We start from the raw sequence: 115343 nt of genomic DNA on the forward strand, positions 1-115343 counted from the left end.
ATATCATGCAGTACATACAGGGTCAATACTTTTTACAAAAAAATTTCACATCCCGTTAAAACTTTAAAAATGCTTTTCAAAAATCCGTATAGTCTCCCTTCATTCTTTATCTTAATCAACATTTCATATCTTATCACTTTATCATGTTTCTGAGTGAATGAAAATTCTAAATTTTATGTTATTATGATGTTATAGGAGTGTGGTGAGAATGAGCATTAAGTATTCAAACAAAATTAATAAAATCCGGACCTTTGCATTAAGTTTAGTATTTATCGGCCTCTTCATTGCATACTTAGGAGTCTTTTTCCGTGAAAACATTATTATTATGACAACATTTATGATGGTTGGCTTCTTAGCTGTAATCGCTAGTACTGTCGTTTACTTTTGGATCGGTATGTTATCTACTAAAACTGTACAAATTATTTGTCCAAGCTGCGATAAACCCACAAAAATGCTCGGTCGTGTCGACGCATGTATGCATTGCAACCAACCTTTAACAATGGATCGAAGCCTAGAAGGAAAAGAGTTTGATGAGAAATACAATAAAAAGAGCTATAAATCATAGGCACATATGATTACAGTAAGGAAAATGTAATCTTACAAAACTAAACATGAAAAGGTGATTTCTTAACCAAGAAATCACCCTTTGTATTTACTCTTAATTAAATCCTCCTAAACCTAACGAAATTTCCATATATAATAAAGAAAGAGGGAGACGTAAACGTCTCCCTCTTTCTTTATTATATATTACGCCTTATGACACTCTGGACAAACGCCATAAATTTCTAAGCGATGACTATTAATAACGAAGCCTGTCGTTTTCGCAGCTTCCTCTTCAAGCTGTTCCAAACCCCCATAAGGAAAATCAACAATCTTACCACATTTTTCGCAAATCACATGATAATGTTGACTTGTAACATAATCAAATCTACTTGAAGCGTCTCCATAAGTTAATTCCTTTACAAGGCCAACCTCTTTAAATACACGTAAGTTATTATAAACAGTTGCAACACTCATATTTGGAAACTTACCTTCTAATGCTTTATAAATGTCATCCGCTGTTGGGTGCGTCATAGATTCCACAAGGTACTCTAAAATAGCATGACGCTGTGGAGTAATGCGTACACCCGTATTTTTCAGCATTTCTAGCGCTTCTTTTAATTCTTCTTTGACCACCGTCATGCACCCCGATTCTATACGGATTATTATTTTATAATTCTTATAAAGAGTGTACTCCTTTTCTTATAAATCGTCAATATTTCTACTATAAGTATGTGGTTTATTTTTGTATATAGCCTTATTCTTATGTATCTTTCCCTATTTTTTATACATTTACAATAGAAAAAAAGTGCGACATAATCGCACTTGGAATACTATCATCTGAGGAGGTATGCCCTACACTTCACTTTATGTAAGCCAATAAAATATGTATAGACACTCGCCTTACTTCTATATATTTTATCTCCCCAATGGATTTATTTTATATAAGAAAGAACATCTTCAATATGTCCCTTCACTTTCACTTTGCGCCATTCTTTTACAAGCTCACCGTCTTTATTAATAAGGAATGTAGAACGCTCGATTCCCATGTACTCTTTTCCAAAGTTCTTTTTCAACTTCCAAACATCGTACAATTCCGCCACCTTATGATCTTCATCTACTAAAAGTACAAATGGAAGTTCATGCTTCTCAATAAATTTCAAATGTCTGTTCGCTGAATCAGGACTTACACCAAGAATAACTGTATCTTTCTCTTGAAACAATCCATATGCATCTCGAAAATCACATGCTTCAGTTGTACACCCTGGAGTCATATCTTTCGGATAAAAATATAGAACTACGTTTTTACCACGAAAATCAGCTAAGCGAACTTGTTCCCCGTTACTTCCCTCTAATGTAAATTCTGGAGCCATTTCTCCTACTGTGACCATTGTTATCACTCCTATTCTTTTCTTTTACTATATCAAATGCTATCTTATTTTTCATTGTCTATTACAGACCTCATTACAAAAGCAAACGGTAATGTATATCCAATTAGCGCTTCTGCAATCGCAATCCATCTCCCTATTCCAATCGGAGCTATATCACCGTACCCAACGGACAACAAAGTAACTGCGCTAAAATATAAGCAAATTTCTACAAGTTGAAAAGATTGGGCATGCAAGCTTTCTCCATCTTCTTTCAAAACTGCAAAGCCCATTTCTTCTAATACAACATAACTTAACCCAAACGCAATTAATACCGTTGTATAAATTAGAAACAAGGAGGCTAAATTATACAGCGAAAAGAAACGTCTAGAATCTGAATATGAACTCCATAACAATTGGACACTTCTCAAAATAGCGATTGCTGCAATTAATAGAATAAATCCCCATAACATGTCCTCCACCTCATTTTATATGTATGAGACGGCCATTGGATTTATCCCTTAGAAACAAACAAGCCCCTATAATTAATTACCAGCACCACGGTACCTTTTTACCCCTTGATTCCAAAGAGTGATTGCAATCGTAAAACAGATAACACCAACAAATGGTGTTGCAAATGCATAGCTATTCCACTCTGTCTTTCTTAAGAAGTATGCTGCTGGATACACTCCAACAAACGCAAATGGTAGGACAAACGTTAAAATGAAGCGAATTACCCGGTTATAAATATTAACAGGATAGCGACCATAGTTACCTATGTTATACATTAGCGGCATAATTGAACTTTTCGCATCCGACCAAAAACCAAGGCTCGCAAGCGTAACAAATATCCCTCCATATACAAGTGCACCCCCTCCTACCATTAGTAAGAATAAGAAGAAATCGTACCAGTAAAAAGATAATTGTAACTCTACTGCTGCGTAGCCCATTACAATCATCCCTGTAATCGCTCCAATTAAAGATTCAAGCTCCATTCTTTCTAATATAATTTGAAATAAACTATGAATCGGTCTCGTTAATATACGATCCATTTCTCCTTTAATAATGTAACGATCATTAAAATCCCATATGTTAAAGAAGGCTGAAAAAATGGCAAATGGCACTAAAAAGAAACCATAAATAAAGATTACTTCTTCTCTACTCCATCCTTTTAATGCTTGTGTATGTCCAAACACAACGAGAATAAAGATTAAATTAACAGCCTGTAGTGATAAATCAGAAAGTAATCCAACGATAAAATCGCCCCGATACTCCAATTTTGTTTTTATATATTGGCTTGCATATTGCAAAAATAGTTTTATATATATCATCTCATCATCCCCCTTGTACAATTAGACGTTTTCTCGCCGTTCTCCACATGAGTACAATTGGAATAATAAGTACAATTGCCCAAATTACTTGGAATAATAATGCCTCATACAATTTATTTCCTTGTATACCTTCTGAAAAAATCATACTCGGAATATAACTAATGGCCTGAAACGGTAAAAACACCATTGCCTTTTGGGCCCATAACGGATAAAAACTAATTGGTAATAATAGACCTGAAAATAAATCAATAACAACACGTTTCGCATACATAATTCCACTATTATTAAATAAGAAGAATGTAAGCATTCCCGTCATTAAATTAATTTGTGTATTAATAATAAAACTAAATATTAAAGACAAGAAGAAATATAACCACGTTTGAAAATTCGTTGTAATTTGCAATGAAAATAATAAGGTAACGATAACCATACCCGGAATTGAAAAGAAGGCAAAGCGAAATATTCCTTCACCAAGACCTTGCATCACTTTCATTCCTAAATAGTTATATGGACGAATAAGTTCTACCGCTACACGTCCTTCTTGAATCTCCATCGCAATTTCCCTGTCTATATTATTAAAATAAAAGGCACGTGCCATCCACGCAATTGCGATATACGTAGTCATTTGCGAAATAGATAAACTTTCAATATTCTCTTTTCCGCTATAAATTGCTTGCCATAAAAAATAATACGCGCCGATATTAATTATATAAATTAAAATCCCGCTATAATAGTTTGTACGATACGCAAGCATCATTAAAAAGCGAATTCGAATCATTTCAATGTACTTACCCATGTTTAATACCTTCTTCATAAATGTTACGAATAATTTCCTCTGTAGACACTTCGTTGATTTTTAAATCTTTAATTTGAAAGGCTTGTACTACTTTAGAAATAAGCATTGAAATAATAACTTCTTCATTCGGGATTTTGGCAATCCACGCGTTTTCCTCTTTCGCTTTCGACCAAACGACATGACTATCCGGCATAACCATTGATAAATCCTGATAGGAAACTGGTGCAACAAACTGAAAATGTATTTCTTTCTCTGCTCCCCACTGCGTTCGAAGATTATTTAAAGAACCGTCATACATAATATTTCCTTCATCCAGCATGATAACGCGCTCACATAAAGCTTCAATATCAGTAATATCATGAGTTGTTAATAAAATTGTTGTTTTATAACGTTCATTCATTTCTTTTAAAAATTCACGTATTTTCAATTTCACAAGTACATCTAACCCAATTGTTGGTTCATCTAAAAATAATAACGGCGGATTATGAATTAATGCTGCCGCTAATTCACAACGCATTCTTTGACCAAGAGATAACTTTCGAACTGGCTTATCCAATAAAGGACCAATATCTAACGTTTCAATCACGTGCTCCATATGTTCTTTATACTGAGCATCTGATACACCGTACACTTTTTTTAATAAACGAAACGATTCTTGTACAGCAATGTCCCACCAAAGTTGTGAGCGTTGACCGAAAACAACACCAATAGTTCTTACAAATTCTTCTCTCTGCTTATGCGGGTTCATCCCATTTACTAAAATGTCTCCTGATGTCGGAGTTAAAATCCCTGTAAGCATTTTAATTGTCGTTGATTTACCGGCACCGTTCTCACCGATATATCCAACCATTTCACCTTGTTTCACAGTAAAAGATACATCATTTACTGCTGGTACTATTTTATAATTACGATTTAATAAATCACGAAATGCACCCTTTAAACCTGGACGACTTGAATAGGCTGTAAATTCTTTACGTAACCCTTGTACCTCAATTACCGATTTCATAACCGGACCCCCTTCCTAAATGTCACAACGAATAGTTTACCCAACTGCCTTCTCTATCACAAACAATACGTCTTTTCGAAAAACATGTTAGAATAATACATAGATTTTTGTAAGGAGATGAATGGTAGTGAAATTCACAAAATCAGAAGCATTACATAAAGAAGCTTTAGAACATATCGTTGGTGGCGTTAATAGTCCTTCTCGTTCTTTTAAAGCAGTTGGCGGCGGCGCTCCTGTTGCTATGGAACGTGGAAAAGGCGCTTATTTCTGGGATGTAGACGGAAATAAATATATCGATTATTTAGCAGCATACGGTCCTATTATTACTGGACATGCTCACCCACACATTACAAAGGCAATTACAAAAGCTGCTGAAAATGGTGTACTTTACGGAACACCAACAGCACTAGAAGTAAAATTTGCAAAAATGTTAAAAGAAGCAATGCCCGCATTAGATAAAGTCCGTTTCGTAAACTCTGGTACTGAAGCAGTAATGACAACAATTCGTGTCGCTCGTGCCTACACAGGCCGCACAAAAATTATGAAATTCGCTGGTTGTTACCACGGTCATTCTGATTTAGTACTTGTAGCAGCTGGATCTGGTCCTTCTACACTAGGAACTCCTGACTCAGCCGGTGTACCACAAAGTATCGCTCAAGAAGTTATTACCGTTCCATTTAATAATGTAGAAACGTTAAAAGAAGCATTAGATAAATGGGGACATGAAGTAGCAGCTATTCTTGTAGAACCGATTGTTGGAAACTTCGGTATTGTAGAACCGAAACCTGGCTTCCTTGAGAAAGTGAATGAACTTGTTCACGAAGCTGGTGCACTAGTAATTTATGATGAAGTTATTACTGCTTTCCGCTTTATGTACGGTGGTGCTCAAGACTTACTTGGCGTAACACCAGACTTAACAGCTCTTGGTAAAGTTATTGGTGGCGGACTTCCGATCGGTGCTTACGGTGGTAAGAAAGAAATTATGGAACAAGTTGCCCCACTCGGACCTGCATATCAAGCCGGTACAATGGCAGGAAACCCTGCTTCTATGGCATCTGGTATTGCTTGTCTAGAAGTTCTTCAACAAGAAGGGATTTATGAGAAATTAGATGAACTTGGTGCAATGCTTGAAAAAGGAATTTTAGAGCAAGCTGCCAAACATAATATCGATATTACATTAAACCGTCTAAAAGGTGCTTTAACTGTATACTTCACAACAAATACAATTGAAGATTACGATGCAGCACAAGATACAGACGGTGAAATGTTCGGTAAATTCTTCAAGCTTATGCTTCAAGAAGGAGTTAACTTAGCGCCTTCTAAATACGAGGCATGGTTCTTAACGACAGAACATACAAAAGAAGATATTGAATATACAATTGAAGCTGTAGGCAGAGCATTTGCCGCTTTAGCAGACAATAAATAATCTCATCATTAAAAGGAAAAAAGAAAGCACACCTTTCTTTTTTCCTTTTTTCTATTTCATAAATTCCTTATTAATAGTATAATTATTCATAATTATCTGTTTAATTTTCTTTTATATCCTTACTATCTTTGTATGCAAGGCTGCTCACGCCTTAAATAGTAAGATTATTCAAACTTCAATAAGAGGGGGGATTGACGGATGCTCAATAAAACAAATACATGGACACCGTCTTTATTTCGAGATTATAAAAATGCAGAACATGATGCGTGTGGAATCGTTTCCGTTATGGAGAAACGAAAAATTCCTACAAAAGAAAACATTGATCTTTGCATACAATCGCTCGTTAAAATGAATCATAGAGCAGGTTTCATTAATGGTGAAGGCGATGGAATCGGTATTCACATTGATGTACCAAAAGCACTTTGGAGTGAAAAACTAAAAAGTAGCGGATATAATCCAACGATCGTGGATCATCCCCACTTTATCGTTGGACATTTTTTTCTAAACAAAAACGCAAATGTAGTTAATTTAAAAAATCATATTCGTACACAACTAAGCAACGAAAACTTTGCAATTCTTTTTGAAAGTGACGATGTAATAAACTCCGATGCACTCGGTCCACTTGGTAAACAAGAAGAACCTTTATTTTGGCAAGTTGCCCTTATCGCTGAAAATGAAGTTAAAAATATTGAGCAAACATTATTTTCAGTAACGATAAAAATAGAGGAAAACGAAGCGATTCATGTTGCTTCCTTAAGTCGTGATCATGTTGTATATAAAGTTCTCGGTGCTGGTGATACGCTTGTGGCCTATTACAATGATTTACAACACCCGCTGATCGCTTCAACTATGACACTAGGACATAATCGCTATTCTACAAATACATTATCTAATTTTTTTCGTGTACAACCATTTAGCATTCTCGGACATAATGGTGAAATTAACACGATTGCAAAATTACGCGATCAAGCTGACATGATTCATGTTCCACTTACTGCTGGGGGCAGCGACTCCCAAGATTTAAACCGCACCTTAGAAACTCTACTAGTTCAATACGACTACAGTTTATTTGAAGCAATGGATATACTATTCCCACCAATTATTAATGAAATTAAACTTTATGAGCCACATTTACAAAATTTATATACGTATATACGTGAAGCATGGGGCCATTTTGCACAAGGTCCAGCTGGTATTATTTCACGCTATAAAGATGAAGCTGTTTTCAGCGTCGATTCCCTTGGACTACGACCAGTTTGGAAAGTAGAGACAGAGAGTTCTTATATTTTCTCTTCTGAACCTGGAGTTGTATCTCCAACTGAATATGTAGCTGAACCGAAACCACTCGCTCCTGGAGAAAAAGTCGGTCTAAAGTGGAATGAACAAGATGAGCTTGTTCTTTATGAATATGACAAATACCAAGCTCAAGTATACGACCGTTTTAAAAAGCGAGTTAATACTAAAGATTATCATTTAAACTTATCTACCCCTGAAACGAAAGAAATCCAAGGATTATGTGATTCTATGCAAGTTGAAACGAAGCAATACGTTGCTTTCGGATGGGATCGTGAACATATTCAGCTTCTTGAACAGATGGCAACAAAAGGCGTTGAGCCAATTCGCTCACTTGGTCATGACTCACCACTCGCTGCACTCGATACTGATAGACGAAATATCGCTGACTTCATTAAAGAGAGTGTAGCTGTTGTTACAAATCCAGCAATCGATCGTGATCGAGAAGTTGAACACTTCTCCACACGAACGATACTTGGCGAACGTCCAAGTTTATTGGCTGGTGCTAAACAGCCATTTGTAGTTGAGATGCTTTCCCCAATTATTTTAGAAGGAAGCGTAGCACAATCTATTGCAGAAGAATTACACACAATTACGTACGAGCAACTTATACAGCTATTCAATGCTCATAGCTCTATCGCTACAATCTCTGCTACATTCAGTCAGGCAGAAACTTTACAATGTGCCTTAAATCGAATTAGTTCTGAAGCAATAACAGCCGTGAACGATGGAGCTTCCCTATTATTAATAGACGATGCTGATGCTCACCTAAATGGACGATTATGGATTGATCCGCATTTAATTACCGCTAAAGTACATCAAATATTAAGCGAAAATAAATTACGCCGAAACTGCTCTCTCGTTATACGTTCTGGTGCCCTTCGCTCCTTACACGATATCGTCACACTGTATGGATTAGGAGCAGATAGTATTAATCCATATTTATTATTTGCAACCGTAAATGATGGGACGAAAACACCCATTACGAATTTATATCATGCACTTAATAAAGGGCTAGAGAAAGTCATTTCAACAATCGGAATTCATGAATTACGCGGATACGGTCGCCTCTATTCTTCTATCGGATTACATGAAGAAATCGCAAACATATTAGAAATTACGAATTTCTTCGGTTCAAATAATTTAGCTTTCTCGCTTGAGTCACTTGCTGAAGATGCACAAATGCGAGCAGATGATTATAACAATCCTAAAGTTAGAATGCGAAAATCTTTTCATATATTCCCGCGAATTTGGAAAGCAATCGGTGATGTCGCAAAAGGAAACTCTTATGATGATTACCGTGAAAAATTAAGTGAATTAGAAGAAAACAATCCAATCGCGATTAGACATCTTATTCAAACGAAAGAAACAAAACATGTCGTTCCGGCTGAAGAAGTGTCCATAAGTATTCAAAATCATGATTTACCATTTATTATTAGCTCCATGTCATTCGGTTCTCAAAATGAAATTGCCTTTCGTGCATATGCAGAAGCGGCCGATCAGCTAAATATGATTAGCTTGAACGGTGAAGGCGGCGAAATTAAAGACATGATTGGAAAATATCCACATACACGTGGACAACAAGTTGCATCTGGGCGATTTGGTGTAAACGCCGAACTACTAAATTCATCAAACCTAATTGAAATAAAAATTGGGCAAGGTGCAAAGCCTGGTGAAGGTGGGCATTTACCAGGTTCAAAAGTAACAGCCAAAATCGCTGAAGCACGTAACGCTACAATTGGCTCAGATTTAATTTCACCTTCTAACAACCATGATATTTATTCCATTGAAGATTTAGCTCAAATGATTACAGAAATTAAAACGGCCAATCAACTTGCGAAAGTAGCTGTAAAAGTTCCTGTCGTCCCTAACATTGGAACAATTGCTGTCGGTATCGCAAAAGCTGGTGCTGATTTTATTAACATTAGCGGATTTGATGGTGGTACAGGTGCCGCACGTATTCACGCATTGCAACATGTAGGGCTTCCTGTAGAAATTGGTGTGAAAGCCGCTCACAATGCTTTATTAGAAGCAAATATGAGACATAAAGTAGAAATTTGGGCTGACGGTGGTATTCGAAGTGTGAATGATGCCTTAAAAATCATGCTTCTTGGGGCAAACCGCATTGGATTTGGTACATTATCCATGATTGCAATTGGTTGTACAACTTGCCGCGGATGTCATCTAGATACTTGTCACGTTGGAATTGCAACACAAATTGAATCTGAAGCTCAGGCGAAAGAACACGGATTACGCCGGTTCGTCCCACGTGAATTAGAAAGCGCCGTCGCTGGATTATTACATTTATTCACTACTTTTGGCGTAGAACTAAAACGATTAACAGGAAATCTTGGTTATACAAATTTACAAGAAATTGTTGGGCGTTCCGATTTATTAGAACAAGTTCGAGGCGAAAATTTATTAGACTTATGTAATTTACTACAAACGATAGAACATCCATCTGTCACAAAAACAGAAGACGTACCAGAAAAACAATTTGAAACAGTTCATTCCCCTCATTCGAAAGAATTAGTAGGAGTTGGCGTAGAACAACGCGTTATGGGCGGTCTAGAATCTTGCTATCGCGTTCGTAGTAAATTATATGAAGACATGAAGCTTGAACCACTTACATTAAAGTATACGAATGGCTCTATTCCTGGGAATGGATTAGGTGCTTACAATAGTGAGAACTTATTTATACACGTAAATGGCGGTGCACAAGATGGCATTGGTAAAACCTCCTTTGGTGGTGGTATTTATATAACGAAAGCAAAAGGAAAAGACGGCATATATTATAACGGTTCTGTCGGAAAAGGTTTTGGATACGGTGCACAAAAAGGAGCGCTATACGTTCAAGGTAACGCCGATGCTCGCGCTGGCATTCGCCTCTCTGGAGCAGACATGATAATTGGAGGGCGCATGACGAAGCCACTCCGTGAAAAAGAGCAAGGAAATATAGGAGCATACTCTAATATTAAAGGTTTCGCTTTTGAATATATGACAAATGGGCGAGCGCTTGTTTTAGGAGATCCTGGTCCATGGATTTGCGCTGGTATGACTGGCGGTGTTGTTTATTTACGTCATGATTCAAGCTTAGGTTTAACAGAACAGGCCTTAAAAAGAAGAATCGCAAAAGGGGCAAATGTTACATTACAGCCAATTAGTAAAAATGGTGTGCAAGATGTGACTGCATTATTGCTAGATTATATTCGTGTATTAAATGGGCATGAGCAATACGAGGAAGTCGCTTTATTAACACCGTTACTCGATGATATGCAGCAACAGTTTTTTGAAATCATCCCGAAAAAAGAGCAGGCTGATCCATCTATTTCAACAGAGTGATATGCCTAATTTTCATCTCCAAGAAAAAAATTGACGAAGTACACTTCTCATAGTAATCTATAGTAACAATTTGAAACCTGCTGAAATTCAGCAGGTTTTTTTACTAAAAATTGATGTTTAAAAAGAATTAGGAAAAAGTATAAAATGAATCTTAATTTCTTATTAACGTCACTAAAATATCACTTGCTAACATATTGTAATGAATGTATAGTATCATGTTGTACATTCATTATGACAAGAGAAAGGATCTTATTAAGGGTATGAAACTTGGTGCTCGCATTTTAAAAACGGGTGTTGCCATCACATTAGCTTTATTTGCTTGTATTTTACTTAACTTACCGAGTCCGGTATTTGCGGGAATCTCAGCTATATTCGCTGTACAACCGTCTGTATACCGTTCGTATTTAACTGCACTTGAACAAATTCAAGCAAACGTCATTGGTGCGGTATTCGCTATCGCATTCGCTACTGCTTTTGGACATAATCCTTTTATTATTGGATTAACATGTATATTAGTAATTGCACTTACACTGCAATTACGATTAGAAAACACAATATCAATTGCTTTAGTAACAGTTATCGCTATTATGGAGTATCAAGGTGAAGATTTCTTTAGTTTTGCCTTACTTCGATTTGCAACGATTATGGTTGGTATTATTGCCGCTTCACTTGTAAATTTAGTGTTTATGCCACCAAAATACGAAACAAAACTCTATCATCGCATCGTTGATAATACAGAAGAAATTGTAAAATGGATTCGAATGAATAGCAGGCAAGCTTCTGATTTTACAACGCTAAAAACTGATATTGATCGTATGAAAGAAAAAATGATCAAATTAAACCATTACTATTTGCTGTATAAAGAAGAAAGAAGCTATACGAAAAAAGTACAGTTCGCAAAAATTCGTAAGCTCGTTTTATTCAGACAAATGTTAGCGACGACAAGCCGTGCTTTAAGTACGTTAAAATCATTGCATCGTACTGAAAACGAACTGCGCTATATGCCAGAAGAATTTCAGGAATCTATCCAGAATGAACTTGATTCATTAACACATTATCATGAACAAGTTTTATTAAAATTTATTGGTAAAGCAAAAAAACAACAGTCCGTTGAAATGCTGGATGAAGTTGAAACAGGTAAACAAGAATTAATTGATATCTTTATGGAATATCAAAATAAGGACGATGAAGAAGCATATAAAACATGGCTACATCTCTTCCCTCTTATTTCTGCCATTATTAACTATAGTGAAGAAGTAGAGCATTTAGATTTACTTGTAGATAGCTTCTACACATACCATAAACCAGAAGCAGAACTCAAAATCGACGATAAAAAAGAAGACGAATAAAAAACAGCTCCTTTTATGCTAAAGGAGCTGTTTCTGTTATATGCTGAAGTTGATATAAATTGTAATAAAACCCTCTTTTTTTCATTAATTCTTCATGAGAACCTGTTTCTTTAATTTCACCATCTTCAATATAAATAATCGTATCCACATGTGTAATTGTCGCTAATCGATGTGCGATTATAATCGTCGTCCGATCAGCAGCTAACGTCTGAAGTGCCTCTTGAATATATCGTTCATTTTCTAAATCTAAAGCGGAAGTCGCCTCATCTAATATAAGTAACGAGGGACTCTTTAGAAACACTCGTGCAATCGCTACACGTTGCCTTTGTCCACCAGATAACTTTACACCGCGTTCCCCAACGACAGTATCATAGCCATCAGGTAACTCTATAATAAAATCATGAATTTGCGCAGCTTTGGCAGCTGCAATTACTTCTTCCTCTGTAGCCTTCGGATTTCCGTATAAAATATTTGCCCCGATTGTATCGCTGAATAACAAATTATCTTGCAGTACAATTCCAATATGACTACGTAAATTTCTCATATCATACTTTCTGACATCTATCCCATCTACATAAACTGCACCTGAAGAAACATCATAGAAACGAGGGATTAAACTAGCAAGAGATGACTTCCCTCCTCCACTCGCTCCTACAAGCGCAACCTTCTCTCCAGGCGACATAGTTAATGAAAGGTTATGTAATATCTCTTTTTCATCCGAATTGTAACGAAAAGATACATTATCAAATATCACTTCACCATTTAATTTCTCCGTTTGTACCGCACTTGGGACATTCACAATATCATATTTTTCATCTAACAGTTCAAACACTCGATCCATCGATGCGAAAGACTGCGTTAATGTTGTAGAGGAATTAACAAGGCGGCGAAGTGGATTATATAAACTATCCATATATCCAACAAAAGCAACCATAGTCCCTAATGTTAATTGCCCCTGAATCACTTCATATGCTGCAAAACCGATTACAAGTAATGGTCCTAAATCTGTTAACGTATTTACCGCCGAAAATGTTCTCGCGGTCCAACTCGTATGCGTTAACGCTTTCGTCAAAAATTCATTATTTCTTTTTTCAAACTGCTTCCCCTCATACTCTTCTAATGCAAAGCTACGTGTCACTTGCATCCCTTGAATACGCTCATGTAAATACCCTTGCATCGTTGCTAACGCTTGTGAACGCTCTTTCGTCAATTTTCGAAGACGCCCGAAAAAATATTTCACTGCTACTACATAAATAGGTAAAATTAATAGCGCAACAAATGTCAATTTTACATTCATAGAAAACATAACAATAATAGCAATAGCAATCGTTGCTGTATCTAACCAAACATTCATCAAACCAGTAATTACAAAGTCCTTCGTTTGTTCTACATCATGTATGACACGTGAAATAATCTCGCCTGTTTTTGTATTCGAATAATAACGTAAACTCAACTTTTGCAAATGACCAAAAATATGTTTTCGCAAATCATATAGTATTGTATTTGCGATACGCTGCGCGAAATATTGACGATAATATTCAATTGGTGGTCTTAATACTGCAAAAATAAAAAAAGCAATCCCAATTGCAGTTACTAGTTGGGACGTTTTATCTTGAAGTGAACCCCCGCCCTGAATTACATCATCAATAATATACTTTAATAACCACGGCATAATAAGCGGGATGCCGAATTTAACTAGACCAATCATAATCGTAATAGCAATAAGCCATCGATATGGTTTAACAAATTGCAAATATCTTTTTATACCTTGCACCTAATCCCCCCTCTAATAGGACAAACCTGCCGGGAAATCCCCTGCAGGTTTGTTTTAATTTCTGTACATTAAATATCTCTCATACCACATATCTACAAAGTCCGGCGCGAATGGCCCTTTTCTTTGATGAATCCATTGTGTTAATTGTGCTACATTTCGTTTTAAAATCGTATCAATCACAGGTGGATATTGCATAATTTGACTATGTTTTTCATACTCATCTTCATCTAAAAGCGTATATGTCATATCTGGATACACTTTAATATCTAAATCATAATCAATATACTTTAACGCTTCAGAATCATATGCAAAAGGTGAGCTTAAATTACAATAATAATATACTCCCTCTTCCCTTAACATTCCAATCACATTAAACCAATAGTTTGCATGAAAATAACAAATTGCTGGTTCACGCGTAATCCATGTGCGACCATCTGATTCTGTCACTACTGTACGATCATTCGCTCCGATTACAAGGCTTTGTGTCCCTTTTAAGATTGTTGTCTCTTCCCACATTCTATGAATGGAGCCATTATGTTTATAACTATGTATTTGTACTTTTTCTCCTTCTTTGGGAAACCCCATATATGCTCCCTTCTTTCAACTGCAAATGCCCTTTGAACTGCATTCACTTTTTTTCTATTATAACTTTTTTGTCGAAATTTTAAAACTAAAGCGACAAGACTCCATTTCTCACACTGAATACGATATCTTTAATCTTCTTAGGAGACGAGGGTTTTATTTACAAACAAGGAAATGAGAATAAAAAAAGCCCTTCCTTATTTCCATGTAAAGAAGGACCTTTCACTTGAAGACAACGGCATGCCTTATCCTAAATTTGAAATCATTTTTTCAGTTTCAAAAGATTGAATTACACTATTTGTTTGCTCTTCAAACTTCTCATGCAATAACTTGAGTGCTACTTCTGTTCTATATATTTCTTGGCGTATAAAATGTAATTCCTTCTTATCGCACGTATCCTTTTCGCTCATTTCAATTTGCTGATACTTCTCTAGATGAGCTTGTAACTTCAACAACTCATCCATCGTTTCTAATTGCTCTCCCACCAACTTATCAAAGTCGTTCATTACTTACCCCCTTTTAGATTTATTGATCAGTTATTATTCCTCATTACATATTTCTAATCTTTAACTTCCTTCTCCTTTGACTACATTTGTTGACTTATTAGAAGTTATGTCGTTCGCTTTATTTTCATTACCATCACCAAAGCACAAAGAAAACACTTCTCCCGAATTAGAGAAGTGTTTTTCTTTCATTACTGATTTGAACTAGAAGATTGTGATTGTTTTGCAGCTGATTGTGCATTTTGTTTTTTCACAGCATGCACATCTGTTTCAGTTGCAAATTCAGTACCATAACTAGCGTTTGCACTTTGTGCACCAGAAGCTTGTGCTTTCTTTGCTTCTGATTGTGCATTTGCTTGTTTTACTGCTTGCACATCTGTTTCAGTTGAAAACTCTGTACCATAACTAGCATTTGTACTTTGAATGCTAGCACCAGAAGTTGCCTTGTTATAACCTTGTTGTTTTTTACTCATCTTTCTCACCTCCACAACCAATAATGTAACCAATTCATTTAAAAGCTATCCGTGATTTTCTTTTTTTAATCTCCGTATATATCTCTTATCACTCATTCAAACTATAGGAAATGGAGGTGGGCATATGTATATAGGACGCGATATGACTGAACTAACGATGGTTTCAAAAAATGAGTGGAAAGAAGATGAATTGGCTTATTTTCATCATTCATTACAACAGATTCTTCCGTATTTAAATGCAGAAGGTCAAAGTATCTATAAAGAAATTGTAAAAGAAATTGAAACAAGAGGCGGCTTACAAGAAGGTGAGGCTAGTTGGACTCATGGGACAAAAATTTCTTACGATTAAAAAAGTGTTCCCAATCTAGGGAACACTTTTTATTTATTGCATTGTAATCTTCTCGACACAACTTTCATAAATCGTACGATGTGATTTCGAGAAAGGCAACTGTTCAAAAGCTTCTTTCGATACAAATTTCAATGTATCTGTTTCAACAATATCACCAGTTACTTTTCCGTAAAATACAAATATATCCCAAGTACGATGGGTAAACGTATGTTGTACATTCATTGCGTATTCTTCAATAGAAATTGAAAGCTCAAATTTTTCTTTTATATAATCTATAAGCTGTTCCTTCTGATTACGAATCCCTTCGCCAAGTTCAACATTCGGAAACTCCCACATATTAGCTAATAAACCGGTACTTGGACGTTTATTAATGACGTAACGACCATCTTCCGTTTGAAGCACTCCTGCAACAATCGGTACCATCGTAGGGGCCTTTGCTTTACTTTTGACTGGTAATTCCTTTTGAACACCTTCAGCATATCCCCTGCAATGCTCACGTACAGGACAAAGTAAGCATGCTGGATTTTTTGGAATACAAATTAGTGCGCCTAACTCCATCAAACCTTGATTAAAATAAGATGGGTTTTTAGCCGAAATAATTTCACGCACAATCTCTTCAAACACTTTTCTAGTTTTCGGTTTTGCAATGTCATCCCATACTGATAAAATACGGGATAATACACGCATAACATTTCCGTCAACTGCCGGCTCTGGTATACCATATGCGATACTTAAAATAGCACCTTTTGTATATGGTCCGACTCCCTTTAACTTTTCAATTTTCTTTACATCATTCGGTACAATTCCGCCGTATACTTCTTTTACTTCCTTTACAGCCGCATGTAAGTTTCGTGCTCTAGAATAATAACCTAAACCTTCCCATGCTTTTAACACTTCTTCATCATCAGCATTTGCCAAAGCTTCTAGAGTAGGAAACTTCCCCATAAAATTCGCGTAATATGGTTTTACAGCTTCCACTCTAGTTTGCTGCAACATAATTTCTGAAACCCAAACACGGTATGGATCTTTATTTTTACGCCACGGTAAGTCGCGTTGCTCTTTTTCAAACCAACCAATTAAATCATTTTGAAACTGCTCTATGTTAAAATTATTTAATATTTCAAGTGTCAAACTTGATCCCCCTCATTTTTTTGCATATAAGTACTATTATAAAGATTTTAGGAAAAAATTTAAGTAAGATGACATAGGAAATAGAAGGCAAAGGACTTGAGGTATCGAATAAAAAGAGTTACATTAATAAAAAACGGAGGTGGATTTCTATGGACACAGCCACTCACCTTGTTATGGGCGTTACTCTAGGCAGTTTGGCCACGTTAGATCCAGCCATAGCACAAAGTGATATTGGGCCACAAGCAGTTATGCTCGCTACAATTGCTGGTTCCAATATTCCTGATATCGATACAGTTTTAAAATTGCGTAATAACGCTAAATATATTAGAAATCATCGCGGGATTACTCATTCCATTCCTGCAGTGATTCTTTGGTCATTCCTTATAAGTGGCATCTCTTTCGCCTTCTTTTCAGACGCTCCATATTTGCATCTACTACTTTGGTCATTTATTGCCGTCTTTCTTCATGTCTTTGTAGATATTTTCAATGCCTACGGTACACAGGCATTACGGCCCTTCACAAAAAAATGGGTAGCACTCGGTATCATTAATACATTCGATACCGTCATTTTCTTCATCCATATACTCGCAATTGCTTGTATGCTCGTAGGTTCCCATAAAGGATATACTGCCTTAGCAGCGTATATATTGATGGTTGTTTACTATATCGGACGGATTATGATGCATAGAAATATAAGAAGCGTTGTACAAAAACGTTTCAAAAATGTTGAGAAGATAATTATTTCTCCTTCTTATCGATTTTATCATTATCATTTAGCAATCGTTACAACCAATTATTACTACGTTGCTAGATGGCATCGCGGTAACATCATGGTATATGATAAATTCGACCGGGTACCGTTCCCAGACAATACTATTATGCGCGCTGCTAAACAAGATGAAAACATCTCAGCATTTTTATCTTTCTCCCCTGTGTATCGCTGGGACATTTTCGATTATGATCATTATTACGAGGTTCGATTCATTGATTTGCGCTATCGTAGTAAAGATTATTATCCATTCGTTGCGATCGTTCAACTCGATCATAATTTAAATATTATTAGTTCCTATACAGGATGGATTTTTAGTGAAGAAAAACTTCGAAAAAAACTGGAGTTACTTCCACATTAAAAAAAGCGACTTAAGTCGCTTTTTTTAATGTTTTAAATGATCTTCTTGATTGATTAAATGACTATATTTCGGATTATTTGTACGCATTTCATGAAGGCGTACTCCATGATTATTAATCCATGATCGCACCACTTGTTCAGTCATTTGCTCTCCTTGGTAACGACCTGACTTTGCATAAGTCGTTTGAAAATCTTCCCACAATAATTCAACCCACGCACGAGCTTGTGCATAAGAAAGTTTATCATTTTTTTCCAACAGTTCTTTCGTTAACGCTTCATAAATATCATTCATATTCTAATCTCCTTTACCTAATTATCCCTTCATTTCTAAAGGATAGTTTCTTCTATTTTGCACATTCTATAATTGATACTTCTTCAAGAGGTATCAACTGATGATGAGGAGGGCGTTCGCAATGGGTAAACAAGCCGAATTTTGGTCTGAGTCAAAAAACAACAGCAAAATCGACGGTCAACCGAAAGCGAAATCACGCTTCGCTTCGAAACGACCTAACGGCACAATTAACACGCACCCACAAGAACGTATGCGTGCTGCAAATCAGCAGGAAGAATAGTACAAAGTAAATCAACTTCCTACACGAGGTGATAAAGATGAGCTACCGTGATCGCTTAGATAGTCGTTCTGAATTATTTAACCATACGTGGACTCGTCCGAAACATGCGAAAGCGCAAGTTAATGGACAGACGCAACAAACCCAGTCTCTCATTATATTGGCGAATGAATGTAAAAAACGCCAATTTTAGAATCTCCTATCTCCTGTAACGCCTACCAAAGATGAAAACCAGAGAGATAATCGCTCTCTGGTTTTTGTTTTTATTTTTCTTGTAATAAAGAAATCGGTATTCCAATCTCTTCATTATCATTTTGCTTATGTCCCCAAGCAAATACCCCATTGAAATACGTGATTTCAAATAATATACCAGGTTCTTCTACTAATTCATACGTCTCACCGATATGGAATTTGTTTATGTCAGTCATATAAGCGCGGGCCATTGCTATCTTTCGCATTAATACATCGAACTCATTTACAATTCCAAGTTGCTCAGCTTTTATCGCTTGCTCTTTCAAAAGCCCAATTTCTTCCCTTAGCTCATATGGTGTCATTTCACTGTAGCGCTTTGGCATATTCATCTTATTCTCCTCATTCCTCTTCGCGTTTCATTTGCAAAAATACCTCTATTTCATCGATAGAGAATCCTTTTCGATATAACGCTTGTTTCATCTTATTTTCGAATGTCCATCCATCGTGCTTCTTATATTTCTCATAATATTTATTCCCATGATAGTGTAACGCTTCTTGTTGCTTTTCGTCATCTTTTTCGTCTTTCAATTCTTCCAAACAAATTTGAATCACATCTCTAGAATATCCTTTACGAACAAGCATTTCGTCTAACTTTAGCTTCATTTGTAAAAAGGAATGCTTTTGATAAGATTTTTTCTTCTTTTCTATAAGAATTAAAGCATTCTCAATTTGCTTTTCCTTTGGATATTCTTGTAAACTATGCGTAATAATTAGATCCTGAACACCTTTATTTAACAACTCTCTTTTAATAACAGTGGGACCTTTTCGATTCACATTGCTTTGCGTTCTCGTATATAAAATAGCATACTCTTTATCATTAATATATCGGTCATGTAATAACTTCGAAACGACTTCAGAGATGATGGCCTGTCCCACTTCTTTTTTTCGTAAAAAATCTTCTATTTCTTGTTTCGTTCTCATTTGATAGGATAAATAGGAGATTGCTTGTAAATATGCTTTTTGTACCTCTTCATTGTACAAAATATTTCCTAATGCTATTTCATCAATTTCTAAGCCCTTTTGTAATCCGTGTTTTATTAAGATTACTTCATTCACACTAAACCCGTACTCTTCACCTTGACCTTTATCAATATAAATATTAAACCGTTCTTTCGATCGTTTTTGTACTTCTATTTTTGTAATGACAGCCATACTCTCACCTCTCTATTATTTTAACATAGTCAAGGAACGTTTTTGCTTTTCAAGAATATATATAATGAGGAGGAAATACTTGTGAAAATCGCAATTTCTGGTGGTACCGGCTTTATCGGTAAATACCTTTCTACTTTTTTCATTCAAAAAGGACATACGGTTTACATTCTCACTCGAAACAAAACTACTGAAACTTCCGACCCTAATCTTCAGTATGTTCAATGGACACCAAATTTACAAACCTTCCCCCTCTCTTCTATCGATGTAGTTATTAATCTAGCTGGAGAATCTATTAATAGTAGATGGACAAAGAAACAAAAGAAAGCCATTTTAAACAGTAGAATTCAAACGACAAAAGGACTCATTAAACAATTGCAGACACTCAACATAAAACCGCACACATTTATTAACGCAAGCGCTATTGGATACTATGGAACGTCTGAAACCGAGTCTTTTACAGAACAGCATGAGACTCCTGGAGATGACTTTTTAGCAAATACAGTATGTTCATGGGAACAAGAAGCATCTAAAGCTCATTCTCTCGGAATGCGAACAGTATATGCAAGATTTGGAGTCGTATTAAGTGCAGATGGAGGAGCTCTTCCAAAAATGCTACTCCCCTATCAATTCTATATCGGAGGTACAATTGGATCTGGAAACCAATGGTTATCATGGGTTCATATAGATGATGTCGTTCACCTGATTGATTTCATCATACAAAAAGAAGAAATTGATGGACCTCTTAATCTCACAGCTCCCTTACCTATAAGAATGAAGGAATTTGGAGAAACCATTGCAGCTATAATGAAAAAACCTCATTGGTTACCTGTCCCTTCCTTTATGCTTCACGCTTTACTTGGTGAGATGAGCATACTTGTACTAGAAGGACAACATGTATTACCTAGTAAAGCAATTGAGCATGGGTATCAATACACATTTCCGACAATAGACCATGCATTACAAAATATACTTTCGCATACAATGTAGTACTTCTAAAACACAGTTTTACAGGGGCCCTTTCAAAACTTTTATTTTCTAGAATCCGGAGCATTATTACACAAATAATCTTTCAGTTACTTTCCCCTAAATTCCATTAACATTATAAAGTAACAGAAATGAGGTACCTATGAAAATATTGCTCAAACAAGCCATTGTCTATCCTATTACATCCCAAAAATTCCAAGGGGATGTACTCGTTATAGGAGAACGAATTGCCGAGGTCAAGCCTACTATTCAACCTACTCAAGATATGACAGTTATAGACGCGCGTGCTCTTCATCTTTTACCCGGATTTATTGATGTCCATACTCATCTTGGTCTCTATGATGAAGGCACTGGTTGGGCTGGCAATGATGCAAATGAAACATCTGAAGTTTCAACACCACATATCCGTTCTTTGGACGGAATCCACCCTTTTGATATTGCATTTCAAGATGCTGTACAAAATGGCATCACAACTGTTCACGTTATGCCAGGAAGTCAAAACATTATCGGTGGTACGACTTGTGTAATAAAAACAGCTGGAACTTGTATTGATCATATGATTATTCAAGAACCTGCAGGCTTAAAGATTGCCTTTGGAGAAAATCCTAAAAAGGTCCATAGTAATGGAACAAAAGAATCCATAACACGTATGGGAATTATGGGATTACTTCGGGAATCATTCTATGAAGCACAGCACTACGGGCATGAAGCTGATTTTCGAATGCTTCCTATCTTAAAAGCATTACGTCGCGAAATACCCGTACGTATCCACGCTCACCGAGCAGATGATATTAGTTCTGCTCTACGCTTTGCAACAGAATTTAATCTCGATTTACGTATTGAACATTGTACAGAAGGACACTTTATTGTTGAAGAACTTTCGAAACACAATTTGAAGGTTTCAGTTGGCCCCACGCTTACACGCCGTTCTAAAATAGAACTCAAAAACAAAACATGGGATACTTACCATATATTATCCAAAAATGGAGTGGAAGTTTCCATCACAACAGATCACCCTTATACACCCATTCAATATTTAAATGTTTGTGCTGCTGTTGCAGTAAGGGAAGGATTAGACGAAAAAACTGCACTAGAAGGAATCACTATTTTTCCAGCACGAAATTTACGTTTAGAGGATAGAATTGGAAGCATCGAGGTTGGAAAAGACGCTGATCTCGTGTTATGGACCCATCATCCTTTCCATTATTTAGCCAAGCCTGTACTAACCATGATTGATGGAAAAATAATTTACAAAAAAAATAAAAAAAACTAGTTTATTTTTTTGACTAGATAAAGTATTATACGATTATAAACTGAATGAAACCATAATCAATTTGTGTCGTGATTATCATTTTCAAATTGATGAATGGGGAAGGCAAATGGTGCGCCACCAGCGTTAGAAACTGGTTCTAGTGGGTTCGATTCCCACCCCGAAATTTTTTAAAGATTGATATAAAAATTTCGAGGGTGGGGTGTTTTTTCGTCATGCTACCCTCGTGTGAGGAGGAGTTAGTATGTTAAAAAAACGCGACTTACACGACAGCCACGTTCTATACGAGTTAATGGTGGATCCAGCTGTCTTCCCTTTTGTGCGTCAAAAGGCTTATTCTTATGAGGAATATTTATTTTTAACGAAACAAACGATTGAAGCTGAAGAGCGTGGGGAATTAATTTCACGCACAATTTTAGATGAATGGGGTAACCCTATCGGAACAATTACTTTATTTGATGTGCAAGAAAAAGCCGGATTCCTTGGAACATGGCTTGGCAAACCATATCATGGAAAAGGCTATAATAAATTGGCAAAAGATTCATTTTTTAGTGAACTTTTCTATGAATTAGATATTGAAACGATCTTTATGCGTATTCGCAAAATAAATATTCGTTCTATTAAAGCTGCAGAAAAATTACAATACGTAAATCTAGCAAACGAAACAAGAAAAGCCGTTTATGATGAAATTAACGCGAATGAAGAAGTATATAACTTATATGAAATTCCAAAAGATCAATATACACTTGCTACAATGCGAGATACAACGTTCCAAGATGCTCATCACTTAAAAGAAGCATAATCTAAATTTTTAGAAAAGATAATTAACCATTAACATTTTGACCTATACGTATATCACCCGATGTCTTTGGAAACGATAGATAGTGACTTTAGGACACGAGGTGATTTGTAATGGATAAAAAGAAACGTGACAAAGTAAAAAATGCATTATCTAGTACACAAGAAGTTCTCTACCAACGAGAGTTTCGTAAAGCAGATCGCGCAGCGGGTTATCGCTCGAAAAGTATTTAAAGTGAGAATGAATAATTAGAAGTTCTCCCCCTAATTATTCATTCTCATTACATATTTTTTCTACGTGATAGAGTAGAAAAAAGGTTCCTTATAAATAAGGAACCTTTTTTCTGTGGATAACGTTATCCACATAATTGATAGAATTGTGAATAAATTATACAAACCCTTCACAAGTTTGTATGTTGTAACGCATAGAAAATGTTAGAATTGTGGATATTTTTCTAAAAATTGTGGACAATGTGGATATAGTTGTTAATATTCCGACTTTACTGTTTAATGAAAGCGCAATCTCCATGTGGATAAGTCTTTCTCTCAGAACACAATAAAAAACCCTCTTTAAATATTCCAAAGAGGGTTTCATATTAAGTAAATGATTGTGCAAGAGCAGGTGATTTAATAGGTATATGATTCGGCTTTACATGGTTTTCTGCCAAAATTGTATCCACAATATGGCCAGCTGGCTCCGGGCGATAAATGCTTTTCATCGCTTCTTTCATTTGAAGAAGCTTCATATCATCTTGTAATAGCGCCTCAGTCTTTGCAAAAACCTCACTATCATCACGAATGACAACTGCCGCTCCTTTTCTTTCAAAGTACATCGCATTTTCATTTTCTTGTCCTGGAACAGGTTTATATAAAATGACAGGTACTTGCAATGCTGCCGCTTCACTTAGCGTGATACCGCCTGGCTTCGTAATCATACAAGAAGTAACACGGAATAATTCATCAATATTTTCAACATAACCGAATACTTTTAATGCTTCAGGATTGTTTTCCTGTAATCCTAATAAATCCTGTTTTAATGCTTCATTTTTCCCACAAACAACAACTACTTGTAAATCAGGTACTGACATAAATGATTGGCATAGTTCTTTTACACTCCCTAATACCCCATGAGCACCTGCTACAATTAGTAAAATCTTTTTATTCTTACATAACTGATATTTATTATATATAATGTCTGGATTGATCTTTAACTCAAAACTATTACGAATCGGAATTCCAGTTTCAACAATTTGCTCCGCAGGCACACCAATATCAATCATAACTTTTTTCACGTGATCAGTTGCTACAAAATAACGATCTACTTCCCGATGAATCCATATTTTGTGCACACAAAAATCTGTTAATACGTTATACACAGGAATTGAAATACCTGTTTGCTTTTTCAATTCTGGTACAGCTATAATCGGAAAGGTATTAATAACAATATCCGGTTTCTCTGCTTGTAAAAGTAATTTCAAACGTTTTCTTCCAAAATTCGCATACCAAGATGCTATTTTTTTATCATAAATTTTTTCTACACCATAATAAAACAAGCGGTATAATTCTTTTCCTATTGTATAACTTTTTAAATATAAATATTTTGTAATATCAGTTATAACTGGATGTGATTCTCCGAACAAATCGCATACAATTACATCTTTAATTCCTTTTTGGCGAAATGTTTGTTCTAATGTTTTCGCTACTTGCACATGACCGTTACCGTAATGTGCAGTTAATATTAAAACCTTGGGGTTTTTTATCAAACAAATCCACTCCTAGCTTATTGTTTCTCCATATTGCATATACGACAATAGGAAAAACATTTTCCTTAAAAATTACATAAACAGACTCTAATATTTCTCTTTCAGCTATGTACCTGTCGTGGATATGCAAAGCATATAAGATTGACCCCTTAATCCTATCTGTGCTCATATCTTTACATTATACTTTCCTATAAGAGCTTTCGCAATAACTTACAAATGTTCTCTATTTCATCATACTCACTCTTTTACTTCTTAATTCTTTTTACTATTTTGATTTCCCTTTACAATTATGTAAATTTCTCCACTTATTCCTTACAAAAATATGGATATTCTATTTTCAGTATACTCTTTTCTTTATATATACTCTAGGTTTTATTGTACAGAAAGCAAAAAGCCTAATCCAATATTTGGATTAGACTGCTTGTAAAATATGTCTTGCTTCTTCTACATTTTTTTCAGTAGGTGGTTCTACATTCGCGAGTGGATACTTATGCCCAAGTGCTTCCCATTTATATACACCAAGCTTATGGTATGGTAACACTTCAACTTTCTGAACATTAGACAGGCTTTGAATAAAACTAGATAGTTTTTTTAGATCCTCTTCATTATCAGTAATACCAGGAACTAATACGTGTCGTACCCAAATCGGTTTATTTTTATCCGATAAATAACGAGCAAATTGTAAAATATGTTCATTTGGTTTTCCTGTTAACTTACGATGTTTCTTTGAATCAATATGTTTCAAATCTAATAAAACTAAATCTGTGTATTCCATTAAAATATCTAGTTTATTTTGGAATTCCGGTTCTTCAGAATAACAACCACCTGAAGAATCAATTGTTGTATGAATTCCAACTTCCTTACATTTCTTAAATAATTCAATTAAGAAATCTAGCTGTAATAATGGTTCCCCACCACTAACTGTTATACCGCCTCCGGAAGCTTCAATAAAAGGAAGGTAACATGTCACATCCTGCATTACTTCTTCGACTGTTATTTCTTTTCCTTTACCAATCTCCCACGTATCAGCATTATGACAATATTGACAACGTAATAAACACCCTTGTGTAAATATGACATAACGAATTCCTGGGCCATCAACAGTACCACAAGACTCTACAGAATGAATTCTTCCTTTTACCATGTTACTTCCTCCTTTATTGAAACAGCCTCCCCCTGCTATTTATAAAATACAGAGGGACACTTTTTTCACTTACATGCTTTCATGCATTGTACGGTTAATTACATCGATTTGTTGTTCACGAGTTAATTTAATAAAGTTTACAGCGTAACCAGATACACGAATTGTTAATTGTGGATATTTTTCAGGATGTTCCATTGCATCCATTAATGTTTCACGGTTAAATACGTTAATATTTAAGTGATGTCCTTCTTTTACTGCATAACCATCAAGCATTGATACTAAGTTACGTACTTGTACATCATCTTCTTTACCAAGTGCTTTTGGAATAATAGAGAATGTATTAGAAATACCATCTTGCGCATCTTCATATGGTAATTTAGCTACAGATAATAATGAAGCTAATGCACCTTTTGTATCACGTCCATGCATTGGGTTCGCACCTGGTGCAAATGGTTCTCCAGTACGGCGACCATCTGGAGTGTTACCAGTTTTCTTACCGTATACAACGTTAGATGTGATTGTTAAGATTGACATTGTATGAACAGAATTTCTATATGTTTTATGTTTACGAAGTTTATTCATAAATGTTTTTACAAGATTTACAGCGATTTCATCTACACGATCATCATTGTTACCGTATTTAGGGAAATCTCCTTCGATTTCAAAGTCAACTGCGATTCCGTTTTCATCGCGAATTGGTTTTACTTTTGCGTGTTTAATTGCACTTAAAGAGTCTGCTACTACAGATAGACCCGCGATACCTGTTGCCATTGTACGAAGAACATTTGTATCATGAAGTGCCATTTCAATACGTTCGTAGCTATATTTATCATGCATGTAATGAATAACATTTAATGTGTTTAAATACAGGCCTGCTAACCATTCCATTGTCATATCAAACTTATGCATAACTTCTTCATAATCTAATACTTCAGAAGTAATCGGTGCGTACTCAGGACCAACTTGTGCTTTAGATTTTTCATCTTTACCACCGTTAATCGCATATAGTAATGCTTTCGCTAAGTTTGCACGTGCGCCGAAGAATTGCATTTGTTTACCAATTCTCATTGCAGATACACAGCAAGCAATTCCGTAGTCATCGCCGTAGTCAGCACGCATAATGTCATCATTTTCATATTGAATTGCTGATGTTTTAATAGACATTTTCGCACAGTAGTTTTTAAAGTTTTGTGGTAATTGTTTAGACCAAAGAACTGTTAAGTTTGGTTCTGGAGCTGGTCCTAAATTATCTAATGTATGCAAGAAACGGAATGAGTTCTTTGTTACTAATGGACGACCATCTAATGCCATACCACCGATAGACTCAGTTACCCAAGTTGGGTCACCAGAGAATAATTCATTATAATCAGGTGTTCTTGCAAATTTCACAAGACGTAATTTCATAATGAAGTGATCCACAATTTCTTGTACTTCTTCTTCTGTTAAAGTACCATTTGCTAAATCTCTTTCAATATAAATATCTAAGAATGTAGAAGTACGTCCAAGACTCATTGCAGCTCCGTTTTGCTCTTTAATTGCTGCAAGATATGCAAAGTATAACCATTGGAATGCTTCTTGCGTGTTTGTTGCTGGCTTAGAAATATCAAAACCATGAGAAGCAGCCATTTGTTTTAACTCTTGAAGCGCACGCATTTGCTCAGATAACTCTTCGCGTAAACGCATTGTCTCTTCGCTCATTACACCGCCAGTTAAATTTAAATCAGCTTTTTTCGCTTCAATTAAATGATCTACCCCATATAACGCTACACGACGGTAGTCACCGATAATACGTCCACGTCCGTATGCATCTGGAAGGCCAGTAATAACACCTGATTTACGAGCAGCTCTCATTTCTGGTGTATAAGCATCGAACACACCTTGGTTATGAGTTTTTCTCCAATCTCTAAAAATACGACTAAGTTCTTTATCCATTTCGTATCCGTAAGATTCACAAGCTTGTTCCGCCATACGAATACCACCATATGGTTGTAAAGAACGTTTAAATGGTTTATCAGTTTGGAAACCGACTACTTTTTCAATATCTTTATTTAAATATCCTGGTTCATGTGATGTAATAGAAGAAACGATTTTTGTATCCATATCAAGAACGCCACCGTTTTCACGTTCTTTTGTTGTTAAATCCATTACTTGATCCCAAAGTTGTTTTGTTGCTTCAGTTGCTCCCGCTAAGAAAGATTCATCCCCTTCGTAAACGTTTACATTATTTAAAATGAAATCGCGAACATCAATCTCTGCTTTCCATTTTTCACCTTTAAAGTTTTCCCATGCGTTTTTAACATTTTCTAATACTTGAGTCATCCTAATCTCCTCCATTTTTGATTAGTACAGGACTAAGATTTTTTATATAACAGCTTACACACTTAGAATACTACTTTTTTACGAAAGTGAACGAAACAGTTGTGACATGTTTGTGAAATGTTGAGCAAACCACTATATGTATAGTGTTAACTTCACTTAAAAGTCTTTATAATTAACCCTTTCCTTAATTGTATTTTTTTGGTATCCTTATATACGAGTCCTATTTTGTAATATAAGAACAATACCCATTGTAGAGCTGTAATACTCTTATCTCCTAATCTGTTATAGTTTTTATAACAGAACAAAAAAGTGTACATATGTTGTACACTTTTTTGTTACTACTCTAAAACATCTCTTTTTCTATTCCCATCATAGAATCCGCCACGATTACCTTCTAATACAATTAATTGCTCTAATCCTTCTATATGATCACCTATAATTCGCAAAACAGCTGGGGGATGACCTATTTTTGCAAAATGTTCACTGGGACGAATACGGTTCATCTGATCGACCTCTACACGACTTACACATGCAATTTCGAAGCCTAACAGAATCGCTTTCACTTGAGCTACACAAGGTGATAGTAAAGATCTATAACCGATTTCTTTCAAGCATTTACGGCTAAACGCATTCGGTACAGCAATAAGAGAACCTACCCCTAGATCTTTTCTATCACAAGCTAAATTTAACGCATATTTAAACGCAGTTACAAGATGAAGCGGTACTCTTAAATCTAAATAATGATTTAGATCATTTAATGCGACATCCATTCCATCTGCAATAGCTTTTGCGAAAGGATATAGTTCCCTAGCCGGGATAACAAAATCACCGTCTATAAACAACACAATTTCCCCTTTTGCAAAGTAAGTTCCAAGCGAACGCCCTACATCGTTTCCAAGTGCTTCTTTATATATAATTGTTGTTGCTCCCTTTTCTTTTGCAATCGTTGCGGTTTGATCAGACGAGCCATTTACTACAACAATAATTTCAACAGGTTCAATTTTCCGAAGTTCATCTATAACATTTCCAATTGTTTTCTCTTCATCTTGTACAGGAATAATGACTGATAATTGCTTTCCTTTATACAATTTAGATGTAACGCCCCATCCTTGATAAATATCTTCGAAATCTAAAGTATGATAGACACTATCTCTTTTCCTATTTCCATCATAATATCCTCCGCGCTCATCACTACCTACTATTCGCTCCGCTACAGCTTCTATATGATCACCTATCATCCGTTTTTCAGATTGCGAAAGACCTGTGCCATACGAAGCATGCTCGGTCGGCCGAAATTTATTCGGTGTAATAACGTCAATTGCACAATGCCGACTAATTCTCCATTCGCTTTGAACTAGGCGTAAATGAGCGACAATAGGATTAACAAAGCTTTCATATCCAATACTTTGAACGACTTCTTTCGTCAATGCATGAGGTGCATCTAATAAGGAATCAATTTTTAATTCTTCACGCTCTAACATTGCATTTAATATTTGGCGCCATACTGTAATAGAATTGGGTTTTTGCCTTTTTAAAAATAGTGCATCCAAGTTATTTAAAACGATGTCGGCCTGACCATGTAAAATCGGATTCAGGAATAATTGTAATTTTGAAGTTTGAATAGCAAAATCACCATCTATAAATAGTAATACATCACCTATCGCGTGTTTTGCGCCAACCGCACGGCCAACATCGTTCCCTAGTAGCTCCGTATGTTTGATTATTTTACACCCTAAACGATCAGCAACCTCTTCTGTACCATCGTTACAACCGTTTGCTACTACAATAATCTCTAATGGATTTAATCCTTTTGCCGATTGGATAACATCTGAAATCGTTTCAGCTTCATTACATACAGGTATAATGACCGATAGTGACTTAGCCATTATTCTCTTCACGGAACCACTTAATAGTTTCTTTCAATCCTTCTTCCCACGTTACTTCTGCTTGAAACTGAACAAGTTCTCTTAATTTCGCAACATCCGGTCTTCTATTTGGAATTTCTTCAAAGCCATGTGGGTATACCTCTTCGAAAGGAACTTGGACAATTTTCGAAGAAGATTTCGTTAGTTTTTTAATTACTTCTGCTACTTCTTTTATACTCTTTTCATTCTCAGAACCTATGTTAATAATTTCACCATTTACCTTTTCATCCATCGCTCGAATCGTTGCCTCTACCGCATCACTTACATACGTAAAACAACGTGTCTGCTCTCCATCTCCATATACGAGAATGTCTTCTCCTTGCAAAGCCGCACTAATAAATCGCGGGATTACCCCTGCATACGGACCATCTTTCGCTCTTGGACCATAAATATTAAAATAACGAACAATCGTTACCGGTAAACCTTCTAATGCGTATCCTAAACATAATGTTTCTTCTAATGTTTTACACACTGCATAACTCCAGCGTATTTTAGAAGTTGCCCCGTATAATCGATCTCCCTCTTCAGAGAAGGGTGGCTTTGCCTTACCATATACTTCTGAAGTAGAAGCAAAGACCACTTTCTTCTTTTCTTTTAGCGCTGCTTGTAAAATATTTCTCGTTCCATCAAAATTTGTTTCAATAAGCTCTATACTCTTTTCCATTGTCGTTTTCACGCCTAAAATTGCTGCTAAATGAAACACTACATCATGTTGGTTTACTAATTCATAAATAGAATTTTTATCTAAAACACTTATTGGAATAACTCGAATTTCTTTCATTAACTCATCATGATATTTATTTTTCCCTTTATAGAAGTTATCAACGATCGTAACTCCATACCCTCTTTTCACCAGCTCTTCAGCTAAATGTGAACCAATAAACCCTGCTCCACCTGTAATTAAACATTTCTTACTCATACACTCACCTTCTTTATAATTCCACGTGTATCTATTACTCGCTTCATTCCTTTAAAAAGCTTCCAATCGATATTAGAGTGATCCGTTAAAATTAAAATACAACCCGCTTGTTTAACGACTTGTTCATCCAAAGAAACAGATTGGTACACCTTATCTTCAAACTTTGCAGAAGAAATATATGGATCGTGATATTCGATTTCATATCCTTCTTTTAGTAGCAATTCAATAATTGGCAAAGCCGGTGATTCTCTCAAATCATTTACATCTTTCTTATACGCAATTCCTACAATTAAAATTGATGCAGGTGATTGCACCATGCCTTTTACTTTCCGGACTATTTTCTCTGGCATTTCTTCATTAATCACATGTGCCGCTTCAATTAATTGACTAATTTCCCCATTCCTTTTTATTCTCCATTGGAAATATAAAGGATCTACTGGAATACAATGTCCTCCTATTCCTGGTCCTGGCCAATATGGAGTAAATCCAAATGGTTTTGTAGATGCGGCTTCAAGCGCCTCATAAAAATCAATTCCTAAACTTTCACATAGTGTGTTTAACTCATTTACTAAGGAAATATTGACTAGGCGCTGAATATTTTCAAATAACTTACACATTTCCGCTACTTTCGGAGAACTAACTGGAACCACTACATCAAATGTAGTGCTATACAACTCCTGTACTTTTTGTTTACACTTTTCTGTTTGTCCACTAATAACTTTTGGAATCGTTTGAACGGAATAGTGACTATTAGCTGGATCAATTCTTTCAGGGGAATATCCAATATAAAAATCTTCTCCTACCTTTTTACCTGTTTGAGAAATAATAGGAATGATAACTTCCTCGAGTGTACCTGGATATGTGGAGCTTTCAAAAATGAAGGTTTGTCCTTTTTGAAGGTTTTGTTGTATATAATGTGAGGCTGAAATGAGGGCACTTAAGTCTGGTTCTCTTTGTTCATTAATTGGAGTCGGGACAGTAACAATAACATAATCACTATTTTGAAAATCAGCAATGCCTTGATCCGGTGTGTTCACTATTAATTTTTTTTCCATCAATAAACTTTGTAACTCTTTAGAAGAAACATCCGGAATATAACTTTCTCCTTTTATAATTGATTCTATTTTTCTAATATCTTTATCTAACCCAAGTACTGTATGCCCTCTCTCTGCAAAATGGACTGCTAAAGGAAGGCCAACATACCCTAAGCCAATAATAGCTACTTTACTACTATTCATTTGTATTCTCTTCTTCCCTTCTCAATTGTTGAATAATATCTCTATCTCTATCTCCATCCGTAAAGCCACCGCGTTCGTCCGTACATTGTAATAAATACGCAATCGCCTCAATTTGATCACCGAAAATACGATCAAATGCTGAAATACGCCCATTTACAAATTCGTGTTGCTCTGGACGTACTCGATTTGTTTTTATAACATCTACTAACTCTACTGCTGTAATAGAGAATCCTTCTAAAATAGCTTTCATCTGAGCTAATGGAGGAATCACAAGAGAATCATAACCAATTTTCTCTATTACTTTTTTATGCATAGCGTGTGGTACTGCCGTTAATGAGTTATTCCATAAATCTGGTCGCTTCGCTATCAAATTCACAAAATATTTTCCCATGCTAATTGGATCTGCTGGATGAAACATATCTAATAAACACTGTAAATCATTTAATGCCACATCACTTCCATCTTCAATAGCGCGCAAAAATAGAATTAAATTTGTTGCTGGAATAACAAAATCACTATCAACAAATAAGCAAATATCTGCCGTAGCATACATGGCCCCTATCGCCCGTGCTACATTATGCCCAAGCACTTCCTCCAACTCAACAACAATAACATTCTCTAGCTTTATTTGTTTAATAGTCTTTACGGCAGCTCCATTCGCAACAACTATAATTTCATCTACACCTGCTTTTTTCACTTCTTGTATAACAGACCTTATAGTTGTTTTCTCTTCTGATACTGGGATAATGGCACTATATTTCGCTTTTTTCTTTTGTAATACAACTGGTTTATACTTTCCTACAAACTCCCTATCTTTATTGCCCTCTGAAAAACCACCGCGATTACCGTATGTTTCGATTACGTATTGTAAAGCTCGCAAATGATCACCCATAATACGACTAGTCGCTTTCGGATAAGGAGAGCCAGGTGATGTACCCGTATGGACAGGACGAACTTTATTTGTGTAAATGACATCAACTGAAGCCATATCAGAAATATCTACTCCTCTAGACATCGCCATCGCTTGAAATAGTGCTGGGTCCGCTAAATTCCACCACCCTAGTTTTTCAATCACTTCACGACTTATCGCATGTGGTATCGCAATTAAAGATCCTACAACAAACTCTTTTTTGTTCAAATAACGGTTTAACATATATTTTCCAACCGTCGTATAATGCGGTCTCATCTTCAAATAAACGGACCATGTTAAATTATTTAAAACAATCTCATGTCCTTGCTGTATTCCTTTAATAAAATTGTATAATTCTTCACTTTTCATGACGATATCGCCATCTAAAAATAAAACAATTTCACCTTTTGCTTCTCTAGCACCAATTGCCCGTCCCACATCATTACCAAGAGAATATCTATAATAAATCACACGACAATTATGCTGTAGCGCTATTTCTTTCGTACCATCTGTCGATCCATTATCTACTATGATAATTTCATATGGTTCCAACTTCCTTACTTCTACTAAAACTTTTGATAAAGTACTTGCTTCATTATGCACTGGAATCACAACTGACACTCTCATACTTGTATCACTCTTACCCTTCCAAGCGAACATAAGCAATAATAGGAATACGTACAACTACATCTTCTGGTGGTCCATAAGAAGGAGAAGTACGAACAATTACTGCCCCATCCGTCACAGATAAAAGAACGCCTGCAATGATTTCTACAGCTGTCACAACTTGCACTAGTTCACCAACATGGTTACGTAATTCATCAGTAAATAACATATATAACTCTCCTTTCTTACGCTTCTTTAATTGATATAATACTTGTAAATGGTAATAAAACTTCTGTTCCTATTCCTTCTTGCAGTGTTAAGAAATCATCACCAACTGCTACAATCACACCTGTTAACTGTCCAACTGTCACAGTAATTTCTACGTTTTTACCCAAATACTGCTCTGCAATTTCTTTAAAAGGTGATGTATTACATTCTTTTAAAATGTTACAAATAATGGATTGAAATCTACTTGATTCAATAACTTCTTCCGTAGCTTGCTTAGAGTTTCTTTGAATAAATCTCGCGAAGTTTTGTGAAAATAAAAGTCTTTCCACAGCAGGTAATAACTTATTATCTAAAAAATAATCTAATTGCCTATTAAACAATCTCGATAACTTTTTCCAATACTTACCGAACAGACACATATATTTCTCCTCCTATTATTTTAAAATTATAAAAATACATCCATACATCTTAATGTATACAAAGCAGGCTTTTTTTGTGATAGGTAAGACATACATTTTTCAAGGAAACAATGTTTTCTAATCAAACAAAAAAGACTATCCAATAGGATAGTCTCTTACACTTCAATATTTCGCAACATCGTATAAATGTCGTTATTCACTTTACCAAATGATTTAATGTTATTTTGAATGTTAGATAATAAAACGACATACACACTACCGTTTTTACTAAATCCATTTAAACAATTCCATCCTGGCATGACACCGTGATTCGAATAACTTCCCGGGTCTACATACCAACCAAATCCGTAATCTTTTTTTCCGCCTGTAAACATTTGATCATAACTCTCTTTTGAAATTAACTTTCCAGAGAAGAGTGCTTCATTAAATAAATATAAATCATGTGCGCTTGTATATATATCACCACAACCATATAGTTGTGACATACTTGGAATATTAGGTGTTGTCATATTGTTATTTACTATTTTATAACCCGTTGATGGGAATCTTGTTTGTTCTAACTCTCTACCAAAACCAGAATGTTTCATACCAGCAGGTGCAAAAATATGCTGCTTAATATATTCTTCTAACGGTTGGCCACTTACTTTCTCGGCAATGTAAGCAAGTATAGAGTAGTTCGAATCCGAATACTTCCATTTCTCTCCTGGACCCCCAACACGCTTTTGGTTTCCTATTCGTTTTATCAGTTCTTCATGCGAAATATCCTCTGTTCCCTGCTCATACTCTGGAATTCCTGATGTATGTGTTAGTAAATGTTTTAACTGAATCCCATTACCTTGAGGGAAATCTGGAATATACTTTGCAATCGTATCCTCTACGTTTAATTTATTTTGATCTTTTAATTGCATAATAGCAGTCGCTACAAATGCCTTTGAAATAGAACCAATATAAAAAGTTGTCTCTGAATTATTCGGTACTTGTTTCTCTTTGTTCGCCATACCGTACCCTTTATTCAAAAGAACTTTTCCGTTCTTCACAATAACAGCTGTCCCGCTAAATCCTACATTTTGTAAATATTGATCTAATTGAGCGTTTTCATTAATTTCTTGAGGTGGTCCCTCAGCAGGCTTTTCCACAGCTTGCGCTTGCTTCACTTGTTCTTCCTGCTCTTTTTGTTTTTGTGCTTCTTGCTTCTTTCTTTCTTCTTCTTTCTTTTTCAGCTCTTCTTGTTTCTTCATTTCTGCCGCTGCTTTTAAAGTTTCTTCTTTCTTATTATGTGCAATAATTTTTGTATACATGAAATATACAAGTGAAAATAGTAGGACGAGAATGATTGTTCTTTTTATGTATACAATCGACCGACGTGATTTCCCATTCGCATTATTTTTTTCCTGATCCATGATTGCTTTTTCCCCTTATTCACCAATAATTTACTTCCTCTACTAAAGATTTATTTTAGCAGATTATGGATAATCTATTCTATGTCATCCCTACTTTATCACGCACTGCACATATTACCAACCTATATGCATAAAAAAGAAAAAGAAAATTTACAAAGGTAAGATTGCTGTTAAATTTTTAACATAAAAAAAGAGGATATCCTCTAAAAACTGATATTATCAATCTTTTTGGATATCCTCTTATCTAATTATTTATACGTGTTTTTTCATATCATCGGCAACAGATTCAACATTTGTACCTACGATAACTTGGACACTCGTATTACTTAATTTCATAACACCTTTCGCACCAGCACGTTTTAATGCTGCTTCGTTTACTTGACCAGCATCTTTCACTTGTAAGCGTAGACGTGTTGCACAGTTATCAATAACTGTTAAGTTTTCTTTTCCACCTAAAGCTGCTACGTAAGTTTCACCAATTGAACCTGCAACTGGAGCTTCTTCGCCTTCAGCTACTTCCTCTTCATCTTCACGACCAGGAGTTTTTAGGTTGAACTTCTTAATTAAGAAGTAGAATACTACAAAGTAAATTGCTGCGTAAATTAAACCAATCCCTGCTAGTAACAATGGTTTTGTTGCAATACCGAAGTTTAAGAAGTAATCGATTGCCCCGGCACTAAATGAGAAACCATCGTGAATGCCAAGTGTTGTTGTAATGAATAGAGACAGACCTGTTAATACAGCATGAATACCATATAATACTGGTGATAAGAACATGAATGAGAATTCAATTGGCTCTGTAATACCAGTTAAGAATGAAGTTAATGCTAGACCACCTAACATACCTGTAACCATTTTACGTTTTTCTGGTTTAGCAGCTGCAATCATTGCGAAACATGCTGCTGGTAAACCGAACATCATAATTGGGAAGAAACCAGTCATGAACATACCTGCTGATGGATCTTTTGCAAAGAAACGTGCAATATCACCATGAACGATATCGCCAGCTGCATTTGTAAAGTCACCAAGTACGAACCAGAAGTATGTGTTCATTACGTGGTGTAAACCGATTGGAATTAATAAACGGTTTAATAATCCGAATAAACCAGCACCAATTGAACCTAAGTTCACGATACCATGTGCTACTGCATCAATACCACTTTGGATTGTTGGCCAAATTTGACCGAATACTAATCCTAAAAGAAGCATTACGATTGAAGTAATGATTGGTACAAAACGTTTTCCTGCAAAGAATCCTAACCATTCTGGTAGTTTAATCTTATGGAATTTGTTGTATAGTAATCCTGCAACAACCCCTGCAATAATACCACCGAGTATGGCCATATTAATTTTCGGCGTTAACGCCGCTGCTTTTGAAACCTTTGTCATTGTATCTGCTAATTTAGTTGGGTCTACTGAACCGACTAAATCTTGAACACTTTTTAATTTATCATTTAACTCTGCTGCTGAATATGTCTTACTTAGAGCATTCGTTGTATTTTGTAAAACAAGATATCCGATTGCTCCGGCAAGTCCAGCTGCTCCACTACCGTCAACAGACAAACCGATTGCAACACCAATTGCAAAAATAAGTGCTAAATTATCAAAAATTGCTGCACCGGCCTGTGCCATAACAGGAATGTTAAATACGTCTTCTTGTCCTAAACGAAGCAATAATCCTGCTGCTGGTAGTACGGCAATTGGAAGCATTAACGCTTTACCAATACGTTGTAAAAACTGCAACATTTTAATTCCCCCTATCAAATTTATGAAATCGTTATCATTATAAGTACGCCTTAGAAAACGCTTTCTATTTACATAACCATAATAACATATAGTTGTATAGATGTGTAGTTTTTATTTTTGAATTTTTTATGGATAAATCTCCTATTTCCAAACTGTTATATAAAAGGAAATTTCTCCTTTTTAAAATACAGAATACTTGAAACGAAAGACCTTATTATAGCACATATAACTTTCGTTTTATCATTCCACTTTTTCATGTTATTATTTATTTCCGAGCATATCGGGAAAAGTAAACTTAGTTAATTCGAAATAGGAGCGTTGGTACTATGCAGTGCATTGAAACAAACAACTTACAACAGTTGTTAGAACAAGTAAAACCATATACAAAAAAAGGAAAACTTGCTACTTATATCCCCGAACTAGGAAATGCGAATCCAGATGATTTAGGGATTGCCATTTTCCATAAAGAAACAGAATACATCCATGCTGGCAACTCACAAACACTATTTACTCTTCAAAGTATTTCAAAAGTAATTACACTTGCACTTGCCCTTTTAGATCGTGGTGAAGAATATGTATTTTCTAAAGTTGGAATGGAACCAACTGGTGATCCATTTAATTCTATTATTAAGTTAGAAACGACAAGCCCTTCTAAACCACTTAATCCAATGATTAATGCAGGGGCACTAGCTATTACAAGCATGTTAGCAGGAAAAGATAATGAAGAAAAAATGGAGCGCATCCTTCATTTCGTACGTGAAATAACAGATAATCCTACTATTAATTATTCTTCTAAAGTTGCCAATTCAGAATTAGAGACAGCTTACTTAAACCGTTCACTTTGCTACTATATGAAACAAAACGGCATTATCGATTGTGACATCGAAGAACTTATGGATTTATACACTCGTCAATGTGCAGTCGAAGTAAACTGTATCGATTTAGCACGTATCGGCTTAATTTTTGCGATGGATGGCTATGATCCATATAAGAAAAAACAAATTATCCCTAAACATATTACAAAAATCTGTAAAACATTTATGGTCACATGCGGTATGTATAACGAGTCTGGCGAATTTGCGATTCGCGTTGGTATTCCTGCAAAAAGTGGTGTAGCTGGTGGTATTTTCGGCTGCGTAAAAGGCGAAATGGGAATCGGTATTTTCGGCCCAGCTTTAGATGCAAACGGAAATAGTATCGCTGGTTTTAAAATTCTTGAACTTCTTTCTGCTCAAGAAGGTTGGAGCATTTTTTAATTGAGAGTTATCCTGCTATACTAGCAGGATTTTTTTATTCCATAAAAACCTTAACTTTATCAGCTACCAATCCCCTACAAAAACTGTACTGAAAGTTTCTCTATATCATGCATATTTGCTCCCCCACCCTGAATAGTATAGTACAACCTAGCGCTATATGTGGAGGTGTGAAGGATGAAACTAATATTTCAGATGGAAAAACAGCCTGTTCTTGAAAAAACAATTCTTCTCTTTATATTGAGTATTGTAGAAAGCTTAAAGTTAAAAGTGGTTTCACTCGATGAAGCTCACCGATACATATTCAATTTAGAAGTACTTGAACTATTAATGGATCGGAACATCGATGATCAAGTACTTGAACTTATTCATTTCGGAATGGGACTTGAAGACATTCATCATGTACTTCCGGAAGAACTTGAACATACGATTGAAGAATTAAAGTGGCTTTGCATTCAAGTGTTAAGTGAATACAGCATGCATGAAGAATCTGAACAACTAATTGAAGATATACGGTAAAAAAGCACCTATGTAGGTGCTTTTAATGTTTTTTCAAACTATTTTTATACGTCTCAATATTTACTGGTAGTTCTTCCTCTTCTAAAGTATGTTCATTTACATCTTTATGAATGAACGCACCTTTAGGCGGTTGATGGTCATGCCCTTTTTTCTTATGATCAAATGCTTTTCCGCGTCCCATACGGATCCCCCTTTCTTTAAAAGAAATCCGTATTAGTATAGGGAAAAGTACGTCGACATATACAATCCTTTGCCGTATTTCCAAGGAAATACTCGAACATTGTTTTCTGTTCTCCTTACAACAACTGATCAATCCCGATAAGAATTAATAAAACTCCCGCAATAACAGTAGCCCATTTCCCTAAGTATGCTGCTAAAAATCGTTTCCCTACATACGCAAAACCACTAATACAAATAAAACTAAACACCCCAGAAATAGTTGCTGTAAGCCACAGATTCAAGTTTGTTACCCCAGCATCAAATCCACCCGCAATATTATTAATAGATAATGCAATCCCTAAAACAATTGCTTCTGAAAAACTAATTGTTTTAGAACCATCAAAATCTGCTTTTTCTGGATCACGTAAAATTCCCATAAGTACACTACCATCGTTAGAGCTTACGGTATTTCTTTGCTCCAAGAAAGGCTGGCACAAAATAAAAACCCCGATTACCCCTAAAACGATTGCTCCAATCAAGTTTGCAGTAAACTCTGATATAAATAACGCAATCCAGTTTCCAAAAAAGCCAGCTAATAAAGTAAATAAAAAACCAAAAAATGCGATGATAAAATTGTTAAACCACGAAATACGGATTTTACGAATGCCATATGCAATCCCAACACCTGCATTATCTAAATTAGAAGCAATCCCGATTAAAAAAATTGAAAATAGACCTGCCGTACTCATAAACAGCCACCCCTTTTTCTCACTTTTCCATGCATCTTATGAAAATGTTGAGCAACTGTGCCTGTCTGTTTCATATACATGTAATAAATGCTCAACATTTTTTCAACAATAAAAAGGAGTGCCTTCGTTATGCCTAAAGAAAATCCAAATGAGCGGCTTAGTAAATTAATAAAAAAGCTTTTAAAAGAACGTGCCTTATCTATGCGCCAACTCGGAATGCTGACGAATATTGATCCCGCAACAATCTCAAGAATTATGAATGGGAAACAACCGCCAAAGCAAAAGCATCTACAAAAATTTGCAGAATGTCTGCAAGTTCCACCTCAATTGTTTTTTGATGAAATGTATCCTGATTCTCCTCACATTAATAAGGAAAAGACGGATATGTACACATCTCTTGATACAATTCAACAAACGCTGCAATCCTCTAACTTATTCGATTTCGACTACACAACAACTCGCGTAAAACAAGAACTTGAAAACTATGAACGTTATGCTCAAACAGCAGAAGGTGAAAAACGTATCCATGAAAGTTTCGCGAGCAAATTAGAACAAATTGATAGTGCTGGTCCTTTCATTGAACAATTAACGGATATGTATCAACAATTTTGCAATGAAACTAATCCAAGAGAAGAGCGTGCAGTTCTTGGAGGTGCATTACTGTATTTCATTTTATCGACAGATATTATTCCCGATTACCTCTTTCCAATTGGCTATTTAGATGATGCAATTGCTGTTGAATTAGCAAAAGAGAAATTAATCGAACTCAAACGAAAGACATAGAAAAATAAAGAACTATTTCAGTTGTTTCTATTCAACTCTGAAATAGTTCACTAAAAAATCGTACAAGTATACATACCTGTACGATTTCAACATACTAATCTATTTTTTCGTATGACACCATTCATATATAAATGCTGTTATTACTTTTGTAAATTCAATTAACTGTTCTACTTCAACTTTCTCATTTATTGAATGAGCTTCTTCTAATGTACCTGGTCCGTAAATAACAGCCGGAATCTGAAATTCACTAAACCAACCACCATCCGTTACCGTTGCAGACATATCTAAAATTGCATTTTTAGATAAAATTGACTCGTGTACTGAGCTAAGCGTTTTTACAGCTGCGTGTTCACTATCTATTTCTAAAGAAGGAAAAATTTCGCCACGATCCACAATCATTGATTCTCCGCCCCACTTAAATTGTGGTGGATTTTCACTTAACCACGGATCGGCAGCCGCTACTTTCCCAATATACTCTTCAATTTCTTTTATTATTTGTTCATGTGTTTCATTCGGATAAAAGTGCACTGTGATCCATAATCGGCACTCATCCGCAATAAACGCTGCATGTCGTCCGCCCTCAATAACAGCTGGATTAATTGTTGTTGTTCCAGATGGATAACCTTCATATGTTTTCATAACCGCCCAATGACGCTCTAATTCTTGTAAATTTTGTACAATTTTCATCATTTTTTCAATCGCACTCGCTCCGAATAAACGTCCTCCAGCATGAATCATTTGTCTGCGTGTTGCATCATGGAACGTTTGGGGGCTTTTCACAGTAATCCATCCAGTAATTACGCCGCCCTGTCCTTGCATATGTAAATCACTCGTATCCACTACGACTGCAAAATCAGCATCATAACCTCTTTTGCAACATTGAAGCGTACCTGCCTCTCCAACTTCTTCCCCGATTACGGATTGAAAGATTAAATCTCCAGGCAATTCAATGCCTGCTTCTTGTAAAAGCTGAATAGCAAATAATGCCCCAGCTAGTCCCCCTTTCATATCTGCCGCACCACGTCCAACTAACCAACCATCTCTTATAAATGGCTCAAACGGATTCGTTTCCCACGCCTCATCTGCTGATATTTCCGCTACATCCATATGCCCATTAATAATAAGACTTTTATGTGTGTCACTTTCTATCCCTTTTTTTATCCCAACAACGTTCGGGTCATTCGGATATACATCCCATTTATCAACACTAAAATTTCGTTTTCTTAGAAACTGTGCAACAAATTCTTGCGCCTCATTTGTATTTCTTGCCGGCGGTGCTGGTGTTTCAAAACGAATTAATGTTTTTGTAAGGTCTAGTAACTCATCTTTTCGTAGATCAATCTGTTCTAATAGGTGTGAAACTTCTTCATTCATCACTAATTCCCCTTTGCATACGTAGTATGTTCCCAGCTTTATTTTCACAAAAAAAGAGACTGTTTACAATTTTACAGTCCCAAATTAATCACTATTATAAACTCTCTATTTCTGTTGTCTTTGTCTTTTCAATATGCTCTAAGTTACTCCCCTTATTTCTTGTCGCACGGTAAAACAGTAAACAAACAATCATAAAGGGAATACCACAATACAATGCCATTCTTTGTTCTGGAATAAAGGCCATACCAACAATTACCGTTACATTTAATACTAACGCAAGCAGTGGTACGAACGGATACAGCGGTGTTTTAAATTTCAAGTCTTTCACATCCCCGCCCTGCTTCACATATGACTTTCTAGCTAATAAGTTAGATAGAGCAATAGATGCCCAAACTAATATCGCTCCGAACCCGGCAATAGAAAGTAGCCATAAATAAACTGTATCTTCCGCATAAATACCTGATAGTAATGAAAGACAACCTACAATTGTACTTACAATCAACGCATAAATAGGAACACCATTTTTAGATAACTTACCAAAAATCGGACTAATCATTCCTTGATTGGACATAGACCATAGCATACGAGAAGTTGCATATAATCCTGAATTCGCAACGGATAGTACTGCTGTAATAATAACGAAATTGATAATATCGGCTGCATAAGGAATACCAATTTTATCAAATACAACTACGAATGGACTTTCTATCACTCCTGCTTGTTGCCATGGGAATAATCCTGCAAGAATGAAAATAGATAATACAAAGAACACAAGTATACGCCAAACTGTATTATTAATTGCCTTCGGGATTGTTTTTTCTGGATTTTCACTCTCCCCAGCTGCAATACCAACCAGCTCTGTTCCTTGGAAGGAAAAATTAACAGCAATCATCGTAATTAAAATAGCGGATAATCCATTTGGAAACAACCCACCATAATCAGTAAAGCTAGAAAACATTGGTGCTGGTTCATTTCCTTTCATATCTAGAAAACCAAACATTGCTGCACCGCCCAAAATAATAAATGCAATGATTGTAATGACTTTAATACTTGCAAACCAAAATTCAACTTCTGCAAAACTTCTTGAAGATAACGCGTTAATAGCAAAAAGTAATGCCGCAAACACTACGCACCAAATCCAAGACGGTACATCAGGAAACCATCGTTTCATTAAAATACTAACTGCAATTAGTTCAATACCTATTGTAGCCGACCAATTTAGCCACGACATCCATCCGACTACATAACCCGCTGCAGGGGAAATATGCTTCGTAGCATACGTTTGATAAGATCCTGCGTCAGGCATCGCAACAGCTAATTCTCCGAGACAGAGCATCGTTAAATACATAACAAATCCTCCAACAAGATAAGCTACAATCGCTCCTCCAGGCCCAGCTTCATGAATTGTATACCCCGATCCTAAAAAAAGTCCGGTACCAATAACTCCTCCAAGTGCAATCATAAATATGTGTCTGCTTTTCAATTCCCTTTTTAATCCTTGGTTTTGATCCATCATACAAATCCCCCCTTTTCCCTTTGGAAACCCATTTCATGTAAGCGTTTTTAAAATTATTTATACGAAAAATAATTATTGAAAAGAGCAAAATACATAGTATTAATCACTACCTGTTATTAAAAGATCATCCCTCACTGTTATTAATAGCTTTTGATCAGCGATGGCTTGTCCTTCTACTACTTCTAATGATTCGATATACCCACTGATTCCTACCTTAATTTCTACTTTCTGTTTATCTATTGTTTCAATTAACGCTAATTTCTCCCATTCGTATACGTAGGAACTTTCCGTAACAAATAACTTCTCTACTTTCCCGTAACAAGGGCTATACACGCCTTCTATAACCGTCTTCACTTTATAAACTCCCCCTTCTTATTAATTGGTACTGAAACGTTGCATATCCCTCCTTTAGAGATTTCAACTCTTATTTATGCAAAATGCGTACCAATCTTCAATTCCTACTTAAAATGAAGGTTCCTAACAAAAAAATCTTCATAACCGCAAAATTTTTCTATCATGTAAGAAGTTTTAAAAGAAAAATAGCAAAAAAATTTTGCGATTTTATAAGAATTTTAATAAAATTATAAAAAGTCAGTCTTCATAGGGTGAAATGAGGAGAAGATAATCTATGCGTACAGAAGAAATTAATTTAAAACAGATTGTTGAAATGAATATGCTATATGAAACTTTACTCAATGAGCTCGATATCGGGATTCATATTATTAATGAGGAAAGTAAAACGATTATCTACAACCGCAAAATGATGGAAATTGAATCAATGGAACGCTCAGATGTATTATATAAAAGTCCTTTAGAAGTATTTGCATTTGAAGAAAATAAAAATAGTACTCTTATAGAGGCATTAAAATTAGGAAAAACAAACAAAAATATAAAACAAACGTATTTTAACAATAAAGGGCAAGAAATTACAACGATTAATAATACTTTTCCTATAATAGAAAACGGAAAAATTAAAGGCGCTATTGAAATTTCAACAGAGATTAACCATTCCAAACAAACAATGAAAACAAGCCTTTCTCGAAAACAAAATAATAAGTTTACCTTTGATCACATAATCGGTGATTCTAGTGCTATTCAATCCGTCATTACAGAAGCTAAAAGAGTCATTCGTACATCCTCCTCCATACTTCTCGTAGGGGAAACAGGGACCGGTAAAGAACTATTTGCACAAAGTATCCATAACGAAAGTCAGCGTTCAGGCAAACCATTTATTTCACAAAACTGTGCCGCTATACCTGATACACTCATGGAAAGCTTATTATTTGGTACGAACCGAGGTGCATTTACAGGAGCTATCGATAAAGCTGGTTTATTTGAAGAAGCGAACGGAGGAACTTTGTTATTAGATGAGATCAACTCATTAAGTACAGCACTTCAAGCGAAGTTACTGCGAGCTATACAAGAAAAAACAATACGAAGAATCGGAGGCACACAAGAAAAAGAAATTGACGTTCGCATTATAGCAACTATTAATGAAGACCCTCTTGAAGCTATTACACACAATCGATTACGAGAAGACTTATATTATCGATTAAGCGTCGTTACTTTATGTCTTCCGCCTTTACGTGAACGAAAAGAAGATATCCCGGCTCTTGTTCAGCACTTTATCGAAAAATACAACATTCAATTTGGACTTAGTGTAACAGATGTAGATGTGCATGTAAGAGAATTTTTGTATGTATATGATTGGCCTGGAAACGTAAGAGAATTGGAACATATCATTGAAGGTTCAATGAATTTAGTTGAAGATGAAAACATCATTACAGCGTTTCATCTTCCCACTCGCTTTCGCGAACGAATAAAAAAAGAACTCAATATGCAACCTCTCCTAACTAATAACGATACTGATACACCTAAAACGTTAAAGCACACAATAGAAGAAATGGAAAAAAACTATATCAATCAAATTCTGAAAGAGTATCACGGTAATATTTCACAAGCTGCAAAGTTTTTGGGGTTAAGTAGGCAAAACTTACAATATCGAATTAAAAAACTGCATTTACACATATGAAATGAAACTTGAATGAGTCGATTACTAACTCTCACCTATTCGACTTTTATTGCTTATTCATATAGCAGAAATCTGCTTTAAAGTACAAACAAACATTTAGTAAAATATGCTATAATAAACATATAACATACTAGAAAGGAACGATATATATGAGTAATGATAACAAATTAAAGTTATTACAATACTTAGCCTTCTTCCCTACCATTGTATGTATGATGTTACTAGTTGATATAAACGCCTATCCTTATGCAAAACTATTAGCAACAATTAGCGGCTCTTTTGCAGCTATTATGCTTGCTGCTTTTTGGAATTTGAAGATACGTATGAAGAAAGAAAGATCTTCTTAACTCCAAACCATAAAAAAAATCGAGCCTACACAGCTCGATTTTTTTATTACTATTAAAACTCAACATTCTTCAAATACAAACCACTCGCCTCAGCAAGGCAATTAATTTGATTGCGTTGTTTCGCCTCTAAAATGTGTGGAATTGCTTCTGCATCTAATTGTCCTAATCCAACTTCAATTAATGCTCCAACAATTTTTCGGACCATGTTATGAAGGAATCCGTTACCACTTACTCTAATTTGTACAAATCCTGCTTCTTCCATCACTTCAAGTGTATATACTTCTCGCACCATAGACTTTTTCTTTGATTTTGCATTTGAAAAGGCAGTAAAGTCATGTGAACCAACTAAATGTTTCGCAGCTTCTTTCATGCTTTTCACATTTAATTTTTTATTCACATGCATGCTATATTTACGCATAAATGGATTTGTGTGCTCTTCATTCCAAATTTTATACAGATATGTTTTTGCTTTAGAATTGTAACGAGCATGGAAGCGATCATGTACTTCTTCTACATTCGTAATACTAATATCATTAGGTAAATATTGATTTAAATATTTTTTCACTTTATGTTCCACTAACTTCTCATCACTTTGAAAGTTAGCAACTTGATTCAATGCATGTACACCAGCGTCTGTTCTACTACAACCGATAATTTCAATTTCTTTTCCGACCATTTCAGAGATGACACTTTCAATTTTCCCTTGAATCGTATTATCGTTATTACCGAGACGTTGCCATCCTTTAAAACGTGCACCGTCGTACTGAATCGTTAATTTATAATTGTACATTTCATTCTCCTTCATAGAAAATATTCCCTCCAACTGTGAGGGAATATGAATATACTTTACTTTCTAACAAGCTTCACTACATTTTCTACATGAGCTGTATGCGGGAACATATCAACTGGTTGTATATATTCCACTTCATAGCTCTTCATTAATGCTTGTACATCACGAGCTAATGAAGAAGGATTACAAGATACGTAAACAACTTGTTTCGGCTTCACTTTTAAAATTGTTTCCAGTAATTTATCATCGCAACCTGTACGTGGTGGATCGACAACAATTACATCTGGACGCCATCCTTCTTTTACCCATTTCGGTAACCATTGTTCAGCTTTACCTGCTTCATATTTCGTATTTGTAAATCCGTGACGTTTCGCATTTTTTCTTGCATCTGCAATCGCTTCTGGAATTACATCCATACCACGTACTTCCGCTGCATCATTTGCAAGCCAAAGTCCGATTGTACCAACGCCACAATACGCATCTACAATTTTCTCATTGCCTGTTAAAGCAGCAGCTTTTTTCGCTTCATTGTATAAAACAACCGTTTGTTCTGGATTCAACTGGAAGAATGCACGTGCTGATAATTCAAATGATAAATCACCAAGCGTTTCTTGAATTACTTCTTTTCCAGCTAATTTAAATGTTTTATCACCGAAAATAACAGATGTTTTACGCCAGTTTACATTTTGCATAATTGATTTAACAGCTGGCATCTGTTTTTGTACTTCTGTGATAAATTGCTCTTTATTTGGCAATTCTTCTTTTGTTGTAATAAGTGTAACTTGTACTTCCCCTGTTTGCACTGCAGTACGTGTCACAATTGTACGTACTAAACCTTTTTGCTTTTTCTCATTATAAATAGAAACATTTAACTTTTCTAATATACGTCTTACAACTTTTGTCGCTTCATTCGTTGCTTTATGTTGAATCATACAATGAGCAATATCAATTAACTGATGTGAGTTTTGTTTATACAGCCCTGTAATAACCTTTTCGTCTTTACGCCCCACTTGTAGTTGACTCTTATTACGATAATGCCATGGATTTTCCATGCCAAGCGTCGGACGAATTTTCTCTTCCAAACCGTTGTTCATATACTTCTGGAATGCTTGTACAACGATATCACGCTTTTGATTTAGTTGTTCTTTATAATCTAAATGTTGCAATTGGCAACCGCCGCACTCTTCATATACCGGACATGGTGCTTTCACACGATGTGGTGAAGCTTTACGAACTTTTTTCACTTTCGCTTCAGCGAAACCACGCTGAATTTTCGTTGTTTCAGCAACAACTTCTTCTCCTGGTAATGCCCCTGGAATGAAAACAACTTGTCTCTTAAAATAACCAACGCCTTCTCCGTTAATCCCAAGACGTTTAATTGTCACAGGAAACGTTTGACCAACTTCCAACTTACTCTCATGTTGCTTTTGTATCATTATTACACCTCTACTCTATACTTTTCCATAAATATAACGCTGCATAACTGCAGTATGGTTCACACTCTTGTTTCACTTTTTCTAAAAATGCATCATCAGGTTTATCATCTAATTGAAATACACCTTGTACTGCACGCTGAATCCCAATGTCCGCTTTCGGAAACATATTTTTCCGTCCAAGCCCAAACATTAAAAAATTTTGCACTGTCCATGTACCAATCCCCCTAATTGGTAACAGTTGTGCTGAAACCTCTTCTTCCGCCTTGGTTTCTATACTCGCTAAATTTAATGTACCGCTGACAATACTTCTACCTAATCCTACTATATATTCAGCTTTTCGCTGACTAAACTTCTGCTCTCTCAATTCCTCTATTGAAATGTTTGCTACTCTTTCTGGAGTTGGGAAAAAAAATACGCCGTTCTTTTCTGTTCCATATCGTTTCACAAACTGTTCTGTTAACACAGTAGCAAATTTCAAATTTATTTGTTGATGAATGATACAGCGAAGAAGGCAAGCAAAATAATCAAATTCTAAAATAATTGGAGTATAAGCATATGTTTCAAATAGTGGACGTAATGATGTGTTTAAAAAATGATTTTGTATATCTTGAAACGGTTCATTCCAATGAAAAATGGCCCTCATTCGTTTCATGACTTTCTCTGGATCTCCTGTCTGACTAGAAATCCAAAACTGTGGATTTTGAACAGTACCAATCCCTTGCAAGCGAACAACAATCTGTTCCTCATCTATACAAATCGGGACATAAATAACTTTCTCATCTAATTGAATGACGTTAAGAGGATCAAAAGATAAACGTTTTAATACTTCTTCAAAATGATACGGATACTCTAACGTAACATGTTCGCTCCACATACGTTTCCCCATCCTTTTTACACATCATTATAGCATGAGAAAACCGCAAGCATACATGCTTACGGTTGATTGCTTTTTACTAAGTCATCTAGACTTTTAAAATGATACCCTTTCTCGCGCAAATCATCAATGATTTTCGCAAGTGCTTCTGCATTATCTTTTGATATTGCATGAAGTAATAAAATAGATCCTGGATGAATCATCGTCATAACATTATTATGGGCATATTGCCACCCTCTTTGCTCATCCACTTTCCAATCCAAAAATGCAAGTGACCAAAATACATTATAGTAGCCCATTTCTTTCGTAAGAGCTAACGTTCTTTCACTAAATACGCCGCGCGGAGGACGTACATATTTCACTTCTTTTTGCCCGGTTACTTTCTTAATTTCTTCCGTTACACTCGTTAATTCTTGACGAAGTTTCTCATCATTTACCGCTGTGAAATCAGGATGGCTCCACGAATGGTTTCCAATAATGTGTCCTTCATCTTTCATTCTTAACAATAAATCTTTTTGTGTTTTAATGTAATGCCCCGTTACAAAGAAAGTTGCTGGTACTTTTTTCTCTTTTAATACGTCTAAGATTTTTCCTGTGTATCCATTCTCATACCCATTATCAAATGTTAAATAAATATCCTTTTTCTTCGTATCCCCTAAATAAAAACCACCATTTTTTTGTAGCAAATCTGTATATAACTTTCCTGCATCTGGTACTGTTTCATTTTTAGGGCGCGGGATTCCCCAGTTATGTGGAGTATTTGTATAAGCTAGTGCCGAAACTGGAACAAGTGCCATCATAATTGAAAAAATGAGACCGATATATAACCATTTATGTTTCATAAATAGTCTCCTTTCCATATATAATCGTACTCGTAGTTTCTGTTGCTACGCATTCTTTCATGCTGAACATGTTTTTCTATATATACCAAAAAAATGCATCTCGAATCGTTCGAGATGCATTTTTGTTTACTTAAATACTGGCTCTTTAAAGCTAGCTAATTTTTCAAGTGATGTTTTATCAACATCTGCATGTAAGCTATTACCATGAGAATCCATTGTTACAACTGCTTTAAATCCATCGATACGTAAATGCCACATTGCCTCTGGAATACCAAATTGTAAGAAATCAACATCTTTCACTTCTTTAATACATTCAGCATAATATTGCGCTGCACCACCGATTGCGTTTAAATATACACCACCGTGTTCTTCTAAAGCTGCTAATGTTTTCGCACCCATGCCGCCTTTTCCAATGACAGCTCTAATACCGAATTTCTTCATAATATCACCTTGGTACGGTTCTTCACGAATACTTGTCGTTGGACCTGCCGCTTTAATTTGCCAATTGTCATTTTCATCTTTCACAACAACTGGACCACAGTGGTAAATAATTTGTCCATTTAAATCTACTGGACAATCGTTATCCATTAAATGCTTATGAATTGCGTCACGACCTGTATACATCATGCCATTAATTGTTACAACATCACCAACGCGAAGTTCACGAATTTGCTCTTCTGTAATTGGCGCTTGTAATACAATTTCACGCTGCTCCGTTTTTTCTTGTACTTCTTGCTCCAGTGTATCTTCACCTTCTTGATATAACCAATCCATAATTTCACCTGTTTCAGGATGGATTGTTACACCAAGGCGACGGTATGCCCAGCAATTATACGCCACAGATACGTAGAAACTAGCTGGCAGACGGTTATACACGCCAATTTTACAGCCAAGTAAAGTTGTTTCTCCGCCAAATCCCATCGTACCAATGCCAAGCTTATTCGCATTTTCTAATACGTACTCTTCAAGTTGTTGTAACTCTGGGATTGGATTAACATCATCTAATGTACGGAATAATTGATTTTTTGCTAATTCGTAACCTGATGTGCGGTCTCCCCCGATACCAACACCAATTACACCTGCACTACATCCTTGACCTTGTGCTTGATATACCGCATGAAGAAGGCATTTACGAATCCCTTCTAAATCACGGCCAGCTCGTCCAAGTCCTTCTAGTTCACACGGTAAGCTATACTGAATATTTTTATTCTCACAGCCACCACCCTTTAGGATTAAACGTGCATCAATATAATCTTTTTCCCATTGTTCAAACTTAATAACCGGTGTACCTGGTCCTAAATTATTTCCACTATTGTCTCCAAAAAGAGAATCAACAGAATTTGGACGAAGTTTACCATCTTTTGTCGCCCGCTCAAGCGCATTATAGATAGCTTCCTTCAACTTTAATTGATTCACACCAACTGGTGTATAAATTTTAAACGTTGGCATCCCTGTATCTTGGCAAATTGGCGAGATGTTATCATCAGCCATTTTAATATTATTTGTAATTGTGCCAAGTGCCATCGCAGAACGAGTCCCTGCATTTTCTCGCTCTTTCGCTTGTTGAATCGCACGACGAACATCTTTCGGTAAGTTCGTTGACGTTTCAACAATTAGTTGATACATGCTTTCTTGAAGCTTTTCCATTGTTACTTCCCCCTCAATTGTGAACGCTACCAAAACGTTATGAGCTGAAATTTCCACTATTATGCTCTGCAGCTTTTTATTTGTTTCACGCTATTTAAGCATACATGAAATTTTTCACAACTTGATTATACCTCTTTTTCTATCGTCCTTCTATTATCCGCACAGAAAAAGGCTACCAAATTGGAATTGGCAGCCTTTTTAATATATTATTCGTCTTTTTTAAATTGCTCACATTTTAATTCTAATTCATCTAGCATTGCAAGAAGACGATCTACATCTTCTAATTCTACTTCTTCAGGTTCAATTGTATCAATTACTTCAATGAACATATTTAAACGTTCTTTTAAATATACTAATTGTGTGTCTTTATCTTGAATTGCTTTTCCCATGAAGGCACTCTCCTTTTAATTCGAGTTGCTTTTATTATACCGCAAAAATGATTGCTATGGGTATGTAAATTCATCAATATTGTCACAGTCATCCATTTAAATGTAAGCCCTCTCTCTTTTTTCAAAAAAAGTTTCACTTTATAAAAAGCGCATATTCTTCTATTATAGAGGATGGACAAATTGTTATTTCAATAGTCAAAGGAGTATTTCATATGACGATATCACAAAAAATGAAGCCGATTACTCCTTCTTACGATCCATGGGAAGCGTATATGGACCTTGAAGAGTACGGCAAACTACTATTAACAAATGTTGAGTTTACAACAACGACGTTATGCAATATGCGCTGTGAGCATTGCGCTGTTGGTTACACGTTACAGCCGAAAGACCCGAATCCGCTTCCGATGGATCTTTTATTAAAACGATTAGATGAGATTCCTCATTTACGTTCTTTAAGTATTACTGGCGGAGAACCTATGCTTTCAAAAAAATCCGTCGACAACTATGTAACACCACTCTTAAAATACGCCCACGAACGAGGTGTTCGCACTCAAATCAACTCAAACTTAACTATAGATTTAGCACGTTACGAACAAATTATTCCCTATTTAGACGTATTGCATATATCTCATAACTGGGGAACAATTGACGACTTCGTTGAAGGCGGATTTGCAATGATGGAGCGTAAACCTACGTATGAACAGCGTGCAAAATTATTTGAACGTATGATCACAAATAGTAAAGCTCTATCAGATGCAGGTGTACTCGTATCAGCCGAAACGATGTTGAATAAACGAACTCTACCACACATTGAGCATATTCATCGTCAAATCGTTGATGAAATGGGATGTAAACGTCATGAGGTTCACCCAATGTATCCAAGTGACTTCGCGAGTAATCTAGAGATTTTAACAAAAGCTGAAATTCGTGATGCAATTGAGCATTTACTAGAAATTCGCGATGAAAATGTATGGATGTTATTTGGAACTTTACCTTTCTATGCTTGTAGCGATGATGAGCGAGACATTGCCACATTTAAAAAATTACAAGAGAGCAAAAATGTAACTGTTCGTAACGATCCAGATGGCCGTTCTCGTTTAAATGTAAATATTTTTGATGGAAATATTATTGTAACGGACTTTGGTGATGTTCCACTTCTAGGTAACATTCAAACAAATACGTTACAAGAAGCGTATGAAAAATGGAGCGCTTCAAAAACAGCAAAATCATTAAGCTGTCACTGTCCAGCAGTAAAATGTCTTGGACCGAATGTTCTTGTAAAAAACAGCTACTATCCAACCGAAGATTTCTTATCAAAAACAGCAAATATTACATTATAAAAAAACGTCAGCTTATAAGCTGACGTTTTTTATCTTATTGCGAATGAGAAGAAGAAATGAATTTAAAATATAAATAATCATGAATTGGGATAGCGGCTCCAATTCCTTGAGAAGTAATATTTTTTACAACAAGCCTTTTTTGATTTCCTTTTAATACCAGGTATACTTCTCCAAATGTTACTTTCCCTTTTTCATTTACTGCTGGTGTATAAGCATATAAATATCCAAGTTGACTCGGACTAATATTATACACACGCTCATGCCCTGTACCATAACCAATAGTCGTTTTAAATGAAAGTGGCAATTGTACTTTTTCAAGTGCTTTGAGAAGCATCATTTTTTTCACATCTGCAGCATCTTTCATATCTGCTGTTAAATCACCTTCAACCGTCTTTTGTGTTTCTTGCTTATAGCGTAGTGGATATAGGCGATCTCCTCCGCGATTATCGTACACATTGCGATTTACTTGTTTATATTCCCAATTAACCGATGTATCAATCGATTCATAATGTAAAGCCCATTGCCCTAAATAAATCTTTGCTCGGTACCCTACCGCAAGCGGCGCATTCGAAATTGTTGTTTCATTAAACATTCGAATTAAGTCCGGATTTTCAATTTTAATATTTGCTGTTTTTAATAATTCTTGAGCAAACTTACTCGGCTGTAAACGCGGTAAATCTTGCGCATCATTTGGAAACGTATTGTCTTTAGAAATATTTAAAACAGATGAAGGCATTTTTGTTTCTACCGTTGTCTTTGCAAAGCCACTGTTAGGAAATAATAAAATAAACGAGACCATAGTTGAAAGACATATGCTGTATACTCGTTTCACCTGTCTGGCTCCTTCCTACATAAAGGTATATATACTACTTCGTTTATTGTTTTCTCTGAGCACAATTGTTATGCCTATTTTTCATAATAAATAAAAACCAATTCCCATAATGACATACGCAGCTAATAAAGTACCGCCTTCAAACCAGTTTGTATCTCCATCATTTGAAATCGCAATCGTTAAGAAAACAGCTGTAATCATAGAAACAAGTTCTGGTATTGTAAATACTAAAGGCATCCTTTGTGCGAAAAACATAGAAAGCAGTACTAATACAGGAGCAACAAACATGGCAATTTGTAATGTAGAACCTATCGCAATCTCAACTGCAATATTTACTTTATTTTTATACGCCATAATAATTGCAGATGCATGTTCTGCTGCATTTCCAACAATCGCAACGATAATAACACCTATAAACAATTCTGACCAACCAAATGATTTTGCAACTGTCTCAAATGTATGCACGAGCGCCTCTGACACATAAGCTACCGCAATTGTCGCTATTGCTAAAATGAGTAGTGCTTTCCCTTTCGACCACTCGGGTTCTTCCTCATGAGCGACTTCATCACTTTTATGTTGATATACACCGCGGTGTGTAACTAACTTAAATAGCAATGCAGCAAGGTACATAATAATCATAATAATTGAAACACCAATACTTAATTGATATGTCTTTCCAGCGTCCATCTTCATTGAAAAAATCTCTGGAATAACAAAAGCTACTACAACAGCAAAGATTAATAAAGCCGAATTATGCCTTGCATCATATACATTAAAACTTTGTCTTTTATATTTAAGCCCCCCTACAAAAAAGGAAAGCCCTCCTACTAATAATAAATTTCCAAGTACAGAACCCGTTAAAGAAGCTAATACAACTTCAATTAATCCTGCCTGAAGTGCAAAAATCGAAATAATTAGTTCAACAGCATTACCGAAAGTAGCATTTAATAATCCGCCTATTCTAGGACCCGATACAATCGCCAAACTTTCTGTTGCTCTCCCCATAAAACCCGCTAGTGCGATAATCGTAATGCAATATACAGCGAACATAATTGTTTGAGGCCAATGAAGCGTTTTTCCAAGTACAGAAAGTGGTACCCCGATTAGCGCTACTATAAGAAAAATTTTATTAAACATGCTTTTCATCCTTCCATCGTATGTATTTCTCCTCGATATTATTATTATTCTTCTCCTAACTTGTCCGATTTCATCACAATTACGTTTAAAAAATCGTGTTGATGAAAAGAGTATGAAAGATACTTGATTTTATTTAGACGAGGAAAATTACAAATTATGAAAAGAGGTTAAAAACATGCATTTAAAAGAAAAAATCGCAACCATTATTCAAGGCCAACGCACTGGTGTATTATCTACTGTACGTGAAAATAAACCTCATAGCGCTTTTATGATGTTTTTCCATGAAGATTTTGTACTATATGTTGCAACAGATCGAAAATCAAAAAAGATAACAGATATTGAAAACAATCCAAATGTACATGTACTACTTGGCCGTGAAGGAAAAAAATTAGATGAAGATTATATTGAAATGGAAGGCTTAGCCTCTATCGAGGAAGACTCCACATTAAAAAACAAGTTTTGGAATAATAGCTTAAAACGTTGGTTGCTCGGTCCTGAAGACCCTAATTACGTATTAATAAAAATCAATCCTGACACAATTTATTACATCGATGGTGCTGGTACGACGGAGCCCGAGTTTTTACGACTATAAAGTGAAACTTTAATCAGTGGGGGTTTTCTTCATCCCCACTGATTATTAGTTGAACCAATCGGACTTTTATGGGCAGTTGATCCCCACCTAACTTCTTTGCTTTCGCTGAATTTTGAGGTGGGGGTCTTACTGCCCATTAAAGCGGGATAAAATAAAACAAGCCCCCTTTAGGTGGGCTTGTTTTGTCGAAAAGTTCTTCTGAAAAAAACAATAAAATAGGTGGAACTTTCTAAAGATTCTGTTATATAATAGCAGTAACTTAAATAAACTGTATTAAAACAGATTGAGAGGAGAAATAAAATTGATGAAAAGAGAAGAACGCAAAAACATGATTGAGTTTATTGAAAAGAAAAAAGGGATTGAGCGTGACGAATTATTGTTTATGACAGATGATGAAGTAGAACATATTTATAATGTAACGTACTTTCTATATGAAGAAATTGCAGAGTAGTATAATAATCCCCACCTTATTAAAAATATAAGGTGGGGATTATTTCGTTATTAGTACATGAGAATGATTTTCATGTATAATAATGTAAGATTGGAGGAATTTTACTATGAGTTCGTGGCTCTTATTCGCACTATTATCAGCAATTGCTGCTGCCCTTGTATCTATTTTTGGGAAGATTGGTTTAGATGGAATCGATGCCAACGTCGCGACAACGGTTCGTTCTATTATTATGGCATTATTTATGGTAGGCGTTATTATTATACAAGGTAAATTTCAAAATATTGGCGACGTACTGCTAAATAAAAAAGCACTGCTCTTTATCACATTAAGCGGGGTTGCAGGTGCTTCATCATGGCTATTTTATTTTCTTGCCCTCAAAACAGGAAAAGTTTCACAAGTAGCTCCTGTTGATAAATTAAGCGTCGTATTTTCCATCATTCTCGCGATGATCATACTCGGTGAAAAGTTAAACTTTATGACTGGCATTGGTGTTGTCTTTATTACAGTTGGTGTACTATTTATCGCTTTCAGCTAAAAAAACCGCTAGTAGCGGTTTTTCTTTTTCTTTATGTAAAACCATACGACACATGTAACAACTACCGAAATGGATAAAATCCATATTCCATAATGATGTAAACTATACTCAACGAAACGCCACTTCTCTCCTAACTTCCAGCCGAGTCCAATAAAAACACTTATCCAAATAAGTGCACCACCGTAAGCGTATAAACAAAAACGCCAAAGCGTTAAATTCGACATCCCTGCAAAATATGCTGTTAAATGACGTACTCCTGGGATAAAGTAACCAATCATTAAAAGAAAAGGTCCATATTTTTCAAATAAAATATGTGTTTTTTCAATGTGATGTTCTTTAATTCTAATTTTTGGTCCATATTTTTTTAAAACAGGGAGTCCAAGTTTTAAACCTAGTATGTAACTTAATGTAATACCTAACATCGCACCAGCCATCCCACTTAAAAACGCAGCAGTTCCTGACATAACGCCTTTTGAGATGTTATAACCAACGAAGGTCAATAAAAACTCGTCTGGTATTGGTAATCCAACAATCCCACCAGCTAAAGCTATAATAATTCCAAAATACCCATAATGCGCGATTAACTCGCCAATATGTTGTTCCATTCGGAAGACACATCCTATGCACGATCGTTATTCCACATTGTGCCCTTTCTATCTTTCAGACAAACATGGTATACATATTCACTATACATTGTTTTTATAATGAACTCTACTTCTATCCATTCCTTTAGCGAGAAGAAAATAAACAATTAATCAGTAGAGATTTATTCATTCTCACTAATCTTTAGCACACATCAATCATGCGCCCATACTTCACCCACTTCCCTTGTATTTACCGATTTTTAAAGTGCTAGTCTTACTATCCACAAATAGCAGGATTAAAAAATAAAAATTCATATGCTTGTTTTTTTGTTACAATAAAGGAAAGTTACTTTTCGCAACGGTTTAACTCTCAGGAAAAATGATATACCTAGCAAAAACATAGTTTGGTCGATATAATGCAACTTCTACCTATTAAAAGAACATGCACCCTTTACATACAACATCATTTTTCTAAATTATACAGGGGGAACGAACATGACCATTGAAAATCAATTTATCCAAAAAGTTTACTATAAAACATTTTTAACAGAAGAAACTTCTACTCCAGTATCAGAAGTACTCGGTGAAGCATATATAAATGAATCTACCAATGAATTCTCCAACATTTCTAATATCCGCTTTGCTCAAGGTGAATTTTATTACCAAAATAAAGACTTTGAAGCAGCAATATTTAAATGGGAGAAAGTAAATAACGAACTTGCACTTTGGGCAACCAAAAATATTGCAGATTCTTATTTTGAACTAGGATTCTTGCCAAAGGCAGAAGAAATATATCAATCTATCCAAACGGAAGATACAACTCTTACAATGGAAGTTTCCTTACAACTTCTTTCTCTTTACATCGAACAAGATCGTTTAGGTCTAGCATTTAAGACGATTAGTGAGGCTGTTGCATTCCAACCCGACTATCCAAATATTACTTCCATTGCTCGCTCATTCTATGAAAAACAAGCAGATTGGAATAATGCCATTGAACTTGCCGTTCAAGAAGGAATTCGAACAAAATCATTACACTGGTTCGACACTTTAATCAATTATGTGAATCAAGGATTTACGAAACAAATTAAACCAGAATATTTCTATGAATCTTTAAAAGCTCTATATACAATTGATCAAGTCCAATTTAAAGAACTTGTTATTGCTCTTTGGAACAGCTATCAAAATGAAACATTACATCTATCTTGGATTCAAACAATAAATCATTTATTCTTACATATTGAAACAGACAACAATGACGATTGGCATGAAATTGTTGAACGCTACCAAGATACGTACTTTGAATTAATTACTGGTGAACATTTCATGCATGAAATGCAAGGCCTTGTACCAGATTTATTAACAAATTGGTTTAGTTTAACGAAAGCAAAAGATGCCCTATTTGTCTCTGCTGCAGTATTAGCGTGGAATGAAGTTTCACCTACAACGTTAGAGTCATTACTCGTAAAAAGTGCGGGAGCCCTCCTCTCTAATTCAACAGCTGAAACAAATGTAAATATGGAAACCGTTTCTCATTTATTCGAAACAATTGCTGTATGGGCTGAAAAAAATGATGTAGATTTAAGTCATCAATTTACCTTACTCGTTCATGAACTATGTGATTTAAATGTTACACAATTGCTAATAGCAGGAACTAGTGACCATGATAAATCATCATTCGTCAATTCAATATTAGGAGAGAACATCTTAACTGAGACTGTAACAACTCCTATTCTATTTAAAGATGATAGCCACACTGAAATAACAGAATTCACTGCGTTAGATGTACACAATATACCGAATTTTGATGAATTCCATCAAATAATGGCTACACCTTCCGAGTCAGAACTTGAGAAAAAATGTATAGAAATTAAGTTACCAAGTAGATTTTTAAGAAAAAATAAGTTTGCATTCCTTGTTACGCCATCTGTTCAAGGGCAAGTGGATACAAATAGCGCATATTTTGAATACTTACAAGCAGCGGATAGCCTTATTTACGTATTAAATTCGGCTTCACCATTACACGGTGAAGAGCTTGATACATTGCTTTATTTACGTGAGCAAGTACCAAACTTACAAATTCATTTCGTATTACACACAAATAGTGCGAACAATAATGAAAAACTAATGAGTAAGATGAAAGTCCATTTCCCAAATGCACAGTTCTTCCCATACTCTCCTTCACAAGAGAGTAGTCAACAACTCGGAGATGTGACAGAGTCTATTCTTTCTAATCTAGCAGGGCGCGACATAGAACAAGAACGTATAGAAAAACTAATATGGTTTACTCAAAAGACAATCGCATACCTTGTAAATGAACGTGTCGAATTAGAAAATACATTAGTGAAATCAGTACGCTGGAATAAACATATCTCAGTAAAACTAAACGGATTTATTAACAATCTTACTGCACTTGAAAAAGATAAAATTCGTTCTATTACAGAATCTTATCTTTTAACGAAAGAAGAAATCACACGAGACATCCATTCTCAAATTCCTGAATTATTACAGAGCTGTTCTGACCTTGTTCAAGAAGATAGTGATTTCAAATTAGTTCATGAAGAATTAAATGCTGCGATGAACGAACGAATCCAAAAACATGTACAGCAAGTCCTTCTTCCTAAATTTACTGGTTTTATTCAAGAGTGGATTGAAACAGCGCATAATGAATTTATTCAAGCTCAATCTTATTTAGATGAAATGAGTGAAACGTTTAATAAATTATATAAAGAAGAACGCATGAAACTTCCTTGCGATTTCAAATTACTAGATGATTGGAATCGAGATGTTGTACGTATGACAAATAGAATTACAGTATCGAACATCAATATTTTATTACGCTTTACACCGACACAATTTTTCTTAAAGAGTGCGGGAAAACTATTTGGTAACATGCAAAAAAATCAATCTATGCTCGCAAACAAATATAAACAATATATTGAAACGGAAGATTATACGGAAATTGCTCAAACAATCTCAAAACAATTCTTCCTTCAATTTGAGGTATTTGAAGGTGCATTAGAACGAGATATCATGATGTTCTTTAAAGATCCACTTAGCATATTGAAACAAAATGTAGAAGCCGCCCAACTTGAAATACAAGAAGACGAGCAAACATTAGCAACGTTAAGAAGCAACCCAGAAACTTACCATGATCCGTTAGCATTCTTTAAACTACAATTATTGCAGCACAAATTCGTTTTAAGTACGAACAAAAACAATGAAAACGTCTATGAATTTAATGATTCGCCAACGATTTAATATAAAAAACCAAGCAAACTAAAATTGGCTTGGTTTTTTACTTTAATTCATTATTTTCATATGTTCAAATGGATAATAAATTGCCGCTAATTCTCCTAATACATCTGCTTTATCAATAAGTCCTAAACCATTTCTACTATCTCTACTTATTAAGCGATTATCTCCCATAACAAAAATCTTATTTTTAGGAACTGTAATCGGTCCAAAGTCCTCTGTTAAATTCATAAGTTTTTTTTCAGCTTCTTTTCTATTACTATACAAATACGCTTCCTCTATCACTTCATGATTCACATATAATTGATCGTTTCTTACCTCAATGACATCGCCAGGCAAACCAATAACCCTTTTCACATAAAAATTATCTGTCTTTACAACAATAATATCCTCTCTCCCATAACTTTCAAATTGCTTTGCCAACTTATTTACAATCACCTTATCACCATCTTGTAACGTTGGCTTCATGGACGCTCCTTTTACAGTCGTAGGAAAAAATACGAAAATTTTCGCCAAAAACACCAACAAACATGCAATTGCAATTGTTCCAAAGAATTCACGCAAACGTTTTTTCTTTTGCATCATTCCACCATCTCATCATCTTTTTACTTTTATTATAAAGACTTCAACCATATAATTTCCATAAAATTCTGAATTACATAATTATAATATTACAAAAATGAAAATAATAATATTCAATAATATATTATTTTGATATACTATATCTTGCATTTATCATTATATTTTTAGTTACTTAGGAGGACTTTTTCTATGAAAGTTATGCTTAAAAATGAAAATACTGGCCAAATTAAGCAAGCAAAAATTGGTTTTAGTTGGACTGTATTTTTCTTTGGTTTCTTCCCTGCTATATTCCGTGGAGATTGGAAATGGTTTTTAATTATTTTAGTCGCTAGCATGTTTACATTCGGATTCTCTAACTTAGTCTTCTGCTTTATTTACAACAAGCTTTATATCAATGATTTATTATCTCAAGGTTATAAAGCAGCAGATGAATACAGCCTTTCTGCTCTACAACAAAAAAATATCGTAGCATAGTAACAAAAAAGATACTCTCCAAATAGTCTATCCACTATTCAAAGAGTATCTTTTTATATTCCCACATATACAATACACATTTGAGCCGCTACATATGTAAACCAAATCCAAAGTGGTTCATACTTTAATTTGCGTCCTCCAATATCTGTCACGCCTATAATAAAATCAGAAATCACAAATAGGAAACCACCAAAAGCTGGTATCCACCATATTCCTGTATTCTCATAGTATAAGGCGAATGCAAAGCAAGCCATGCCTCCAACCCACAGTCCGTAAATTAAAGCTCCTACCGTAAACAATTTATCTTGTTTCTCATTTCGAATAAAGAAGAACCATCCTATAATGAGAAAGAGTCCATATACGAGTAAACCAATCCAAAAACCATTCCACGAAATACCTGTTTGCAAAAATGCTTTTACATAAAAACAATGCGCAAGCGCAAAAGTAATCATCCCTCCAATTAACCTGTGACCAATTGGAATTAAACCTGCCATAAATAAATCTCCTACAGTTGATAACGTCATCCCTAGTGCAACCCACGTACTATACTCTACTGATGGATCTTGTAACCATATCCAAATTGCACTTGCTGTTAAAGAAAAACTAAGAATAAGACGCACCGCTAAAGGTAACGGCATGTTATTTCTTGTTTTTTTCGTCTGTCCTATTGCGTACATTGCACCAATTAAAAAAAGAATGATTTGTCCAATTAACACCATATAAAGTAGATTCATAACATGTTCTCCCCAATAAATACTTTTTGTATCTTTTTTCGTTACACCTAGTCAATTATCCTTTTTCTCTGTAAAAAAAGAAGAACAGTACTGTTCTTCTTTTTTAATCGTCTTCTCTTTCTATGCTACTTGTTTTTCTTGCTCTATTTTTTGCTTAGCTGGCGTCCGATTCACGACGATAATTCCCGCGGCTACACATGCTAAACCGAATAGTACAAATGAATGAATTGCTTCTCCTAAAATCATGCTCGATAATAACACACCAAATACAGGTATAAAGAACATATACATTGATACTTTTCCAACTTTATTGTACTTCATAATTGTATTCCAAATGCAAAATCCTGCTGCGGATAAGAAAGATAAGTAGATAAGCATAAGTATTGCATGTACACTAAATGTAAATGGCATGACTCCAACTTGCAAAGCTCCTATACATAATAGCCCGATAGAACCAAAAATCATTTGGTATGCTGTCATATAGCCAACATCTAATGTTTTACTACCTTCTTTCGCCAATATATTCCCATATGAGTATAACATTGCTGCACTAAGAAGTAATAAGCTACCGATTCCGAAATGGAATGACAAACTGCCATCACTCGGTACATTTACTAAAACGACACCACAAAAACCGATAGATACTCCAATTATTTTTCTCATATTGAGCGCATCGTCTTTATATAAGAAGTGCGCGAGTAAAATTTGAAAGAATGATGATGTTCCTGAAATGATAGCTCCTTCGATACCAGAGCTATAACTCATCCCAATATAAAAACATATATATTGAAGAAATGTTTGAAATAAACCAATTTGTACTAACTGCTTCCCTGTTCCTTTTTTGAAGCTCATATCTTTTCCTAACGCTTTAAAGAAGAATAAAAGCATGACTCCAGATAAAAAGAAACGATAGCCAGCAAATAATATTTGCTCCCCAACTTCTTGTGGCTGAATTCCAAGTTCAGCATAACTTAATTTAATAAACGGGAATGCACTCCCCCATAAAAAGGTCGCTACTATTGCAGCAATAAATACGCCAATCGGATGGGTAAAAAATTTCTCTGTCTTCACTTGTTGTCTTCCTTTCCGATCTTTTTATGAACAATATTCATATATACCAAAGGTATTGCGAAAACACAAGTTTTCCGTTTATACTTGAAACAAAACTGTGCCATCTTATAAAAAGATATGATATACTATAGAATAATTACAACATAATAACTGTTAAAAACAGATTCAACAGAAATGCTGCTATCCATTATGGATGGCAGCTTTCGTCGTTTTATAGGGGTCTCGATTTTGATTATTTTTCTCAATAAGAATTTGGAAGGAGCGAGTAGTAATGAACTCAGAAGTAAAAACATTACAAGTGCAAAAGTCTATTTCTCATCCCTCTTTATGGGATACTTTAAAAAAACATTATGAACTTATATTTGCAATCGCATCTGGTATTTTCATTTTAGCTGGTTGGTTATTTACAAAGAACGATGCAATGAATGTAGGCATTACTTGCTATATCCTTGCTTATATAGTTGGTGGATATGCAAAAGCAAAAGAAGGTATTGAAGATACAATTGAAGAGAAAGAGCTAAATGTCGAAATGCTTATGCTCTTTGCTGCTATAGGTGCCGCACTCATTGGCTACTGGGCAGAAGGCGCGGTTTTAATCTTCATCTTCGCACTAAGCGGTGCGATGGAATCTTATACATTAAGTAAAAGTCAAAAAGAAATTTCAGCACTTCTTGATCTACAACCTGAAGAAGCATTACGTATTTCAAATGGAACTGAAGAACGTGTTCCTGTTGGACGATTACAAATTAACGACATCATTTTAATTAAGCCAGGTGAACGTGTTCCTGCTGACGGTACGATTTATAGCGGTGAAACAAATATCGATGAGGCAGCGATTACTGGTGAACCTATTCCAAATGAAAAAAAACATGGGGATGAAGTATTTGCCGGTACTGTAAATTTACGCGGTGCTATCGAAGTTAAAATTACGAAGCCGAGCGATCAAACATTATTCCAAAAGATTATTCGTCTCGTTCAAAGTGCACAAAGTGAAAAATCACCATCACAACTATTCATTGAAAAGTTTGAAGGAACATATGTAAAAGGTGTACTACTCGTTGTTGCACTTATGATGTTCGTCCCTCATTTCTTACTGGATTGGAGCTGGAATGAAACATTTTATCGCGCTATGATCTTACTTGTAGTCGCATCTCCTTGTGCACTCGTTGCTGCCATTACACCAGCAACATTATCTGCAATTTCTAATGGAGCAAGAAACGGTATTCTCTTTAAAGGTGGCATACATTTAGAACGCCTCGCTTCTGTAAAAGCGATTGCCTTTGATAAAACAGGAACATTAACAGAAGGAAAACCTACCGTAACAGATGTATATGTTCGAGAAAATATGAAAGAAAAAGAAGTACTTTCTATTACAGCAGCAATTGAAAGTCACTCGACACATCCTTTAGCGGAATCTATCGTTAAATATGCACAACATGTACATGACATTACATTACAAAAACCAGAAAATGTTGAAGATGTAACTGGTTTTGGACTAAAAGGAATATTTGAAAACAAAGCTTATAAAATAGGTAAAGCTGACTTTATCGGTGAAGAAACAAAGACATTTCATAATGGCATTTCTGCCTCACTTGAAAAGGAAGGTAAAACTGTCGTTTATATTAGTGATGAGGAAGGCATTCTTGGGCTCATCGCTTTAAAAGATACACTTCGCCAAGAAACAATAGCTGCTATTCATGAATTACAAAGCATCGGTGTCGAGGCAATTATGATTACTGGAGATAATGAAGAAACGGCAAAAGCTATTGCCTCTGAAAGTAATATAAAAGAATATTACGCATCATGCTTACCAGAAACAAAAGTTGAAACGATTAAAAAGCTAAAGAAAAAATACGGGACAGTAGCAATGGTTGGAGATGGTATAAATGATGCCCCTGCACTCGCTACCGCTAGCATTGGTGTAGCAATGGGGGAAGGAACAGACGTAGCTTTAGAAACTGCAGACGTTGTACTTATGAAAAACGAATTATCTCGACTTTCTCAAGCGATCCGCTTATCAAAACGAATGAATCGTATTGTAAAGCAAAACGTAATCTTTTCACTAGCTGTAATTGCAATGCTGATTTGTTCAAACTTCATGCAATTTTTAGCTCTTCCATTCGGTGTTATCGGGCATGAAGGAAGTACGATTCTAGTCATTTTAAATGGCTTACGATTATTAAAAGGAAACAAATAAAACGGGTCCCTCATAGAGGACCCGTCTTTTTTAATGGTAGCTATTATGCCCGTTCGCACTGCCACTCGTTTTATGCTTTGGATGCGAACTGCTCTTTTGTTTATTGTTATTTTTGTTGTTGTGATTCTTTTTATTATTACTCATGACATATCCCCCCTGTTCCCTATTATTATGGAACAAGAGCTCACTTTTCATTACGGGAATTATTGTCACTCGTCCTATAATGATGGAGTAAACCATTAATTTCACCGCCAAGTAAAATTACCCATCCAGTCAAGTAAAACCATAACATTAAAATAATAATACCACCGAGACCACCATATGTATTGGCGTAATTCGCAAACTTATCTACATAATAAGCAAATGAGTACGATACCACAATCCATCCTACAGTAGCAAATGTTGCTCCTGAAATAACTTCTCTTCTTTTTAGCTTTCGATCTGGTGCAAATGTATATATAAAACTAAACAATGCAAATAGCACGAAGAAACTCGCTACTAACCGCATAATACTCCACACGTAAGAAAAACTATCCGATAACCCAATTGCTTTAAATACCGCTGCTCCAATGACTTGTCCAAACACCGGAACAATTAGCGCAAACACAATCATAAAGATAATCGCTAATGTAAACACAATTGATAAAGCTCTCGTTTTAATAAAGGAACGTGTTTCTGTTACATCATACGCACGATTAAAAGCATTCATAACCGCATTCACCCCGTTTGAAGCAAACCATAGCATTGATAATAAACCAAATGATAATAAACCACCATTTTGCTCATTTACAACTTTATCAACGTTTACTTCAATTAAAGACATTGCATCTTCGGGTACGTACGGTTCTAATAAGTTGAGCACACTTTCTGTTTGAAGGTCAATGAATCCAAGAAGCGTAATTAAGAAAACAAGCCCAGGAAAAATCGCAAGCAAGAAGAAATAAGCGAGCTGTGCTGCCAAGCCCGCTACATCATCGCGCATCGTCCGGTCATACAAATCTTTACCAAACGAATAAGTACGATTTCTTCTCACCTTTTCTAAAATTTTTCTCATATATGTTTAAACGCTTTTCTTCTCTTCTTTATCTTGCTTCAACTCAATGTACGCTTCAGTTTTTTTTTCCTCTACATTAGAGTCTTTCATAAATAGTTCACGCGCTTCTTTCATACCGCCATCTTCAGCAACTACTGGCTCTTCTTCTGCTTTCAGTTCATCTACTTTTGGAGATACAGCTTGAATTTCAATCGTTTCTGGCTTCTCTGCTGGCTCAACTTTTTTCTTACTAAAAATTTCTTTCGTTTCTTTTAACGTCTCTACAACAGATGGCGTCAATTTTTTAATTTCTGCAACTTTCGCTTTCACTACATTTAAATCAGCAAGTTCGCGTCCTTTATCTGTAACAGTTTGCACTTTTTCTTTGATCTTTGCATTTTCACCAATTTCAATCATTTTAGTTTTTGCTTTTTCTGCAGTATTTTTTACTTTTTCACGGTTTTCTTTCTTCAGCATAGATACAGCTACACCTGCAGCTACACCAATCGCAATGTTTCGAGCAATATTATTTTTCTTTGCCATATTCCTTCACCCTTTCATTTCTTATGTTAGAAAGTATTTCTTTCTAAGCTTCCTCATATTCCTTGTTCATTTCGAATGAAAGCTAATAGCTTTGCACACCCTTCTGTTACAAGGTCATATACTTCTTGGAAATTCCCTGTATAGTAAGGGTCGGGAACGTCTGTCCAGCCACCGTCTGGAACAAAATCGGACAGCCTACCAATATAGCCTCCAGTTTTACCTAAACTTTTTAAATCTGCTATATTCTTGTTGTCCATGGCAATAATATAATCAAACTTTGTTAAGTCTTCTTTTTCTACTTGCCTTGCTTTAATTCCTTCAAAAGTGACTGCATTTTCTTTTAAAATTTTTTGTGTTCCTTTATGTGGCAGATGGCCAACATGCCAATCTCCAGTTCCTGCAGAATCAATGACAATTTTCTCTTCGAGTCCCTCTTTTACGACAAGATCTCGAAAAATCGCTTCTGCCATCGGAGAACGGCAAATGTTCCCAAGACAAACAAACAATACTTGAACCATATTTTGTTTCTTCCCTTCTTGGTGCATTTCTTTATATATACTTATAGTATAAACAACCAATTATTAAATATAAAGGAAATCCCTACTAATTTAATAGGATTGAAAAGATTCATTAACGAAAATGATAAAAAATGTTAAGATAACCTTATGTTATTTTAAAGGGGGACACTTCGGTGGATTTATCCGTAAAGTCAGAAGAAAACGTTGAATATATGGTCGAAGCTATTAAAGAAAAATTACGTATGGTTAATGCTGGAGCGATGAGAGCTGCTAGCTTTAATGAAGAAATGTACGAAGACTTACGTGACATTTATGAGCATGTTATGAAACGTGAAACATTCAGCATTAGTGAAATGCAAGCTATTACAGAAGAATTAGGTACATTAATTAAAAAGTAAAAAGCCTCCTTATGAGGCTCTTTTTTATTTCCAACAAATTCATGACAACTCTTCTCTTTCCCTCAACCAACTGTAAAATATTGTACAATAGAAGTAGAACCTCACCTTAGATTTTTTTCTCCATACATACTACTCACAAATAATAGCAACACTACCATTGCTAACTGTTTTTACTGGAGGTGCTTACTTATGAGCAATTGGTACAGTAAGACGAAAAATCAAACATTAATTGACTTAGAAACAAACGAACAACACGGTTTGACAGATGAAGTTGTAAATGAGCGTTTAAAGCAATACGGCTTTAATGAATTAGCCACAAAACAAAAACGCACTTTATGGCAGCGTATTTTCGCCCAAATTAATGACGTCCTCGTATATGTCCTTATTATTGCTGCCCTTATTTCAGCCTTTGTAGGTGAATGGGCTGATGCAAGTATTATCGCGCTCGTTGTAGTCTTAAACGCTGTTATTGGCGTCGTCCAAGAATCAAAAGCAGAACAAGCTTTAGAGGCATTGAAAAAGATGGCGACACCTAAAGCTATCGTCAAGCGCAATGGTGAACTAAAAGAAATTCCATCTGAGCACGTCGTTCCAGGTGATATCGTTATGCTCGATGCCGGACGATATATCCCATGCGATTTACGCCTAATCGAAACCGCAAATTTAAAAGTTGAAGAATCTGCTCTAACTGGTGAATCTGTCCCTGTTGATAAAGATGCAATCTACCACCCTTCCATGCAAAGTGATGAACAAGTACCACTTGGCGATCAAAAAAATATGGCCTTTATGTCTACTCTTGTAACATACGGAAGAGGCGTCGGTGTTGCTGTTGAAACTGGTATGAAATCACAAATTGGTAAGATTGCAACCCTTTTACATGAAGCAGACGATGATATGACACCACTTCAAAAAAGCTTAGCACAAGTCGGAAAATATTTAGGATTTGTCGCTGTAGCGATTTGTATCGTTATGTTTCTCATCGGCTTTTTCCAAGGCCGGGATACGTTAGAAATGTTTATGACCGCTATTAGTTTAGCCGTTGCAGCCATTCCAGAAGGCTTGCCAGCTATCGTTTCCATCGTTCTTGCAATTGGTGTGCAGCGCATGATTAAACAAAACGTTATTATTCGGAAACTACCAGCTGTTGAAGCTCTCGGTTCTGTCACAATCATTTGTTCAGATAAAACAGGTACGTTAACGCAAAATAAAATGACCGTTACTCACTTTTATAGCGATAACACATATGATCATTTAGAAAATTTAAATGCAAATAATGATGCGCAACGTCTATTGTTAGAAAATATGGTGCTATGTAACGATGCATCTTACAATAACGAATCACAAACCGGAGACCCGACTGAAATTGCTCTTCTCGTTGCTGGAAGCACTTTTAACATGCAAAAAGATCATTTAGAAAAGATACATGAGCGCGTTAACGAGATGCCTTTCGATTCAGATCGTAAAATGATGTCAACCGTGCATACATACGATGACAGCTATTATAGCATGACGAAAGGTGCTATCGATAAGCTCTTACCTAGATGTACCCACATATTTAAAAACGGTAAAATAGAGGATCTAACAGAGGCTGATCAAAATCAAATATTAGAAGCTGCTGGGGCAATGTCTCGAGAAGCTTTAAGAGTGCTTTCATTCGCATTTAAACAATACAATTCAAGCAATGTGAATATAGATCATCTCGAAGAAAACCTCATCTTTATTGGTCTTGTCGGTATGATTGATCCACCGCGAACTGAAGTAAAAGATTCCATTACAGAATGTAAAAAAGCCGGTATTCGCACAGTTATGATTACTGGAGATCATAAAGATACCGCCTTTGCGATTGCCAAAGAACTTGGTATTGCTGAAGAAATATCTGAAATTATGATTGGAACTGAATTAGATAACATTTCAGATACAGAACTAGCAAGCAAAATTAATCACTTACATGTATTCGCCAGAGTCTCTCCAGAGCATAAAGTGAAAATTGTAAAGGCATTACGCGCGAAAGGAAATATTGTTTCTATGACTGGTGATGGCGTCAATGACGCTCCATCTTTAAAACAAGCAGATGTTGGTGTAGCGATGGGTATTACAGGAACAGACGTTGCAAAAGGGGCTGCGGATGTTGTGTTAACAGACGATAATTTCTCATCTATTGTGAAGGCTGTTGAGGAAGGTAGAAATATTTATCGTAACATAAAAAAATCAATCCTCTTTCTACTCTCTTGTAACTTCGGAGAAATTATCGCTTTATTTTTAGCCATTTTACTCGGCTGGGCAACACCACTACGACCTATTCACATTTTGTGGGTGAATTTAATTACGGATACACTTCCTGCATTATCACTTGGGGTTGATCCTGAAGATCCAGATGTGATGAAGGAAAAACCACGGGATGCGAAAGAAAGTTTATTTAGTGGTAGCGTTCCTTTTCTTATTTTCAATGGGGCTGTCATTGGACTATTAACGCTAATAGCCTTTATCGTCGGAGCAAAATTCTATACCGGAGATACAAATTTATTCCCTCTTTTCCCAGAACGAATTGATGAAGATGCTCTATTACACGCTCAAACGATGGCATTTGTCGTTCTTAGTTTTTCTCAGCTCGTTCATTCATTTAACTTGCGTTCAAGAACGAAATCCATTTTTTCAATTGGGGTATTTACAAATAAATATTTAGTCTTCTCTCTTCTTATCGGTATTTTAATGCAAGTTTGTATCATCTCTATCCCACCTCTTGCAAATATATTCGGTGTGCATGCATTAACGATGCGAGATTGGGGATTTGTTCTCTTATTAAGTATCATTCCACTTGTTGTGAATGAGATTATTAAATTAGTGAAGAGAAACTAAAAGGCAATGAGGACTCTTCCTCATTGCCTTTTCATTTACCCTTGTAATTCTTTTTTAATGTTCTCAGTTAATGTAGCCATACGTTTGCGGCTTTCTTCACGCTCACGTTTATTTTGTTCTTCAATTTGTTGTGTTTCTTGCATACCTCTTGAAATAATGTTCCAAGTTTCCTCAAGCGTTTCCATCTTAATACTAGAAGAACCTGATAATCTTGCCACTTCCACACTTTGCGTTGCGATATTTTGTGCATTTTTCTTAAGTAATTCATTTGTACGGCGATCCAGTTCAGCCATGGAATCTGCAACAAGCTTTTGACGCTTCGCATTTACCGCTTGAATGATACCATTTTTAAAGATAGGAATCGTCGTAATAAATGCTGTATTGATTTTACCAATTAATTTATTATTACCACGTTGAATCATACGAATTTGTGGCGCTGTAAGTAACGCAACCATACGTGCTTTTTCTAAATCATCAATACGCTGTTCTAAAATTTCAACAGAGTTTTTAAGAGACTCTAATTCAATACCTGCTAATTGGTCATTGTTACGTACACGCTCTTCATACATTGGAACTAGCTCTGTATTTAAACGCTCTAATAACATTTCCCCTGCTACTACATATTTTTCTAAGTCTAAGTAATATTTTAAGTTTTGCTCGTATAAACCGTCTAACGTACCAATTGATTTCTTCATTTCATCTTGATACTTCGTAATTTCCACATACACTTTATCAATTTCACGGCCCATCGTTTGATACTTGCTAAAGATTTGTTCAATCATTTTATCCGCTTTTTTGAACATACGTGAGAAGAAACCACTTTTCTCTTCCGCAAAGTCTTTGCTATCAAATCGGTCCATAATTTTACCAAGTTGTTTTAATAATTCACCCGAATCTTCTATTTTTGATAATGACATTGTATGTAAAATTTGATCAGCGAAACGTGAAATTTCCATAGACGGTTCTTTTCCAAGTTCGATTAATTCTAATTGATCTTTAATATCTACCGCATTATAAATACGTTGTACATCTGCATCTTGTCTAAGCTGCAAGCGAACATCTTGTGCTGTTTGCTCATTTAATTCTGTTTTCGAATCTAGTACGACTGGGTTATTCATATGGTATTCTCCCTTTCCTTATAAAAATGGACGAAATAGTCCTTTTATTGTTTGTGATAAATTTTTATAGGCTGATGAACCATGAAACTCAAGATCGAAATTAACTTCTTCAAGCCAATGTGAATCAAATGCCTCCGCTTCAATATACGGTTCAATGTCGTTTCTTCCTGTTGGATTGAAGTGGAATACATCTACTCCTATTTGATTTAAAAATAGTAATAAAACAGCATCAGAACGAGTCAATTCTCCACTCTTCTCATTATTAAATATAACAATTTTTGGTACATCTTGTGAATAATCAAATTTCTCAAGCTGCTCTAAAATATTCGGTGGTATTTGAGAAAGTTGTGCAAAAACATATAGCGCTACATCTTGTTTCGTCTCTTTTGCAATTGGTTTACACATTTCACTTTCACACGTATGGATGATTGCCTCTGCAATACCATGTTGTAATCCTTCTGGCAATCGTTTATGCGGCCACCAATGACTATTCATAATTAAATCTGGATGTAATTTCCCCCCGCGGTCTAACGCGTCTCGGTAATGATATTGGAAATTTGCTTTTTGTTCTTTCGTAAACGGGAATGTATTAATTAATAAACTATTATCAAATGATGTAACAGCCTTTAATCGTTGAAAATATTCTTTATCATTTTTTGAAACACCTGATATTTTCGCAAATAAAGAAGGAATATAAATGTGTTTATTTTCAACAAAGAATGTCGGGCGTACGAACGCCTTTTCCTTCGTAATTAAAAAGAGTTCATCGTATGTTGTTTTTAATGTACGAGCTACAGGCGTATAGGAACGAAATTGCCACGGCTTGTACAGCAGTGAATTATCGTGGTGAAGTACTTGCTCAATTTCTTTTGAAGCTTGATACGCTACTGTTGCCACACGCTCGCGACGGCGGTCTGGAAATGGTTCAAGAGAAATGCGACCTGGATGAGACACAATAAAAGTTCTTCCTTCTTCATCAACATTCTCAAATCCATCTTTTCCTTCTGGATGATAATAAAGTACATCGCAGCCGAGCATAATAAGAAAATATAAGAAATATATACGGCTTTCCTGTGCATTACCGTACCAAACGATACGCGGCATTTGTTTCCTATAGTTAATCGTAGAGAACCACTTCGCTACGTAATTTTCGCTTAATTTAATCATGTCGATTAAGAAACGACGGAAGCCTTCTGTCTTTAAAGATTGATTATGTTGTTTCTCATATAATTTCAATACAGAAATAAATGTTGTATGTATATAATGTTGTAAATCAGGATTGTCTACTTTCGGCAAAAGTTGTTTCCCAGATAAGTGTGCCACTAGCCTATTTACTGTCAGACCATTCGGTGCTTCTTGATGTAATCCGAACACTTCTTGAATGTGACGAAGTTTTTCCGAATCAATCACTTTGTTTAAATTTTGTTCATGTAAAACTTCGATCCCTTTCGCTTCACTATAATCAAACAGTTCATTAAAATATTCATCTACATCATTAGGAACGCCAAGGATTCGACATGCTATATAACTAAATTTCATCTCATTCTCTGTCAGCTCATATTGTGGACGTTTTTCTAAAATTGTTTCAAATTGCTTTAAATCTGATTCATCCTTTAATGCATATGGTTGAAGTGTAAAACGTGAAAACACAACAGTTCACCTCCAAAAACATTTACTTTTTCTAAGTCTTTCTTCTATTATAAACTATTTTTGGTTATAAAAAATGGGCGCTCGTAAAACGAGCAAACCCATTTCAATTATTTATTGTCTTCTTTAGTAGCTGCAACTTCTTCTTTAGCTTGTCCAGAATTCTTCATGTAGTGAAGTATAAATGTTGCTCCAAATGCTACAACTAAAATAATGAAGAACACTGTATGGCTTATTTCAATATGAATAACAGACAATAACATTTTTGCTGCGATAATTAAGATTAAAATATATGCTGTCGTTTCAAGTTCTGGAATACGCTCTAACAACTTTAAAAATACACCAGCAATACCACGCATCATTAAAATACCGAGCATTCCACCTAATAATAGAATCCAAACTTCATTTGATACACCAAATGCAGCAAGTACGCTATCTACAGAGAATGCGATATCCATTAATTCAACCATCGCAACTGTTCCCCAGAAGACACCAAACATTCTGAAGAGAATACTGTTTTGGTTCATACCATGAGCTTCCTCTTCTTCTGCATTACCTTTTCGTTTATCAATGAAGTATTTAACTGAAAGCCATGCTAAGTAAAGTGCACCTAACACTTTTACCCATGCTAATTTAATTAAGAACATTCCAATTCCAATTGCGATAAATCGAAATACATAAGCTCCAATAAGTCCATAGAATAATGCTTTTTTACGTTTTTCTTCCGGAAGGTGTTTTACCATTACCGCTAATACAAGTGCGTTATCAGCAGATAACAATCCTTCAAGTACAACAAGTGTACCTATTAATCCCCAAGATACTGGATCCTGCAACACTTTAATCCACATGTCCAAGTCGAAAAACTGAGCATACGTATCAAGGATTCCTTGCAAAATACTCATCTTACCTTTATCCCCTATTCTTTGCTAGATTTATAGAAAGGTCAAAAAAAGGAAACGAATATCGTTTCCTTCCTATGCATCCAAGCCATACGCTCTTACAAGCGCACCTAAGCCACCTTGGAATCCGCTTCCTACTGCATTAAACTTCCACTGTCCATTATGACGGTATAATTCACAAAAGACAACTGCTGTTTCGATGGAGAAATCTTCCCCTAAATCAAAACGAAGAACTTCTTCATTCGTTTCTTCATTCGCTAAACGAACGAACGCATTTCCTACTTGTCCAAAGTTTTGACTACGGCCTTCTGCATCATAAATTGTAACTGTAATAGCAATTTTGTGCACATCTGCTGGAACTTTCTTTAAGTCCACAACAAGTTGCTCATCGTCACCTTCACCTTCACCTGTGCGGTTATCTCCTGTATGTAAAACAGATCCACAAGGAGACTGTAAATTATTATAGAAGATAAAATCAGTTTCCTTTGTACATTTTCCGTTCGCATCTAATAGGAATGCTGATGCATCTAAATCGAAATCTGATCCACCGTCGTAAGATTTAATATCCCAGCCAAGACCAATTACCGCTTTTGTTAAACCAGGACTCGTCTTACCTAAATCAATCTTTTGTCCTTTTTGTAACTGAATAGCCATTTATATTCACCTCTATATTTTAATCTTAAAGAATATATCCATCCGTAAATATATATTTACGGATGGATATACAACTCTATTACTCTACGTCTAAACCAAAGTTATTACATAGAGACGCTAATCCACCTTGGAATCCACTTCCGATTGCATTGAACTTCCAGTCACCTGCATGGCGGTATAGTTCACCTACTACAACAGCTGTTTCAATAGAGAAATCTTCTCCTAAATCGTAACGAATTAACTCTGCATTCTTTTCTTCATCTAAAATACGTACGAAAGAGTTAGAAACTTGACCAAAGTTTTGGCTACGACCTTCTCCATCGTAAATTGTAATTGTGAAACAAATACGTTCGATATGTGCAGGTACATTTTTCAAATCTACTTTGATAGATTCATCATCGCCTTCACCTTCGCCAGTTCGATTATCCCCTAAATGCTCTACAGCACCATTCGCACCTTTTGGGTTATTATAGAAAACGAAATCCTCTGCTCCTGAAACTTTACCGTTCGCACCTACTAAGAAAATACTAACATCTAAATCAAAATCAGCTTGTCCATCATAACGATTTGTATCCCAACCAAGTCCTACAAGAACTTTTGAAAGACCTGGATTCGTTTTTGTTAAGTCTACCTTTTGTCCTTTTTTCAATGAAATTGATGCCATACACAATTCCTCCTCGGTTTATTTTATTGATAACGTGATACAATCTCACTTAAGTTTTTATCTTGTGTGCCTTCCCCAACAGCTGAAAACTTCCATTCACTTCCGTGGCGATACATTTCCCCTGCAATTAGAGTCGTTTTGCCAGCATAATTATCCGATAAATTATAGCGTGCGAATTCTTCACCAGTTTGCGGGTTTTGAATACGAATATATGCATTACGAATCATCCCGAAATCTTGACGACGATTTACACAGTCATAAATATTTACAACGAATACTAAACGATTAATACGGCTTGGAACTTTATGTAATTCTACGAAAATTGTTTCGTCATCACCAGCGCCTTCACCTGTTAAATTATCTCCTGAATGAATCATACTACCACAAGTAGAAAGCTTGTTTCCGAAGTAAACTAAATCGTTTTTATTTAAAAAACGATCCCCTTCTAACATAACAACAGATGCATCACAATCTACATTTGGTTTACTTCCAAATAATGAAGACAGAAACCCACCTGATTGCCCAATTGGATCCCAGCCTAAGCCAACCTGTAGTTTTGCTACTTTTGGTTGTCCTTTCGTTAAATCGATCTTTTGACCTTTTTCTAAAATAATAGGCATGAAGTTTCTTCCTTTCTACAAAGCATTTTCCAAGGCGGAAAATATTGTATTCTTCCCTTATATTGTAGCATTATTTACCTAGTGATAAAAAGGATAAATTCTCAGTTATATGAAAACATTCATATAATTTACTTATGATGATGTAAGAAGTGGTAAATAGAACCAATCATTCCTGCACAATTACCGTTTTGTGCAAGTTCAATCTCACAATTACTATAAATCTCCTTATCTAAATATTTTTCTACCTCTTCTTTTACTTCTTTTAAGAACTGATTTCCCCTATCAGTAATTCCTCCACCTATAACAATCACTTCTGGATTAAAAATATAAGCAAGGTTACTAATTCCAATCGCTAAATGTTTAAAGAAAACCTCAACTGCTTGGGTAACTTCCCTATCACCTTTATCATACAGTTCGAAAATCTTTTTTCCATTCCAATCGCTTTCACCTTTATATTTTCGCACAAGACGAATTAACCCTGAAATGGAAGCGACCTCTTCAAACGGCTTTCCTTCTATTAACATATTTCCCCATTCACCAGCACTAAACGAATGCCCTCTATATAACTCTCCATCTATAAAAATTGCTCCTCCAATACCAGTTCCAAGAGTAAGCATAATAAAGTTTCTTTTTCGGTTTCCAATACTTTTCCATTTCTCTCCCAAAGCTGCACAATTCACATCATTTTCAATGGACACAGGAACTTGTAATACTTCTTGCAATCTATCAATAATAGGAATAGTTGCGTAGTTCCGAATATGCTCCACTCCTCCCGTTACAACCCCTTTATGAATATTAACAATTCCCGCAGTACTAATACCAATTCCCGAAACCGTATGTTCATTCATCAATTGTTTGGATAGAAGAATAAGTTTTTGAATGATTTGTTCCCCGCCCAAATGAATTTCTGTTGAAACTGTTTTATGCTTTAGTACTACTCCCGTTTCTGAAACAATTCCATATTTAATTTGTGTACCACCAATATCAAATGCAATATATTCTTTCATCTGCTGTCACTTCCTCTACTGTAATGAGTGTAAAGTTCCCCAAATCTACTATTATAAAGAATTTACACTAACCCTTTTCTCTCTTCATAAATACACCACCTTTTTCTATATATAGTTTTTTTTGCATAAAACTCTTTTTCCTATGAAATATTACAAAGGGATGTATTTTAGATGGAATATTAATTTCTTAGGAGGAAAACAATGACGAAAATCTTCATTTTAGCATCAACACTCTCTTTATCTTTTTTTAGTGGTTTAAATATCGGTAATGCAGCAACGGAAAACTTCTCTCCAGCAACAAACGCAATTGTACAAAATAACGATCATTTAGCAGAAGGTAACTCAAAAGATAATAATAAACCACCAGGAAACAATGGTTCTCAGGACGATAGTGGTTCTGACGGAAGTGGTTCCGGTGGCAATGGCTCTGATGGCAGTGATCAAGGTGGCAACGGCTCGGGCGGCAATGGCTCAGGTGGCAACGGTTCTAGCGGCAATGGCTCTGATGGCAGTGATCAAGGTGACAACGGTTCTAGCGGCAATGGCTCAGGTGGCAATGGCTCGGGTGGCAATGGCTCGGGTGGCAATGGCTCAGGTGGCAATGGCTCGGGTGGCAATGGCTCAGGTGGCAATGGCTCAGGTGGCAATGGCTCAGGTGGCAATGGCTCAGGTGGCAATGGCTCAGGTGGCAATGGCTCAGGTGGCAACGGTTCTAGCGGCAATGGCTCTGATGGCAGTGATCAAGGTGGCAACGGCTCGGGCGGTAATGGCTCGGGTAGTAATGGCTCTGATGGCAGTGGTCAAGGTGGCAACGGCTCGGGCGGCAACGGCTCGGGTAGTAATGGCTCTGATGGCAGTGGTCAAGGTGGCAACGGCTCGGGCGGCAACGGCTCGGGCGGCAACGGTTCCCAAGATGGTAATGGCTCTGATGGCAGTGGTCAAGGTGGCAACGGCTCGGGCGGCAACGGTTCCCAAGATGGTAATGTAAAAGATAATGCGAAAAAACAAGGCGATAAGTTACCTAATACAGCAACACATTATCCTGCATCTATGTTAACGGGGCTTTCAACATTCCTAATCGGTATGTTACTATTTATTCGCCGTAAAAATGCAAAATAAAACACTTCCTTCCATCTAAAAAATACATGAAATAAATCGTAAAAATGAAAAAGGACTTTGGACAACCCAAAGTCCTTTTTATCACCTATCAGAAAGAATATTAATACGCTTTTCCCCAATACACCATTTGTTTAGCTTCTTTACCACAACAAATACATTCGTCAGCTAAACGCTCTTGCTCAAAAGGCATACATCGAGAAGATACTCCAACTTCTTCTTTTAGTTTCTCTTCACAAGCTAATTCTCCGCACCACATTGCCTTAATAAATCCTTGTTTTTCATCAGCTACTTTTTTCATCTCTTCGAAATTCGTCGCACTATACGTATTCTCATCGCGGAATACTTTCGCCTTATTAAATAAAGAATGATGAATTTCCTCAAGTAGTGCTGGAATACGTTCTTCTAATTGGTCCATTGATATAAATTCTTTTTCTTTCGTATCTCTTCTTACAAGTACAACTTGATTCTTTTCAATATCTTTAGGACCAACTTCTAATCGAATTGGAATGCCCTTCATTTCATACTCATTAAATTTCCAGCCTGGTGTTTTATTACTAGCATCTATTTTTACGCGCGCAACCTTTTGAATATGTCCTTGTAACTCTGTTGCTTTCGCTAAAACTCCTTCTTTATGCTGAGCAATCGGTACGATAACAACTTGCACCGGTGCGACTTTAGGAGGCATTACAAGACCATTATTATCACTATGAACCATAATAAGTCCACCTATCATTCTTGTTGATACTCCCCAAGATGTTTGGTGTACATATTGCCACTTACCGTTACGATCTAAAAATTTAATATCAAATGCTTCAGAGAAATTCGTTCCAAAGTTATGGGATGTTCCTGTTTGAAGTGCTTTTCCATCATGCATTAAGCTTTCAATTGTATAAGTTGCCTTTGCGCCTGCAAATTTTTCTTTTTCTGTTTTTTGTCCTTTAATTACCGGTATCGCTAAGTAATCTTCACAGAAAGAAGCGTATAGATTTAAAATATTTAATGTTTCAGCTTGCGATTCTTCTGCCGTTTCATGAATTGTATGACCCTCTTGCCATAAGAATTCCGTTGTACGAAGGAATGGTCTCGTTGTCTTTTCCCAACGAACTACTGAACACCACTGATTATATAACTTTGGCAAATCATTATACGATTGCACAATTTTTGAAAAATGCTCACAGAATAAAGTTTCAGATGTAGGGCGTATACAAAGTCTCTCCGCTAACTTTTCATCCCCGCCATGCGTCACCCATGCTACTTCAGGAGCGAATCCTTCTACATGATCCTTCTCCTTTTGCAATAAACTCTCTGGAATAAACATTGGCATATACACATTTTCATGACCAGTTGCTTTTAACTTCTCATCCATCACTTTCTGCATATTTTCCCATAAGGCATAGCCGTACGGGCGTAGAATCATACATCCTTTTACACTTGAATAATCAACAAGTTCTGCTTTTTTTACAATATCTGTGTACCACTGTGCAAAGTCCTCTTCCATCTTCGTAATCGCTTGTACTTGTTCTTTTGCCATAGTCAGTCTTCCTCCTTCTAGAAAATACAAAAAAGCCCGCGTCCCTAAATAGGGACCGAGCTTCGCCGGCGTTACCACCCTGATTCATGCACAAAAATTGCGCATGCTCTCTTTTTGATAACGGGAAATTCCCGCTGCATATGCAGAACGCAAAGGTAGGTTCCATATCTCCTTTTTAAGAATCTTTCAGCCGGTTGGATTCTCTCTCTGCTAAAAAGGTTGAACATGTACTAATCCTTTTTCATCGTTATAACGAAATAAATTTGTTGATTATCATAATACAAATTCTTTTTTAAAACAATAGCTAATTTTCTCATTTTTATATATTCTTTTCGTTTTTTTCAGTTTTATACGTAGCTTTTTCTCGTGATTTTTAAAAGTTGATGTGCAATCATACCGATAAGTGTGCCAAGTAAAACGAAGAAACCAACAAATCCATATCCCATTCCTTCCCATCCACCAATCACCATCATTGAAATCGGAAAGGATGCTAAGCAAAGAAGTATTAAACTAAGTGCAAATATAATATCAAACTGCTTGTCTGGAAACTGTTTCTTTAATAAATACGAAATAGCAAATACAAGGATAATCGTAATTCCACCAATGATGTAAAAGATACCAAATCCATCTAGCCACTCCATTGTTTTTCCTCCTTCCATTCATTCCCTTATACTTAATTATATGTTTAATTTTTCTGAAAATAAACAATAAATTTTCACCTTAAAATTATATTTTTATCACCAGGTATTAATAGTAATATATAAGAATATATTTTATATAATCAGGAGGGAATTTTATGGATAAAGCATTAACAAACCGTGTCATTATTTTATCTTTCGATTGCTTATCAGCTTTAGATTTTCCTATATTACAAAAACTACCTAATTTCCAAACATTAATAAATAAGGGCGCGACTGTAACAAAAGTGGAACCTATTTATCCTTCTGTAACATACCCAAGTCACTCAACAATCGTTACTGGAAACTATCCTAATAAACATGGCGTAGTTAGCAATACATTACTTCAACCTGGACGTGAGTCACCAGATTGGCATTGGTACCGAAAATCTATTAAAGGAACAACGTTATACGATGAAGCACGTAAAGCAAATTTAACGACAGCCGCCCTTCTATGGCCTGTTACTGGCAGGGCAAATATTAATTATAATTTGCCTGAAATTTTTCCAAATAGACCGTGGCAAAATCAAGTGTTAGTTTCATTATTTAGTGGTAGCCCACTATACCAATTAGAATTGAATCACCGCTTTGGCCATATACGAAATGGCCTGTCACAACCTGAACTCGATGATTTCGTACTTGCTTCTGCTGTGCATACAATCCAAACGAAGAAGCCGAATATCATGTTTGTACATTTCACAGATTTAGACACCCAAAGACACTATCACGGCTTTGAATCAAAAGAAACGATAGCTGCAATTTATAGACACGATGAACGGCTAGGAAAAATTATTCAAGCTTTAAAAGACAGTGATCTATACGAAGAAAGTACAATTATCGCTCTTGGTGACCATAGCGCTTTAAGTGAAAACAAAGCCATTCAATTAAATGTACTATTTCATCAAAAAGGGCTTATATCTATAAATTCAAAAGGAAAATTAGTAGACTGGAAGGCCTATTGTCAAAGTTGTGATGGATCTGCCTATGTATATGTGAAAGATAAGAACGATACTGATACCATTCGAGACGTACAACTACTACTTGAAGAACTACTTCAAAATAAACAAAATGGAATTGAATTTATACTTCATGATGAATCTGCAAAAGACTGCGGTGCCGATGGTAATTGTTTATTTATGTTGGAAGCGCGAGAAGGATATTATTTCACTGAAAACTATACAGGAGATTTTATAAAAGAGATTACAAAAAAAGACGTTATGCCTAGTAAAAAATATACATTTGGTACACATGGATACTCCCCAACAAAACCTAACTATGAAACAATTTTTATCGCTGCTGGGAAAGGGATAAAAAGCGGCGTTACTATCCCGTATATGAGACTTATTGATGAAGGTCCAACGATCGCGAGACTACTCGGTTTACACTTAGGTGAAACAGACGGGTCCATTGTAGAGGATTTACTCCAATTGTAAAGAACTGTTTATATATGTAAAAGTTATGTAAAAATCATCACTGTTTCTCTTTTTATAATTTTTATTTTTGTAGACTGTTAGTAGAACAAATTTAAGGGGGAACACTATATGAAAAAAATGTCCAGACAAGAAAAAAGCTGGATATTATACGATTGGGCGAACTCCGTATATTCGCTCATCATTACAACTGCATTATTCCCAATTTACTTTAAGGCAGCTGCAAAAGAAGCTGGGCTATCTGGTGCAACTTCAACAGCATATTGGGGATATGCAAACTCGTTCGCTACACTTTTAATTTCTATACTTGCCCCTATTCTCGGCACAGTTGCTGATTATAAAGGATTTAAAAAACGATTTTTCACATTCTTCTTTGGACTTGGCATTGTATTTACAAGTATGCTAGCAGTCGTCCCAGCATCTCAGTGGTACTTATTGCTAGGGTGCTATATGCTCGCATTAATCGGTTTTGCTGGAGCAAACATTTTTTATGATGCATTTTTAGTAGATGTTACCTCTGAAGATAGAATGGATCGAATTTCTACGCGAGGTTTCGCACTGGGCTATATTGGGAGTACTATTCCTTTCATCGGTTGTATCGCTCTTATTATTCTTGCTCAAAAAGGAACGATCCCTTTATCTGTTGGCATTGCTAGTCAAATTTCATTTGCGATAACAGCTCTTTGGTGGGGGTTATTTACAATTCCAATGCTAAAAAACGTAGAGCAAACACACTATATTGAACGTCACCCTAGACCAATCACAATGAGCTTCAAACGCCTTGCTGATACTTTTAAAAATATTAAAGAATATAAAACTGTATTCATGTTCCTAATCGCTTACTTTTTCTATATTGATGGGGTCGATACAATTATTACTATGTCCACCGCTTACGGAACAGATCTTGGTATTAGTGCAACGAATCTATTAATCATCTTATTCGTCACACAAATTGTAGCTTGTCCATTCGCTTTATTATACGGAAAATTATCAGAAACATTTACAGGTAAAAAGATGCTATATGTCGGTATTATTATTTATATCATTATCTGCACATATGCTTATTTCTTAAAAACGACACTCGATTTCTGGATTTTAGCAATGTTAGTTGCCACTTCTCAGGGGGGGATTCAAGCACTTAGCCGTTCCTATTTTGCAAAACTAGTACCTAAAGAATCGGCAAATGAATTCTTCGGATTTTATAACATATTTGGCAAGTTTGCCGCAATTATGGGTCCAGTATTAGTCGGTGTCACAACGCAATTAACAGGAAAAACAAACGCTGGTGTCCTTAGCATTATTGTACTGTTCCTTATCGGGGGATTCTTACTAACTAGAGTTCCAGAAAATCATACATCCGTTACACCACCTAATCCAAAGACTAAAACACTATAAGAAAAAGATCCTCTTCACATAAGAAGAGGATCTTTTCTATACTTTTATTAATAACGTCCCACAATGAAAGACGCTACATCTTATACAAAAATAGTTTATCAACAGTTGTTCCTAATACTTCCGCTAAACGAAAAGCTAATGCTAAGCTTGGATCATATTTATTATTCTCAATTGCATTTATCGTTTGTCTTGAAACTTTACATTTATCAGCTAATGCACCTTGTGAAATATTATTTTCAGTGCGTAATTCATAAATTTGATTTTTCACATCTTTTCTCCTAACATGTAAAATCGTTTTTACAACATTAGTATATAATCGGTACATTTCATTGTCAAAAGACTACCACAAAAAAAGGGAGCAATTTTGCTCCCTTACAATAGTTATTTCGAGGCTAACGAACTTGTTAGTTCCTCTTTATTCTCGACATCTTCTTTATTTATTTGCATGCGTAGAACCGGTCCTATAGCAAATAAAATAAGGGCCATCGCTATACAAAATACAGTAACTAGTGAGGTCATCTCCTTCAATCCTCCAGCTAGTGAAGTTCCAATTAACATTGCCCCCATAAACAGTGGCAGGATTGTTCCATTTACTCTTCCAACCATATTTTCTGGTACAAGTTGAATCATAAGCGTACCGACAACGATATTAACACATGCTAAACAAATACCTGTTCCAAATCTCATAAAACTAGTAATCCAAAATGATGTAGATATCCCTTCTACTAAAAATGACATCGCTAATATGCTCATACCGAATATAAACATCTTTTTCGGATTCACTTTTGAAGCGAAAACTGCAGCAACAATACCACCGATTAACATACCTATCCCATCAGCTGCGGCTAAATATTGAACTGCTTCCTTTTCCATTCCAAGCCGTTCTATTACAAGAAACACTTCTAATGGATTCGTTAGTCCAACAGCTAAGCCCATAATGGTGAAAGTGATCGTAATCATACGTAAATTTTTTGTATGAAGAACGTATTTCCAACCTTCTTTTATATCATTTTTTAATGAATCCCTCGCCATTTGCTCTTTTTCAACCCATTTTGGTAAGAACGAAAGGGCGATAGCAGATAACAAAAATAAAATGATTAAACTATATAGTGACGTAAATAAACCAAGTTGTGTATACACAAGCGATCCTACCACTGGTCCAAAAATCAGAAATAATGACTGTAATGTTTGGTTAAATGCAATCGCATTTGCTACCTGTTCCTCTTTTACGTAGCGCTTAAATATACGAGAAGATGATGGCTGAGAAAACTGACCTACAATCGCGGAAATGAGTGTTGCAAAAAATATAGCCTGCCAATAATCTAGCTTTAACAACAAGACAATTCCTATAATAGACAGTACGCTTAATACATCTCCAGCAACCATCGTTCTTTTCGGGTTCCAGCGATCAGCTAGTGCACCACCGATAAACGAGAAAATAAAAATAGGTGCATATTCCATAACCGATAACAACGAAACTGAAACTGGATCATTATTCGTTCGCTCCATTATGAAATATAAAAGAGCCATATTTCTGATCCAAATTGCAAATTGTTGTAAAATATCAGATGCCATAACGAGCATAAATGCTCGGTTTTTAAATAAAGCGTTCATTTTCATTCCCCTTCCATAAACCGACCGTTCGGTCTAATTTATTTTGTAAGAAAAGCAACCGACTTATTATTCAGCTGCCATTCCCTTTAACAATACATCTATTGCCTTTTTATAAATACGTTGTAGCTCTTTATAATCTAACTCGTAGTAAAGTACTCCAAGCCCCGATAATAATCCATTCACAATATACATAAGGTCGCGCGTATTATCTTCACGAAACTCTCCAGACTGTATGCCTGCTTCAATTAGTTTCTCAAACATAACATATGACTCTCTAGTTAAAGCCAATAGTTCATCCAAAATCTCTTTACTTACAACTTGGCTCATAGAGAATTCCTCTATTGCATTTGAAATGGGTTGCTGTATGTCCTCTACATGATATTCCGCGAGACCATATAGTTTTTCAGTATTCGTACTATACAACTTCTCTTTTTCATTCCATTTTTCAAGCCAATCATACGTATGCTGTTTTACTACAAATAAAAATAATTCTTCTTTACTTTTAAAGTGATAATAAATGCTTCCTTTACTTCTCTCTGTAATTTCACAAATTTCTTCCATAGATGTAGCTGCATAGCCCTTCTGCGAAAACAGACTTTCTGCTTTATATGCAATTTCTTTCTTTATTTCTTCTGCGCTTCTTCTCATATTTACACCTCTTTAAACCGACCGTTCAGTCTAATAATAACAAATTAAAAACCTCTATCGCAAGAGGCTATATTCCTTATTTAAGAAAATGTACTTTCAAACCACGTTCGAATCATATGTATTATTCCAATTTTAAATCCTAATTTAACAAGAAATACACCTCCCGCAGCTAATAAAAACAACATTACTTTTCCCTTGTTTTTCACTTTCGGTTCCCTTTTCATTTCCATTCCCCTTAGTACGTTAAAGATATGTAATCAAACGTTTGTTTAACTGTTTTTATGCATATGTAAGCCAACTAATCAAACGTTTGTTTTAAAAAGAAATACGCCTATATAAGGCGCATTTTCATCAATCACCGCCACCTCCGCCTCCATCGCAGCTCCCTCCGCTATCTCCACCGAAAGATCCTCCGCAATCATGTGAGCCTCCATCGTGCGAGCTATCATTATCAGATCCAGCAAAGAAAAATAATGGTGATGAATTGTTAGATGAATTATGAATGTTATTTTGTTTCGTAAGATTTACCTTCTTTTTGTTCGATCGAACTGCTGTTACAATTATTCCAACTACAACAAATAATAGTATGAAAATAATAAATTCCATATAAAAACCTCCCTTAATCTTCGAATAATTGAATAGTTCTCTCTAAATTTTCAAGTGAAATAAAACGAGATTCACGAAGGATCTCTTTTCCATTATAAAATAATAAAACTGTTGGTCCTGTAAATACTGCATATCGCCCTGCAATTTCTTGCATGTCTTGTAGTAATATTTCTACTTTCTCTACGTAATCATAATTCTCTAATACACCATTTACTTTTCTTAGCATAACATCACAGACACCACAATTTTCCGTTTTAATAAAGAGCAGTACTAATTGTTGTCTTTCAATATATGTTGCTAATTCTTCTATCGTTTCAAATGTATTCATCTTATCCCTCTTAACGTAATTTACGAAATACCTTATCTTGATACATACGAAAAGCCGAACTATCTTTAATTTTTCTCTTTTCCATTACCTGCTGAAAACGCAGCGTTTTTGCTGTTAACTCTTCTTGTAATTTTTTTCTCTCCGCTTCATCATAACAGCACGCAATTAAGTCTTCTATTTTTAATATATCTTTTTGTAGTTCCATTTCTGGCGGAATCATGCCCGCATTTTTTAAAATTTTATAACTCATTCTCAGTTCTGGAGGTACCGTTGAAAGGTCTTCTAATTGTAGTGGTTTTCCTTTTCCCGGAATATGATCAAGGTCTCCATTCCGTATTGCTTGTCGAATTTTTTCTTCAGCAATGTTCAAAAAGACATCCACACCATTCGCTCCTTTACATATTTTTACTATTATTTTACATGATATTTTCTCATCTCGCTACGCTATTACAAATTGATTTCATACAATTTTTTCTCAAATTTAATTCCAAGAAGCCTTTTCTTCCCTAATCAATATTTTATTTTCATGTGTAATCCGTATTAGAGCCACTTCATATTGAGAAAGTCTTTTTGAATCCAATAAAGCGTTTACACAAAATCTTACATTTGCTACGATTTAATCATCCCCAGCTCCCTTGTATAGACTTCGTGATGTCTGATCATTTTCATCTAGACGCTTCATACGTCTAGATTCATTTTGGTTTATTGGCGTAAGCCTTTAAATATATCTTTTATTTTGAAAGGAGAAATGACTATGAGATCAAAAAAATTCACGCTGCTATTACTATCCCTACTACTCTTCTTACCTCTTTTTCTCACAAACTTTATTAATCCAAATTTCGCATTAGCAGATTCACCAAAGCAAGGTCAAAAAATTGTTGGGTATTTTCCTTCGTGGGGCATTTACGGGCGTAATTATCAAGTTGCAGACATTGATGCATCAAAGCTAACTCATTTAAACTATGCTTTCGCTGATATTTGCTGGAATGGAAAACATGGAAACCCTTCTACTCACCCCGATAATCCAAATAAACAAACGTGGAACTGTAAAGAATCTGGTGTACCACTGCAAAATAAAGAGGTTCCTAATGGTACTCTCGTACTCGGTGAACCATGGGCTGATGTCACAAAATCTTATCCGGGATCAGGTACAACTTGGGAAGATTGTGATAAATACGCCCGCTGTGGTAATTTTGGAGAACTGAAACGATTAAAAGCTAAGTATCCTCACTTAAAAACAATTATTTCCGTTGGTGGCTGGACTTGGTCTAACCGCTTTTCTGATATGGCCGCTGATGAAAAAACAAGAAAAGTATTCGCTGAATCCACAGTTGCTTTTCTTCGCGAATATGGATTTGACGGTGTTGATTTAGATTGGGAATACCCGGGCGTTGAGACGATTCCTGGTGGTAGTTACCGTCCTGAAGATAAGCAAAACTTCACCCTACTCCTTCAAGATGTTCGAAATGCATTAACGAAAGCTACTGCAGAAGATGGGAAACAATATTTACTAACAATCGCGTCAGGTGCAAGCCAGCGTTATGCGGATCATACAGAGCTAAAGAAAATCTCTCAAATACTGGATTGGATTAATATTATGACATATGATTTCCACGGTGGATGGGAAGCTACTTCTAACCATAATGCAGCTCTATACAAAGACCCAAATGACCCAGCTGCGGATACGAAATTTTACGTAGATGGTGCAATAGATATTTATACAAATGAAGATGTTCCAGCAGATAAACTCGTATTAGGCGTACCTTTTTACGGGCGTGGATGGAAAAGTTGTGGAAAAGAAAATAACGGACAATACCAACCTTGTAAACCAGGTAGTGATGGAAAGCTCGCTTCTAAAGGTACTTGGGATGATTATTCTACCGGTGACACAGGTGTGTACGATTATGGTGATTTAGCAGCTAATTATGTTAATAAGAATGGTTTTGTTCGCTATTGGAACGATGTAGCGAAGGTACCTTATTTATATAATGCGACTACAGGAACCTTTATTAGCTATGATGACAGTGAATCTATGAAATATAAAACAGACTATATAAAAACAAAGGGTTTAAGTGGTGCAATGTTTTGGGAGCTAAGCGGGGATTGCCGTACAAGTCCAAAATATAGTTGTAGTGGACCTAAATTACTTGATACGTTAGTAAAAGAGATACTTGGTGGACCTATTACTCAAAAAGATACTGAATCACCAACAAACGTAAAAAATATTGCTGTTACAAATAAAAATTCAAACTCCGTTCAATTAAATTGGACTGCATCTACTGATAACGTAGGAGTTACGGAATATGAAATTACTGCCGGAGAAGAGAAATGGAGTACAACAACAAATAGCATTACAATTAAAAACTTAAAATCTAATACAGAATACACATTTTCAATAATAGCAAAAGATGCTGCTGGGAATAAATCACAGCCTACTTCTATTCTTGTAAAAACAGATGATACGAACACAACACCTCCTGATGGAAATGGGACTGCTACCTTTTCAGTCACTTCAAATTGGGGAAGTGGCTACAACTTCTCGATTGTAATTAAAAATAGTGGAACGACCCCTATTAAAAATTGGAAATTAGAATTTGATTACAACGGCAATTTAACACAAGTTTGGGATTCTAAAATTAATAGTAAAATAAATAATCATTACGTAATTACGAATGCAGGATGGAATGGTGAAATTCCTCCTGGAGGATCCGTTACAATCGGAGGGGCAGGAACAGGCAATCCTGCTGAGCTTGTAAATGCATCCATTAGCGAAAACTAAACGTAACCTCCATTAATTATTTCACTAAAGTTTGAATTTAGGTTTAAGTACTCTATCCTAAATTCAAACTTTTAATTTTATGAAAAATCACAACTGAACATTATAATAACCTATTATAATTATATTTAATTTCCAATATGAAGTTTGCGTGAAGTTCATCTGAATTTTACATGAATTCCCTTTAATTTCTATTGTCTTCCTATACTAATCACATTATCCTTTACATATAGGAATTATTTTTATTCCATTTCAAACTATCTACATATATAAAGAAAGATAGTCGCCTATTAGGGAAAGGCATCTAGTATTATTATAAATATAAACATAACAAAAGAAAAAGCACGCTTATAAGCGCACCATAAGAGTGCTTCTTCATACAATTCTCATGTAAGAGTTCTCGAAAATCATGTTAATCACAAAGAAAAGGCATTAGCTTATACAAGCTAATGCCTTTTCTTTATTCATATTTTTCAGCGTTCCATTCTTCTATATTCCATACTTTTGTTATCCACGCTTCATAGAAAGAAGGCTCATGTGAGACAAGTAAAACTGTTCCTTTATATTGTTGTAACGCTTCCTGTAAAGACTTCTTTGTTTCTATATCCAAATGATTAGTTGGTTCATCTAAAATCAAAACATTGCTTTTCGTTACAATCAGTTCGCATAAACGTACTTTCGTTTGTTCCCCGCCGCTTAATAAACGAATCGGTTTTAATACGTGTTCTTCTTTTAATCCACACTTCGCCAATGCTTGGCGCACTTCTTTCTTTGTCATATCTGGTCGTTCTGCCCAAATTTTCTCTAATGGTGTTATTTCTGAAGCAAACTCTTCCTGGGCAAAATAAGCAGCATTTACTCGTTCTCCAATAGAAATTGAACCACTTAGCGGTTTTATTTTGCCTAATAACGTTTTTAACATCGTCGTTTTTCCAATTCCATTATGACCAACAATCGCTATCTTTTCTCCTTTTTTCACTTGTAAATTCAACTCTGGACATAATGGATCACTATAACCTATCCTTAGTTTCTCAGCTTGTAGTATACGACTCACTGGCTCCTCATAAACTTTGAAATCAAAACGTGATCGAGTTACAGGATTAACCTTTTCAACCCTCTGCATTTTCTCCAATACTTTCTCTCGGCTTTTAGCCTGTTTCGCTTTTCGAATTTTATTTTTTTGAATAAATGTTTCTAAGTGAGAGATTTCTTTTTGTTGTTTCACATACGCCGATTGTAATTGTTTCTTTTGCACTTGGTAACTTTGCATAAACTGTTCATAATTCCCTACGTATCGCTTCACTTTCCCTCCTTCTAGATGATAAATCACATTCGTAATACTGTTTAAAAATACTTCATCATGAGAAATGATCACATAAGCTTTTTCATACAGTCTCAAATACGATTGCAACCATTCTATATGAGCTGTATCTAAATAGTTTGTTGGCTCATCTAGCAATAAAATATCAGCTTTTTCTAAAAGGAGCTTCCCAAGTAATAACTTTGTTCGTTGTCCTCCGCTTAACTGTGAAACATCCTTTTTTAAACCTATTTCAAGTAAACCTAAACCGATTGCTACTTCATCAATTTCTGTATGAATTTGATAGAAATTAGAACTTTCCAATATAGTTTGTAATTCTCCATACCTTACTAACAGTTTTTCTATTTCTTCTGCTCCATCCATTTCTTCTGCAATTTTTAACATTTCGCATTCAATCGTATATAAATCCGAAAATGCGCTTTGTAAATATCTTTCAACTGTGATTCCCTCTTGTAAATCAATATGCTGCTGTAAGAAACCTACCTTCACATGCGGGAACCACTCAATGTTCCCATCATCATGTATAAGTTCTCCTGTTAAAATTTTTAACAATGTTGATTTTCCAATTCCATTTTGCCCTACTAATCCAACATGCTCGCCCTTTAATAGCCGGAAACACGCATTATATAAAATGGTCTTCTCACCATACGAATGACTTACATTTTCTACTGTTAATATACTCATGTTTTTCTCTCCTTTACTTATGGTTCATAAGCTAAATAGAGAAAGCAACAGTATAAAGTAAAACTTTAATCAGTGGGGTGGTCTTCATCCCCCACTAATTAATAGTTGAACCAACCGGACTTTAATGGGCAGCTGATTCCCCACCTAATTTCTTTGCTTTCGCTGAATTTTGAGGTGGGGGTCTTACTGCCCATTAAAGTGGGATAAAGCCTTATTTAATTATGCATATAAAAAATGGGTAAGGTGAATACACCTTACCCATTACATATTATCGTAAAAAAGGATTAAGGTTCTTTACCTGCTGTCTTCAATTTAGCTTAATCGTTAAAAATGGGCAGACTTCTCCCTTATCAAACTAAAACCATTTGAAGAACAGTTGATAAAGTCATTTTATCCTTTCACTCCTTTAACATTTGTTATATTAAGAGTATAAACTACTCTTTTATATTCTATTCTCTATTGTTCTTTTTGTTCCTTCTCCGTTTTATCGTTCTCTGCATAAATTTCTTTATACATCTTTTCTAATGCATATGGACTTGTAAAGATAATTGTTAACGATTTCCACATGTAAATTCTTCTTTGTAATTCTATCCCATACTCTTTACTCACTATATTTTTCACTTCTGGGATATGATCTTCAGTTTGAAATTGTTGCACAGACTTCAATTCATTCGTTTTAAAATCTGTTAAAAATCCTATTACACTTCGCCCATGTTCCTGTGACCTTTCTTCTAAATCAAACTGAATCGAATGAACGAAACCTAAAACGTGAAAGATTTGAGCATGCAACCCGACAGCAGCACGCTTTTCCATTAAGTTGTAGCACTCTCGTTTTAACTCTTCTACCATTTCTAAAGAATTTCTATTAACTTTCCTTTTGCCAACAAACATAAATTTTACAATATGAGCGACTGCTCCCATACTTTTTAATACACTCTCTAGAATTTCTACCGCATCTTCCACATAACCATTTGTAATTATAGAATGAATAAATTCATCTAATAACGCTTGAAACTTTTTAACTAAATGTAAATCACATAATTCTGGAACATCTTTTCTCAATTGATCCCGGCCTTGAACCCACTTTAAAACTTCTATCATTTCTTCTTCTTTTAATTCATGATGTTCCATACCATACTTCATTAATAAAATATAATTTTTTAATAAGGACTTTCCTTCTTCAAGATTATCAGCTGTTAACGAATCAACTATTTGCTCTATAGATTTCATCTTTCTCCCCCTATACAAAAAAGCCTCTTAACAGTAATTATACCAAAAACTGTTAAAAGACTTTTTCTATTTTTTCATATAAGGAGCTAATACCCTCAGAATTTCTTCCTTATCCTTCTTTAACTCCAGTGATGTTAACATATCCATCGTTCGTGGTCTAGGTAATTTCACTTGTACCTCACCAACTATTGATGCTGGTCTTTGAGATAAAATAAATACGCGATCCGAAAGCAAGATTGCCTCATCTAAGTCATGTGTAACCATAACAATTGTTTGCTTCTCTTGATGCCAAGAGTTCAAAAGCCAGCTATGTACTTCCATTTTTGTAAAGGCATCTAATTTCCCAAAAGGCTCATCAAGTAGCATAATTGGTTTTTCACATAAATATGTGCGCAGAAAACTAATCCTTTGGCGCATACCACCAGACAATTCATCTGGATAATGATCTGCATATTCATCTAGCTGAAACTGCTTTAATGCTTCCATTCCTTCTGTGAGCCTTTGTTTTTTCGGTTTCCCTTCGATTTCCAATGGCAGCACTATATTTTGCAAAGCTGATCGCCACGGTAGTAATAAATCTTGTTGAGGCATATAACTTACGACATCTTGCTCTTGTACGTGCTTATCCTTATACGTTACATTCCCGCTTGTTGGATTTTCAACATTTGCAATCATATTTAATAATGTGCTTTTCCCGCAACCACTCGGTCCTACAAAGGAAACAAACTCTCCTTCTTGTATAGAAGCACTAATATTTGCTAATACATTCTTTCCATCGAAAGATTTTACAATATCTTTTATTTGTAATCCGCTCATTTTTCGCTTGGAAGGAACTCATTTGTAAAGGCATCTTTCACATCAATTTTCTTCTTAATAACTTTGTTATCATATAAGAAATTCATGTAATTCTTCCAAACTTCTTCCTTCTGTACTCCCCATGCTTTTGCATCATCTTGATACTTCGTACTTAACCACTTTTGACTTTCTTGTACTAAGTCTTTATTTACATCTGGAACAGCTTTAATTAAAATATCAGCAGCTTCTTTCGGTTCTTTAATTGCAAAGTTATAACCTTCTGTCGTTGCACTCATAAATTTTTTCACAAAGTCTTTATCTTGTTTCGTATGTTTTTCACTCGTAATCATAACAGGACTATAGAAATCAAGCGCTGGATCTAGGTCTTTCACCATAATCGTATTTAACTCTTTTCCTTGGCGCTTCGCTTCAATTCCATCCCATCCGTAATAAATCCATTCAAAGTCTGCATCTCGACCGATTGATTTAAAGAAATCTGTTTGTCCTAAGATGATTTTTTCAACTTTATTAAAATCAGCTTGATTTTTCTCCATAATTGTCTTTAATGTAGCTTCTTCTGCTGGTCCTCCCCAGCCTCCGTAACGTTTGCCTTCAAAATCTTTCGGTGAAGTCATGTTATCTTTCTTAAGCGATGCAAAAGCTGAAGTGTTATGCTGAATAATCGCTCCTACAGACACAACAGGAATACCTTCCACACGAGCCAGCGTTACATTTTCTTGTGCGCTTATTGCGAAGTCAGCTTTTCCTGAAGCTATCATTTGCTCCGCTGTCACATTATCACCAGGCTGAATAATTTCTACATCTAAGCCTTGCTTTTTATAATAATCTTTCGCTTGCGCTACATATAAGCCAGTATGATTCGTATTCGGAAACCAATCTAATACTACTTTTACTTTTTGATCTTTACTTGCACTTTCTTCTTTCTTGGTCGGATTACATCCAACCACACCTACCGCTAATAAGGCAGCCAACATAACTTTTAAACCTTTTTTCATTTTCTGCCGTCCTTTCTATATATCCATGGTGCTGTTATTCTTGCCATAAACTCCACGATAAAATACAGACATAATGTCACCATAACAATAATTGCTGCAACACCAAATACTCGGGCTGTTAAAAAGGATTTCGTAGCCCTCGTAAGCATAACTCCTAATCCTTCACTGGCACCGAGCCATTCTCCAATAATCGCTCCCATTACGCTATATGTAACTGCAATTTTTAACCCTGAAAAAAAGTATGGAAGCACTGCTGGAAACTTTACTTTCTGATAAACTTGCCATTTCGTTGCCTTCATCGTTTGCAACAACTTCAACATATTTTTATCTACCGTTTGAAAACCTTCTAAAATGCTAAGCGCAATCGGAAAGAAACAAACGAGTATGACTACCATTACTTTCGGTAGCATTCCATATCCAAACCAAATAATAAATAACGGTGCAAGTACAACGATTGGAATTGTCTGCGAAATAACAAGCAACGGATTTATTAAAATACGAAATAAAGGGATAACATCCATAATAATTGCAATACTTGTCCCAATTAAAATCGCAATGAACAGTCCAATTATAACCTCTTGCAGCGTTTGTATCGTATTTGGTAATAGTAAATCTTTCATTCCAATTAATTCTTGAACAATGGCTGAAGGCTTCGGTAAAATCCAAGGTTCAATTTTAAATAATGAAACAGATCCTTCCCATATCGCAATGAGAAGGATAAGCCAAATTGTTGTAATTAGTTTAGATTGCTTCTGGTTTTGCATATTCATCACGGTACTTCCAAACTTTTTCATCTATCGTTACACCAGTGCTTGGACGATAGTGGATTTTAATAGAAGTAATTACTTCTTCTGCTCCAGCATCCACACATGCTTGTTGTGCACGTTTAATGACATCAAGAAGTACATCTAATTCTCCTTCCAGCGTTGTTTCCATTGCCCCTACTTCATAACGAACTCCCGATTGTTGTACAACCTCAATTGCTTTATCAACAACAGAATACACATCTTTGTTCTTCGCTTGTGGTACTACTGAAAATGAAATTGTAACTTGTTGTGACATAGTAAAATCCCCCTTATAAAATGAAATATTAAAACAAGAAAAGGCTTTCCTACTGCGTAGGAAAGCCTTGTATGCAAGTTATTATAGAATAACATATGCTACATTACTTTAAGTAACTCCCTACGCTGGCATTATCCAGATCAGGTTGAGGGTCGATGTTTGTTTACATCCTCTCAGCCAATTGGCTCCCCGGTCCTTAATTCGTTTTCATTGTAGCATGATTTATTTTATTGAACAAACAAAAGCACGTATAATCATTTCAATTAACTTTTGAATTCCCCTATTAACTCTTGTAACTCCTGTGAAAGCCAGCTTAAAGAACTAGCTAATTCAGCAATATCTTGTACAGACATTTCCTGTTCTTTCAAACTTTCTTCAATATTATTACTACTATTTGCATACGTATTTGCAATAAGTGATAGTTCATTTACAACACGAACAATATTTTGGCTATTTTGCAATATATCACTTGAATTACTAGAAACAACTCTAACTTGATTTGTAACAGATTGTGCAGATTTTGAAATTTTTTCAAAGAAAGCACCACTACTTTGAAAAAGTTTCATTCCGGATTCTACTTCTTTTGAAGCTTTTTGTATTGAAACAGCAGCTTCTTCTGTTTCAACTTGTGTTTCCTCTATTAATTTCGCTATATCTTTTGCTGATACTTCCGTCTGCTCTGCTAATTTACGTACTTCATCAGCAACAACGGCAAATCCCTTTCCGGTTGCCTCACCATGTGAAGCTTCGATAGAAGCATGTAAAGCTAGCGAATTCGTTTGATTTGAAATACTCGTAATTACATTTACAATATCACTAATTTCTTTTGATCTCGTTTCCAAAGAATGAATGATAGAAGATAAATTTTGTACTGCATTTTGTATTATGTTCATTTGATTCATCGTCTGTTCAATAATACCATTTCCTTTTACTGAATGATGCTTCGTACCTTCAGACTCTTTCGTCATTTGCTTTGCAATATTAGTTATCTCTTCCATCCTATCTTCCATTTCATATACAATATCTAAATACTTTGGTACTGACGTTTCTTGTAATTGAACGCCAGCCCTTAACTCAACTATAGAACTTACGATTCCTTGGACTGCCATGCTATTTTCTTTCGTACTCACTGACAATTCTTGTGAAGATGAGGAAACCTGTTCTGCTGTCTGCTTCACTTTATCTATAATTCCTTTAAACTTCTCGATAGTATTATTAAAATACGAATTAATAATACCAATATCATCTGGTCTTTCCTCCAATTTAATACTCAAATCACCTTCACCGATTCTGCGCAATCCTTCACGTAAATCCCGTAATGGAGCAAGAGCGTTACGTACAATTAAAAATTGAATAACAGTTGCAATTAAAACAGAAATACAAATAAACATTAAACCTTGTATAATGAATTTTTCTTTTGTAATAGGAACAATAGAAGCATCTACATCGGCTGCAACAATTGCCACAATATTTCCGTCTCCATCTTTAATTGGCTCTAATATCGTTACCCATGTTCCTAATAGATCTTCATATACTACTGTCATGTTTGCTTTTTTCGTGCTCATTACCTTATCGTATGCTTTCATCCAAAGATCTGGTTGTTTATAATATTCTCCCGGCCTTACTTCAACAACATTTGCTAAGTCTGTAGACAAGTCGACGATTAGTAACTCACCTTTTTCATTTTTTTTTGCTCCAACAATATACGTTTGTCCAACACTATTCAATTCTTCCGTTGCTTCATCTAATTTCTCTGTTAACTTCTCTCTCTTTTCTCTTTGTGCCACTGGGTCTTTTGTAACATCTCTCACTATTTCTTCGTCTAATTTATGTAATACCGTATCTCCTGTTTCAAAAGAATGCCTTTCAAACATAGACATCATACTATTTTGAAACATGTTAAAACTTAACGCTCCCATAGTACCAACAAGCGTCAAAATAACTAACACAGTTAACAATACATTTTTTTGAAGAAATGATAGCTTGTGCCAATATTTTTTCATTACCATCACCTTTCTTACTTAACTTAATATAAAGTGAAATTATTAAAATATAAACCTTATTAACGATTGATTAAGGTTCTCATTTGTTTGTAAATAAAAAAAAGACCAATGAAAAGAGCATTGGTCAAGACCAACCCTATCCGTCCGGTAACTGGCTAGCATAGCCTTTCGGCCTTAGCTCCTGTAGTTTTGCGTCCTAATGTTTCCATCAGTTTGCCTTTCTCGCTGAACGAGTTGAACGATATGGGAGTTCTATGAGAATTAAATTATTCTCTATCAAAGATTACAACATAAAAATTAAAATGTCTACCTATTTAGAGATGCAGATGTATAGTTTCAATGAATTATTTTTTCGAAATAATTTAACAAAGTACGTGAATGTTACATTTCTTGTGTTATATAATAAAAAATGTATGAAACACAAGGATTATTTTGAGTATTTATTTTAATTTTCGTTCAAATTAAATTATTCAAATATATCTTAACTAATGAATTTCGGAGGTAGTTTATCATGTTTTGGCTACAATTTCTTACGTTACTACTCTGCATTTTTATTGGCGCACGTCTAGGCGGAGTTGGTCTAGGAGTGATGGGTGGCGTTGGTATGGCAATACTTGTTTTCGTCTTCCACTTACAACCTACAGCTCCTCCTATTGATGTAATGCTTATGATTTTAGCGGTGATTACAGCTGCCGGTGCACTTCAAGCTGCTGGAGGAATGGACTACCTTGTTCATCTGGCTGAGAAAGCATTACGAAAAAATCCAAAGCGCATTACATTCTTTGCTCCAATTGTTACTTATTTATTTACACTCTGCGCAGGAACTGGTCACGTTGCTTATTCTGTACTTCCTGTTATCGCAGAAGTTTCTCGCGAATCGGGGATTAGACCGGAACGACCAATGTCAATTGCCGTAATCGCTTCTCAACAAGCAATTACAGCTAGTCCTATATCAGCTGCAACGGTTGCACTTTTAGCAATGCTAGCTGACTATAAAATCACTTTATTAGATATTTTAAAAGTAAGTATCCCTTCTACTTTTATCGCTTGTATGATAGCTGCATTTGTTGCTAGCAAGATGGGGAAAGAATTAAATGAAGACCCTGAATACTTAAAACGATTAAAAGAAGGAATGATTCCTAATATTGAAGAGAAAAAAGAATTTATCGGTGTAAAAGGCGCTAAATTATCAGTTATCCTTTTCCTAGTAGGAACTTTTCTTGTCGTACTTCTCGGTTCATTTGAAGCACTTCGTCCAGGATGGATGGTCGACGGGAAGTTAGTTCGTCTTTCCATGCCAAACACAATTGAAATGGTTATGTTAACGATCGCAGCTCTTATTATTATTTTCTGTAAACCAAATGTAGAAAGCATCGTATCTGGTAACGTCTTTAAAGCAGGGGCAACAGCAGTTGTTGCTATTTTCGGTATCGCTTGGATGGGAGATACTTTCTTTAACGGAAACTTAAATATGATTCAAGGATCAATTCAGCACCTAGTAACAAGTGCACCATGGCTATTTGCCATCGCATTATTCATTCTATCTATTTTACTATATAGCCAAGCCGCAACAGTACGTGCTTTAATGCCTCTTGGATTATCACTCGGTATTCCACCAGCACTACTAATCGCGATGTTCCCTGCAGTAAATGGATATTTCTTCATTCCAAACTATGGAACAATCGTTGCTGCCATTAACTTTGATCGCACTGGTACAACTGGCATTGGTAAATATGTTTTAAATCATAGCTTTATGATTCCAGGCCTAATCGCCACATTCACTTCTATCGGAATTGGAATGCTCCTAATATCAATTATGTTTTAAAGAAAAAGCACAAACCTACAAATTTAAAGGGTTTGTGCTTTTTTAATCAAACGTTTGTTTAAATAAACGAAACAACTCATTTTGCAACTCTACAAACTGTTTCCGCTTCAAACAATCCCCTCCCTTTTTCTAAATATCAATATCAAAAAATAAAAAGCTATGCAGCATTTTAATACTACATAGCCTTCTTCTACAAACTCTTACTTACTTCCTCTACTAGCTTCTTCGTACTTTCATACGCAGATTCCGCTAAACTAATCGCAGAAATAATGGAAACACCGTCTGCACCCGCTTCTATAACTGAAGCTGTATTGTCAATTGTAATGCCGCCAATCCCGACGATCGGTATTGTAATTCCTTGTTCTCTAAAATGAGCTAAACCTTTCGTTCCTTGCACAGCTTTCGTATCTTTTTTCGTATTCGTTGGGAAAATAGGGCCGACACCTAAATAATCAGCTCCGTTTTCAATCGCCCAGCGTGCTTCTTCAATTGTATGTGTAGATACACCAACAATTTTATCCCCCATTTTTTCACGAACAGAAGTAATCCCTTCATCATCTTGTCCAACATGTACGCCATCTGCATCTAACTCAAGAGCTAGCTCCACATCATCATTTACGATAAACGGTACACCGTACTCCTTACAAATTGCTTGTAGTTCTTTTGCGAAACAAATGTGTTTCTCTCCCGTTAAAGCGCCTGCGCCCTTTTCACGAAATTGAAAAATTGTTATACCGCCTTCAAGTGCATCTCTCAATACTTGCAGTGGATCCTTCGTACAATTGTTACTTCCCATAATAAAATATACTGATAACAACCTAGACATTTCTGCCTTTGAAATACGCGACATTTATTTTCCCTCCTTATTATATAACCTCAATCTTCCCATACTTCTCTATATCACCTGAAGTAGTATTCGCTAACTGATTTAAAAATTCAATTTGGAAACTACCAGGTCCTTTTTCCACCGTCTTGGCAGCTGCCAGTTCCGCAGCTACACCATAAAATGTTAATGCTGCTACTGCCGCCTTTACATAATCCTTTTCTACCGCTACAAATGCTCCTATTACAGAAGTTAGTAAACAACCAGTTCCCGTAACTTTCGTTAAAATAGGGTGACCATTTTGAATAAGGATTGTTCGCTCTCCATCTGTAACAACATCTTCTTTTCCAGTAATTACCGCAACTGTATTTAGTTCATCTGCTGCCTGTTTTGCAATACTTACGACATTGCCATTCCCAGCACCAGCGTCTACTCCTTTAATTTCCCATCTCTCATTAATAACGTTCGCTATTTCAGCTGCATTTCCGCGAATAATTGCTAACTCGATTTCAGCCGGAATATGTCTCGCAACTTCTGTTCGATACGATGTTGCTCCTGCACCAACTGGATCAAACAGTACTGGTACATTGTTCACATTTGCTGATTTACCAGCAAGTAACATCGCTTCTACCTCGTCAGGACGAAGTGTACCCATGTTCAAAACAAGCGCCCCAGCAATGCTAGCCATTTCTGCTACTTCTTCTTTTGCATATGCCATTACAGGCGATGCTCCTAACGCTAACAAACCGTTAGCTGTAAAATTTGTGACAACAACATTTGTAATATTATGAACGAGCGGATTAGACTCTCTCACCAAATCCACTACTTTACTAATTTCTTTCATATTCATCCTTCTCATCTCCTAACTATAGTGATGGGAGATACACAAAAAGACACTTTGCGCGTACGCAAAGTGCCTGAACATGTGTTTTTACACTCTCCCTACGCTGGCATTATCCAACAGGTTCAAATGGTCAATGACGGATTAGTCATACTCTCAGTTTGCATCCACAAACTCCCATGTGTTTAGTATTCTTCTACTTCAAAGTCTACTCTTATTCTAGTAAAATAACAAGTTCTTTACTTTTCTATTCAATATAGAAGCAACAAATAAAACAATACGCATAATAACTATCTATTTCTCACAGTCTCATCATGGTGCATATTATGTTCTGTCACCATCATTCACTTTCAAACAGATGTTATCCCATTAAAAAACGTTCAAATCTGGAGCGAAACTGAATCTCAAGAAGATGTATGCTATAGTTAACGTATGGAAATTTGAAAGGATGTTTTAAATATGTCAAAAAGCGTTGTAATCGCTGAAAAGCCTTCCGTTGCACGTGATATTGCTCGCGTACTGAAGTGCGATAAAAAAGGAAATGGTTACCTTGAAGGTAGTAAATATATTGTAACTTGGGCTTTAGGTCATCTTGTTACATTAGCAGATCCAGAAAGCTATGATGTGAAATATAAAAAGTGGAATTTAGAAGATTTACCTATGCTACCTGAGCGTTTGAAATTAACGGTTATTAAACAAACTGGGAAACAATTTAATGCTGTAAAAAGTCAGCTACTTAGAAAAGATGTAAATGAAATTATTGTAGCAACAGACGCTGGGCGTGAAGGAGAATTAGTCGCTCGTTGGATTATTGATAAGGTTCGAATTAACAAACCAATTAAACGTCTATGGATTTCATCCGTTACTGATAAAGCAATTAAAGATGGTTTTGCAAATTTAAAACCAGGTAAAGCATATGACAATTTATACGCTTCAGCAGTTGCACGTTCAGAAGCTGACTGGTATATCGGTCTTAACGCGACTCGCGCTTTAACGACTCGCTTTAATGCCCAGCTGAATTGCGGCCGTGTGCAAACACCTACTGTCGCTATGATCGCTAATCGTGAAGATGAAATAAAGAACTTCAAAGCTCAAACTTACTACGGTATCGAAGCGCAAACAACTGATAAGTTAAAATTAACTTGGCAAGATGCAAACGGCAATAGCCGTAGTTTTAATAAAGAAAAAATTGATGATATTGTAAAAGTTTTAGATAAGCATAATGCTACTGTTGTGGAAATTGATAAAAAACAGAAGAAGTCATTCTCTCCTGGTCTTTACGATTTAACTGAATTACAACGTGATGCAAATAAAAAGTTCGGTTACTCTGCGAAAGAAACATTAAACATTATGCAGAAATTGTATGAGCAACATAAAGTGCTAACATACCCTCGTACAGATTCACGCTATATTTCATCTGATATTGTTGGAACACTTCCAGAACGTCTAAAGGCGTGCGGAGTTGGAGAGTACCGTCCTTTAGCACATAAAGTATTACAAAAGCCTATCAAGGCTAATAAATCATTTGTTGATGATAGTAAAGTAAGCGATCATCACGCAATTATTCCGACAGAAGGATACGTTAATTTCTCTGCCTTCACAGATAAAGAACGTAAAATTTATGATTTAGTTGTCAAACGTTTCTTAGCCGTTTTATTCCCAGCATTCGAATACGAACAACTAACGTTACGCACAAAAGTTGGCAATGAAACGTTCATTGCACGCGGAAAAACAATTTTACATGCCGGCTGGAAGGAAGTATACGAAAATCGCTTTGAAGATGATGATGTAACAGATGACGTAAAAGAGCAACTTCTACCTCGCATTGAAAAAGGCGACACATTAACTGTAAAGTTAATTATGCAAACATCAGGCCAAACGAAAGCACCTGCACGTTTTAACGAGGCAACTTTACTTTCAGCAATGGAAAATCCTACAAAATATATGGATACGCAAAATAAACAACTTGCTGATACGTTAAAATCAACTGGTGGATTAGGTACTGTAGCGACACGCGCCGATATTATCGACAAGCTATTCAATTCATTCTTAATTGAAAAACGTGGTAAAGATATTCACATTACTTCAAAAGGCCGTCAGCTACTTGATTTAGTGCCAGAAGAGTTAAAATCACCTACCCTTACTGGTGAGTGGGAACAAAAGCTCGAGGCTATCGCAAAAGGTAAACTAAAAAAAGAAATGTTCATTTCAGAAATGAAGAACTATACGAAAGAAATTGTATCTGAAATTAAATCGAGTGATAAAAAATATAAACATGACAACATTTCAACGAAGTCTTGTCCAGACTGTGGTAAACCAATGCTAGAAGTAAACGGCAAAAAAGGAAAAATGCTCGTTTGCCAAGACCGTGAATGTGGTCATCGTAAAAATGTATCTCGTACAACAAACGCTCGCTGTCCGCAATGTAAGAAGAAATTAGAATTACGTGGTGAAGGTGCAGGACAAATCTTCGCATGTAAATGTGGCTATCGCGAAAAACTTTCTACGTTCCAAGAGAGACGTAAAAAAGAGTCTGGAAACAAAGCTGATAAACGTGACGTTCAAAAATATATGAAACAACAGAATAAAGAAGAAGAACCATTAAACAATCCGTTCGCAGAAGCATTAAAGAAATTAAAATTTGATTAAACAAAAAGGTTCCTACCTCTATCGGTAGGAACCTTTTATTTTAGTGAATGATTTTACTTCCTTTTGCGTTCTCAACGAATTTTTCACTCGATTTGTTAATTGGTGTTTTCAGTAATAACGCAGCAACAATCATAACTACTACGAAAGCACTTAATACAAGTAAATCTCGCGTTACGATATCCCACAGCATTCCGCCTACTGTTTCACGAATTGCACTAATTGCATATGTGAACGGTAAGAATGGATAAATTGCTTGGAAGAACGCTGGTGTCATTTGAATTGGGAATGTTCCGCCCGATCCTGCTACTTGCAGTACAAGTAAAATGATCGCCATCGATTTCCCAACGTTTCCGAAAATAGAAACGAGTGAGTATACGATACAAACGAAGACTCCACCAATAAATAAACTAAATAACACAAACCAGAACTTATCGACTACGTACGTACCGAGTAAGAATATATCTCCCATCGATACGATAAACGCTTGTGAAAGACCTATCGTTAAGAATGTTAATAAACGTCCGAAGTAAATTTCATGGCTCTTATAATTCGCGCCCTCTTCATGTACTTCTACTGTTAATAACGAAACCATTAATAATGCGCCTACCCATAATGCAAGCACTGTATAGAATGGTGACATTGCTGAACCGTAGTTCGGCATCGCAAATAATTTATTCTCTTTTAAATTTACTGGATTCGCAAAATAATCACTTTGCTTCTCAACATCGTTTTTCAATAAGCGTATGATGTCTTTTAAATCCTCTTCAGATTCAAAATCACGAATTTTATCTGCTAATTCTTTAATCTTTTTCTCAGTCTCCGGCATTTCAGCTTTAATATCTGCTAATTTTTTTCTACCGTCTACTAAGCCTTTTGATGAATCTTCTAGTAACTTTTTAACATCTGGAAGCTTTTTATCTGCATCATTTAAAATCTGAGTTGTATTTTTCGACATCTCTTTTGTACGAGCAATCGCTGTATTGAAATTAGGCACAATTTCTGAATCATACGTCGATAATACATCTGTTAATTGAGCTGATCCGCCCTTCGCAGCGTTGTTAATACTTTCAATTACATCTTTTGTAGGTTTCTGGCCATTATTAAGAAGTGTAATTCCCTTATTTGTTGCCTCTACACCCTTTTGCAGACTACTTTTCGCTTTATTTAATTTCGCAATTCCATTATTAAGGTTTTTATCACTATTTACATCTGCTAAAACCTTATTTGTACTTTCTAGAACTGGAATCATATCATCAATTAAACCGATTCCAGATTGGAATTGACCATTTAAGCTATTTAAAGCTACTTTCGTTGAATCTAAACCGTTAATACCTCTATTTTGTACATCCTCTTTTGCTTTTTGTAAATCTGCTTTTGCACCTTCGAGGCTATTTTTCGCTTTATCATAATCTGCTTTTGCATTATCATATATTTGATTTGCATCGGCTTTAGCTTGATCTACTGCGCTAACTGCCTTTTTATAATCAGCTACAAACGTTTCATTGTAATCTTTTTCAGCTCGATCGATTAAAGCATTTGTTTCATTTAATTTCTGATTGATTCCATCACGCACATCTTGTTTAACTTCTTGACCTGTGCTAATTAAATCGTTTAAACGTTTAAAACGATTATTTAAATCTTGTTGTCCATTCTTAATATCCGTTAAATGCTCTTTTCTTGTTTTAAAGAAATTTTGTCCAAACTCAGTTTGAGCCCCTTGCTCTAAACGAGCCATAACATCAATTACATAAGAAAGATTGTCAATATGTGTTTGAAGATTATTAGATATAGTCGAAATATTTTTCTTGGCTATCTCTGGATCAACGCTTCCATTTTGCAATCCATCCATAACACTTTGTGCATAAGCTGTTCCTGCACGTGATGAACTTAAAACATTATTTACTGTTTGATTAATATTTTGCGCTATACTCTTATAACCATCACTATTCAACTTAGAAAGATCTGGTCTCGCTGGGAATTCAGGTAATCCATTCATTCCAGACAAGTCAGGAATATTTAATTCTACACCTGGATTCATTAAAAAGTCAGTAAATGCAGCCGCACTATCCATAACGCCTTTTGCTGCTACTAAATCATTTCTTATCGTCCCTGGAGCATTTTTTAATGTTTGATCTTGTCTTGCAAAGAACTTATCTAAGTTCGCTAACGCTTCCTGTCCATCATTTATTACACTCTCTACAACAGGTAAATCTTTCTGTGCCACTTTCACAACATCTTCTGCTCGTGTCGCATCATCTAACGCCTTATCCATCAATGTATTCATTTCTGGGAACTGCGCTTCTAACTTAAATACAAGATCTTTTACTTTCTCAATACTTGGTAAGTTTGTTTCTAAATCGATTCCAAGGTCATTGAAGATTTTAAAAATCTCACCGTTTGCTGTTTTAACAAAGTTTTTACTAATTTCTTCTGTAATACCCGATGCACCTTTTGCTGTAATTTTTGGTGCAATCGCATTTACTTTTTCGTTTACATAGTAATCCAGTTCCGGCTTCTGTGGATTTTCATCCAGAACAGTTGCAATCTTTTTAGAGAAGTCTTTTGGAATTGTAATGCTAGCATAGTAATCCCCGCGTTCAACTCCGTAAATTGCCTGCTTTTCATCTACAAATTTCCAACCAAGATTTTTGTTTTTCTTAAGAGAATCTACAATCTCGTCACCAATATTAATATCTTTCCCTCTTAAATTAGAGCCTGCATCTTGGTTAGAAACTGCAATGGGAACCTCTTTTGTATTTCCGTACGGATCCCAAGAAGCTTTAATGTTAAACCATGCATATAAGGATGGTAAAATCATTAACCCTAAAACAATAACAATTGCAGCCCAATGTTTAGCTACATTCCGTAAATCTGTCTTATAAATACGCCAAATTTGTTTCATAGAAGTTATCACCTAATTATATATTTTTCCTTCTTTAGAAAATGATACATACATTTTGCAATTATATCACTTTCTACATCGTGGATTAACCAAAAACGAACTATTTTTTCCCATTAACTTTGACTTACTACATTATATAACGAAGTCAGTCAAAGTATGAATACAAAATGACCAAATCGGTTTTACATTCAATAATAACAAATATATAGGAAATGTCATAAAAAATACAAGTATTTTCTCTTGGAAATACTTGTATTCCTCAAAAAAATCCTCACAGCTTTTCATCATCTGTGAGGATTTCTTCTATTATATATCTACTTGTACTTCTACACCGAAATGATCTGAAATTACATTTCGGTTTGTACCATTAAAAATGACTTTTGAAGAACGAACTTTTTCACTTTGGTTACACAATATTAAATCGATTCGTAAATTATGTTTATTTTCATCCCAACCAGCAATCTCACCTTGGACAGTTGTCCCTTCATCCTTCTCTATTGCTAGTTCATACGTGTCATACAAACCTTTTTGCATCATATATTCATAACCCTCACCTTGCAAACGGGCGTTATTATTAAAATCACCCATTAAGAAGGATAGTTCATTGCTATCTACACGCTCCATTAAACGATTAACTTGACCTTCAAATGATTCTTCTTCATCATTCCACCAACCGAGGTGGCAAGAGTAAAACGTGATGTTCTTACCATTATAAGCAATTGTTGCACTTACAACTTTGCGTGTTTTCCAATACGCCGTGTCCTTATTTTCTGAAATAAAGAACGTATCTTCTTTTATAACATTATGTTTCGTTACAATCGCTAATCCTTCTTCATACACATCATAACCAATATGAGAGAAATCCCAAGTAATATTGTAATCTTTTACATGTAACGCTTTTAACTCTTCTAATAGTAAAAGTCCAAAATTATCTTCTTTCTTGTTACCGCATACATTTTCAGCCCCTATCGACTGACTTACTTCTTGTAATGCGATGACATCATACTCTTCTTCTTGAATGACTTTAGCAAGATATTTTATCTTTTCTATTTGATTTTCTTCTTGCCAAGAGTGACAGTTTAAAGTTAGCAATTTCATATTATTACGCACCTAACATATCTTGAATGTCTGACTTTAATACGTCAGCTTTCGGACCATATACTGCTTGTACACCTTTGTCTTTTACGATAAGTCCTAAAGCACCATTTTGTTTCCACTGCGCTTCTGGTGCAACAACATCTAAATCTTTTACTGTTACACGTAAACGAGTCATACAAGCATCTACGTCAGCAATATTTTCTTTTCCACCTAATAAATCAATAACTTTTGTTGCTAATGAACCATCTTGTACATTTCCTGTTCCCTCTGATGACTCATCTTCATTATCAATGTAGTTACCTGCACGTCCTGGTGTTGGTAAGTTGAACTTTTTAATTAAGAAATTGAATAATGTAAAGTTCAGACCGAAGAATACTAATGAAACGATAACGAAATTGATTAAATCTCTTGTTAGTCCTGCATTAACCATCATCGGTGTACGAGTAATTAATTCAATAAATCCAAATGCGTGAACACGTAAGTTAATTAAATCCGCTAATGCGAATGCAAGTCCTGTTGTAATTGCATATACAACATATAATACTGGAGCAATAAACATGAACATGAATTCAATTGGTTCTGTTACACCCGTTAAGAATACTGCTAACGCTGCTGATAAGAACATTGGTTTATATTTTGCACGTTTTTCTTTATCAACATTACGGAACATTGCGAATGCAATACCCATTAACGCTGCTGATGAACCGATAACTTGTCCAGCTTTGAATCGGGCTGGTACAACATTATTTAATAAATCGTTATATGCTTTTGTATCTCCATTTGCTAATAAGTTATTTAAATCTGTAATCCATGCAAGCCATAAAGGATCTTGTCCTGCTACAACTTGTCCAATTTTTGAGCCAGTTAACATCGTATATGTTCCGCCTAGCTCTGTGTAGTTCATCGGAATTGTTAACATATGATGTAAACCGAATGGTAATAGTAAACGCTCTAATGTTCCATATACAAATGGTGCAACAATTGGTGCACTATCCTTTGAAGCTGCAATCCAGCGACCAAATTCATTTAATCCACTTTGGATGAATGGCCATAAAAGTGATAATACAATTGCAGTGACTGTAGACCAAACAATTACAACGAATGGTACAAATCGTTTTCCGTTAAAGAATGCTAATGCCTGTGGCAATTTGTTATAGTTATAATACTTGTTATATAAAGTAGCTCCTAAGAAACCTGTGATAATCCCTACGAAAACTCCCATGTTTAATGCTGGTGCACCAAGTACAGAAGTAAAGTAATCTTTTACAATTAAATCCCCTGCTAATACTGAAGAAACTTTCGCTTTTGAATCCGCTAACATTTCAGCGTTTACGCCAAATATAGCTCCTGTAATTCTGTTCGTTAAGACGAATGCTAAAAGCGCTGCGAATGCACCACCTGCACGGTCTTTCGCCCAAGATCCCCCAATTGCTACTGCGAATAAGATGTGCAGATTTGTAATAATTGCCCAACCGATGTCTTCCATTACGCGAGCGATCGTATGAACTGCGTTAATATCCCCAGCAGACATCCCAATTAACTTACCGATAGAAATCATTAAACCAGCTGCTGGCATTACAGCTACAACAACTAATAATGCTTTCCCGAACTTTTGCCAAAAATCAAAAGACGTAATTTTCATCTGTTCTTCCTCCCCTTTATTTATAACAACATAATAATTTAAATTATAATTTCTGTTTCTATTGTGAAAACGATTCCTTATGTTACTTCATTTTTATCTTTACGCAACCGTTTTCATAAATCTATTTTAATAAAAGCGTTTTCACTTTGCAATAGAAATTTATTTTTTTTCATAAAAAAAGATGCTCTAGGAGCATCCTTTTTTATTATGAAATGCGATAAACCCTTGTTTCATAAGGCTTTAACATGATTGTAGTTACTTGTTCATGTTCCGCAACTTCGTAGTTATTTAAAAGCAAACGTTTGCGTTCTAGTGCGAATGAATCCTCATTATATACAGCTTCCTCTTTTGAGATATTACTAATTACAATAATTTTTTCATCATTTAATGTACGAGTATATGCATAAATTTGCAGATCATCTTCTAAAAGTAAATCGTACGTACCGTAATTCAGTACATCATGCTCTTTTTTCAAGGCAATCATTTTCTTATAGAAATTGAAAATAGAGTTCTCTTCATTTTTTTGCTTTTCAACATTAATTTCTTTATAGCTTGGATTCATACCAAACCAAGGTGTACCTGTTGTGAAGCCAGCATTCATCTCATCGTTCCACTGCATAGGTGTACGTGAATTATCGCGGCAAGAAGCCCATATAATTTCCATCATATCTTGATGTGATACGCCCTCTGCAATTTTCTCACGATATAAATTTTTAATTGCTACATCATCGTAATCTTCAATATTTGGGAATTGAACATTTGTCATCCCAATTTCTTGTCCTTGGTAAATGAATGGTGTACCGTGCATAAAGAAATACATTGCCCCTAGAGCTGTTGCACTTTCACGCCAATATTGTTTATCATCTCCCCAAGTTGAAACGATACGTGGCTTATCGTGATTCTCAATATATAAAGCATTCCATCCTTTATTTTCTAGACCTTTTTGCCATTTCGTTAATACTTTTTTCAGTCCTACAACATCAAGATCTTTCTTCTTTTCTGCATCCCATAAGCTTAAATGTTCAAATTGGAATACCATATTGAACTTGCCTTGCTCTTCTCCAACCCAAAGCTCAGCATCTTCAATCTTAACGCCATTCGCTTCGCCAACAGTCATAATATCGTACTTAGAAAATGTATTTTCTTTTAACTCTTCTAGTAAAGGTTGAATACCATCTACATTCATATGTTTATCAAAAGATGGTACATACTTCAGTTCTTTTGGATTTGGCATATCTTTGAAGCCATCCTCTTTTTTAATATGGCTGATTGCATCCACGCGGAAACCATCAATTCCTTTATCAAGCCACCAATTAACTGTATCGTATAACACTTCGCGAACTTCTTTATTCTCCCAGTTTAAATCTGGTTGTTTACGCGAGAATAAGTGTAAATAATATTGTCCTGTTACTTCATCATATTCCCATGCCGAACCGTTAAAAATACTTTCCCAGTTGTTTGGTTCCGCACCATCTTTACCATCATGCCAAATATACCAATCACGCTTCGGATTGTCTTTAGATGAACGAGACTCAATAAACCATGGGTGTTCATCACTTGTATGATTAATAACTAAATCAATAATAAGCTTCATATCACGCTTATGAACTTCATCTAGTAAAGCATCAAAGTCTTCCATCGTACCAAACTCATCCATGATATCTTGATAATCACTAATGTCATAACCATTATCATCATTAGGTGACTTATACATTGGACAAATCCAAATTACATCTATACCTAAATCTTTTAAATAATCCAGTTTCGCAATAATACCTTGTAAATCTCCAATACCATCGCCATTTGAATCCATAAAGCTACGTGGATAAATTTGATAAGCAACCGCTTCTTTCCACCATGTCTTATTCATAGTCATTCTCTCCTTTTGCATCTCATCATAATTTTATGCAAACGTTTTCGTAACACTATCATAACAAAATATGAATAGTTTGCAACTGTTTTCATTGAACTCTATGTAGATTCTTTATTCTTATGCTTTATTTATTTCTCACAAAAGCAAATCTCATTCCTCACCTACTCTTGTCCACGCACGTTACATACGATTTTCATACATTAATAAAAAGAACTGCTGATCTTAGAAAGTATCGATAAATTCAAACAAACAAAATTAACAGGTCGTAACATTGTTCTCTCAGACCCTGCTATGACGTAGCCCAAATGAATTTAAATTTAAGGATTCCAAAACTCCCTTGTATTATTGTTTTTTGTCAAAATAAAAATGATATCTGTAACACTTTAAAACGAGCACGCGAACGTCGTATACCATTTCGGCTAAGAAGCTTACATCATAGTTACGAAAATTTTTCTCTTTTGTATCCCACCTTTTCATACGTAAAAAGGGTATAAAATAAAAAATCATCCAATATGCCATTACCTCGTAGCATGTCGGATGATTCAAGTTGATTTTCTATATCGTTTCAAATTATTGCTCCTACTCATAAACTTTTACTTACGGATTAATTTTATTTCGTATCATTTTCATGCAATGAATGTATTTTAATATTTGGAACTTCATCTTTTTCAATACCGCTACTATAAACAACAGGAATTTGAAATTCGACTTGCTTTGTCTCATGTTTTTGTAAATAGATTGGATTTGGTACTGGATAACTTTTTGAATCCTCATATAAAACAACTTTTAATGCTTGTGAATGATTACGATAATTTTTTAAAGTAACAATGCACCTTCGTTCGATATCCTCTCCATTTTTCTCCATTCTACACTGGCTATCGTCTTTTTTATATTCTATTGCTTCTAAGCCTGTTTTTCCTGCGTAGTACCATGTTTTATTCAATGTCTGGAGGATGTTATTTAAAATAAACGGCATCATTAAAATCAAAATACTAATACCTACTACTTTTATCTTATTCATTTTTCTAAATGTACTAGGCTCCTTTTTTCCTAGCCATTTTAAAAATAATATAAATGCAATTACATGTAGTAAGAAAGAAACAATCAATATATTTGAAACTTTGTAATTCATATAAATATCCGTATGTATCGGAACCTTATAGAGATTAAATAGCTTTTCCCCTATTAATTCATTATCATTTGGAATTTTTAATAATAATATAACCCCTATACTGTAAAAAATAGCTACTAATCGATCATACTCAATGCGAATCATTCCTTCTCCCCTTCACTTTGTTTTTATTATCGATTTTAGCCACTATTACTATACTATACAATCTTTTTATAGGGGATAACGTAAAAAAGTTCCTTATTAATATATAAAGAACCTTATTAATATACAATATGAATTAAAAAATCAATCTACAATTTTCACATAGAGATTTCCTCAAAATATGTTGGATTATGTATTGTAATTTTTTTATCTAGAATTGTAACAATACTATCATTTTTTAATTGTTTTAATACGCTACTAACCGTCTCTCGAGACGTACCAGATATTTTCGATATTTCAATTGTTGTAAGTGGGCAGGAAATTACAATCGTTTCGCCACTCTGTTCTCCTAAATCCTGCATTAAATAATTTAATGTTTGAATGACCCGATCTTGTGCATTAGGAATTGTAATATTTTGGACTCGATTTTCGTTTAGCTTTAATATGGATGATAATTGCTGAACAACATACATTAATTGTGTCCTACTAGATTTCACCATATCTTCAAAAATTACTGTCGGAATATAATAGACCTCTACATCTGTCATCGCTTCTGCCGTATAGTTATATCCTCTGTCTGTAAACATACCACCATAAGGAAAAATAGAATACCTCTTTACATAGTCATCATATAATAAATTCCCACTTTGATTTACCCGCTCTAACTTTATAAATCCATCTAACATGAAGTAAATTCTTTCTCTTGAATCCCCTTCTAAAAATAAAAATTGACCCTTTTTATAAGTTCGCCAATAGACAAACTCCGTCAAACCTTTCAATTTCTTTTCTGTTAAATGAGCAAATAATTCAAACTGCTTTAAATCTTTAACTACGTTGCGTCTATTCATAAAATTCCCTCTCTCTTGCTATATGTTGGATCGAAAAATCAAGAAAGCGTATTCAAGTTGAATTTTATCACAATTAACTTATATATTTGGATTTCATCATGAAAACTTTATGAACAATGAGCACAAAAAATATTAATAAATAAAAAGAATGAAGTTACTAACTTCATTCTTTTTATTTATAAGTAGCGTACATAATTACTTAAACATACATGCATACATTCTGTTTTGAAATAATAGTACCAGCTTTTTCTTCTAATGCTTCATATACTTTTTCTAAAGATGTAATAATTGTTTTTCGTTCTGGATTTGTATTAACAAAATTGATAGCAGCTTCAATTTTTGGAAGCATACTTCCCGCAGCAAATTGCTGTTCCTCAATGTATTCTTCTAATTGATTCACTGTGACATGCTCTAATTTTTTTTGATTCGGTTGATTATAATTTACATACACATGATCAACTGCAGTTAAAATAACGAGCGTATCGGCATCTACTAATTCTGCTAATTTCTGCGCAGCGAAATCTTTATCGATAACCGCTTCAGTTCCTTTTAGTCCTTCTTCAGAATCAATTACTGGAATTCCACCACCACCAACAGCTATCACTATATTTCCATCTTCGACCAAAGAATTAATCACTTTATGTTCATGAATACTTACAGGCTTCGGTGATGGAACAACACGTCTCCACCCTCTACCCGCATCTTCTTTAAACACTGCTTTTGTTTCTTCCATTAATCTTCTGGCCTCTTCTTCTGTATAAAAAGGACCAATTGGTTTAGTTGGATTTTTAAATGCCTCATCTTTTTTATCCACAACAACGCGTGTTATAACCGTTGCTACATCTTTTTTTAT

General features: G+C 35.4%; 109 protein-coding genes, 1 pseudogene, 3 riboswitches and 1 other annotated feature (1 of these 114 running past the window's edge). Of the genes and pseudogenes, 33 read left to right on the forward strand and 77 right to left on the reverse strand.

The genetic code is table 11. The annotated features are described in order from the left end of the window. The first annotated feature begins 208 nt into the window (after positions 1-208). Positions 209-565 (forward strand): YgzB family protein, encoded by a 357-nt coding sequence (locus ACZ76X_RS22360; protein ID WP_144615653.1) that lies wholly within the window; start codon positions 209-211, stop codon positions 563-565. A 182-nt stretch (positions 566-747) separates the two neighbouring features. Here the strand turns inward: ACZ76X_RS22360 and perR are convergent, their stop codons facing one another. The 6 genes from perR to ACZ76X_RS22390 all read right to left on the reverse strand — a co-directional run bounded on the left by perR (position 748) and on the right by ACZ76X_RS22390 (position 5040). Next, positions 748-1176 carry a peroxide-responsive transcriptional repressor PerR gene (gene perR, locus ACZ76X_RS22365; RefSeq protein WP_000237831.1) on the reverse strand — a complete coding sequence of 143 codons (429 nt, stop codon included), beginning with the start codon at positions 1174-1176 and terminating at the stop codon, positions 748-750. A gap of 299 nt (positions 1177-1475) precedes the next feature. Continuing rightward, positions 1476-1931 carry a thioredoxin-dependent thiol peroxidase gene (gene bcp / locus ACZ76X_RS22370; protein WP_000259038.1) on the reverse strand — a complete coding sequence of 152 codons (456 nt, stop codon included), beginning with the start codon at positions 1929-1931 and terminating at the stop codon, positions 1476-1478. Between the two features lie 44 nt (positions 1932-1975). Next, a complete protein-coding gene (locus tag ACZ76X_RS22375) occupies positions 1976-2380 on the reverse strand; it encodes a potassium channel family protein (protein WP_000964347.1) in 405 nt (134 codons plus the stop codon). 72 nt (positions 2381-2452) lie between these two features. After that, positions 2453-3238, reverse strand: coding sequence for an ABC transporter permease (locus ACZ76X_RS22380; protein ID WP_479851713.1), 786 nt, complete (start codon positions 3236-3238; stop codon positions 2453-2455). Between the two features lie 4 nt (positions 3239-3242). Next, entirely contained in the window at positions 3243-4034 is a 792-nt protein-coding gene (locus ACZ76X_RS22385) for an ABC transporter permease (RefSeq protein ID WP_479851714.1), read from the reverse strand. Further along, complete coding sequence (locus tag ACZ76X_RS22390; RefSeq protein WP_000843646.1) at positions 4027-5040, reverse strand: ABC transporter ATP-binding protein; 1014 nt, start codon at positions 5038-5040, stop codon at positions 4027-4029. The genes ACZ76X_RS22385 and ACZ76X_RS22390 overlap by 8 nt, the downstream gene beginning before the upstream one ends. A gap of 121 nt (positions 5041-5161) precedes the next feature. Between ACZ76X_RS22390 and hemL the strand changes: the two genes are divergently transcribed. The 3 genes from hemL to ACZ76X_RS22405 all read left to right on the forward strand — a co-directional run bounded on the left by hemL (position 5162) and on the right by ACZ76X_RS22405 (position 12450). Continuing rightward, positions 5162-6466 carry a glutamate-1-semialdehyde-2,1-aminomutase gene (gene hemL / locus ACZ76X_RS22395; protein WP_479851715.1) on the forward strand — a complete coding sequence of 435 codons (1305 nt, stop codon included), beginning with the start codon at positions 5162-5164 and terminating at the stop codon, positions 6464-6466. 198 nt (positions 6467-6664) lie between these two features. Then, a complete protein-coding gene (locus ACZ76X_RS22400) occupies positions 6665-11101 on the forward strand; it encodes a glutamate synthase-related protein (protein WP_479851716.1) in 4437 nt (1478 codons plus the stop codon). A gap of 260 nt (positions 11102-11361) precedes the next feature. Further along, positions 11362-12450, forward strand: a complete 1089-nt coding sequence (locus tag ACZ76X_RS22405) for an aromatic acid exporter family protein (RefSeq protein WP_098253789.1) — start codon at positions 11362-11364, stop codon at positions 12448-12450. A gap of 13 nt (positions 12451-12463) precedes the next feature. Here ACZ76X_RS22405 and ACZ76X_RS22410 read toward each other — a convergent pair whose 3' ends face one another. The 4 genes from ACZ76X_RS22410 to ACZ76X_RS22425 form a co-directional block, all read right to left on the reverse strand. Further along, positions 12464-14224 carry an ABC transporter ATP-binding protein gene (locus ACZ76X_RS22410; protein WP_479851717.1) on the reverse strand — a complete coding sequence of 587 codons (1761 nt, stop codon included), beginning with the start codon at positions 14222-14224 and terminating at the stop codon, positions 12464-12466. A 54-nt stretch (positions 14225-14278) separates the two neighbouring features. Beyond that, positions 14279-14809 (reverse strand): nucleoside tri-diphosphate phosphatase, encoded by a 531-nt coding sequence (gene ntdP, locus ACZ76X_RS22415; RefSeq protein WP_000506628.1) that lies wholly within the window; start codon positions 14807-14809, stop codon positions 14279-14281. 242 nt (positions 14810-15051) lie between these two features. After that, entirely contained in the window at positions 15052-15312 is a 261-nt protein-coding gene (locus tag ACZ76X_RS22420; protein ID WP_000997584.1) for a YgaB family protein, read from the reverse strand. 188 nt (positions 15313-15500) lie between these two features. Then, complete coding sequence (locus ACZ76X_RS22425) at positions 15501-15782, reverse strand: gamma-type small acid-soluble spore protein (protein ID WP_000039045.1); 282 nt, start codon at positions 15780-15782, stop codon at positions 15501-15503. A 124-nt stretch (positions 15783-15906) separates the two neighbouring features. On the opposite strand from ACZ76X_RS22425, the gene ACZ76X_RS22430 reads away from it, so the two are divergent. Further along, complete coding sequence (locus ACZ76X_RS22430) at positions 15907-16131, forward strand: hypothetical protein (RefSeq protein ID WP_000275446.1); 225 nt, start codon at positions 15907-15909, stop codon at positions 16129-16131. Positions 16132-16164: 33 nt separating this feature from the next. Here ACZ76X_RS22430 and mutY read toward each other — a convergent pair whose 3' ends face one another. Beyond that, the gene (gene mutY, locus ACZ76X_RS22435; RefSeq protein WP_479851718.1) at positions 16165-17262 is read right to left on the reverse strand and encodes an A/G-specific adenine glycosylase; all 1098 of its coding nucleotides are present in this window, start codon (positions 17260-17262) and stop codon (positions 16165-16167) included. A 149-nt stretch (positions 17263-17411) separates the two neighbouring features. Between mutY and ACZ76X_RS22440 the strand changes: the two genes are divergently transcribed. After that, a complete protein-coding gene (locus ACZ76X_RS22440; protein WP_479851719.1) occupies positions 17412-18392 on the forward strand; it encodes a metal-dependent hydrolase in 981 nt (326 codons plus the stop codon). Between the two features lie 24 nt (positions 18393-18416). On the opposite strand, the gene ACZ76X_RS22445 is transcribed toward ACZ76X_RS22440, so the two are convergent. Then, complete coding sequence (locus ACZ76X_RS22445) at positions 18417-18683, reverse strand: YfhJ family protein (protein WP_000998164.1); 267 nt, start codon at positions 18681-18683, stop codon at positions 18417-18419. Positions 18684-18804: 121 nt separating this feature from the next. On the opposite strand from ACZ76X_RS22445, the gene ACZ76X_RS22450 reads away from it, so the two are divergent. After that, the gene (locus tag ACZ76X_RS22450; protein ID WP_000517891.1) at positions 18805-18963 is read left to right on the forward strand and encodes a small, acid-soluble spore protein K; all 159 of its coding nucleotides are present in this window, start codon (positions 18805-18807) and stop codon (positions 18961-18963) included. 37 nt (positions 18964-19000) lie between these two features. After that, positions 19001-19153, forward strand: a complete 153-nt coding sequence (locus ACZ76X_RS22455) for a YpzG family protein (protein ID WP_000122093.1) — start codon at positions 19001-19003, stop codon at positions 19151-19153. Positions 19154-19223: 70 nt separating this feature from the next. On the opposite strand, the gene ACZ76X_RS22460 is transcribed toward ACZ76X_RS22455, so the two are convergent. Further along, positions 19224-19541 carry a YfhH family protein gene (locus tag ACZ76X_RS22460; protein ID WP_001057032.1) on the reverse strand — a complete coding sequence of 106 codons (318 nt, stop codon included), beginning with the start codon at positions 19539-19541 and terminating at the stop codon, positions 19224-19226. Positions 19542-19551: 10 nt separating this feature from the next. After that, entirely contained in the window at positions 19552-20364 is an 813-nt protein-coding gene (recX, locus tag ACZ76X_RS22465; protein WP_479851720.1) for a recombination regulator RecX, read from the reverse strand. An 81-nt stretch (positions 20365-20445) separates the two neighbouring features. On the opposite strand from recX, the gene ACZ76X_RS22470 reads away from it, so the two are divergent. The 4 genes from ACZ76X_RS22470 to ACZ76X_RS22485 all read left to right on the forward strand — a co-directional run bounded on the left by ACZ76X_RS22470 (position 20446) and on the right by ACZ76X_RS22485 (position 23650). Next, positions 20446-21351 carry a TIGR01777 family oxidoreductase gene (locus tag ACZ76X_RS22470; protein ID WP_479851721.1) on the forward strand — a complete coding sequence of 302 codons (906 nt, stop codon included), beginning with the start codon at positions 20446-20448 and terminating at the stop codon, positions 21349-21351. Positions 21352-21490: 139 nt separating this feature from the next. Further along, on the forward strand, positions 21491-22621 hold the full coding sequence (locus ACZ76X_RS22475; RefSeq protein WP_342717534.1) for an amidohydrolase: 1131 nt from the start codon (positions 21491-21493) through the stop codon (positions 22619-22621). A gap of 241 nt (positions 22622-22862) precedes the next feature. Continuing rightward, on the forward strand, positions 22863-23420 hold the full coding sequence (locus tag ACZ76X_RS22480; protein WP_000914736.1) for a GNAT family N-acetyltransferase: 558 nt from the start codon (positions 22863-22865) through the stop codon (positions 23418-23420). A gap of 110 nt (positions 23421-23530) precedes the next feature. Further along, positions 23531-23650, forward strand: a complete 120-nt coding sequence (locus tag ACZ76X_RS22485; RefSeq protein WP_000358488.1) for a YfhE family protein — start codon at positions 23531-23533, stop codon at positions 23648-23650. Between the two features lie 362 nt (positions 23651-24012). Here the strand turns inward: ACZ76X_RS22485 and ACZ76X_RS22490 are convergent, their stop codons facing one another. The 11 genes from ACZ76X_RS22490 to nagE all read right to left on the reverse strand — a co-directional run bounded on the left by ACZ76X_RS22490 (position 24013) and on the right by nagE (position 38033). Then, the gene (locus tag ACZ76X_RS22490) at positions 24013-25179 is read right to left on the reverse strand and encodes a diglucosyl diacylglycerol synthase (RefSeq protein WP_479851722.1); all 1167 of its coding nucleotides are present in this window, start codon (positions 25177-25179) and stop codon (positions 24013-24015) included. Between the two features lie 412 nt (positions 25180-25591). Next, complete coding sequence (pflA, locus tag ACZ76X_RS22495; RefSeq protein ID WP_342717508.1) at positions 25592-26323, reverse strand: pyruvate formate-lyase-activating protein; 732 nt, start codon at positions 26321-26323, stop codon at positions 25592-25594. A gap of 69 nt (positions 26324-26392) precedes the next feature. After that, entirely contained in the window at positions 26393-28642 is a 2250-nt protein-coding gene (gene pflB, locus ACZ76X_RS22500) for a formate C-acetyltransferase (RefSeq protein ID WP_479851723.1), read from the reverse strand. Positions 28643-28980: 338 nt separating this feature from the next. Continuing rightward, entirely contained in the window at positions 28981-30528 is a 1548-nt protein-coding gene (locus ACZ76X_RS22505) for a glycosyltransferase family 2 protein (RefSeq protein ID WP_479851818.1), read from the reverse strand. After that, positions 30521-31486 (reverse strand): NAD-dependent epimerase/dehydratase family protein, encoded by a 966-nt coding sequence (locus ACZ76X_RS22510; protein ID WP_098668605.1) that lies wholly within the window; start codon positions 31484-31486, stop codon positions 30521-30523. The genes ACZ76X_RS22505 and ACZ76X_RS22510 overlap by 8 nt, the downstream gene beginning before the upstream one ends. After that, positions 31483-32724, reverse strand: coding sequence for a nucleotide sugar dehydrogenase (locus ACZ76X_RS22515; protein WP_479851724.1), 1242 nt, complete (start codon positions 32722-32724; stop codon positions 31483-31485). The genes ACZ76X_RS22510 and ACZ76X_RS22515 overlap by 4 nt, the downstream gene beginning before the upstream one ends. After that, positions 32717-34261, reverse strand: a complete 1545-nt coding sequence (locus tag ACZ76X_RS22520) for a glycosyltransferase family 2 protein (protein ID WP_479851725.1) — start codon at positions 34259-34261, stop codon at positions 32717-32719. The genes ACZ76X_RS22515 and ACZ76X_RS22520 overlap by 8 nt, the downstream gene beginning before the upstream one ends. A gap of 13 nt (positions 34262-34274) precedes the next feature. After that, entirely contained in the window at positions 34275-34469 is a 195-nt protein-coding gene (locus tag ACZ76X_RS22525; protein WP_000899469.1) for an LSm family protein, read from the reverse strand. A 16-nt stretch (positions 34470-34485) separates the two neighbouring features. Next, positions 34486-34887 carry an LSm family protein gene (locus tag ACZ76X_RS22530; protein WP_046953685.1) on the reverse strand — a complete coding sequence of 134 codons (402 nt, stop codon included), beginning with the start codon at positions 34885-34887 and terminating at the stop codon, positions 34486-34488. A gap of 155 nt (positions 34888-35042) precedes the next feature. Further along, a complete protein-coding gene (locus tag ACZ76X_RS22535) occupies positions 35043-36287 on the reverse strand; it encodes a serine hydrolase domain-containing protein (RefSeq protein ID WP_479851726.1) in 1245 nt (414 codons plus the stop codon). A 252-nt stretch (positions 36288-36539) separates the two neighbouring features. Then, on the reverse strand, positions 36540-38033 hold the full coding sequence (gene nagE / locus ACZ76X_RS22540; RefSeq protein WP_479851727.1) for an N-acetylglucosamine-specific PTS transporter subunit IIBC: 1494 nt from the start codon (positions 38031-38033) through the stop codon (positions 36540-36542). A gap of 326 nt (positions 38034-38359) precedes the next feature. On the opposite strand from nagE, the gene glsA reads away from it, so the two are divergent. Next, positions 38360-39289, forward strand: coding sequence for a glutaminase A (glsA, locus tag ACZ76X_RS22545; RefSeq protein ID WP_001149853.1), 930 nt, complete (start codon positions 38360-38362; stop codon positions 39287-39289). 174 nt (positions 39290-39463) lie between these two features. Beyond that, entirely contained in the window at positions 39464-39805 is a 342-nt protein-coding gene (locus tag ACZ76X_RS22550; protein ID WP_000766602.1) for a DUF3969 family protein, read from the forward strand. Between the two features lie 22 nt (positions 39806-39827). Here the strand turns inward: ACZ76X_RS22550 and ACZ76X_RS22555 are convergent, their stop codons facing one another. Continuing rightward, complete coding sequence (locus ACZ76X_RS22555) at positions 39828-39986, reverse strand: hypothetical protein (protein ID WP_000532411.1); 159 nt, start codon at positions 39984-39986, stop codon at positions 39828-39830. A 115-nt stretch (positions 39987-40101) separates the two neighbouring features. After that, the gene (gene ytaF / locus ACZ76X_RS22560; RefSeq protein WP_479851728.1) at positions 40102-40713 is read right to left on the reverse strand and encodes a sporulation membrane protein YtaF; all 612 of its coding nucleotides are present in this window, start codon (positions 40711-40713) and stop codon (positions 40102-40104) included. A 129-nt stretch (positions 40714-40842) separates the two neighbouring features. On the opposite strand from ytaF, the gene ACZ76X_RS22565 reads away from it, so the two are divergent. Next, positions 40843-41496: a helix-turn-helix domain-containing protein gene (locus tag ACZ76X_RS22565; protein WP_479851729.1), complete on the forward strand. Its 654-nt coding sequence runs from the start codon at positions 40843-40845 to the stop codon at positions 41494-41496. Between the two features lie 99 nt (positions 41497-41595). On the opposite strand, the gene ACZ76X_RS22570 is transcribed toward ACZ76X_RS22565, so the two are convergent. From ACZ76X_RS22570 to ACZ76X_RS22580, 3 genes are all read right to left on the reverse strand, one after another. Beyond that, complete coding sequence (locus ACZ76X_RS22570; protein WP_479851730.1) at positions 41596-42870, reverse strand: acetylornithine deacetylase; 1275 nt, start codon at positions 42868-42870, stop codon at positions 41596-41598. Between the two features lie 94 nt (positions 42871-42964). After that, complete coding sequence (locus ACZ76X_RS22575; protein ID WP_340029468.1) at positions 42965-44386, reverse strand: amino acid permease; 1422 nt, start codon at positions 44384-44386, stop codon at positions 42965-42967. A gap of 99 nt (positions 44387-44485) precedes the next feature. After that, a complete protein-coding gene (locus ACZ76X_RS22580; protein ID WP_000859494.1) occupies positions 44486-44740 on the reverse strand; it encodes a biotin/lipoyl attachment domain-containing protein in 255 nt (84 codons plus the stop codon). Between the two features lie 274 nt (positions 44741-45014). Here ACZ76X_RS22580 and ACZ76X_RS22585 point away from each other — a divergent pair, with 274 nt between their 5' ends. Next, positions 45015-46418, forward strand: a complete 1404-nt coding sequence (locus ACZ76X_RS22585) for a sigma-54 interaction domain-containing protein (RefSeq protein ID WP_479851731.1) — start codon at positions 45015-45017, stop codon at positions 46416-46418. 149 nt (positions 46419-46567) lie between these two features. Beyond that, on the forward strand, positions 46568-46765 hold the full coding sequence (locus tag ACZ76X_RS22590; RefSeq protein ID WP_000063917.1) for a hypothetical protein: 198 nt from the start codon (positions 46568-46570) through the stop codon (positions 46763-46765). Between the two features lie 52 nt (positions 46766-46817). On the opposite strand, the gene truA is transcribed toward ACZ76X_RS22590, so the two are convergent. From truA to ACZ76X_RS22620, 6 genes are all read right to left on the reverse strand, one after another. After that, positions 46818-47555: a tRNA pseudouridine(38-40) synthase TruA gene (gene truA, locus ACZ76X_RS22595; RefSeq protein ID WP_479851819.1), complete on the reverse strand. Its 738-nt coding sequence runs from the start codon at positions 47553-47555 to the stop codon at positions 46818-46820. A gap of 56 nt (positions 47556-47611) precedes the next feature. Continuing rightward, on the reverse strand, positions 47612-48991 hold the full coding sequence (gene rlmD, locus ACZ76X_RS22600) for a 23S rRNA (uracil(1939)-C(5))-methyltransferase RlmD (protein ID WP_479851732.1): 1380 nt from the start codon (positions 48989-48991) through the stop codon (positions 47612-47614). Between the two features lie 10 nt (positions 48992-49001). Beyond that, the gene (locus tag ACZ76X_RS22605; protein WP_479851733.1) at positions 49002-49865 is read right to left on the reverse strand and encodes a DNA-3-methyladenine glycosylase family protein; all 864 of its coding nucleotides are present in this window, start codon (positions 49863-49865) and stop codon (positions 49002-49004) included. 59 nt (positions 49866-49924) lie between these two features. Beyond that, a complete protein-coding gene (pdaA, locus tag ACZ76X_RS22610; protein ID WP_098320112.1) occupies positions 49925-50707 on the reverse strand; it encodes a delta-lactam-biosynthetic de-N-acetylase in 783 nt (260 codons plus the stop codon). Between the two features lie 126 nt (positions 50708-50833). After that, positions 50834-52354, reverse strand: coding sequence for a class I fumarate hydratase (fumA, locus tag ACZ76X_RS22615; RefSeq protein WP_000413517.1), 1521 nt, complete (start codon positions 52352-52354; stop codon positions 50834-50836). Positions 52355-52560: 206 nt separating this feature from the next. Beyond that, on the reverse strand, positions 52561-52743 hold the full coding sequence (locus ACZ76X_RS22620; protein ID WP_000513558.1) for an SE1561 family protein: 183 nt from the start codon (positions 52741-52743) through the stop codon (positions 52561-52563). Positions 52744-52955: 212 nt separating this feature from the next. Here ACZ76X_RS22620 and yfkAB point away from each other — a divergent pair, with 212 nt between their 5' ends. Further along, positions 52956-54083 (forward strand): radical SAM/CxCxxxxC motif protein YfkAB, encoded by a 1128-nt coding sequence (yfkAB, locus tag ACZ76X_RS22625; RefSeq protein ID WP_000156008.1) that lies wholly within the window; start codon positions 52956-52958, stop codon positions 54081-54083. 34 nt (positions 54084-54117) lie between these two features. On the opposite strand, the gene ACZ76X_RS22630 is transcribed toward yfkAB, so the two are convergent. Then, positions 54118-54915 carry a YfkD famly protein gene (locus tag ACZ76X_RS22630; RefSeq protein ID WP_048527892.1) on the reverse strand — a complete coding sequence of 266 codons (798 nt, stop codon included), beginning with the start codon at positions 54913-54915 and terminating at the stop codon, positions 54118-54120. Between the two features lie 81 nt (positions 54916-54996). Then, a complete protein-coding gene (cax, locus tag ACZ76X_RS22635; RefSeq protein ID WP_166703531.1) occupies positions 54997-56052 on the reverse strand; it encodes a calcium/proton exchanger in 1056 nt (351 codons plus the stop codon). Between the two features lie 175 nt (positions 56053-56227). Here cax and ACZ76X_RS22640 point away from each other — a divergent pair, with 175 nt between their 5' ends. The 3 genes from ACZ76X_RS22640 to ACZ76X_RS22650 all read left to right on the forward strand — a co-directional run bounded on the left by ACZ76X_RS22640 (position 56228) and on the right by ACZ76X_RS22650 (position 57630). After that, positions 56228-56644 carry a pyridoxamine 5'-phosphate oxidase family protein gene (locus ACZ76X_RS22640; protein WP_479851734.1) on the forward strand — a complete coding sequence of 139 codons (417 nt, stop codon included), beginning with the start codon at positions 56228-56230 and terminating at the stop codon, positions 56642-56644. Positions 56645-56948: 304 nt separating this feature from the next. After that, a complete protein-coding gene (locus ACZ76X_RS22645; protein ID WP_000817786.1) occupies positions 56949-57095 on the forward strand; it encodes a BH0509 family protein in 147 nt (48 codons plus the stop codon). A gap of 106 nt (positions 57096-57201) precedes the next feature. After that, positions 57202-57630, forward strand: a complete 429-nt coding sequence (locus ACZ76X_RS22650; protein WP_479851735.1) for an EamA family transporter — start codon at positions 57202-57204, stop codon at positions 57628-57630. 8 nt (positions 57631-57638) lie between these two features. On the opposite strand, the gene ACZ76X_RS22655 is transcribed toward ACZ76X_RS22650, so the two are convergent. Further along, positions 57639-58235 carry a DedA family protein gene (locus ACZ76X_RS22655; protein WP_479851736.1) on the reverse strand — a complete coding sequence of 199 codons (597 nt, stop codon included), beginning with the start codon at positions 58233-58235 and terminating at the stop codon, positions 57639-57641. Positions 58236-58709: 474 nt separating this feature from the next. Here ACZ76X_RS22655 and ACZ76X_RS22660 point away from each other — a divergent pair, with 474 nt between their 5' ends. Next, positions 58710-61472, forward strand: coding sequence for a tetratricopeptide repeat protein (locus tag ACZ76X_RS22660; RefSeq protein ID WP_479851737.1), 2763 nt, complete (start codon positions 58710-58712; stop codon positions 61470-61472). Positions 61473-61514: 42 nt separating this feature from the next. On the opposite strand, the gene lepB is transcribed toward ACZ76X_RS22660, so the two are convergent. Then, a complete protein-coding gene (gene lepB / locus ACZ76X_RS22665) occupies positions 61515-62051 on the reverse strand; it encodes a signal peptidase I (RefSeq protein WP_479851738.1) in 537 nt (178 codons plus the stop codon). 186 nt (positions 62052-62237) lie between these two features. Between lepB and ACZ76X_RS22670 the strand changes: the two genes are divergently transcribed. Continuing rightward, a complete protein-coding gene (locus ACZ76X_RS22670; RefSeq protein WP_000867043.1) occupies positions 62238-62522 on the forward strand; it encodes a hypothetical protein in 285 nt (94 codons plus the stop codon). Between the two features lie 53 nt (positions 62523-62575). Here the strand turns inward: ACZ76X_RS22670 and ACZ76X_RS22675 are convergent, their stop codons facing one another. Both ACZ76X_RS22675 and ACZ76X_RS22680 read right to left on the reverse strand, forming a co-directional pair. Next, on the reverse strand, positions 62576-63256 hold the full coding sequence (locus tag ACZ76X_RS22675) for a lysoplasmalogenase (protein ID WP_479851739.1): 681 nt from the start codon (positions 63254-63256) through the stop codon (positions 62576-62578). Positions 63257-63376: 120 nt separating this feature from the next. Continuing rightward, the gene (locus ACZ76X_RS22680) at positions 63377-64327 is read right to left on the reverse strand and encodes a DMT family transporter (RefSeq protein ID WP_000845690.1); all 951 of its coding nucleotides are present in this window, start codon (positions 64325-64327) and stop codon (positions 63377-63379) included. Between the two features lie 271 nt (positions 64328-64598). On the opposite strand from ACZ76X_RS22680, the gene ACZ76X_RS22685 reads away from it, so the two are divergent. Next, positions 64599-66524 carry a heavy metal translocating P-type ATPase gene (locus ACZ76X_RS22685; RefSeq protein WP_479851740.1) on the forward strand — a complete coding sequence of 642 codons (1926 nt, stop codon included), beginning with the start codon at positions 64599-64601 and terminating at the stop codon, positions 66522-66524. Positions 66525-66708: 184 nt separating this feature from the next. Here the strand turns inward: ACZ76X_RS22685 and ACZ76X_RS22690 are convergent, their stop codons facing one another. From ACZ76X_RS22690 to ACZ76X_RS22700, 3 genes are read right to left on the reverse strand one after another with little or no spacing between them, the layout of a single operon-like run. After that, entirely contained in the window at positions 66709-67578 is an 870-nt protein-coding gene (locus ACZ76X_RS22690; protein ID WP_479851741.1) for a YihY/virulence factor BrkB family protein, read from the reverse strand. A 6-nt stretch (positions 67579-67584) separates the two neighbouring features. Further along, positions 67585-68100, reverse strand: a complete 516-nt coding sequence (locus tag ACZ76X_RS22695; RefSeq protein WP_001085393.1) for a DUF4075 domain-containing protein — start codon at positions 68098-68100, stop codon at positions 67585-67587. 53 nt (positions 68101-68153) lie between these two features. Further along, on the reverse strand, positions 68154-68618 hold the full coding sequence (locus ACZ76X_RS22700) for a low molecular weight protein-tyrosine-phosphatase (protein ID WP_375362427.1): 465 nt from the start codon (positions 68616-68618) through the stop codon (positions 68154-68156). A 173-nt stretch (positions 68619-68791) separates the two neighbouring features. Between ACZ76X_RS22700 and ACZ76X_RS22705 the strand changes: the two genes are divergently transcribed. Both ACZ76X_RS22705 and ACZ76X_RS22710 read left to right on the forward strand, forming a co-directional pair. After that, on the forward strand, positions 68792-69016 hold the full coding sequence (locus ACZ76X_RS22705) for a DUF1128 domain-containing protein (RefSeq protein WP_000366197.1): 225 nt from the start codon (positions 68792-68794) through the stop codon (positions 69014-69016). A 189-nt stretch (positions 69017-69205) separates the two neighbouring features. Next, the gene (locus tag ACZ76X_RS22710; protein ID WP_479851742.1) at positions 69206-71872 is read left to right on the forward strand and encodes a cation-translocating P-type ATPase; all 2667 of its coding nucleotides are present in this window, start codon (positions 69206-69208) and stop codon (positions 71870-71872) included. A gap of 35 nt (positions 71873-71907) precedes the next feature. Here ACZ76X_RS22710 and ACZ76X_RS22715 read toward each other — a convergent pair whose 3' ends face one another. The 7 genes from ACZ76X_RS22715 to ACZ76X_RS22745 all read right to left on the reverse strand — a co-directional run bounded on the left by ACZ76X_RS22715 (position 71908) and on the right by ACZ76X_RS22745 (position 78481). After that, complete coding sequence (locus tag ACZ76X_RS22715; RefSeq protein ID WP_001064413.1) at positions 71908-72990, reverse strand: toxic anion resistance protein; 1083 nt, start codon at positions 72988-72990, stop codon at positions 71908-71910. A gap of 18 nt (positions 72991-73008) precedes the next feature. Continuing rightward, entirely contained in the window at positions 73009-74640 is a 1632-nt protein-coding gene (locus tag ACZ76X_RS22720; protein WP_479851743.1) for a YceG family protein, read from the reverse strand. Between the two features lie 107 nt (positions 74641-74747). Next, positions 74748-75539 carry a TerC family protein gene (locus tag ACZ76X_RS22725; protein ID WP_000025694.1) on the reverse strand — a complete coding sequence of 264 codons (792 nt, stop codon included), beginning with the start codon at positions 75537-75539 and terminating at the stop codon, positions 74748-74750. A 72-nt stretch (positions 75540-75611) separates the two neighbouring features. Further along, positions 75612-76190, reverse strand: a complete 579-nt coding sequence (locus ACZ76X_RS22730) for a TerD family protein (RefSeq protein WP_001007533.1) — start codon at positions 76188-76190, stop codon at positions 75612-75614. A 79-nt stretch (positions 76191-76269) separates the two neighbouring features. Beyond that, positions 76270-76854: a TerD family protein gene (locus ACZ76X_RS22735; protein WP_000146722.1), complete on the reverse strand. Its 585-nt coding sequence runs from the start codon at positions 76852-76854 to the stop codon at positions 76270-76272. 23 nt (positions 76855-76877) lie between these two features. Then, a complete protein-coding gene (locus ACZ76X_RS22740) occupies positions 76878-77474 on the reverse strand; it encodes a TerD family protein (RefSeq protein WP_479851744.1) in 597 nt (198 codons plus the stop codon). A 128-nt stretch (positions 77475-77602) separates the two neighbouring features. Further along, entirely contained in the window at positions 77603-78481 is an 879-nt protein-coding gene (locus ACZ76X_RS22745) for an ROK family protein (protein ID WP_479851745.1), read from the reverse strand. 201 nt (positions 78482-78682) lie between these two features. On the opposite strand from ACZ76X_RS22745, the gene ACZ76X_RS22750 reads away from it, so the two are divergent. Beyond that, entirely contained in the window at positions 78683-79600 is a 918-nt protein-coding gene (locus tag ACZ76X_RS22750) for an LPXTG cell wall anchor domain-containing protein (RefSeq protein ID WP_479851746.1), read from the forward strand. 100 nt (positions 79601-79700) lie between these two features. On the opposite strand, the gene proS is transcribed toward ACZ76X_RS22750, so the two are convergent. Then, a complete protein-coding gene (gene proS / locus ACZ76X_RS22755; RefSeq protein ID WP_479851747.1) occupies positions 79701-81131 on the reverse strand; it encodes a proline--tRNA ligase in 1431 nt (476 codons plus the stop codon). Between the two features lie 47 nt (positions 81132-81178). Next, positions 81179-81385 (reverse strand) — a binding site (T-box leader). A gap of 93 nt (positions 81386-81478) precedes the next feature. Further along, a complete protein-coding gene (locus ACZ76X_RS22760; RefSeq protein WP_479851748.1) occupies positions 81479-81772 on the reverse strand; it encodes a YesK-like family protein in 294 nt (97 codons plus the stop codon). 155 nt (positions 81773-81927) lie between these two features. Here ACZ76X_RS22760 and ACZ76X_RS22765 point away from each other — a divergent pair, with 155 nt between their 5' ends. Together ACZ76X_RS22765 and ACZ76X_RS22770 are read left to right on the forward strand one after the other, a co-directional pair. Continuing rightward, the gene (locus ACZ76X_RS22765) at positions 81928-83241 is read left to right on the forward strand and encodes an alkaline phosphatase family protein (protein ID WP_479851749.1); all 1314 of its coding nucleotides are present in this window, start codon (positions 81928-81930) and stop codon (positions 83239-83241) included. Between the two features lie 108 nt (positions 83242-83349). Next, positions 83350-84633, forward strand: a complete 1284-nt coding sequence (locus ACZ76X_RS22770; RefSeq protein WP_479851750.1) for an MFS transporter — start codon at positions 83350-83352, stop codon at positions 84631-84633. 73 nt (positions 84634-84706) lie between these two features. Here the strand turns inward: ACZ76X_RS22770 and ACZ76X_RS22775 are convergent, their stop codons facing one another. From ACZ76X_RS22775 to ACZ76X_RS22805, 7 genes are all read right to left on the reverse strand, one after another. After that, positions 84707-84958, reverse strand: coding sequence for a helix-turn-helix transcriptional regulator (locus tag ACZ76X_RS22775; RefSeq protein ID WP_002078892.1), 252 nt, complete (start codon positions 84956-84958; stop codon positions 84707-84709). Positions 84959-85014: 56 nt separating this feature from the next. Beyond that, positions 85015-86247, reverse strand: coding sequence for an MFS transporter (locus ACZ76X_RS22780; protein WP_479851751.1), 1233 nt, complete (start codon positions 86245-86247; stop codon positions 85015-85017). Between the two features lie 66 nt (positions 86248-86313). Continuing rightward, on the reverse strand, positions 86314-86895 hold the full coding sequence (locus ACZ76X_RS22785; RefSeq protein ID WP_001254436.1) for a TetR/AcrR family transcriptional regulator: 582 nt from the start codon (positions 86893-86895) through the stop codon (positions 86314-86316). Between the two features lie 80 nt (positions 86896-86975). After that, entirely contained in the window at positions 86976-87119 is a 144-nt protein-coding gene (locus ACZ76X_RS22790; protein ID WP_000817976.1) for a hypothetical protein, read from the reverse strand. 127 nt (positions 87120-87246) lie between these two features. Further along, positions 87247-87501 carry a hypothetical protein gene (locus ACZ76X_RS22795; RefSeq protein WP_071729602.1) on the reverse strand — a complete coding sequence of 85 codons (255 nt, stop codon included), beginning with the start codon at positions 87499-87501 and terminating at the stop codon, positions 87247-87249. Positions 87502-87514: 13 nt separating this feature from the next. Beyond that, the gene (locus tag ACZ76X_RS22800) at positions 87515-87829 is read right to left on the reverse strand and encodes a thioredoxin family protein (protein WP_479851752.1); all 315 of its coding nucleotides are present in this window, start codon (positions 87827-87829) and stop codon (positions 87515-87517) included. A 10-nt stretch (positions 87830-87839) separates the two neighbouring features. Continuing rightward, positions 87840-88211, reverse strand: coding sequence for a DnaJ family domain-containing protein (locus ACZ76X_RS22805; protein ID WP_098668797.1), 372 nt, complete (start codon positions 88209-88211; stop codon positions 87840-87842). A 372-nt stretch (positions 88212-88583) separates the two neighbouring features. Here ACZ76X_RS22805 and ACZ76X_RS22810 point away from each other — a divergent pair, with 372 nt between their 5' ends. After that, the gene (locus ACZ76X_RS22810) at positions 88584-90608 is read left to right on the forward strand and encodes a glycosyl hydrolase family 18 protein (protein WP_479851753.1); all 2025 of its coding nucleotides are present in this window, start codon (positions 88584-88586) and stop codon (positions 90606-90608) included. 457 nt (positions 90609-91065) lie between these two features. Here ACZ76X_RS22810 and ACZ76X_RS22815 read toward each other — a convergent pair whose 3' ends face one another. The 7 genes from ACZ76X_RS22815 to ACZ76X_RS22845 all read right to left on the reverse strand — a co-directional run bounded on the left by ACZ76X_RS22815 (position 91066) and on the right by ACZ76X_RS22845 (position 98716). Next, positions 91066-92610: an ABC-F family ATP-binding cassette domain-containing protein gene (locus ACZ76X_RS22815; RefSeq protein WP_479851754.1), complete on the reverse strand. Its 1545-nt coding sequence runs from the start codon at positions 92608-92610 to the stop codon at positions 91066-91068. Positions 92611-93066: 456 nt separating this feature from the next. After that, complete coding sequence (locus ACZ76X_RS22820) at positions 93067-93840, reverse strand: hypothetical protein (RefSeq protein WP_479851755.1); 774 nt, start codon at positions 93838-93840, stop codon at positions 93067-93069. A gap of 66 nt (positions 93841-93906) precedes the next feature. Continuing rightward, positions 93907-94656 carry an ABC transporter ATP-binding protein gene (locus tag ACZ76X_RS22825; RefSeq protein WP_342717210.1) on the reverse strand — a complete coding sequence of 250 codons (750 nt, stop codon included), beginning with the start codon at positions 94654-94656 and terminating at the stop codon, positions 93907-93909. Continuing rightward, positions 94653-95651: an ABC transporter substrate-binding protein gene (locus ACZ76X_RS22830; RefSeq protein WP_479851756.1), complete on the reverse strand. Its 999-nt coding sequence runs from the start codon at positions 95649-95651 to the stop codon at positions 94653-94655. Before ACZ76X_RS22830 ends, ACZ76X_RS22825 begins: the two co-directional genes overlap by 4 nt. Further along, on the reverse strand, positions 95648-96421 hold the full coding sequence (locus ACZ76X_RS22835; RefSeq protein ID WP_479851757.1) for an ABC transporter permease: 774 nt from the start codon (positions 96419-96421) through the stop codon (positions 95648-95650). Before ACZ76X_RS22835 ends, ACZ76X_RS22830 begins: the two co-directional genes overlap by 4 nt. Continuing rightward, positions 96393-96713 (reverse strand): MTH1187 family thiamine-binding protein, encoded by a 321-nt coding sequence (locus ACZ76X_RS22840; RefSeq protein ID WP_000082898.1) that lies wholly within the window; start codon positions 96711-96713, stop codon positions 96393-96395. Before ACZ76X_RS22840 ends, ACZ76X_RS22835 begins: the two co-directional genes overlap by 29 nt. Positions 96714-96813: 100 nt before the next feature. Beyond that, positions 96814-96915, reverse strand: a riboswitch (TPP riboswitch). A gap of 61 nt (positions 96916-96976) precedes the next feature. Then, the gene (locus ACZ76X_RS22845) at positions 96977-98716 is read right to left on the reverse strand and encodes a methyl-accepting chemotaxis protein (RefSeq protein WP_479851758.1); all 1740 of its coding nucleotides are present in this window, start codon (positions 98714-98716) and stop codon (positions 96977-96979) included. Positions 98717-98859: 143 nt separating this feature from the next. Next, positions 98860-98944, reverse strand: a riboswitch (cyclic di-GMP riboswitch). Positions 98945-99227: 283 nt separating this feature from the next. Here ACZ76X_RS22845 and ACZ76X_RS22850 point away from each other — a divergent pair. Then, positions 99228-100541 (forward strand): anaerobic C4-dicarboxylate transporter family protein, encoded by a 1314-nt coding sequence (locus ACZ76X_RS22850; protein WP_479851759.1) that lies wholly within the window; start codon positions 99228-99230, stop codon positions 100539-100541. Between the two features lie 190 nt (positions 100542-100731). Here the strand turns inward: ACZ76X_RS22850 and thiE are convergent, their stop codons facing one another. Together thiE and thiM are read right to left on the reverse strand one after the other, a co-directional pair. Next, complete coding sequence (gene thiE, locus ACZ76X_RS22855) at positions 100732-101391, reverse strand: thiamine phosphate synthase (RefSeq protein ID WP_479851760.1); 660 nt, start codon at positions 101389-101391, stop codon at positions 100732-100734. Positions 101392-101407: 16 nt separating this feature from the next. Further along, positions 101408-102214, reverse strand: a complete 807-nt coding sequence (thiM, locus tag ACZ76X_RS22860) for a hydroxyethylthiazole kinase (RefSeq protein ID WP_479851761.1) — start codon at positions 102212-102214, stop codon at positions 101408-101410. A gap of 72 nt (positions 102215-102286) precedes the next feature. Beyond that, a riboswitch (TPP riboswitch) is annotated at positions 102287-102396 on the reverse strand. A 268-nt stretch (positions 102397-102664) separates the two neighbouring features. Between thiM and topB the strand changes: the two genes are divergently transcribed. Next, entirely contained in the window at positions 102665-104854 is a 2190-nt protein-coding gene (topB, locus tag ACZ76X_RS22865; protein ID WP_479851762.1) for a DNA topoisomerase III, read from the forward strand. A gap of 40 nt (positions 104855-104894) precedes the next feature. Here the strand turns inward: topB and ACZ76X_RS22870 are convergent, their stop codons facing one another. The 4 genes from ACZ76X_RS22870 to ACZ76X_RS22885 form a co-directional block, all read right to left on the reverse strand. Continuing rightward, positions 104895-107756 carry a YhgE/Pip domain-containing protein gene (locus ACZ76X_RS22870; protein WP_479851763.1) on the reverse strand — a complete coding sequence of 954 codons (2862 nt, stop codon included), beginning with the start codon at positions 107754-107756 and terminating at the stop codon, positions 104895-104897. 306 nt (positions 107757-108062) lie between these two features. Beyond that, positions 108063-108854, reverse strand: coding sequence for an endonuclease/exonuclease/phosphatase family protein (locus ACZ76X_RS22875; RefSeq protein ID WP_479851764.1), 792 nt, complete (start codon positions 108852-108854; stop codon positions 108063-108065). A 4-nt stretch (positions 108855-108858) separates the two neighbouring features. Beyond that, positions 108859-110496 carry a PTS transporter subunit IIBC gene (locus ACZ76X_RS22880; RefSeq protein ID WP_000705534.1) on the reverse strand — a complete coding sequence of 546 codons (1638 nt, stop codon included), beginning with the start codon at positions 110494-110496 and terminating at the stop codon, positions 108859-108861. A gap of 205 nt (positions 110497-110701) precedes the next feature. Further along, positions 110702-112366 carry a glycoside hydrolase family 13 protein gene (locus ACZ76X_RS22885; protein ID WP_479851765.1) on the reverse strand — a complete coding sequence of 555 codons (1665 nt, stop codon included), beginning with the start codon at positions 112364-112366 and terminating at the stop codon, positions 110702-110704. Positions 112367-112600: 234 nt separating this feature from the next. On the opposite strand from ACZ76X_RS22885, the pseudogene ACZ76X_RS22890 reads away from it, so the two are divergent. After that, a pseudogene (locus ACZ76X_RS22890) lies at positions 112601-112830 on the forward strand (FAD-binding oxidoreductase); the annotation flags it as partial. Between the two features lie 149 nt (positions 112831-112979). Here the strand turns inward: ACZ76X_RS22890 and ACZ76X_RS22895 are convergent. The 3 genes from ACZ76X_RS22895 to arcC all read right to left on the reverse strand — a co-directional run. Then, positions 112980-113645 (reverse strand): ABC transporter permease, encoded by a 666-nt coding sequence (locus ACZ76X_RS22895; protein WP_479851766.1) that lies wholly within the window; start codon positions 113643-113645, stop codon positions 112980-112982. Positions 113646-113800: 155 nt separating this feature from the next. Further along, positions 113801-114490, reverse strand: coding sequence for a Crp/Fnr family transcriptional regulator (locus tag ACZ76X_RS22900; protein ID WP_479851767.1), 690 nt, complete (start codon positions 114488-114490; stop codon positions 113801-113803). Positions 114491-114689: 199 nt separating this feature from the next. Further along, positions 114690-115343: the 3' portion of a carbamate kinase gene (arcC, locus tag ACZ76X_RS22905; RefSeq protein WP_070805138.1), read on the reverse strand. It continues 309 nt past the right edge of the window; only the last 654 of its 963 coding nucleotides appear in the window; its start codon lies beyond the right edge, outside the window; its stop codon occupies positions 114690-114692.

This window comes from Bacillus sp. BC05(2025) (assembly GCF_056725905.1).

Bases quoted from the DNA above. Each gene is read 5' to 3' on its own strand.
- ACZ76X_RS22800 (WP_479851752.1), bottom strand. From the start codon at position 87,829: ATGAATACATTTGAAACGATAGAAGAATTAGCAACATATATTGAAAGA.
- ACZ76X_RS22790 (WP_000817976.1), bottom strand. From the start codon at position 87,119: ATGAAAAGGGAACCGAAAGTGAAAAACAAGGGAAAAGTAATGTTGTTT.
- yfkAB (WP_000156008.1), top strand. From the start codon at position 52,956: ATGACGATATCACAAAAAATGAAGCCGATTACTCCTTCTTACGATCCA.
- ACZ76X_RS22710 (WP_479851742.1), top strand. From the start codon at position 69,206: ATGAGCAATTGGTACAGTAAGACGAAAAATCAAACATTAATTGACTTA.
- ACZ76X_RS22605 (WP_479851733.1), bottom strand. From the start codon at position 49,865: ATGTGGAGCGAACATGTTACGTTAGAGTATCCGTATCATTTTGAAGAA.
- ACZ76X_RS22575 (WP_340029468.1), bottom strand. From the start codon at position 44,386: ATGATGGATCAAAACCAAGGATTAAAAAGGGAATTGAAAAGCAGACAC.
- ACZ76X_RS22375 (WP_000964347.1), bottom strand. From the start codon at position 2,380: ATGTTATGGGGATTTATTCTATTAATTGCAGCAATCGCTATTTTGAGA.
- ACZ76X_RS22655 (WP_479851736.1), bottom strand. From the start codon at position 58,235: ATGGAACAACATATTGGCGAGTTAATCGCGCATTATGGGTATTTTGGA.
- ACZ76X_RS22730 (WP_001007533.1), bottom strand. From the start codon at position 76,190: ATGGCTATTCAGTTACAAAAAGGACAAAAGATTGATTTAGGTAAGACG.
- ACZ76X_RS22550 (WP_000766602.1), top strand. From the start codon at position 39,464: ATGAAACTAATATTTCAGATGGAAAAACAGCCTGTTCTTGAAAAAACA.
- bcp (WP_000259038.1), bottom strand. From the start codon at position 1,931: ATGGTCACAGTAGGAGAAATGGCTCCAGAATTTACATTAGAGGGAAGT.
- ACZ76X_RS22845 (WP_479851758.1), bottom strand. From the start codon at position 98,716: ATGAAAAAATATTGGCACAAGCTATCATTTCTTCAAAAAAATGTATTG.
- ACZ76X_RS22820 (WP_479851755.1), bottom strand. From the start codon at position 93,840: ATGAAATCTATAGAGCAAATAGTTGATTCGTTAACAGCTGATAATCTT.
- ACZ76X_RS22455 (WP_000122093.1), top strand. From the start codon at position 19,001: ATGAGCTACCGTGATCGCTTAGATAGTCGTTCTGAATTATTTAACCAT.
- ACZ76X_RS22840 (WP_000082898.1), bottom strand. From the start codon at position 96,713: ATGTCACAACAAGTTACAATTTCATTTTCAGTAGTACCACAAGCGAAG.
- ACZ76X_RS22390 (WP_000843646.1), bottom strand. From the start codon at position 5,040: ATGAAATCGGTAATTGAGGTACAAGGGTTACGTAAAGAATTTACAGCC.
- ACZ76X_RS22535 (WP_479851726.1), bottom strand. From the start codon at position 36,287: ATGGATCAGGAAAAAAATAATGCGAATGGGAAATCACGTCGGTCGATT.
- ACZ76X_RS22685 (WP_479851740.1), top strand. From the start codon at position 64,599: ATGAACTCAGAAGTAAAAACATTACAAGTGCAAAAGTCTATTTCTCAT.
- ACZ76X_RS22735 (WP_000146722.1), bottom strand. From the start codon at position 76,854: ATGGCATCAATTTCATTGAAAAAAGGACAAAAGGTAGACTTAACAAAA.
- fumA (WP_000413517.1), bottom strand. From the start codon at position 52,354: ATGGAAAAGCTTCAAGAAAGCATGTATCAACTAATTGTTGAAACGTCA.
- ACZ76X_RS22875 (WP_479851764.1), bottom strand. From the start codon at position 108,854: ATGAAATTGCTAACTTTAAACTGTCACTCTTGGCAAGAAGAAAATCAA.
- ACZ76X_RS22620 (WP_000513558.1), bottom strand. From the start codon at position 52,743: ATGGGAAAAGCAATTCAAGATAAAGACACACAATTAGTATATTTAAAA.
- ACZ76X_RS22675 (WP_479851739.1), bottom strand. From the start codon at position 63,256: ATGAATCTACTTTATATGGTGTTAATTGGACAAATCATTCTTTTTTTA.
- ACZ76X_RS22570 (WP_479851730.1), bottom strand. From the start codon at position 42,870: ATGAATGAAGAAGTTTCACACCTATTAGAACAGATTGATCTACGAAAA.
- ACZ76X_RS22880 (WP_000705534.1), bottom strand. From the start codon at position 110,496: ATGAAAATTACGTCTTTTGATTTTTGGCAAAAGTTCGGGAAAGCATTA.
- ACZ76X_RS22555 (WP_000532411.1), bottom strand. From the start codon at position 39,986: ATGGGACGCGGAAAAGCATTTGATCATAAGAAAAAAGGGCATGACCAT.
- ACZ76X_RS22850 (WP_479851759.1), top strand. From the start codon at position 99,228: ATGTTTTGGCTACAATTTCTTACGTTACTACTCTGCATTTTTATTGGC.
- ACZ76X_RS22475 (WP_342717534.1), top strand. From the start codon at position 21,491: ATGAAAATATTGCTCAAACAAGCCATTGTCTATCCTATTACATCCCAA.
- ACZ76X_RS22870 (WP_479851763.1), bottom strand. From the start codon at position 107,756: ATGAAACAAATTTGGCGTATTTATAAGACAGATTTACGGAATGTAGCT.
- ACZ76X_RS22885 (WP_479851765.1), bottom strand. From the start codon at position 112,366: ATGAATAAGACATGGTGGAAAGAAGCGGTTGCTTATCAAATTTATCCA.
- ACZ76X_RS22430 (WP_000275446.1), top strand. From the start codon at position 15,907: ATGTATATAGGACGCGATATGACTGAACTAACGATGGTTTCAAAAAAT.
- ACZ76X_RS22670 (WP_000867043.1), top strand. From the start codon at position 62,238: ATGAAAGTTATGCTTAAAAATGAAAATACTGGCCAAATTAAGCAAGCA.
- ACZ76X_RS22480 (WP_000914736.1), top strand. From the start codon at position 22,863: ATGTTAAAAAAACGCGACTTACACGACAGCCACGTTCTATACGAGTTA.
- ACZ76X_RS22520 (WP_479851725.1), bottom strand. From the start codon at position 34,261: ATGAGAGTGTCAGTTGTGATTCCAGTGCATAATGAAGCAAGTACTTTA.
- hemL (WP_479851715.1), top strand. From the start codon at position 5,162: ATGGTAGTGAAATTCACAAAATCAGAAGCATTACATAAAGAAGCTTTA.
- ACZ76X_RS22565 (WP_479851729.1), top strand. From the start codon at position 40,843: ATGCCTAAAGAAAATCCAAATGAGCGGCTTAGTAAATTAATAAAAAAG.
- ACZ76X_RS22590 (WP_000063917.1), top strand. From the start codon at position 46,568: ATGAGTAATGATAACAAATTAAAGTTATTACAATACTTAGCCTTCTTC.
- ACZ76X_RS22765 (WP_479851749.1), top strand. From the start codon at position 81,928: ATGGATAAAGCATTAACAAACCGTGTCATTATTTTATCTTTCGATTGC.
- truA (WP_479851819.1), bottom strand. From the start codon at position 47,555: ATGTACAATTATAAATTAACGATTCAGTACGACGGTGCACGTTTTAAA.
- ACZ76X_RS22690 (WP_479851741.1), bottom strand. From the start codon at position 67,578: ATGAGAAAAATTTTAGAAAAGGTGAGAAGAAATCGTACTTATTCGTTT.
- cax (WP_166703531.1), bottom strand. From the start codon at position 56,052: ATGTTTAATAAAATTTTTCTTATAGTAGCGCTAATCGGGGTACCACTT.
- rlmD (WP_479851732.1), bottom strand. From the start codon at position 48,991: ATGATACAAAAGCAACATGAGAGTAAGTTGGAAGTTGGTCAAACGTTT.
- pflA (WP_342717508.1), bottom strand. From the start codon at position 26,323: ATGGTAAAAGGAAGAATTCATTCTGTAGAGTCTTGTGGTACTGTTGAT.
- ACZ76X_RS22425 (WP_000039045.1), bottom strand. From the start codon at position 15,782: ATGAGTAAAAAACAACAAGGTTATAACAAGGCAACTTCTGGTGCTAGC.
- glsA (WP_001149853.1), top strand. From the start codon at position 38,360: ATGCAGTGCATTGAAACAAACAACTTACAACAGTTGTTAGAACAAGTA.
- ACZ76X_RS22715 (WP_001064413.1), bottom strand. From the start codon at position 72,990: ATGAATAACCCAGTCGTACTAGATTCGAAAACAGAATTAAATGAGCAA.
- ACZ76X_RS22650 (WP_479851735.1), top strand. From the start codon at position 57,202: ATGAGTTCGTGGCTCTTATTCGCACTATTATCAGCAATTGCTGCTGCC.
- ACZ76X_RS22900 (WP_479851767.1), bottom strand. From the start codon at position 114,490: ATGAATAGACGCAACGTAGTTAAAGATTTAAAGCAGTTTGAATTATTT.
- ACZ76X_RS22445 (WP_000998164.1), bottom strand. From the start codon at position 18,683: ATGAATGATATTTATGAAGCGTTAACGAAAGAACTGTTGGAAAAAAAT.
- ACZ76X_RS22450 (WP_000517891.1), top strand. From the start codon at position 18,805: ATGGGTAAACAAGCCGAATTTTGGTCTGAGTCAAAAAACAACAGCAAA.
- proS (WP_479851747.1), bottom strand. From the start codon at position 81,131: ATGGCAAAAGAACAAGTACAAGCGATTACGAAGATGGAAGAGGACTTT.
- ACZ76X_RS22785 (WP_001254436.1), bottom strand. From the start codon at position 86,895: ATGAGAAGAAGCGCAGAAGAAATAAAGAAAGAAATTGCATATAAAGCA.
- ACZ76X_RS22585 (WP_479851731.1), top strand. From the start codon at position 45,015: ATGCGTACAGAAGAAATTAATTTAAAACAGATTGTTGAAATGAATATG.
- ACZ76X_RS22505 (WP_479851818.1), bottom strand. From the start codon at position 30,528: ATGGCTAAGTCACTATCGGTCATTATACCTGTATGTAATGAAGCTGAA.
- ACZ76X_RS22835 (WP_479851757.1), bottom strand. From the start codon at position 96,421: ATGAATATGCAAAACCAGAAGCAATCTAAACTAATTACAACAATTTGG.
- ACZ76X_RS22380 (WP_479851713.1), bottom strand. From the start codon at position 3,238: ATGATATATATAAAACTATTTTTGCAATATGCAAGCCAATATATAAAA.
- lepB (WP_479851738.1), bottom strand. From the start codon at position 62,051: ATGATGCAAAAGAAAAAACGTTTGCGTGAATTCTTTGGAACAATTGCA.
- ACZ76X_RS22440 (WP_479851719.1), top strand. From the start codon at position 17,412: ATGGACACAGCCACTCACCTTGTTATGGGCGTTACTCTAGGCAGTTTG.
- ACZ76X_RS22810 (WP_479851753.1), top strand. From the start codon at position 88,584: ATGAGATCAAAAAAATTCACGCTGCTATTACTATCCCTACTACTCTTC.
- ACZ76X_RS22770 (WP_479851750.1), top strand. From the start codon at position 83,350: ATGAAAAAAATGTCCAGACAAGAAAAAAGCTGGATATTATACGATTGG.
- thiM (WP_479851761.1), bottom strand. From the start codon at position 102,214: ATGAATATGAAAGAAATTAGTAAAGTAGTGGATTTGGTGAGAGAGTCT.
- ACZ76X_RS22660 (WP_479851737.1), top strand. From the start codon at position 58,710: ATGACCATTGAAAATCAATTTATCCAAAAAGTTTACTATAAAACATTT.
- pdaA (WP_098320112.1), bottom strand. From the start codon at position 50,707: ATGAAACATAAATGGTTATATATCGGTCTCATTTTTTCAATTATGATG.
- ACZ76X_RS22725 (WP_000025694.1), bottom strand. From the start codon at position 75,539: ATGAGTATTTTGCAAGGAATCCTTGATACGTATGCTCAGTTTTTCGAC.
- ACZ76X_RS22645 (WP_000817786.1), top strand. From the start codon at position 56,949: ATGAAAAGAGAAGAACGCAAAAACATGATTGAGTTTATTGAAAAGAAA.
- ACZ76X_RS22795 (WP_071729602.1), bottom strand. From the start codon at position 87,501: ATGGAATTTATTATTTTCATACTATTATTTGTTGTAGTTGGAATAATT.
- ntdP (WP_000506628.1), bottom strand. From the start codon at position 14,809: ATGGGGTTTCCCAAAGAAGGAGAAAAAGTACAAATACATAGTTATAAA.
- ACZ76X_RS22385 (WP_479851714.1), bottom strand. From the start codon at position 4,034: ATGGGTAAGTACATTGAAATGATTCGAATTCGCTTTTTAATGATGCTT.
- ACZ76X_RS22895 (WP_479851766.1), bottom strand. From the start codon at position 113,645: ATGATTCGCATTGAGTATGATCGATTAGTAGCTATTTTTTACAGTATA.
- ytaF (WP_479851728.1), bottom strand. From the start codon at position 40,713: ATGAGTACGGCAGGTCTATTTTCAATTTTTTTAATCGGGATTGCTTCT.
- ACZ76X_RS22780 (WP_479851751.1), bottom strand. From the start codon at position 86,247: ATGAACGCTTTATTTAAAAACCGAGCATTTATGCTCGTTATGGCATCT.
- ACZ76X_RS22510 (WP_098668605.1), bottom strand. From the start codon at position 31,486: ATGAGTAAGAAATGTTTAATTACAGGTGGAGCAGGGTTTATTGGTTCA.
- topB (WP_479851762.1), top strand. From the start codon at position 102,665: ATGTCAAAAAGCGTTGTAATCGCTGAAAAGCCTTCCGTTGCACGTGAT.
- ACZ76X_RS22760 (WP_479851748.1), bottom strand. From the start codon at position 81,772: ATGGAGTGGCTAGATGGATTTGGTATCTTTTACATCATTGGTGGAATT.
- ACZ76X_RS22700 (WP_375362427.1), bottom strand. From the start codon at position 68,618: ATGGTTCAAGTATTGTTTGTTTGTCTTGGGAACATTTGCCGTTCTCCG.
- ACZ76X_RS22640 (WP_479851734.1), top strand. From the start codon at position 56,228: ATGCATTTAAAAGAAAAAATCGCAACCATTATTCAAGGCCAACGCACT.
- ACZ76X_RS22485 (WP_000358488.1), top strand. From the start codon at position 23,531: ATGGATAAAAAGAAACGTGACAAAGTAAAAAATGCATTATCTAGTACA.
- ACZ76X_RS22420 (WP_000997584.1), bottom strand. From the start codon at position 15,312: ATGAACGACTTTGATAAGTTGGTGGGAGAGCAATTAGAAACGATGGAT.
- pflB (WP_479851723.1), bottom strand. From the start codon at position 28,642: ATGACTCAAGTATTAGAAAATGTTAAAAACGCATGGGAAAACTTTAAA.
- ACZ76X_RS22740 (WP_479851744.1), bottom strand. From the start codon at position 77,474: ATGCCTATTATTTTAGAAAAAGGTCAAAAGATCGATTTAACGAAAGGA.
- ACZ76X_RS22525 (WP_000899469.1), bottom strand. From the start codon at position 34,469: ATGTTATTTACTGATGAATTACGTAACCATGTTGGTGAACTAGTGCAA.
- ACZ76X_RS22750 (WP_479851746.1), top strand. From the start codon at position 78,683: ATGACGAAAATCTTCATTTTAGCATCAACACTCTCTTTATCTTTTTTT.
- thiE (WP_479851760.1), bottom strand. From the start codon at position 101,391: ATGTCGCGTATTTCAAAGGCAGAAATGTCTAGGTTGTTATCAGTATAT.
- ACZ76X_RS22405 (WP_098253789.1), top strand. From the start codon at position 11,362: ATGAAACTTGGTGCTCGCATTTTAAAAACGGGTGTTGCCATCACATTA.
- ACZ76X_RS22530 (WP_046953685.1), bottom strand. From the start codon at position 34,887: ATGTGTCTGTTCGGTAAGTATTGGAAAAAGTTATCGAGATTGTTTAAT.
- ACZ76X_RS22775 (WP_002078892.1), bottom strand. From the start codon at position 84,958: ATGTACCGATTATATACTAATGTTGTAAAAACGATTTTACATGTTAGG.
- ACZ76X_RS22360 (WP_144615653.1), top strand. From the start codon at position 209: ATGAGCATTAAGTATTCAAACAAAATTAATAAAATCCGGACCTTTGCA.
- ACZ76X_RS22460 (WP_001057032.1), bottom strand. From the start codon at position 19,541: ATGAATATGCCAAAGCGCTACAGTGAAATGACACCATATGAGCTAAGG.
- ACZ76X_RS22515 (WP_479851724.1), bottom strand. From the start codon at position 32,724: ATGAATAGTAGTAAAGTAGCTATTATTGGCTTAGGGTATGTTGGCCTT.
- ACZ76X_RS22745 (WP_479851745.1), bottom strand. From the start codon at position 78,481: ATGAAAGAATATATTGCATTTGATATTGGTGGTACACAAATTAAATAT.
- ACZ76X_RS22400 (WP_479851716.1), top strand. From the start codon at position 6,665: ATGCTCAATAAAACAAATACATGGACACCGTCTTTATTTCGAGATTAT.
- recX (WP_479851720.1), bottom strand. From the start codon at position 20,364: ATGGCTGTCATTACAAAAATAGAAGTACAAAAACGATCGAAAGAACGG.
- ACZ76X_RS22695 (WP_001085393.1), bottom strand. From the start codon at position 68,100: ATGGCAAAGAAAAATAATATTGCTCGAAACATTGCGATTGGTGTAGCT.
- ACZ76X_RS22830 (WP_479851756.1), bottom strand. From the start codon at position 95,651: ATGAAAAAAGGTTTAAAAGTTATGTTGGCTGCCTTATTAGCGGTAGGT.
- nagE (WP_479851727.1), bottom strand. From the start codon at position 38,033: ATGTTGCAGTTTTTACAACGTATTGGTAAAGCGTTAATGCTTCCAATT.
- ACZ76X_RS22815 (WP_479851754.1), bottom strand. From the start codon at position 92,610: ATGAGTATATTAACAGTAGAAAATGTAAGTCATTCGTATGGTGAGAAG.
- ACZ76X_RS22825 (WP_342717210.1), bottom strand. From the start codon at position 94,656: ATGAGCGGATTACAAATAAAAGATATTGTAAAATCTTTCGATGGAAAG.